114 protein-coding genes, 2 tRNA genes and 2 pseudogenes (2 of these 118 cut by a window edge) are annotated in these 112,745 nt (G+C 61.0%); 36 read left to right on the top strand and 82 right to left on the bottom strand.

What is annotated here, in order from left to right:
- Positions 1-916, bottom strand: the 5' portion of a protein-coding gene (locus HX830_RS10395; RefSeq protein ID WP_177100033.1) for a DEAD/DEAH box helicase. The gene continues 431 nt to the left of window position 1, outside the view; the window shows 916 of its 1,347 coding nt (coding positions 1-916); it begins with the start codon at positions 914-916; the stop codon falls past the left edge of the window.
- Positions 917-1,109: 193 nt separating this feature from the next.
- On the opposite strand from HX830_RS10395, the gene HX830_RS10390 reads away from it, so the two are divergent.
- Complete coding sequence (locus tag HX830_RS10390) at positions 1,110-2,408, top strand: mechanosensitive ion channel family protein (RefSeq protein WP_177100031.1); 1,299 nt, start codon at positions 1,110-1,112, stop codon at positions 2,406-2,408.
- Here HX830_RS10390 and HX830_RS10385 read toward each other — a convergent pair.
- The 3 genes from HX830_RS10385 to HX830_RS10375 form a co-directional block, all read right to left on the bottom strand.
- Positions 2,405-3,265, bottom strand: coding sequence for a carboxylate/amino acid/amine transporter (locus tag HX830_RS10385; RefSeq protein WP_177100029.1), 861 nt, complete (start codon positions 3,263-3,265; stop codon positions 2,405-2,407). The two genes, HX830_RS10390 and HX830_RS10385, sit on opposite strands and share 4 nt — an antisense overlap.
- Before the next feature lie 252 nt (positions 3,266-3,517).
- On the bottom strand, positions 3,518-4,117 hold the full coding sequence (locus HX830_RS10380) for an FMN-dependent NADH-azoreductase (RefSeq protein WP_103499816.1): 600 nt from the start codon (positions 4,115-4,117) through the stop codon (positions 3,518-3,520).
- A gap of 149 nt (positions 4,118-4,266) precedes the next feature.
- Positions 4,267-4,581 carry a 3-phosphoglycerate kinase gene (locus HX830_RS10375; RefSeq protein WP_103499815.1) on the bottom strand — a complete coding sequence of 105 codons (315 nt, stop codon included), beginning with the start codon at positions 4,579-4,581 and terminating at the stop codon, positions 4,267-4,269.
- 49 nt (positions 4,582-4,630) lie between these two features.
- Here HX830_RS10375 and HX830_RS10370 point away from each other — a divergent pair, with 49 nt between their 5' ends.
- The 4 genes from HX830_RS10370 (at position 4,631) to HX830_RS10355 (ending at position 8,860) form a co-directional block, all read left to right on the top strand.
- The gene (locus HX830_RS10370; protein WP_100938915.1) at positions 4,631-5,554 is read left to right on the top strand and encodes a LysR family transcriptional regulator; all 924 of its coding nucleotides are present in this window, start codon (positions 4,631-4,633) and stop codon (positions 5,552-5,554) included.
- A gap of 14 nt (positions 5,555-5,568) precedes the next feature.
- Positions 5,569-6,372 (top strand): alpha/beta fold hydrolase, encoded by an 804-nt coding sequence (locus HX830_RS10365; RefSeq protein ID WP_177100027.1) that lies wholly within the window; start codon positions 5,569-5,571, stop codon positions 6,370-6,372.
- Between the two features lie 3 nt (positions 6,373-6,375).
- Complete coding sequence (locus tag HX830_RS10360) at positions 6,376-6,942, top strand: peptidylprolyl isomerase (protein ID WP_103499813.1); 567 nt, start codon at positions 6,376-6,378, stop codon at positions 6,940-6,942.
- A gap of 85 nt (positions 6,943-7,027) precedes the next feature.
- Positions 7,028-8,860: an ABC transporter ATP-binding protein gene (locus HX830_RS10355; RefSeq protein WP_103499812.1), complete on the top strand. Its 1,833-nt coding sequence runs from the start codon at positions 7,028-7,030 to the stop codon at positions 8,858-8,860.
- Positions 8,861-8,897: 37 nt separating this feature from the next.
- On the opposite strand, the gene HX830_RS10350 is transcribed toward HX830_RS10355, so the two are convergent.
- The 7 genes from HX830_RS10350 to aceK form a co-directional block, all read right to left on the bottom strand.
- Positions 8,898-10,022, bottom strand: coding sequence for a GNAT family N-acetyltransferase (locus HX830_RS10350; protein WP_177100025.1), 1,125 nt, complete (start codon positions 10,020-10,022; stop codon positions 8,898-8,900).
- Positions 10,023-10,335: 313 nt separating this feature from the next.
- Positions 10,336-11,715 (bottom strand): OprD family porin, encoded by a 1,380-nt coding sequence (locus HX830_RS10345; RefSeq protein ID WP_177100023.1) that lies wholly within the window; start codon positions 11,713-11,715, stop codon positions 10,336-10,338.
- Between the two features lie 245 nt (positions 11,716-11,960).
- The gene (locus HX830_RS10340; RefSeq protein ID WP_121137776.1) at positions 11,961-12,200 is read right to left on the bottom strand and encodes an anti-sigma factor family protein; all 240 of its coding nucleotides are present in this window, start codon (positions 12,198-12,200) and stop codon (positions 11,961-11,963) included.
- Positions 12,194-12,805 carry an RNA polymerase sigma factor gene (locus HX830_RS10335; RefSeq protein WP_103498704.1) on the bottom strand — a complete coding sequence of 204 codons (612 nt, stop codon included), beginning with the start codon at positions 12,803-12,805 and terminating at the stop codon, positions 12,194-12,196. Before HX830_RS10335 ends, HX830_RS10340 begins: the two co-directional genes overlap by 7 nt.
- Before the next feature lie 170 nt (positions 12,806-12,975).
- Complete coding sequence (locus tag HX830_RS10330) at positions 12,976-14,097, bottom strand: beta-ketoacyl-ACP synthase III (RefSeq protein WP_103498703.1); 1,122 nt, start codon at positions 14,095-14,097, stop codon at positions 12,976-12,978.
- 250 nt (positions 14,098-14,347) lie between these two features.
- The gene (hrpA, locus tag HX830_RS10325) at positions 14,348-18,259 is read right to left on the bottom strand and encodes an ATP-dependent RNA helicase HrpA (RefSeq protein WP_177100021.1); all 3,912 of its coding nucleotides are present in this window, start codon (positions 18,257-18,259) and stop codon (positions 14,348-14,350) included.
- A 97-nt stretch (positions 18,260-18,356) separates the two neighbouring features.
- On the bottom strand, positions 18,357-20,078 hold the full coding sequence (gene aceK / locus HX830_RS10320) for a bifunctional isocitrate dehydrogenase kinase/phosphatase (RefSeq protein ID WP_177100019.1): 1,722 nt from the start codon (positions 20,076-20,078) through the stop codon (positions 18,357-18,359).
- A 144-nt stretch (positions 20,079-20,222) separates the two neighbouring features.
- Between aceK and HX830_RS10315 the strand changes: the two genes are divergently transcribed.
- Positions 20,223-21,134 (top strand): EamA family transporter, encoded by a 912-nt coding sequence (locus HX830_RS10315; RefSeq protein WP_177100017.1) that lies wholly within the window; start codon positions 20,223-20,225, stop codon positions 21,132-21,134.
- Positions 21,135-21,466: 332 nt separating this feature from the next.
- Here the strand turns inward: HX830_RS10315 and HX830_RS10310 are convergent, their stop codons facing one another.
- The 3 genes from HX830_RS10310 to cysK form a co-directional block, all read right to left on the bottom strand.
- Entirely contained in the window at positions 21,467-22,330 is an 864-nt protein-coding gene (locus tag HX830_RS10310; protein ID WP_152738310.1) for a DMT family transporter, read from the bottom strand.
- Between the two features lie 348 nt (positions 22,331-22,678).
- Positions 22,679-23,617 (bottom strand): aspartyl/asparaginyl beta-hydroxylase domain-containing protein, encoded by a 939-nt coding sequence (locus tag HX830_RS10305; RefSeq protein WP_103498698.1) that lies wholly within the window; start codon positions 23,615-23,617, stop codon positions 22,679-22,681.
- A 235-nt stretch (positions 23,618-23,852) separates the two neighbouring features.
- Entirely contained in the window at positions 23,853-24,827 is a 975-nt protein-coding gene (gene cysK / locus HX830_RS10300; RefSeq protein WP_177100016.1) for a cysteine synthase A, read from the bottom strand.
- Positions 24,828-24,956: 129 nt separating this feature from the next.
- Here cysK and HX830_RS10295 point away from each other — a divergent pair, with 129 nt between their 5' ends.
- The 3 genes from HX830_RS10295 to HX830_RS10285 all read left to right on the top strand — a co-directional run bounded on the left by HX830_RS10295 (position 24,957) and on the right by HX830_RS10285 (position 28,245).
- The gene (locus HX830_RS10295) at positions 24,957-26,045 is read left to right on the top strand and encodes a DUF748 domain-containing protein (RefSeq protein WP_177100014.1); all 1,089 of its coding nucleotides are present in this window, start codon (positions 24,957-24,959) and stop codon (positions 26,043-26,045) included.
- Positions 26,046-26,185: 140 nt separating this feature from the next.
- Positions 26,186-27,031, top strand: coding sequence for an AAA family ATPase (locus HX830_RS10290; RefSeq protein WP_100938900.1), 846 nt, complete (start codon positions 26,186-26,188; stop codon positions 27,029-27,031).
- Positions 27,032-27,066: 35 nt separating this feature from the next.
- Entirely contained in the window at positions 27,067-28,245 is a 1,179-nt protein-coding gene (locus tag HX830_RS10285) for a vWA domain-containing protein (RefSeq protein ID WP_103498695.1), read from the top strand.
- A 142-nt stretch (positions 28,246-28,387) separates the two neighbouring features.
- On the opposite strand, the gene HX830_RS10280 is transcribed toward HX830_RS10285, so the two are convergent.
- The 4 genes from HX830_RS10280 to HX830_RS10265 form a co-directional block, all read right to left on the bottom strand.
- The gene (locus HX830_RS10280) at positions 28,388-29,305 is read right to left on the bottom strand and encodes a biotin-dependent carboxyltransferase family protein (protein ID WP_103498694.1); all 918 of its coding nucleotides are present in this window, start codon (positions 29,303-29,305) and stop codon (positions 28,388-28,390) included.
- A complete protein-coding gene (gene pxpB / locus HX830_RS10275; protein ID WP_177100012.1) occupies positions 29,302-30,006 on the bottom strand; it encodes a 5-oxoprolinase subunit PxpB in 705 nt (234 codons plus the stop codon). The genes HX830_RS10280 and pxpB overlap by 4 nt, the downstream gene beginning before the upstream one ends.
- Positions 30,003-30,755, bottom strand: a complete 753-nt coding sequence (locus HX830_RS10270; protein WP_103498692.1) for a 5-oxoprolinase subunit PxpA — start codon at positions 30,753-30,755, stop codon at positions 30,003-30,005. The genes pxpB and HX830_RS10270 overlap by 4 nt, the downstream gene beginning before the upstream one ends.
- A 63-nt stretch (positions 30,756-30,818) precedes the next feature.
- Positions 30,819-32,105, bottom strand: coding sequence for an MFS transporter (locus HX830_RS10265; RefSeq protein WP_103498691.1), 1,287 nt, complete (start codon positions 32,103-32,105; stop codon positions 30,819-30,821).
- Between the two features lie 158 nt (positions 32,106-32,263).
- On the opposite strand from HX830_RS10265, the gene HX830_RS10260 reads away from it, so the two are divergent.
- A complete protein-coding gene (locus tag HX830_RS10260) occupies positions 32,264-33,196 on the top strand; it encodes a LysR family transcriptional regulator (protein ID WP_103498690.1) in 933 nt (310 codons plus the stop codon).
- Here HX830_RS10260 and HX830_RS10255 read toward each other — a convergent pair.
- The 3 genes from HX830_RS10255 to HX830_RS10245 are packed head-to-tail and all read right to left on the bottom strand — an operon-like array spanning position 33,190 to position 35,113.
- Entirely contained in the window at positions 33,190-33,723 is a 534-nt protein-coding gene (locus HX830_RS10255) for a DUF2937 family protein (RefSeq protein ID WP_103498689.1), read from the bottom strand. The genes HX830_RS10260 and HX830_RS10255 overlap by 7 nt on opposite strands.
- 11 nt (positions 33,724-33,734) lie before the next feature.
- Entirely contained in the window at positions 33,735-34,511 is a 777-nt protein-coding gene (locus HX830_RS10250) for a class II glutamine amidotransferase (protein ID WP_103498688.1), read from the bottom strand.
- A gap of 32 nt (positions 34,512-34,543) precedes the next feature.
- The gene (locus HX830_RS10245; RefSeq protein WP_177100234.1) at positions 34,544-35,113 is read right to left on the bottom strand and encodes an MFS transporter; all 570 of its coding nucleotides are present in this window, start codon (positions 35,111-35,113) and stop codon (positions 34,544-34,546) included.
- A 20-nt stretch (positions 35,114-35,133) separates the two neighbouring features.
- Between HX830_RS10245 and HX830_RS10240 the strand changes: the two genes are divergently transcribed.
- Positions 35,134-37,185: a S9 family peptidase gene (locus tag HX830_RS10240; protein ID WP_177100010.1), complete on the top strand. Its 2,052-nt coding sequence runs from the start codon at positions 35,134-35,136 to the stop codon at positions 37,183-37,185.
- A 91-nt stretch (positions 37,186-37,276) separates the two neighbouring features.
- On the top strand, positions 37,277-37,750 hold the full coding sequence (locus tag HX830_RS10235) for a cyclic nucleotide-binding domain-containing protein (protein WP_152738293.1): 474 nt from the start codon (positions 37,277-37,279) through the stop codon (positions 37,748-37,750).
- Here the strand turns inward: HX830_RS10235 and HX830_RS10230 are convergent.
- Positions 37,747-38,046, bottom strand: coding sequence for a hypothetical protein (locus HX830_RS10230; protein WP_152738290.1), 300 nt, complete (start codon positions 38,044-38,046; stop codon positions 37,747-37,749). The genes HX830_RS10235 and HX830_RS10230 overlap by 4 nt on opposite strands.
- Before the next feature lie 82 nt (positions 38,047-38,128).
- On the opposite strand from HX830_RS10230, the gene HX830_RS10225 reads away from it, so the two are divergent.
- Together HX830_RS10225 and HX830_RS10220 are read left to right on the top strand one after the other, a co-directional pair.
- The gene (locus HX830_RS10225) at positions 38,129-38,815 is read left to right on the top strand and encodes a spermidine synthase (RefSeq protein ID WP_152738287.1); all 687 of its coding nucleotides are present in this window, start codon (positions 38,129-38,131) and stop codon (positions 38,813-38,815) included.
- Between the two features lie 50 nt (positions 38,816-38,865).
- A complete protein-coding gene (locus HX830_RS10220) occupies positions 38,866-39,240 on the top strand; it encodes a YajD family HNH nuclease (protein WP_103498682.1) in 375 nt (124 codons plus the stop codon).
- 3 nt (positions 39,241-39,243) lie between these two features.
- Here HX830_RS10220 and HX830_RS32470 read toward each other — a convergent pair whose 3' ends face one another.
- Positions 39,244-39,957, bottom strand: a complete 714-nt coding sequence (locus HX830_RS32470) for a methyl-accepting chemotaxis protein (protein ID WP_371317489.1) — start codon at positions 39,955-39,957, stop codon at positions 39,244-39,246.
- Positions 39,958-40,098: 141 nt separating this feature from the next.
- Positions 40,099-41,151, bottom strand: a pseudogene (locus HX830_RS32465) (methyl-accepting chemotaxis protein); the annotation flags it as partial.
- Between the two features lie 231 nt (positions 41,152-41,382).
- On the opposite strand from HX830_RS32465, the gene HX830_RS10210 reads away from it, so the two are divergent.
- Positions 41,383-42,312, top strand: a complete 930-nt coding sequence (locus HX830_RS10210; protein ID WP_177100005.1) for an HD-GYP domain-containing protein — start codon at positions 41,383-41,385, stop codon at positions 42,310-42,312.
- A gap of 12 nt (positions 42,313-42,324) precedes the next feature.
- Here HX830_RS10210 and HX830_RS10205 read toward each other — a convergent pair whose 3' ends face one another.
- Together HX830_RS10205 and HX830_RS10200 are read right to left on the bottom strand one after the other, a co-directional pair.
- Positions 42,325-43,026: a glutathione binding-like protein gene (locus HX830_RS10205; protein WP_103498679.1), complete on the bottom strand. Its 702-nt coding sequence runs from the start codon at positions 43,024-43,026 to the stop codon at positions 42,325-42,327.
- Between the two features lie 21 nt (positions 43,027-43,047).
- On the bottom strand, positions 43,048-43,629 hold the full coding sequence (locus HX830_RS10200) for a TetR/AcrR family transcriptional regulator (RefSeq protein ID WP_152738275.1): 582 nt from the start codon (positions 43,627-43,629) through the stop codon (positions 43,048-43,050).
- 126 nt (positions 43,630-43,755) lie between these two features.
- On the opposite strand from HX830_RS10200, the gene HX830_RS10195 reads away from it, so the two are divergent.
- Both HX830_RS10195 and HX830_RS10190 read left to right on the top strand, forming a co-directional pair.
- Positions 43,756-44,463: a glutathione S-transferase family protein gene (locus tag HX830_RS10195; protein WP_177100003.1), complete on the top strand. Its 708-nt coding sequence runs from the start codon at positions 43,756-43,758 to the stop codon at positions 44,461-44,463.
- A gap of 48 nt (positions 44,464-44,511) precedes the next feature.
- Positions 44,512-44,979, top strand: coding sequence for an RNA methyltransferase (locus HX830_RS10190; protein ID WP_007926908.1), 468 nt, complete (start codon positions 44,512-44,514; stop codon positions 44,977-44,979).
- Between the two features lie 3 nt (positions 44,980-44,982).
- Here HX830_RS10190 and HX830_RS10185 read toward each other — a convergent pair whose 3' ends face one another.
- Both HX830_RS10185 and HX830_RS10180 read right to left on the bottom strand, forming a co-directional pair.
- Positions 44,983-46,221, bottom strand: coding sequence for a hypothetical protein (locus HX830_RS10185; RefSeq protein ID WP_177100001.1), 1,239 nt, complete (start codon positions 46,219-46,221; stop codon positions 44,983-44,985).
- 24 nt (positions 46,222-46,245) lie between these two features.
- A complete protein-coding gene (locus HX830_RS10180) occupies positions 46,246-46,695 on the bottom strand; it encodes a YcgN family cysteine cluster protein (RefSeq protein ID WP_177099999.1) in 450 nt (149 codons plus the stop codon).
- A gap of 155 nt (positions 46,696-46,850) precedes the next feature.
- Here HX830_RS10180 and HX830_RS10175 point away from each other — a divergent pair, with 155 nt between their 5' ends.
- Positions 46,851-47,444: a nitroreductase family protein gene (locus HX830_RS10175; RefSeq protein ID WP_103498674.1), complete on the top strand. Its 594-nt coding sequence runs from the start codon at positions 46,851-46,853 to the stop codon at positions 47,442-47,444.
- A 133-nt stretch (positions 47,445-47,577) separates the two neighbouring features.
- Here the strand turns inward: HX830_RS10175 and HX830_RS10170 are convergent, their stop codons facing one another.
- From HX830_RS10170 to cynR, 7 genes are all read right to left on the bottom strand, one after another.
- Positions 47,578-48,510, bottom strand: coding sequence for a D-2-hydroxyacid dehydrogenase (locus HX830_RS10170; RefSeq protein ID WP_177099997.1), 933 nt, complete (start codon positions 48,508-48,510; stop codon positions 47,578-47,580).
- Positions 48,511-48,636: 126 nt separating this feature from the next.
- The gene (locus HX830_RS10165; RefSeq protein WP_103498672.1) at positions 48,637-48,930 is read right to left on the bottom strand and encodes a YcgL domain-containing protein; all 294 of its coding nucleotides are present in this window, start codon (positions 48,928-48,930) and stop codon (positions 48,637-48,639) included.
- Entirely contained in the window at positions 48,927-50,060 is a 1,134-nt protein-coding gene (gene rnd / locus HX830_RS10160) for a ribonuclease D (RefSeq protein WP_177099995.1), read from the bottom strand. Before rnd ends, HX830_RS10165 begins: the two co-directional genes overlap by 4 nt.
- Before the next feature lie 141 nt (positions 50,061-50,201).
- On the bottom strand, positions 50,202-50,879 hold the full coding sequence (locus HX830_RS10155; RefSeq protein WP_177099993.1) for a class I SAM-dependent methyltransferase: 678 nt from the start codon (positions 50,877-50,879) through the stop codon (positions 50,202-50,204).
- A 180-nt stretch (positions 50,880-51,059) separates the two neighbouring features.
- Positions 51,060-52,442, bottom strand: a complete 1,383-nt coding sequence (locus HX830_RS10150) for a glutamine synthetase family protein (RefSeq protein ID WP_177099991.1) — start codon at positions 52,440-52,442, stop codon at positions 51,060-51,062.
- Between the two features lie 93 nt (positions 52,443-52,535).
- Positions 52,536-52,724, bottom strand: a complete 189-nt coding sequence (locus tag HX830_RS10145; protein ID WP_177099635.1) for a hypothetical protein — start codon at positions 52,722-52,724, stop codon at positions 52,536-52,538.
- Positions 52,725-52,814: 90 nt separating this feature from the next.
- Positions 52,815-53,693: a transcriptional regulator CynR gene (cynR, locus tag HX830_RS10140; protein WP_152738251.1), complete on the bottom strand. Its 879-nt coding sequence runs from the start codon at positions 53,691-53,693 to the stop codon at positions 52,815-52,817.
- A gap of 111 nt (positions 53,694-53,804) precedes the next feature.
- Between cynR and HX830_RS10135 the strand changes: the two genes are divergently transcribed.
- Positions 53,805-54,464, top strand: a complete 660-nt coding sequence (locus HX830_RS10135; protein WP_103498668.1) for a carbonic anhydrase — start codon at positions 53,805-53,807, stop codon at positions 54,462-54,464.
- A 34-nt stretch (positions 54,465-54,498) separates the two neighbouring features.
- Entirely contained in the window at positions 54,499-54,969 is a 471-nt protein-coding gene (cynS, locus tag HX830_RS10130; protein ID WP_177099989.1) for a cyanase, read from the top strand.
- 77 nt (positions 54,970-55,046) lie between these two features.
- Here cynS and HX830_RS10125 read toward each other — a convergent pair whose 3' ends face one another.
- On the bottom strand, positions 55,047-55,406 hold the full coding sequence (locus HX830_RS10125) for a 5-carboxymethyl-2-hydroxymuconate Delta-isomerase (RefSeq protein ID WP_152738245.1): 360 nt from the start codon (positions 55,404-55,406) through the stop codon (positions 55,047-55,049).
- A 153-nt stretch (positions 55,407-55,559) separates the two neighbouring features.
- Between HX830_RS10125 and HX830_RS10120 the strand changes: the two genes are divergently transcribed.
- Together HX830_RS10120 and HX830_RS10115 are read left to right on the top strand one after the other, a co-directional pair.
- Complete coding sequence (locus HX830_RS10120; protein WP_371317488.1) at positions 55,560-55,898, top strand: type II toxin-antitoxin system RelE/ParE family toxin; 339 nt, start codon at positions 55,560-55,562, stop codon at positions 55,896-55,898.
- The gene (locus tag HX830_RS10115; RefSeq protein ID WP_100938869.1) at positions 55,895-56,176 is read left to right on the top strand and encodes an addiction module antidote protein; all 282 of its coding nucleotides are present in this window, start codon (positions 55,895-55,897) and stop codon (positions 56,174-56,176) included. The genes HX830_RS10120 and HX830_RS10115 overlap by 4 nt, the downstream gene beginning before the upstream one ends.
- Before the next feature lie 27 nt (positions 56,177-56,203).
- Here the strand turns inward: HX830_RS10115 and HX830_RS10110 are convergent, their stop codons facing one another.
- The 6 genes from HX830_RS10110 to dapA all read right to left on the bottom strand — a co-directional run bounded on the left by HX830_RS10110 (position 56,204) and on the right by dapA (position 61,067).
- Positions 56,204-57,124 carry a LysR family transcriptional regulator gene (locus HX830_RS10110; RefSeq protein WP_152738242.1) on the bottom strand — a complete coding sequence of 307 codons (921 nt, stop codon included), beginning with the start codon at positions 57,122-57,124 and terminating at the stop codon, positions 56,204-56,206.
- 267 nt (positions 57,125-57,391) lie between these two features.
- A tRNA-Ser gene (locus HX830_RS10105) sits at positions 57,392-57,481 on the bottom strand.
- Between the two features lie 84 nt (positions 57,482-57,565).
- The gene (gene purC / locus HX830_RS10100) at positions 57,566-58,276 is read right to left on the bottom strand and encodes a phosphoribosylaminoimidazolesuccinocarboxamide synthase (RefSeq protein WP_103498664.1); all 711 of its coding nucleotides are present in this window, start codon (positions 58,274-58,276) and stop codon (positions 57,566-57,568) included.
- Positions 58,263-59,063, bottom strand: a complete 801-nt coding sequence (locus HX830_RS10095; RefSeq protein WP_177099987.1) for an MBL fold metallo-hydrolase — start codon at positions 59,061-59,063, stop codon at positions 58,263-58,265. Before HX830_RS10095 ends, purC begins: the two co-directional genes overlap by 14 nt.
- A gap of 4 nt (positions 59,064-59,067) precedes the next feature.
- Complete coding sequence (gene bamC, locus HX830_RS10090; RefSeq protein ID WP_177099985.1) at positions 59,068-60,171, bottom strand: outer membrane protein assembly factor BamC; 1,104 nt, start codon at positions 60,169-60,171, stop codon at positions 59,068-59,070.
- A 17-nt stretch (positions 60,172-60,188) separates the two neighbouring features.
- Positions 60,189-61,067 carry a 4-hydroxy-tetrahydrodipicolinate synthase gene (gene dapA / locus HX830_RS10085; RefSeq protein ID WP_103498661.1) on the bottom strand — a complete coding sequence of 293 codons (879 nt, stop codon included), beginning with the start codon at positions 61,065-61,067 and terminating at the stop codon, positions 60,189-60,191.
- A gap of 327 nt (positions 61,068-61,394) precedes the next feature.
- Between dapA and HX830_RS10080 the strand changes: the two genes are divergently transcribed.
- Positions 61,395-61,955, top strand: coding sequence for a glycine cleavage system protein R (locus HX830_RS10080; RefSeq protein WP_100938862.1), 561 nt, complete (start codon positions 61,395-61,397; stop codon positions 61,953-61,955).
- A 10-nt stretch (positions 61,956-61,965) separates the two neighbouring features.
- Positions 61,966-62,439 carry a peroxiredoxin gene (locus HX830_RS10075; protein WP_177099983.1) on the top strand — a complete coding sequence of 158 codons (474 nt, stop codon included), beginning with the start codon at positions 61,966-61,968 and terminating at the stop codon, positions 62,437-62,439.
- A 14-nt stretch (positions 62,440-62,453) separates the two neighbouring features.
- On the opposite strand, the gene HX830_RS10070 is transcribed toward HX830_RS10075, so the two are convergent.
- On the bottom strand, positions 62,454-62,693 hold the full coding sequence (locus tag HX830_RS10070; RefSeq protein ID WP_103498659.1) for a sulfurtransferase TusA family protein: 240 nt from the start codon (positions 62,691-62,693) through the stop codon (positions 62,454-62,456).
- 128 nt (positions 62,694-62,821) lie between these two features.
- Between HX830_RS10070 and HX830_RS10065 the strand changes: the two genes are divergently transcribed.
- Positions 62,822-64,255 carry a M48 family metalloprotease gene (locus HX830_RS10065; protein WP_152738234.1) on the top strand — a complete coding sequence of 478 codons (1,434 nt, stop codon included), beginning with the start codon at positions 62,822-62,824 and terminating at the stop codon, positions 64,253-64,255.
- A gap of 139 nt (positions 64,256-64,394) precedes the next feature.
- On the opposite strand, the gene nadA is transcribed toward HX830_RS10065, so the two are convergent.
- Entirely contained in the window at positions 64,395-65,453 is a 1,059-nt protein-coding gene (nadA, locus tag HX830_RS10060; protein WP_152738231.1) for a quinolinate synthase NadA, read from the bottom strand.
- 268 nt (positions 65,454-65,721) lie between these two features.
- Between nadA and coaA the strand changes: the two genes are divergently transcribed.
- Both coaA and HX830_RS10050 read left to right on the top strand, forming a co-directional pair.
- Entirely contained in the window at positions 65,722-66,624 is a 903-nt protein-coding gene (gene coaA, locus HX830_RS10055) for a type I pantothenate kinase (RefSeq protein WP_247263330.1), read from the top strand.
- A gap of 155 nt (positions 66,625-66,779) precedes the next feature.
- Positions 66,780-67,025 (top strand): co-regulatory protein PtrA N-terminal domain-containing protein, encoded by a 246-nt coding sequence (locus HX830_RS10050; protein ID WP_103498655.1) that lies wholly within the window; start codon positions 66,780-66,782, stop codon positions 67,023-67,025.
- Positions 67,026-67,069: 44 nt separating this feature from the next.
- Here the strand turns inward: HX830_RS10050 and HX830_RS10045 are convergent, their stop codons facing one another.
- Positions 67,070-69,043: a putative bifunctional diguanylate cyclase/phosphodiesterase gene (locus tag HX830_RS10045; protein ID WP_177099981.1), complete on the bottom strand. Its 1,974-nt coding sequence runs from the start codon at positions 69,041-69,043 to the stop codon at positions 67,070-67,072.
- Between the two features lie 122 nt (positions 69,044-69,165).
- Positions 69,166-70,218: an HD-GYP domain-containing protein gene (locus HX830_RS10040; RefSeq protein ID WP_152738196.1), complete on the bottom strand. Its 1,053-nt coding sequence runs from the start codon at positions 70,216-70,218 to the stop codon at positions 69,166-69,168.
- A gap of 357 nt (positions 70,219-70,575) precedes the next feature.
- Between HX830_RS10040 and HX830_RS10035 the strand changes: the two genes are divergently transcribed.
- Positions 70,576-73,320, top strand: coding sequence for a PAS domain-containing sensor histidine kinase (locus tag HX830_RS10035; RefSeq protein ID WP_177099979.1), 2,745 nt, complete (start codon positions 70,576-70,578; stop codon positions 73,318-73,320).
- Positions 73,317-73,946: a response regulator gene (locus HX830_RS10030; protein WP_103498651.1), complete on the top strand. Its 630-nt coding sequence runs from the start codon at positions 73,317-73,319 to the stop codon at positions 73,944-73,946. The genes HX830_RS10035 and HX830_RS10030 overlap by 4 nt, the downstream gene beginning before the upstream one ends.
- A 16-nt stretch (positions 73,947-73,962) precedes the next feature.
- Here the strand turns inward: HX830_RS10030 and HX830_RS10025 are convergent, their stop codons facing one another.
- The 34 genes and pseudogenes from HX830_RS10025 to HX830_RS09860 all read right to left on the bottom strand — a co-directional run bounded on the left by HX830_RS10025 (position 73,963) and on the right by HX830_RS09860 (position 103,252).
- A complete protein-coding gene (locus tag HX830_RS10025) occupies positions 73,963-75,027 on the bottom strand; it encodes a protein-glutamate methylesterase/protein-glutamine glutaminase (RefSeq protein ID WP_177099977.1) in 1,065 nt (354 codons plus the stop codon).
- A complete protein-coding gene (locus tag HX830_RS10020) occupies positions 75,024-75,599 on the bottom strand; it encodes a chemotaxis protein CheD (RefSeq protein WP_371317486.1) in 576 nt (191 codons plus the stop codon). Before HX830_RS10020 ends, HX830_RS10025 begins: the two co-directional genes overlap by 4 nt.
- The gene (locus HX830_RS10015; RefSeq protein WP_177099976.1) at positions 75,538-76,341 is read right to left on the bottom strand and encodes a CheR family methyltransferase; all 804 of its coding nucleotides are present in this window, start codon (positions 76,339-76,341) and stop codon (positions 75,538-75,540) included. Before HX830_RS10015 ends, HX830_RS10020 begins: the two co-directional genes overlap by 62 nt.
- Complete coding sequence (locus HX830_RS10010; protein ID WP_177099974.1) at positions 76,338-76,865, bottom strand: chemotaxis protein CheW; 528 nt, start codon at positions 76,863-76,865, stop codon at positions 76,338-76,340. Before HX830_RS10010 ends, HX830_RS10015 begins: the two co-directional genes overlap by 4 nt.
- Before the next feature lie 90 nt (positions 76,866-76,955).
- Positions 76,956-77,465 (bottom strand): chemotaxis protein CheW, encoded by a 510-nt coding sequence (locus HX830_RS10005; protein ID WP_177099972.1) that lies wholly within the window; start codon positions 77,463-77,465, stop codon positions 76,956-76,958.
- A gap of 3 nt (positions 77,466-77,468) precedes the next feature.
- A complete protein-coding gene (locus tag HX830_RS10000; protein ID WP_442757370.1) occupies positions 77,469-79,214 on the bottom strand; it encodes a methyl-accepting chemotaxis protein in 1,746 nt (581 codons plus the stop codon).
- A 677-nt stretch (positions 79,215-79,891) separates the two neighbouring features.
- Positions 79,892-82,033, bottom strand: coding sequence for a chemotaxis protein CheA (locus tag HX830_RS09995; protein ID WP_177100228.1), 2,142 nt, complete (start codon positions 82,031-82,033; stop codon positions 79,892-79,894).
- 16 nt (positions 82,034-82,049) lie between these two features.
- On the bottom strand, positions 82,050-82,367 hold the full coding sequence (locus HX830_RS09990) for an STAS domain-containing protein (RefSeq protein ID WP_177099968.1): 318 nt from the start codon (positions 82,365-82,367) through the stop codon (positions 82,050-82,052).
- 31 nt (positions 82,368-82,398) lie between these two features.
- A complete protein-coding gene (locus HX830_RS09985; RefSeq protein WP_103498642.1) occupies positions 82,399-82,767 on the bottom strand; it encodes a response regulator in 369 nt (122 codons plus the stop codon).
- A gap of 12 nt (positions 82,768-82,779) precedes the next feature.
- A pseudogene (locus HX830_RS32460) lies at positions 82,780-83,382 on the bottom strand (methyl-accepting chemotaxis protein); the annotation flags it as partial.
- Positions 83,383-84,097: 715 nt separating this feature from the next.
- Positions 84,098-85,366 carry an HD domain-containing phosphohydrolase gene (locus tag HX830_RS09975; RefSeq protein WP_177099966.1) on the bottom strand — a complete coding sequence of 423 codons (1,269 nt, stop codon included), beginning with the start codon at positions 85,364-85,366 and terminating at the stop codon, positions 84,098-84,100.
- A 159-nt stretch (positions 85,367-85,525) separates the two neighbouring features.
- Complete coding sequence (locus tag HX830_RS09970) at positions 85,526-86,782, bottom strand: serine hydrolase domain-containing protein (RefSeq protein ID WP_218171240.1); 1,257 nt, start codon at positions 86,780-86,782, stop codon at positions 85,526-85,528.
- 147 nt (positions 86,783-86,929) lie between these two features.
- Positions 86,930-87,349 (bottom strand): type II toxin-antitoxin system VapC family toxin, encoded by a 420-nt coding sequence (locus HX830_RS09965; protein ID WP_103498640.1) that lies wholly within the window; start codon positions 87,347-87,349, stop codon positions 86,930-86,932.
- A complete protein-coding gene (locus tag HX830_RS09960; protein ID WP_177099964.1) occupies positions 87,349-87,600 on the bottom strand; it encodes a type II toxin-antitoxin system prevent-host-death family antitoxin in 252 nt (83 codons plus the stop codon). The genes HX830_RS09965 and HX830_RS09960 overlap by 1 nt, the downstream gene beginning before the upstream one ends.
- Positions 87,601-87,709: 109 nt before the next feature.
- Positions 87,710-88,612 (bottom strand): LysR family transcriptional regulator, encoded by a 903-nt coding sequence (locus tag HX830_RS09955; RefSeq protein ID WP_177099962.1) that lies wholly within the window; start codon positions 88,610-88,612, stop codon positions 87,710-87,712.
- Between the two features lie 29 nt (positions 88,613-88,641).
- Positions 88,642-89,385, bottom strand: a complete 744-nt coding sequence (locus HX830_RS09950; RefSeq protein ID WP_177099960.1) for a cysteine hydrolase family protein — start codon at positions 89,383-89,385, stop codon at positions 88,642-88,644.
- A 218-nt stretch (positions 89,386-89,603) separates the two neighbouring features.
- Positions 89,604-89,679, bottom strand: a tRNA-Lys gene (locus tag HX830_RS09945).
- Between the two features lie 63 nt (positions 89,680-89,742).
- Complete coding sequence (gene queC / locus HX830_RS09940) at positions 89,743-90,432, bottom strand: 7-cyano-7-deazaguanine synthase QueC (RefSeq protein WP_100938838.1); 690 nt, start codon at positions 90,430-90,432, stop codon at positions 89,743-89,745.
- A gap of 1 nt (position 90,433) precedes the next feature.
- Positions 90,434-91,081 carry a 7-carboxy-7-deazaguanine synthase QueE gene (queE, locus tag HX830_RS09935; protein WP_100938837.1) on the bottom strand — a complete coding sequence of 216 codons (648 nt, stop codon included), beginning with the start codon at positions 91,079-91,081 and terminating at the stop codon, positions 90,434-90,436.
- 164 nt (positions 91,082-91,245) lie between these two features.
- Entirely contained in the window at positions 91,246-92,061 is an 816-nt protein-coding gene (gene ybgF / locus HX830_RS09930) for a tol-pal system protein YbgF (RefSeq protein ID WP_177099958.1), read from the bottom strand.
- A 6-nt stretch (positions 92,062-92,067) separates the two neighbouring features.
- Positions 92,068-92,565 (bottom strand): peptidoglycan-associated lipoprotein Pal, encoded by a 498-nt coding sequence (gene pal, locus HX830_RS09925; protein WP_100938835.1) that lies wholly within the window; start codon positions 92,563-92,565, stop codon positions 92,068-92,070.
- Between the two features lie 53 nt (positions 92,566-92,618).
- On the bottom strand, positions 92,619-93,869 hold the full coding sequence (gene tolB / locus HX830_RS09920; protein WP_370868272.1) for a Tol-Pal system beta propeller repeat protein TolB: 1,251 nt from the start codon (positions 93,867-93,869) through the stop codon (positions 92,619-92,621).
- A 47-nt stretch (positions 93,870-93,916) separates the two neighbouring features.
- Positions 93,917-94,984, bottom strand: coding sequence for a cell envelope integrity protein TolA (gene tolA, locus HX830_RS09915; RefSeq protein WP_177099957.1), 1,068 nt, complete (start codon positions 94,982-94,984; stop codon positions 93,917-93,919).
- Positions 94,984-95,436 (bottom strand): protein TolR, encoded by a 453-nt coding sequence (tolR, locus tag HX830_RS09910; protein WP_103499434.1) that lies wholly within the window; start codon positions 95,434-95,436, stop codon positions 94,984-94,986. The genes tolA and tolR overlap by 1 nt, the downstream gene beginning before the upstream one ends.
- A 14-nt stretch (positions 95,437-95,450) precedes the next feature.
- On the bottom strand, positions 95,451-96,146 hold the full coding sequence (gene tolQ / locus HX830_RS09905) for a protein TolQ (RefSeq protein ID WP_100938831.1): 696 nt from the start codon (positions 96,144-96,146) through the stop codon (positions 95,451-95,453).
- Positions 96,136-96,603: a tol-pal system-associated acyl-CoA thioesterase gene (gene ybgC, locus HX830_RS09900; RefSeq protein ID WP_103499435.1), complete on the bottom strand. Its 468-nt coding sequence runs from the start codon at positions 96,601-96,603 to the stop codon at positions 96,136-96,138. The genes tolQ and ybgC overlap by 11 nt, the downstream gene beginning before the upstream one ends.
- A gap of 138 nt (positions 96,604-96,741) precedes the next feature.
- A complete protein-coding gene (ruvB, locus tag HX830_RS09895; RefSeq protein ID WP_100938829.1) occupies positions 96,742-97,800 on the bottom strand; it encodes a Holliday junction branch migration DNA helicase RuvB in 1,059 nt (352 codons plus the stop codon).
- Complete coding sequence (ruvA, locus tag HX830_RS09890) at positions 97,801-98,415, bottom strand: Holliday junction branch migration protein RuvA (protein WP_100938828.1); 615 nt, start codon at positions 98,413-98,415, stop codon at positions 97,801-97,803. It lies immediately after the preceding gene.
- 114 nt (positions 98,416-98,529) lie between these two features.
- Positions 98,530-99,054 (bottom strand): crossover junction endodeoxyribonuclease RuvC, encoded by a 525-nt coding sequence (ruvC, locus tag HX830_RS09885; RefSeq protein ID WP_152738165.1) that lies wholly within the window; start codon positions 99,052-99,054, stop codon positions 98,530-98,532.
- Between the two features lie 16 nt (positions 99,055-99,070).
- Positions 99,071-99,817: a YebC/PmpR family DNA-binding transcriptional regulator gene (locus HX830_RS09880; RefSeq protein ID WP_100938826.1), complete on the bottom strand. Its 747-nt coding sequence runs from the start codon at positions 99,815-99,817 to the stop codon at positions 99,071-99,073.
- A 126-nt stretch (positions 99,818-99,943) separates the two neighbouring features.
- A complete protein-coding gene (gene aspS / locus HX830_RS09875) occupies positions 99,944-101,719 on the bottom strand; it encodes an aspartate--tRNA ligase (RefSeq protein WP_103499438.1) in 1,776 nt (591 codons plus the stop codon).
- An 83-nt stretch (positions 101,720-101,802) separates the two neighbouring features.
- Entirely contained in the window at positions 101,803-102,024 is a 222-nt protein-coding gene (locus HX830_RS09870; RefSeq protein WP_100938824.1) for an FmdB family zinc ribbon protein, read from the bottom strand.
- A gap of 166 nt (positions 102,025-102,190) precedes the next feature.
- Positions 102,191-102,529: a ribbon-helix-helix domain-containing protein gene (locus HX830_RS09865; protein ID WP_100939203.1), complete on the bottom strand. Its 339-nt coding sequence runs from the start codon at positions 102,527-102,529 to the stop codon at positions 102,191-102,193.
- A gap of 252 nt (positions 102,530-102,781) precedes the next feature.
- Complete coding sequence (locus HX830_RS09860) at positions 102,782-103,252, bottom strand: Dps family protein (RefSeq protein WP_100938823.1); 471 nt, start codon at positions 103,250-103,252, stop codon at positions 102,782-102,784.
- Between the two features lie 368 nt (positions 103,253-103,620).
- Between HX830_RS09860 and HX830_RS32325 the strand changes: the two genes are divergently transcribed.
- Complete coding sequence (locus tag HX830_RS32325) at positions 103,621-104,226, top strand: cold-shock protein (RefSeq protein ID WP_152738162.1); 606 nt, start codon at positions 103,621-103,623, stop codon at positions 104,224-104,226.
- A 64-nt stretch (positions 104,227-104,290) separates the two neighbouring features.
- Here the strand turns inward: HX830_RS32325 and HX830_RS09850 are convergent, their stop codons facing one another.
- Together HX830_RS09850 and HX830_RS09845 are read right to left on the bottom strand one after the other, a co-directional pair.
- Positions 104,291-104,497 (bottom strand): SlyX family protein, encoded by a 207-nt coding sequence (locus tag HX830_RS09850; RefSeq protein ID WP_177099955.1) that lies wholly within the window; start codon positions 104,495-104,497, stop codon positions 104,291-104,293.
- A complete protein-coding gene (locus HX830_RS09845) occupies positions 104,494-104,925 on the bottom strand; it encodes an HIT domain-containing protein (protein WP_177099953.1) in 432 nt (143 codons plus the stop codon). The genes HX830_RS09850 and HX830_RS09845 overlap by 4 nt, the downstream gene beginning before the upstream one ends.
- A 960-nt stretch (positions 104,926-105,885) precedes the next feature.
- On the opposite strand from HX830_RS09845, the gene HX830_RS09840 reads away from it, so the two are divergent.
- The 6 genes from HX830_RS09840 to HX830_RS09815 form a co-directional block, all read left to right on the top strand.
- Entirely contained in the window at positions 105,886-107,232 is a 1,347-nt protein-coding gene (locus tag HX830_RS09840; RefSeq protein ID WP_152738159.1) for an OprD family porin, read from the top strand.
- Between the two features lie 648 nt (positions 107,233-107,880).
- Complete coding sequence (locus tag HX830_RS09835) at positions 107,881-108,987, top strand: ABC transporter substrate-binding protein (RefSeq protein ID WP_103496679.1); 1,107 nt, start codon at positions 107,881-107,883, stop codon at positions 108,985-108,987.
- A 93-nt stretch (positions 108,988-109,080) separates the two neighbouring features.
- The gene (locus HX830_RS09830) at positions 109,081-109,977 is read left to right on the top strand and encodes an ABC transporter permease (protein WP_218171239.1); all 897 of its coding nucleotides are present in this window, start codon (positions 109,081-109,083) and stop codon (positions 109,975-109,977) included.
- Positions 109,974-110,759, top strand: coding sequence for an ABC transporter permease (locus tag HX830_RS09825; RefSeq protein ID WP_152738156.1), 786 nt, complete (start codon positions 109,974-109,976; stop codon positions 110,757-110,759). Before HX830_RS09830 ends, HX830_RS09825 begins: the two co-directional genes overlap by 4 nt.
- A 74-nt stretch (positions 110,760-110,833) precedes the next feature.
- Complete coding sequence (locus HX830_RS09820) at positions 110,834-111,901, top strand: ABC transporter ATP-binding protein (protein ID WP_103496677.1); 1,068 nt, start codon at positions 110,834-110,836, stop codon at positions 111,899-111,901.
- Between the two features lie 2 nt (positions 111,902-111,903).
- Positions 111,904-112,745 carry the 5' portion of a haloacid dehalogenase-like hydrolase gene (locus HX830_RS09815; protein ID WP_177099951.1) on the top strand. 355 nt of this gene lie beyond the right edge of the window, so only the first 842 of its 1,197 coding nucleotides appear in the window; the start codon lies at positions 111,904-111,906; its stop codon lies beyond the right edge, outside the window.

Raw genomic sequence — 112,745 nt, 5'->3', positions numbered from 1 at the left:
CGCGAGCGGCGACGTCGGTGGCCACGAGGATCTTCACCCCGCCCTGCTTCAGGCGGTCGATGGCCAGCTTGCGGTCCTTCTGGTCCTTCTCGCCGTGCAGGACGAAAGCCTTGTATTCCTGGGCCACCAGGCGACCGTAGATACGGTCGGCCATGGCCCGGGTATTGGTGAAGACAATGGCTTTCTGATAGGTCTCGTTGGCCAGCAACCAGTTGAGGATCTGCTCTTTATGCTGGTTGTGGTCGGCGGTGATGATCTGCTGGCGCGTGGTGTCGTTCAGTTGGCTGACCGCATTGAGCTGCAGGTGCTCAGGGTTGTTCAGGACCTTGGCGATCATGTCGCGCAGGCCGGAACCGCCGGTGGTGGCGGAGAACAGCATGGTCTGCTGGCGGTTGGTGCATTCGTCCACCAGGCGCTGCACGTCTTCGGCAAAACCCATGTCGAGCATGCGGTCGGCTTCGTCGAGCACCAGCACTTCGACTTCTTTCAAGTCCAGGTTGCCGGCGTTCAGTTGCTCGATCATCCGCCCCGGGGTGCCGATCAGGATATCCGGCACCTTGCGCAGCATGGCGGCCTGGACCTTGAAGTCTTCACCACCGGTGATCAGGCCGGACTTGATGAAAGTGAACTGGGAGAAACGCTCGACTTCCTTGATGGTCTGCTGGGCCAGCTCACGGGTCGGCAGCAGGATCAGGGTCTTGATGCTGACGCGAACCTTGGCCGGGCCGATCAGGCGATTGAGGATCGGCAGGACGAACGCGGCGGTCTTGCCACTACCCGTTTGCGCCGTCACCCGCAGGTCACGCCCCTGCAACGCCAGTGGAATGGCCGCGGCCTGCACGGGCGTAGGCTCGACAAATTTAAGCTCGGCCACGGCTTTGAGCAGGCGTTCGTGCAGGGCGAATTCGGAAAACACGGGTGCTACCTCGAAGAAATACAAAATATCAGCGGCATAGGGTAACGGTTTCGAGCGCCGAGGCCGAGTTTCTTTGTGAAAAGCGCGACAAACAGCTCTGTTTTTGTGAGCGGATTTGTCTGTAACAGTCATCTTTGAAGTGTTAAATGCTCTAATCCCCCAGTTATTTCCTTCAGAAGATTCGTCATCCCCCATGGATATCAAACAGCTCTGGCTGCGCGCCCAGGACTTTTTCAGCGCCCTCGATCAACATCCCCTGCTGCAAACCGGGCTGGGCCTGGCCTTGTTGCTGATCGTGGCGCTGGTGCTCGGCCGGGTGGCGCGTTATGTGATCCTGCATACCGCCCGTCTGCTCGGGCGCCAGCCGGCGCTGCACTGGGTCAATGACCTGCTGCAGAACAAGGTCTTCCATCGCCTGGCGCAGACCACGCCCTCGCTGGTGATCCAGTTCGGCCTGCACCTGGTACCGGAACTGAGCAAGAACGGCCTGATCTTCTTCGGCAATGTCGCGCTGGCCTTTACCTTCCTGTTCCAGGTACTGGCCATGAGCGCCCTGCTCAATGCCCTGCTGGATATCTACGCACGCACCGAACATGCGCGCACGCGCTCGATCAAGGGTTATGTGCAGTTGGCGAAGATGGTGCTGTTCGTATTCGGCGCCATTGTGATCATCGCCACGCTGATCGACCGTTCGCCGCTGTTGCTGCTCTCGGGCCTGGGCGCCATGTCGGCGGTGATCCTGTTGGTCTACAAGGACACCCTGCTGTCCTTCGTTGCCAGCGTGCAGTTGACCAGCAACGACATGCTGCGGGTCGGCGACTGGATCGAGATGCCCCAGGTCGGCGCCGACGGCGATGTGGTGGACATCACCCTGCACACGGTCAAGGTGCAGAATTTCGACAAGACCATCGTCTCGATCCCGACCTGGCGGCTGATGTCCGAGTCGTTCCGCAACTGGCGCGGTATGCAGCAATCCGGTGGCCGGCGGATCAAGCGCAGCCTGTTCATCGACGCCGGCGCCGTGCGTTTCCTCCACGATGACGAAGAACAGCGGCTGAGCCGGGTGCGCCTGCTCACCGACTATATCGCTCGCAAGCAGGCCGAGCTCAAGGCCTGGAACGAAGCCCAGGGCAATGTCGCGGCGATGGCGGCGAACCGTCGACGCATGACCAACCTGGGGACCTTTCGCGCCTACGCCCTGGCGTATCTGAAGAGTCATCCGGAAGTACAGCCGGACATGACCTGCATGGTCCGCCAGATGCAGGCCACGGCCCAGGGTGTGCCGCTGGAGATCTACTGCTTCACCTCCACCACCGCCTGGGCCGACTACGAACGTATCCAGGGGGATATTTTCGATTACCTGCTGGCGGTGCTGCCGGAGTTCGGCCTGAGCCTGTACCAGCAGCCGAGCGGCAACGACCTGCGGGCCGGGATGTTGCCGGCGCTATTGGGCGCCAGCCATATTCCCGAGCCGCAGGAGCACGCGCTCTAGGCTTTGAGCGGACGCGCGCCCAGGCGGCTGATCCAGACTGCCGCAAGAATCACCAGGCCGCCGAAGAACAATCGCCCCAAGGGTTCATGCTGGTTCCAGATCAACAGGTTGATCAGCAGCCCCACCGGCACATGCAGGTTGTTCATCACCGCCAGCGTGGCGCCATTGACCAGGCACGCGCCCTTGTTCCACCAATACATCCCCAGCGCCGTGCTGACCAGTCCGAGGAACACCAGCACGCCCCATTGCAGCGGCCCCTCGGGCAGGTAGTGGGCCTTGCCGAACAACAGGAACGCCGGCAATGCCACCGCCAGCGCGCCCAGGTAGAAATAGCCGAAACGCCGGTAATGCGGCAGGTCGCTGGGATGACGCGCCACCAGGTGCTTGTAGAGCACCTGTCCGGCGGCATAGGTGAAGTTGGCCAATTGCAGCAGCAGGAAGCCCATGAAGAAATCCGGATTGATCCGGTCGTAGCGGATCACCGCCGCACCGGCCACCGCCACCAGTGCCGCGAGCAAGGCCCAGGGATTGAAGCGTCGGTTCAAGGCATCTTCGATCAGGGTCACGTGCAACGGTGTAAGGATGGTGAACAGCAGCACCTCCGGCACCGTCAGCACCCGGAAGCTCAGGTACAGGCAGACGTAGGTGACGCCGAACTGCAAGGCGCCGATCAGCAGCATGCCGCGCATGAACGCCGGCTCCACCTGGCGCCAGCGGGTCAAGGGAATGAACACCAGCCCGGCCAGCAGCACCCGCACCAGCACGGCAAAGTAGCTGTCGACATGACCGGCCAGGTATTCACCGATCAGGCTGAAGGAAAACGCCTGGAGCAGCGTGACGAAAAGTAGATAACCCATAAGCCCTCACATATTGCCGCCCATCCCACAAAATGAACGGGCCTGCCATCGAATGGCCGCGACCTTAGCGACTTTCTGCCGCGCAAGGAATCCGAGGCGAAAAAAAACCCGATCGGGCTGGGCGGCCGGATCGGGTTGCATGCACTCAGGGAGCAACCAGTGCAAAGGGAGGTTCTGCGCGTACAACTTGAAGGGGTTACTTGAAGAACTGTCGCTACTAAAACAATCGGCGATTAGCTGAACATTAAGCCCTCAAGCAACTTGGGCAATCCGCGCCTTGGCCTGGTTCAGGCCTTTTTCCTGGAAGTCGCCGCCCATGTTCAGGCCTTCGGCATGAATGAAGGTGACGTCGTGGATACCGATAAACGCCAGCACCTGGCGCAAGTAGGGTTCCTGATGATCGTTGGTGCCACCGGCATACAACCCGCCGCGCGCGGTCAGGACATAGGCTCGCTTGCCGACCAGCAGCCCTTGCGGGCCGGTGTCGGTGTACTTGAAGGTCAGGCCGGCCCGCAGCACATGGTCGAGCCAGGCCTTGAGGGTGCTCGGGATCGCAAAGTTGTACATCGGCGCGGCCAGCACCAGCACGTCCGCCGCCAGCAGCTCGTCGGTCAGCTGGTTGGAGCGCTCCAGCGCCGCCTTCTCGATGGCCGTACGTTGCTCGACGGGTTTCATCCAGCCGCCCAGCAGGTGGCTGTCCAGATGCGGCACCGGATCGGTTGCCAGATCACGGACAGTGATCGGATCGGCCGGGTGAGCGGCTTGCCATTGACCGATGAATTGCTGGGTCAACTGGCGGGAAACCGAGTCTTGCTGGCGGGCGCTGCTTTCGATAATCAGTACGCGGGACATGGGATGTAGGCTCCATCGCTAGGGGCTGTAAGTCGATGGAGTGAAGATTAAACAGCACTTAGCCGATAAAAAAGCCGAAAAAATGACTACAACCTATCTATAAATTTGTTGATAGGCGGAGCATGCTTGGCAGAATGCTCCTCGGGGGGTCATTTCGCTACGCAAGTCAGTCCCAGGCTCAACCGGATGATGCTGCGGGTGAATTTGGCGCTGGCATTCTTGCTCTTCCCGGCCGGCAGATCGAGCTTGCGGGTCCGTGGGGCCTCGGGGCCGTTACGGAACACCACGGTGCACAACGCGTCGGTTTTCCCGTAGTTGTTCACCTGGATGGAACCGATATCCGTATCGGTATCGAAGGTCGTGTAGTCGATGCTCAGGCCGTTGAGTTGTTTTTCGACCTCGATGGGATAGGCGAATGCCGTCAAGGGCAGCATGGCCAGCAACACACAACAGATTTTTCTCATTCGGCGGTCTCCATTAGGGACCGCCAGCTTAGGACAAGAGGAACCCAACTTGAAAGCGCCCCGCGTGACCCTTGATCAATGGCGAACGCTGCAGGCCGTGGTCGATCACGGCGGCTTCGCCCAGGCCGCCGAAGCCCTGCATCGTTCGCAGTCGTCCGTCAGCTATACCGTGGCCCGCATGCAGGATCAGCTCGGGGTGCCGCTATTGCGCATCGACGGGCGCAAAGCCGTGCTCACCGAGGCCGGCGGCGTGCTGCTGCGGCGCTCCCGGCAACTGGTGAAACAGGCCAGCCAGCTGGAAGACCTGGCCCACCATATGGAGCAGGGCTGGGAAGCCGAAGTGCGCCTGGTGGTGGACGCCGCCTACCCCAATGCCCGCCTGGTCCGGGCGCTGACCGCGTTCATGCCGCAGAGCCGCGGTTGCCGGGTGCGCCTGCGCGAAGAAGTGCTGTCGGGGGTGGAGGAAGTCCTCCTCGAAGGCGTCGCGGACCTGGCCATCAGCGGCTTCAATATCCCCGGTTACCTGGGCACCGAGATGAGTGCGGTGGAGTTCGTCGCCGTCGCCCACCCGGAACACGCCCTGCACCGCCTGCAACGCACCTTGACCTTCCAGGACCTGGAAAGCCAGCTGCAGGTGGTGATCCGTGACTCCGGCCGCCAGCAACCGCGCGATGTCGGCTGGCTCGGTGCCGAGCAGCGCTGGACCGTCGGCAGCCTGGCCACCGCCGCCACCTTTATCGGCAACGGCCTGGGCTTTGCCTGGCTGCCGCGACACATGATCGAACGGGAAATCCGGGAAGGCCTGCTCAAGGTGCTACCGTTGGATCAGGGCGGCAGCCGCCACCCGACCTTCTACCTGTACTCGAACAAGGACAAACCCCTGGGGCCGGCCACGCAGATTCTCATCGAACTGCTGCGCACCTTCGACACCGCGCCGCTGGACGCCCCCTTCGCCGCTCCCCAGCAAGCCTGACAGGACGTTGACCGATGGCCTATTTCGAACACGAAGGTTGTACGCTGCACTATGAGGAATACGGCCAGGGCACACCGGTGTTGCTGATACATGGCCTGGGGTCCAGCACCCTCGACTGGGAAATGCAGATACCGGCATTGTCAGCGCAGCACCGGGTAATCGTCATGGACATGCGCGGCCACGGTCGCTCCGACAAGCCTCGCCAGCGCTACAGCATCGCTGGGTTCAGCGCCGATGTAACGGCCCTGATCGAACACCTGAAACTGGACCCTCCGCACCTGGTGGGCCTGTCCATGGGCGGGATGATCAGTTTCCAACTGGCAGTGGATCAGCCGCAAATGTTCAAGAGCTTGTGCGTGGTTAACAGCGCGCCCGAAGTCAAGGTCCGCAAGCCCGGCGACTACCTGCAATGGGCCAAGCGCTGGAGCCTGGCCCGGCTGCTGGGTCCGAAGCGCATCGGCAAGGCCTTGAGCGTGATGCTGTTCCCAAAACCCGAGCAGGCAGAATTGCGGCGCAAGATGACCGAGCGCTGGGCAAGAAACGACAAACGTGCTTATCTCGCCAGCTTCGACGCCATCGTCGGCTGGGGTGTCCAGGAACAACTTTCACGGATTGCCTGTCCAACCCTGATCGTCAGCGCCGACCATGACTACACACCGGTCGCGTTGAAGGAAAGCTATGTCAAACTGATTCCCGATGCGCGTCTGGTGGTGATCGCCGACTCACGCCACGCCACGCCGCTGGATCAACCCCAGGTCTTCAACCAAACCCTGCTTGAGTTTCTAACCGCAGTCGAAACCACCACCCAGGATCACTGAACCATGCTGAAAAAAATCGCCCTGTTCACCGGCTCCGTCCTGTTCGCCGCCAACCTGATGGCCGCCACCGATGCCGCCAAGGCGCCCCATGTAGAACTGGTGACCACCAACGGCACCATTGAAATCGAGCTGGACCCGGTGCATGCGCCGATCAGCACCAAGAACTTCCTCGCCTACGTGGACAGTGGTTTCTATAACAACACCATCTTCCACCGGGTGATTCCGGGCTTCATGGTCCAGGGCGGCGGTTTCACCGCGCAAATGTCGCAAAAGCCGACCCAGGCGCCGATCAAGAATGAAGCCAGCAACGGCCTGCACAACGTGCGCGGCAGCTTGTCGATGGCCCGCACCTCGGACCCGAACTCGGCCACCAGCCAATTCTTCATCAACGTGAAGGACAATGACTTCCTCGACCCGGGCCGCGATGCCGGTTATGCGGTCTTCGCCAAGGTGGTCAAGGGCATGGAGGTGGTCGATATCATCGTCAACTCGCCGACCACCACCAAGCAGGGCATGTCGGACGTGCCGTCGGACCCGGTGTATATCAAGTCGGCCAAGCGGATCGACTAATGGCAGGCGCAAGCCACAGGCCGGGTGCCTCTGGCTTGCGCCGCTTCATCTTCAAGGAGAGCCCGCCTGACGGGCGTCAGAACCCATGCTCTATCGTCGTTTTGAACAACTGATCGATATTTTCCGCGACGCCCCCACTGCCGCTCCGCCAAACACTGTCCTGCCCTTCTACCTGTATTACCTGCGCCAGGTCTGGCCAAGCTTCGCCGCACTGTTGATCGTGGGCTTGTTCGCCGCGCTGATCGAAGTGGCGCTGTTCAGCTACCTGAGCCGGATCATCGACCTGGCCCAGGGCACGCCCAATACCGAATTCTTCCAGGTCCATGGCCGCGAACTGCTGTGGATGGCCGTGGTCGCCCTGATCCTGCGGCCGATCTTCTTCGGCCTGCACGACCTGCTGGTGCACCAGACCATCAGCCCCGGCATGACCAGCCTGATTCGCTGGCAAAACCACAGCTATGTACTCAGGCAGAGCCTCAACTTCTTCCAGAACGATTTCGCCGGACGCATCGCCCAGCGCATCATGCAGACCGGCAACTCGCTGCGTGACTCCGCCGTCCAGGCCGTCGATGCCATCTGGCATGTGCTGATCTACGTCATCAGCTCCCTGGTGCTGTTCGTCGAGGCCGACTGGCGCCTGATGATCCCGCTGCTGATCTGGATCGCCTGCTACATCGGCGCGCTGTACTACTTCGTGCCACGGGTGAAGGCGCGCTCGGTGATTTCCTCCGAAGCCCGTTCCAAACTCATGGGCCGGATCGTCGACGGCTACACCAATATCACCACCCTGAAGCTGTTTGCCCACACCCGTTTCGAGCAGCAATACGCCCGTGATGCCCTGGTGGAGCAGACCGAAAAAACCCAACTGGCGGCCCGCGTGGTGACCAGCATGGACGTCGTCATCACCAGCCTCAACGGCCTGCTGATCGTCACCACCACGGGCCTCGCGCTGTGGCTGTGGACCCAGTCGCTGATCTCGGTCGGCGCCATTGCCCTGGCCACCGGTTTGGTGATCCGTATCGTCAACATGTCCGGTTGGATCATGTGGGTGGTCAACGGCATTTTCGAAAATATCGGCATGGTCCAGGACGGCCTGCAGACCATCGCCCAACCGGTCAGCGTCACCGACCGCGAGCAGGCGCCGCGCCTGCGGGTCACCCAGGGCGAGGTGCGCTTCGAGCATGTGGACTTCCACTACGGCAAACGCAGCGGGGTGATCAGCGACCTCAACCTGACGATTCGTCCGGGGGAGAAAATCGGCCTGATCGGTCCGTCGGGGGCCGGCAAGTCGACCCTGGTCAACCTGCTGCTGCGGCTCTATGACCTGCAAGGCGGGCGGATCCTGGTGGATGGCCAGGACATTGCCGAAGTCGCCCAGGAAAGCCTGCGCGAACGCATCGGCATGATTACCCAGGACACTTCGCTGCTGCACCGTTCGATCCGCGACAACCTGCTCTACGGCAAACCCGATGCCAGCGACGCCGAACTCTGGGAGGCGGTGCGCAAGGCCCGGGCCGATGAGTTCATCCCGCTGCTGTCGGATGCCGAGGGCCGCACCGGCTTCGACGCCCATGTCGGCGAGCGCGGGGTGAAACTCTCCGGTGGCCAGCGCCAGCGCGTCGCGATTGCCCGGGTCCTGCTCAAGGACGCGCCGATCCTGATCATGGACGAAGCGACCTCGGCCCTGGATTCGGAAGTGGAAGCGGCGATCCAGGAAAGCCTGGAAACCCTGATGGAAGGCAAGACCGTGATCGCCATTGCCCACCGTCTGTCGACCATTGCCCGCATGGACCGCCTGGTGGTCCTGGAAAATGGCCGGATTGCCGAAACCGGCAGTCATGCCGAGCTGTTGGCCCATGGCGGCCTATATGCACGCCTGTGGCAGCACCAGACCGGCGGGTTTGTCGGTATCGATTGAACGTCACCATCGCCCTCGGAAGGGGGCGGTTGACCCATCAGGCCTGCCGGTAAGGCAGTGCCGCCTTCGCCTCTTCGGCATAGGCCAGGATGCCCACCCGTTCCTGTGCAAGGAAATCCTTCACCGCCGTGCGCAACCCCGGATGACGCAGGTAATGCCAGGAGTGGGTGATCACCGGCTCGAAACCGCGAATCAACTTGTGCTCGCCCTGGGCACCGGCATCGAAGCGTTGCAAACCCTGGGCGATGGCGTAGTCCATGCCCTGGTAGAAGCAGGTCTCGAAATGCAGCCGGTCGAACTCCGCCAGGCAGCCCCAGTAACGTCCGTAGAAACTGTCGCCGCCGATCAGGCTGAAAGCCATGGCCACGGGCCGCCCGCCCTGCTTGGCCAGGACCACGCGGATCGACTCGGGCATGCGCTCGGCCAGCAGGCTGAAGAATTCCCGGGTCAGGTAGGGCGTCTGGCGTCGCACCGCATAGGTATTGGCATAACAGGCGTAGACGAAGTCCCACTGGGCCTCGCTCAACTCGCGGCCTTCCAGCCATTGGAAATCGAAGCCCTGTCCGCCGACCTGCTCGCGCTCCTTGCGCATCTGCTTGCGCTTGCGCGAACTCAGGGTATCGAGGAAGTCCTGGAAATCCCGGTAGCCGCGGTTCTGCCAATGAAACTGGCAACCGTAACGCAGCAACCAGCCGGGTTGTTCGCCCAGGGCGGCATCGGCCAGGGCATCGGTGAAGTTGATATGGGCGCTGGAAAGCTCTTCGATCTCCAGATAACCCGGCAAGGCGGCCAGCAACTCGAAACCGTCTTCGGCCTTGGCCGCCAGCAGCCGCGCGCCGCCCACCGGACTGAATGGCACGGCGGTCAACAGCTTGGGGTAGTAGGCGATGCCCGCGCGCTCGCAGGCCTCGGCCCAGCCATGATCGAACACGTACTCGCCATAGGAATGCCATTTGCGATAACTCGGCAAGGCCGCCAGCAGCCGACCGTCCTCCACATGCAACAGATGCTCCGGCTGCCAGCCCGAGTGCGGACCGAGGCTGCCGCTGTCTTCCAAGGCACTCAGGAACCCATGGCTGAGGAATGGCTGGCCGTCGGGCACCAGCGCATCCCATTGCTCGGCAGCGACCTCAGAGAGGCTTTGCAGACGTTGTAACGGCATCGATATCCCCAGGCAGGTGCAACATGCAGAGCGAGTATCGCGCATGTGTGGCAGGAAGGGCGACAGGTAGAGCGGAAAACCGATAGCGGTCTGAAAGTCCGCCGGGAAGGGAATCTTAAAAACTATTTCATTGGACTTGAAAGTCGCCTGGGAACACCATTCCAGAAGGTTACAGAACAGCGGCCGGGCTGTTTGACCGAGGGCTTTGAGGGCAGGTATCGCGCACGGACAGAACCCCTGGGCGCGTCCAAAAGCCAGACAAAAAAACGCCCCGCGCGACAGAGCGTCGAGCGGGGCGCCAAAAGAGCGGAGCTTACAACAGTGGAATCGAGTAGCTGACGATCAGACGGTTTTCGTCCTGGTCGCCGCTGGAAGCAACGATGGTGTTGGTACGCCACATGGCGTTTTTCCAGGCGAAGCCGAGGTTCTTGAGGGGGCCTTCAGGAATCACGTAGGACAGGCTGATATCGCGTTCCCACTCGCTCTGGTTGCCTGCGGTGTTCTGAATATTGTCGCCATGCAGGTAGATGATACCGGCGGTCAGGCCAGGTACGCCGACCTTGGCGAAGTCATAGGCGTAACGAGCTTGCCAGGTACGCTCGCCGGCACGGGCGAACTTCTGGATCTGCATGTCGGTGATGGTGCTGTTGGACGAGCCGTCACCCTGGTTCAACCATGGGAAGTCGCTGTCGCCTTTGGTGTACTGATAACCAGCGCCGAAGGTGTGACCGGAAACCGAGTACAGGGCTAGATAGCTGTACAGGTCATTATCGACCTTGCCCTTGGTCACAGGTGCGTTATCAGGGAAGTAACCAGTGGTGTAGTAAGCAGAGGTGTTACCGTTGGCACCGTTGTCGCGGCTACGATAGTAACGCAGGTCGCTTTTCAGCACGCCCGGACCGATGGCCCAGTTGTGTACCAGACCCAGGAAGTTCTGCGAGTAGAAATCTTTCAGCTCGCCGAAGTAGTACGAAGCGACCAGGTCCTTGGTGATCTTGTAGTCGGCACCGGCGTACTGGAACTTGTTGCTGAACCGGCCCGCAGTACCCTGGGAGTAGTTCGAGCTGGCGTTGGCACCGGCAATCGACAGATCTTCGTCGTTGCTCGAGTTACGGCCCTTGGCTTTCTCGACCTGACCGAGGGTCAGGGTCAGATCCTTGATCTCGTTCGAAGTGATCTGGCCACCGGTGAAGGTTTGTGGCAGCAGACGACCATCGTTGTACTTGATCACCGGGTTGTTCGGCAGCAGGGTACCGATCTTCAGTTCGGTCTGCGAAACGCGGACTTTACCGGTCAGGCCCAGGCTACCGAAATCATTGACTGCCTTGGCATTGTTGCCGTTGGTGGCTTCGGTCGGGAATACAGTGCCGCCAGCGGAGGTTTTGCTCGCGCCGTTGGTACCACCACCGGTGTCCAGACGGATAGCTTCCAGAGCCATGACATCCAGACCGAAACCTACGGTGCCTTGGGTGTAACCGGAGTTGAAGCGCAGATCGAAGCCTTGGCCCCATTCCGAGTTCAGGTTCTGAGCGGGCTTGCCGCTACGGTTATCGGTGTTGATGTAGAAGTTACGCAGACCCAGGGTCGACGTAGCGCCATCGATAAAACCTTTCGCATCAGCTTGCCCATCGGCGTACGCCTGCTGGGACAAAACCCCTACGGCCACTGCCAGGGCCAAGGTGCACTTGTTCATTGTTTCGCTCCTCTGGATTCAAACTTTTTCGGGTCTATTTGTGGCGTCCGTTGCCATCACGCGGGTGCGCAGCCATTGCCGGGGCCTGACCTGCTTTGTTGGGAGGGAATCTTGGCGTGGGGTTATTTCAGAGCGGTTTCTGGTCGATTAAGGTTTTGTGACAGCGGAACTTTTTCCGACAGGCACAAATAATCGCAAAGCCCCGGTTTACGGGGCTTTGGCAGAAAAATAATGGCTTTTTAGAACTATGGTTTTCCAGCATCCTGGCGCTGAGCCGCCAACTGGGCGGACAAGGCCTCGAGATTTTCGACCGGCGGTTCGGGCATATGCTTCAGGGTGGCCTGCATCAAGCGCATCTGACGGATAAAACGCCGGCAGTTGGGGCAGAACATCAAGTGATGGCGCACCATCAGGCGCTCCCGAAAGCTCAGCTGGCCATCGAGATAGTCGCTGGAACGTGCCACTTGTTCCTTGCAGGTCAGCATTCGCCGGTCTCCTCAAAATGCTCCACGGTCGCGAAAACTTTCAAGCGTGCCCTGTGCAGCAGCACCCTGACATTGGAGAGCGAGATCCCCAGAAGATTACAGATCTCCTCCAACTCCAACCCCTGGCGTTCGCGCAACAACAAGACACTGCTCTGCAACTCGGACAAACTCAACAGCGTGTGCTCCAGGCACTGACGCAGTTCATCCTCGCTGAGCAGGGCTTCGGGAGTGTCCTCATGCCAGGCGTGGGGAGCCAGTGCCCAGTGGCCGTCAGCGGCAAAGCGTTCGTCGCCGATGGTGCCGTGGGGCGACGGCAGGTCATCGAGCAGCACTTCGCGGCGGTTCTGCTTGTAGCGATTCTTCGCCGCGTTGGCGGTGATGGTCAACAGCCAGGTCTTGAGACTGGAACGTCCCTGGAAGCCCGCCAGGTTGCGCACCACGGCCAGCCAGGCATCCTGGACCGCTTCATCGGCCTGGCGACTGCCGACAATGGCATAGGCCACCGCGCGCATCGCGCTCTGGTAGGTGCTGACCAACTCCTTGTAAGCCCGTTGTTCGCCTGCCAGCAAGCGTTCGAGCAGTTGACTATCGTCCATTGCCGCCATTCACAACCTCGCGTTCGGATTTCCGGGACGTCATAGAGCATCAGTTTTTTTGCCGCTGCTCCATCCCCATGTTCAACACGAGAATAGCGATCGCTCCCTGAAACGCATCGGAACAAGGAAGCCCCCCTTCCCGCCTGGCGCGCACACGATGCCAGACGGGAGGGCGCCGATCAACGCTTGCGCAGGATCACGCTACCGATCGAATAACCGGCGCCGAACGAACTGAGCACGGCCAGCGAACCCGTCGCCAGATCGTCCTGGTTCTTGTGGAACGCAATCACCGAACCTGCAGAGCTGGTGTTGGCGTAAGTGTCGAGAATCACCGGCGCCTCTGCTTCCGTGGCCTCACGGCCCAGCAGCTTCTTGACGATCAGATGGTTCATGCTGAGGTTGGCCTGGTGCAGCCAGAAGCGCTTCACATCGCCGATGTTCAGCTGGTTTTCCTGCAGATGCGCGGCAATGAGTTCGGCCACCATCGGGCAGACGTCACGGAACACCTTGCGACCTTCCTGGACAAACAGCTTGTCCGGGGCACCGATGCCCTCTTCCGCCGCGCGGTTGAGGAAACCGAAGTTGTTGCGGATGTTATTGGAGAACTGGGTCAGCAGCTTGGTGCCGACAATCTCGAACTGATAAGGCGAGGTCGCCAGGTCTGCCCGCTCCACCACCACCGCCGTCGCCGCATCACCGAAAATGAAATGGCTGTCACGGTCGCGGAAGTTCAGGTGGCCGGTGCAGATTTCCGGGTTGACCATCAGGATCGCCCGGGCCTGGCCCAATTGAATGCTGTTGCTGGCGGTCTGGATACCGAAGGTCGCCGAGGAACAGGCGACGTTCATGTCGAAGCCGAAGCCCTGGATACCGAGGGCTTCCTGGACCTCGATGGCCACCGCCGGGTAAGCCCGTTGCAGGTTCGAGCAGGCGACGATGACGCCGTCGATGTCCGCGGCGGTCTTGCCCGCGCGTTGCAGGGCCTGTTCGGCGGCACCGATGGCCATCTGGCAGAGGATCGACCACTCGTCGTTGGAACGCTCGGGCAGGCGTGGGCGCATGCGCTGGGGATCGAGAATGCCATCCTTGTCCATGACAAAACGGCTCTTGATACCGGACGCTTTCTCGATGAACGCGGCACTCGACTCGATCAGCGCCTGAACTTCGCCGCGCTCGATGGCAGCGGCGTTTTCGAGGTTGAACTGCTGCACATAGCTGTTGAAAGACTGCACCAGCTCCTCGTTGGAAATGCTGTTGGCCGGGGTGTACAGGCCGGTGCCGCTGATGACGACGTTATGCACGCTCGTTCCTCTATTCTGTTCAGGCAGAAGGCATTGGCACATTCGTACCAATACGTAAAAGGGCCAATCCCGTCAAAACGGCAAAGGGCCTGGAGTCGTTTTCTTCCGTCCTGGTCGGGCAAGCAGCGCTCAAACCATGGAATCGGCATTTATAGCCGCCAAGTGTGCCATAAACATTGGGATTTGGCCCTAGGGCCGAGATCAAAGGAGCACAACCGGGCCCCTGGGAGCCCGGCCATAAAAACCTGCATCAGGCTTCCACCTGGCTCCATTGCTTGCTCAGGCGCTTGTCCGAAATCGGTGCCTTGGTCCCCAACTGCTGGGCAAACAGCGACACCCGATACTCTTCCAGCCACCAGCGATACAGCTCCAGTTGCGGATCGCGCTTGCCTTCCTGGGCATGCTTGGCCGCGCGCGCCTGGTATTGGGCCCAAAGTCCAGCCAGCTCAGTGCTCCAGACCCGGTCCTTCTGCACCTGGGACGGCAATTTTTCCAGGCGCAGCTCAATGGCCTTGAGGTAACGCGGCAGCTCCTTGAGCCAGACACCCGGCGTCTGCCGGACGAAACCGGGATAAACCAGCTGGCTCAGTTGCTGCTTGATGTCATTGAGTGCCACTGCCTGGGCCAGGTCGATCTTGCCCTTGAAGCGTTTTTGCAGACCGTGCCAGAGCTTGAGGGTCTCCAACGTCAGGCGCGCCAGGCGTTCGGCATGCTCGGTCCAGGCACCGCGCTTGCGTTCGGCCAGGGACGCCAGCCCGACGCCATCGCGCGGCAGGTTGTCCTCACCTTCCAGCACGCAGCTGTCGAGGCTCGCCAGCAGGATATCTTCGACCAGCGCCTCGACCCGACCCAGTTCGCGATAGAGCAAACCCAGTTCGGTCAGGCCCGGCAACTTGCCACGAAGAAATTTCGCCGGCTCGGCCAACTGCTGCAGCAGCAGGCGCTGCAAGGCCCGGCGATGCTGGAACTCGGCTTCGGCCGGGGTGGAGAAACGCCCTTCCTTGACCGTACCGCCCTCTTCAACCAGCGCCGGGTATACCGTCATCGACAGCCCGGCGATCTTCTGCTGGGTGCTCTGGGCCACCGTGGCGAATTCCTTCGCCTGCACCGGCTGTTGGCTTTTCGCCGTCTGCGGCACGGCCAGGGCCGCCTGGCTGGCTTCGGCAAAGCGCGCCGTCAACTCGGCCAGATCACGACCTTCGCCGAGGAACTTGCCCTGGGCGTCGACGATTTCCAGGTTCATCCGCAGGTGGCTTTCCACCTGCTGCGCCGCTTCGGCCCAGGCTTCATCGCTGACCCGCGCGCCGGTCATGCGCAGCAGCTCGCGGCCCAGGGTCTGGGGCAAGGAGCCCTCGGCAAACTCGATCCGTTGCAACGCCGCCTTGACGAAATCCGGCACCGGCACGAAGTTCTTGCGCAAGGCCTTGGGCAGGTTGCGCACCAGGGCGATGCACTTGGCTTCGATCACCCCCGGCACCAGCCACTCCAGACGCTCGCCGGGCAAGGCCGGCAGCAGCGGCGCCGGCACCCGCAGGGTGACGCCATCACGCGGATGGTTGGGCTCGAAGTGATAACTCAAGGCCAGGGCCAGGTCGCCCAGGTGCAGGGTATCCGGATAGTGCGCGGCGGTGACTTCACTGGCTTCGCGGGCGAGGACATCCTCTTCGCGCATGATCAACAGTTGCGGGTCTTTCTGGCTGTTGACCCGGTACCAGCTGTCGAAGGTCGCGGTCTGGTGAATCTCCGCCGGCAGGCGCGCGTCGTAGAAGGCGAACAGGGTTTCTTCATCGGCCAGGATATCGCGACGGCGGGCCTTGGCCTCCAGCTCGTCGAGTTGTTCGAGCAATTGCTGGTTGGCGCTCAGGCACCGGGCTTTCGATTGAATCTCGCCGCGCACCAAGCCTTCGCGGATAAACAGCTCGCGGGAAGCGACCGGCTCGATGGGACCGAAGTGCACCGGACGGCGGCCGACCACGATCAGGCCGAACAGGGTGATCTGCTCGAAGGCCACGACCTGGCCGCGCTTCTTCTCCCAATGGGGCTCGAAGTGGTTCTTCTTGATCAGGTGCCCGGCCAGGGGCTCGATCCAGTCCGGCTCGATCTTGGCGACCATCCGCGCATAGAGCTTGGTGGTTTCCACCAGTTCGGCGGCCATCAGCCATTGCGGACGCTTGCGGCCCAGGCCCGAGGACGGGTGGACCCAGAAACGCCGCTGGCGGGCGCCCAGATAGTCGCCGTCTTCGGTCTTCTGGCCGATCTGGCTGAGCAACCCGGACAACACCGCCTTGTGCAGCTTGGGATAGTCCGCCGGCTCCTTGTTGACGCTCAACTGCAGGTCGCGGCAGATCAGGCCCAATTGCCGATGGGAATCACGCCATTCGCGCATCCGCAGGTAATTGAGGAAATTCTTCCGGCACCAATTGCGCAACGCACTGGCGCCGAGGGCCTGGCGCTGTTCCTCGAAACCGCGCCAGACATTGATCAACCCGGCGAAATCCGAATCCACGTCCTTCCACTGCGCGTGGGCCTGGTCGGCGGCCTGCTGGCGCTCGGGCGGACGCTCACGCGGGTCCTGCACCGACATGGCGCTGGCGACGATCAACACTTCCTGCAGACTGCCGAGGGTGGCCGCCTCCAGCAACATGCGGCCCATGCGCGGGTCCACCGGCAGGCGCGCCAGTTGACGGCCCAACGGGGTCAGCTGGTTCTCGCGGGTGACCGCCGAGAGCTCCTGCAGCAGGTTGAAACCGTCGCTGATGGCCTTGCCGTCCGGCGGTTCGATAAACGGAAACGCCGTGATTTCACCGAGCCGCAGGTGCAGCATCTGCAGGATCACCGCCGCAAGGTTGGTGCGCAGGATCTCCGGGTCGGTAAATTCCGGACGGCCGTTGAAGTCGTCCTCGCTGTACAGGCGAATGCAGATACCCGGCTCGACCCGGCCGCAACGGCCCTTGCGCTGGTTGGCGCTGGCCTGGGACACCGCTTCGATCGGCAGGCGCTGGACCTTGGCGCGGTAGCTGTAGCGGCTGATGCGTGCCGTACCGCTGTCGATCACATAACGGATACCCGGCACGGTCAGCGAGGTTTCCGCGACGTTGGTCGCCAGCACGACCCTGCGCCCCGGATGGGACTGGAAAATCCGTTGCTGCTCGGCCGGCGACAGGCGCGCATATAAAGGAAGGATTTCAGTGTGCTTGAGCTGGGCCTTGCGCAGCATGTCCGCGGCGTCGCGAATCTCCCGCTCGCCGGGCAGGAACACCAGCACATCGCCCGGGCTCTTGCGCTCGCTGCGCTCGAAGGCGGCGATCTCGTCGAGGGTGGCGATAATCGCCTGGTCGACGCTCAAGTCTTCCTCGACGCTGTTGCCCTCTTCATCCTGTTGCGAGGTCAACGGGCGATACCAGGTGTCCACCGGGAAAGTCCGTCCGGACACTTCGACAATGGGTGCATCGTTGAAGTGTTTGGAAAATCGCTCCAGGTCGATGGTCGCCGAGGTGATGATGACCTTCAGGTCCGGGCGCCGGGGCAGCAGGGTTTTCAGGTAGCCCAGCAGGAAATCGATATTCAGGCTGCGCTCGTGGGCCTCGTCGACGATGATCGTGTCGTAGCGTTCCAGGTAGCGGTCGTTCTGGGTTTCCGCCAGGAGGATACCGTCGGTCATCAGCTTGACCAGGGTATTGGCCTCGCTCTGGTCCTCGAAGCGCACCTGATAACCGACCAGTGCGCCCAGGGGCGTGGCCAACTCGTCGGCGACCCGGCTCGCGACACTGCGCGCGGCGATCCGGCGTGGCTGGGTGTGGCCGATCAGGCCATGCTGGCCACGGCCGATTTCCAGGCAGATCTTCGGCAACTGGGTGGTTTTACCCGAGCCGGTTTCGCCGGCGATGATCAGCACCTGGTGCTTGAGCAACGCTTCCTTGATCTCGTCACGCTTGGCGGCGATGGGCAGGCTGTCGTCATAACGAATCAACGGCACGCTCTTGGCCCGGGCCGTGACCTGGGCGCAGGACGCCTGCATCCGCTCGACCCACTGGGCCAACTTGCTTTCGTCGGGCTTTTTGCGCAACTCGAGCAACTGCCGCCGCAACCGGTGGCGGTCGGCAATCATGGCCTGGTCGAGGTTTTTCAGCAGCTGGTCGATAGCGGGCGATTCGTCAGTCATCAGGTACGCAAAGGTCGTCTATTTTAGGCAGGCGCGGATTGTCGCAGATTTGCGCCGAAAAATGATGCCAACTGCGTTGCCGAACCACCCCAACGGGTTATTCGTTGCTCCAATCCTTGCGCCGATAGGGAAACACGTCGATCACTTTGCCCGCCCGAATCGCCTCTTGCAGGCCTTTCCAGTAGTCGGCGTTGTACAACTCGCCATGCAACTGGTCGAACAGTCGGCGCTGCGCCATGTCGGCAAACAGGAAGGGCGGGAACTCCTCGGGGAACACGTCCAGTGGCCCGATGGAATACCAGGGCTCCGAGGCCATTTCATCCTCGGGCGTGCGCGGCGCGGGAATGTGCCGGAAGTTGGCCTCGGTGAGGAAGCAGATTTCGTCGTAGTCGTAGAACACCACACGGCCATGGCGGGTGACACCGAAGTTCTTCAGCAGCATGTCGCCGGGGAAGATATTCGCCGCGGCCAGTTGCTTGATCGCCTGGCCATAATCCTCCAGCGCCTCGCGAACCTGGGCGTCATTGGCATTTTCCAGGTACAGGTTCAGCGGGGTCATGCGCCGTTCGGTCCAGCAGTGGCGAATCAGCACCGTGTCTCCTTCGACCTGCACCGTGGACGCGGCCACCTCCAGCAACTCTTCCAGGCACGCCGGCTCGAACTTGCTCAAGGGAAAGCGGAAGTCGGCGAACTCCTGGGTGTCGGCCATGCGCCCGACCCGGTCGACGCTTTTCACCAGACGGTACTTTTCGATCACCGTGGCGCGGTCGACGTTCTTCGACGGTGAAAAGCGGTCCTTGATGATCTTGAACACAGTGTTGAAGCCCGGCAGGGTAAACACGCTCATGACCATGCCACGCACGCCCGGGGCCATGATGAAACGGTCGTCGGTGTTGGCCAGGTGATTGATCAGTGCCCGGTAGAACTCGGACTTGCCGTGCTTGTAGAAACCGATGGAGGTGTACAGCTCGGCAATATGCTTGCCCGGCAGAATGCGCTTGAGAAAGCCGACGAACTCCGCCGGCACCGGCACATCCACCATGAAATAGGAGCGGGTGAAGGAAAAGATGATCGACACCTCGGCTTCGTCGGTGATCAGCGCGTCGATCTGGATGCCATGTCCTTCGCGGTGCAACAACGGGATCACCAACGGCCATTGTTCATCATGGGTGTAGATGCGCCCCACCAGGTAGGCGCCCTTGTTGCGGTAGAGCACCGAGGAGAACAGTTCGACGCTCAACTCCGGGTCCTTGCACACCCAGTCCGGCAGATTCTCCCGCAACCGGGCTTCCAGGCGCCGCAGGTCTCCCGGCAAATCGGCGTAGGCCTCGCTGAAGCTGTAGTCGGCGAAGATCTGTTCGAGCATGCCGGACAATTCGCCCTGGGGCCGATAGATCCGGGTCTGCGCCGCCCGCGCCCGGCGTAGGGAGGGCCGGGTGGTGTGGATAAACATGCAGCCGTCGCTGATCAGGTCGTGGCTGAACAGGCCGCAAAAGGTCGAGTTGTACCAGGTCTCCGCCAGTTCATCGTCGAAACGCAGGTCGATCAGGCTGATATAGGCGCTTTTCACCAGGGGCCAGAGCGTGACATCGAGCAAGGTACTTTCATCGAAACCGGCGCGCAGCCGGGCATTGACCTCGCCGACCTTCTCTTCATACAGGTTGATCCGCGCCGCCGAAGCCACCTGCCCTTCCTGCCAGCGCGCGCCTTCGAAACGGCTGCGGGCACCATCGGTGATCTGGCGAAAGTGCTCACGGTAATCATCGAAGCCATCGAGGATCATGCGAGCGATATCAGCGGCCGGCCATGGCTGCGGCATAGTGGAACCCCTGCGCTGTTTGTTCGAAGTTGTTCTGTTCGCGACTCGCTTGAGCTTAGAGGCCAACCCTCGGGCAACGCAACCATTGCCTTGCCAGTTACATGCGGTGACACTTGCCCGCCCTACCCTGCCAAGGAAGCCACCGTGAGACCCGTCGATATTCTGCGCATGTTCATGCTGGCCGCCGTCTGGGGCGCCAGTTTCCTGTTCATGCGGATCATTGCTCCGGTGCTCGGGGCCTTTCCCACCGCCTTTTTCCGTGTTTCGATTGCCGCTGTCGGCTTGCTGGTGATCCTCACGCTGATGCGCGTCAACTGGGACTTCAAAGGCAAGTTCAAGGTCTGCCTGATGCTCGGCGTGATCAACTCCGGGTTGCCGGCGACATTGTATTCGGTGGCGGCGCAAGTGCTGCCGGCCGGCTATTCGTCGATCTTCAACGCCACCACCCCGCTGATGGGCGTGCTGATTGGCGGCTTGTTCTTCCATGAAAAACTGAGCCTGAACAAGCTGGTGGGGATCTTCCTCGGGTTGTTCGGGGTGGCGGTACTGACCCGTGCCGGGCCGGTGACCTTTAACCTGGAATTGCTGATGGGGGCTGCGGCCTGCCTGCTGGCCACCACCAGTTACGGTTTCGCCGGTTTCCTGACCCGTCGCTGGCTCGACCATCAAGGCGGCCTCGATCCACGGCTTTCGGCCATGGGCAGCATGTTCGGCGCGACCCTGGTGATCCTGCCGTTCTTCGGTTACAGCGCTATCACCCATCCGCCGGCCAACTGGGGCGGGATAAGTGTCTGGCTGTCGCTGCTGGGGTTGGGCCTGGTGTGTACGGCGTTCGCCTACATCATGTATTTCAAGCTGATCAGCGATATCGGCCCGGTCAAGTCGATGACCGTGACCTTCATGATCCCGGCGTTCGGGGTGTTGTGGGGGGCGTTGTTTCTCGACGAACCGCTGTCGATGGCCCATGTGTATGGCGGGGTGTTGATTGCGCTGGCCCTTTGGCTGGTGTTGAAACCAGGGGCAGCGTTGAAAGCGGTCAGTGTGGCTGACCGCTAAATGTTGCGTTATGCCGACTGACGTCATTGCTGCAGGAGCAGAACGTGCTCGCGAGGGGGCCCTCAAGACCGCCAAAAGCTTCGCGGGCAAGCCCTGCTCCTACAGTTCGGCGTCGGATACAGATTTTGTGCACGCCATGGACCTGTAGGAGCCTGGCTTGCCAGCGAAGGGGCCCTCAAGATCGCTAAAAGCTTCGCGGGCAAGCCCTGCTCCTACAGGTTTATGCCGTATGCGAAATGTGTGTTCGACACCAAACTGTAGGAGCAGGGCTTGCCCGCGAAGGGGCCATAACCGGCGCAGCAGCACTCGGCTACTGCACCGACTCTCAGCGTTTAGCCAGCCTTGCGAAACACAAACACCAACCCGACGATAATCAGCCCCATCCCCAGCATGCTCAGCGCCGCCAAGCGATTACCGAAGATCAGGTAATCCATCACCGCCGTCACCGCCGGCACCAGGTAGAACAGACTGGTGACATTGACCAGATTCCCCCGGGCAATCAGCCGATACAGCAACAAGGTCGCCAGCACCGAGACCACCAGCCCCATCCACAGCACCGGCAGGATAAAACCGCTGCCGGTTTCAAAGTGGAACGGCTGGAACGGTACGAAAGCCCCGCACAGCAGTAACCCGGCCAGATACTGCACCGGCAGCGTGCCCAGAGGGTTATCGGTGATACGTTTCTGCATGATCGAGCCCAAGGTCATGCTGGCCAGGGCCAACAATCCGAACAGCATCCCGGCCAGGGACATCCCGGCCAAACCGATCCCCTGGTAAACCACCAGGATCAGCCCCGCCAACCCCAGCCCCAAGCCGAACATCCGGCTCCAGGAACGCTGCCGCTCCATCAGCACCGCGGTCAGGATCGGCTGTACCCCCATGATCGTCGCCATGACCCCGGGCGTGACCTTCAGGTCCAGGGCCAGCAGATAGAAAATCTGATAGGCCCCCAGCAGCACCAGCCCGGTCGCCGCCGCGTAGAACAACGGCTTGCCCATCCGCGGCAGCTTGAACTTGAGCAATGGCACCAACACCACCAACCCCAACAGGGCGATGGAAAAACGGATCAACAGAAAAGCGAACGGCGAAGCATGCGCCAAGCCCCACTTGGAGAAAATCGCCCCACTACTCCAGAGCAGGACAAACAGACTCGTCGAGGCCGCCGCGGTTGCGGATTGTTTGGAAAAAGCCAACATGGATACCACCCGTGATTCAGGCAAAAGCCGATTCAGCCCAAGGCTGAACATTCAGTAGTTTTTTTCAGGCGGGCACAGGGGAACAGCAAACGCTGCTGATCAGCCCGAAACGCCAACATCCGGCGGTGATACGACTGCGTACACCGGCGTGCTACTGACAGGTGGGGGGTAATGACTGATCTGCGCAGGCTGTTGGTTCCCGCACGGCACGACCACAGCGTTGAGCGCTGAATCGACTACCGCATTGAGAAAGGAAACCGGCATGGGCTGATCTTTTGCTGAGGGAGGTGAATCGGTTGAAACACCGAGCGCCGACTATAACCAGCGCCCGGTCGCAATTGCAACAGGTCAGCCGAACAGCCAATAGCCGAGGGCGGCGAACACCACTACCGCCAGCACTGGGCGCATGGCGCGATAAGCCTTCGGATTGGCACGCTTGAAACGCTTGACCACACCGCTGATGCTGTCGCTGAAGCGCTTGCTCCAGGCATAAGCCTGGTTGATCCCGCCGACCCGCTCATCATCGAGGTTCTGCGGCGCGGTGGCGCGGCCGAGGAAGGCGCTGACCCGGCGGTTGACCGCAGTCATGAAGCGGCTGCTCAGCGGACGCTCGATATCGCAGAACAGAATAACCCGGGTCTGCTCGGTTTCATTCTTGACCCAGTGCACGTAGGTCTCGTCGAACATCACGTCTTCACCGTCGCGCCAGGCGTAGACCTGACCATCGACGAAAATCCGGCAATCGTCAGAGTTCGGCGTGGACAACCCCAGGTGATAACGCAGGGAACCGGCAAACGGGTCACGGTGCGGGTTGAGGTGACTGCCACCCGGCAACAGGGCGAACATCGCGCCCTTGACGTTGGGGATCGAGTTCACCAGTGCCACGGTTTTCGGGCAGAGCAGTTCGGCCGACGGCAGGGCCTTGTCGTACCACTTGAGATAGAAGCGCTTCCAGCCCTTCTTGAAGAACGAGCCGAAACCGGCGTCGTTGTTCTTCTCGGCGGCGCGGATATAGCCCTCATCAAACAGATGCATGGCCTCTTCGCGGATCACTTCCCAGTTGTCCTTGAGCACATCCAGCTCGGGAAACTTGCTGCGGTCCAGGTAAGGCTTGGACGGTACACTGGAAAACAGGTACATCAAGGCGTTGTACGGCGCGAACGCGGCGGAATGGTTGACGAATTGGCGCAACAGGGGCAACCGCGCCTTGCCGCGCAGATGCACGTAAAGCGTACTGCCCAGGAACAGCAGCAGGACTGCGGCCTTGGCGGCAAAGGAAAAGGTCATTCAACACTCCTCGAAAATGGGCAACGCACGCGTGGCCTGTACAACTTGACTCACCCGACGTGGCAGCCGGCCATGATAAACATTACCGGCGCCGGGAAAAACCCATGCCTTCACAGATTCAACGTTGCCGATCCGGCAATAAAGCATCTGTTTAACAGGAAACCGCTGAACGGTAGCTGATCCAGATCAGCGGATTCTGCCCCTGCCCTCCAAACCGAGCGCGGCGCTACCCGGCTTACTGCTGAATTTCCTGCTCGCTGAACAGATCGCTGAACAACATGCTCGACAGATAACGTTCACCCGAGTCCGGCAATACCACCACGATGGTCTTGCCCTGCATTTCCGGCGTCTGCGCCAACCGCACGGCAACGGCCATGGCCGCGCCGCAGGAAATCCCGCAGAGAATCCCCTCTTCCTGCATCAGCCGCAGGGCCATGGCCTTGGACTCTTCATCGGTGACCAGTTCCACCCGGTCGACCATCGCCAGATCGAGGTTTTTCGGCACGAAACCGGCGCCGATGCCCTGGATCTTGTGCGGGCTGGGCTTGATCTCGGCCCCGGCCAGGGTCTGGCTGATCACCGGCGAGGTGGCCGGCTCCACCGCCACCGAGAGGATCGGCTTGTGTTTGGTCAGCTTGATATAACGGGAAACCCCGGTGATGGTCCCGCCAGTTCCGACACCGGCCACCAGCACATCCACCGCGCCGTCGGTATCGTTCCAGATTTCCGGGCCGGTGGTCTTTTCATGAATGGCCGGGTTGGCCGGGTTGTCGAACTGCGCCGGCATGAAGTACAGGGCCGGATTGCTGGCAACAATCTCCGTAGCCTTTTCGATCGCGCCTTTCATGCCTTTGGCCGGCTCGGTCAACACCAGCTCGGCGCCCAGCGCCTTGAGCACCTTGCGCCGTTCCAGGCTCATGGAGGACGGCATGGTCAGCAGCAGCTTGTAGCCCCGGGCGGCGGCGACGAAGGCCAGGCCGATGCCGGTATTGCCGGAAGTCGGTTCGACAATGGTCATGCCTGGCTTCAATTTTCCGCTGCTTTCCGCGTCCCAGATCATATTGGCGCCGATCCGGCATTTCACCGAATAGCCTGGGTTACGCCCTTCGATCTTGGCCAGGATCGTCACACCACGAGGCGCGATACGGTTGATCTGAACCAGGGGCGTATTACCGATGGAATGGGCGTTGTCGGCGAAAATACGGCTCATGACGGGGTCCTTTGGGCAACGGTGAGTTGGCTTTCAAGGGTATGCCCCGAGCTGGCGGGCGTCCAGTCATGGCGAACGTATAGCGTTGCCGGGGGTCCATCGCCTATAGACAACCTTCGGGACACCACCATGAAACGTCGTTACAGCTGGCCATTGTGGGGACTGGCGAGCCTGGCCCTGCTGCTGGTGGTCCTGGACCTGGCCCTGCCTTCCCTGGTGCGTCACTATTTGAATGAAAAACTCGCCGATATGGGCGATTACCGCGGCCAGGTGACGGATGTCGACCTGGCCCTGTGGCGCGGCGCCTACAAGATCAACGGCCTGGAGATCGTCAAGGTCACCGGCAAGGTGCCCGTGCCGTTCGTCAAGGCGCCATTGATCGACCTGTCGGTGAGCTGGAAATCCCTGTGGGAGAACCATGCGGTGGTGGCACAGGTGCTGTTCGTCAAACCGGAACTGAACTTCGTCGACGGCGGCGCCAACAACAAACAGGCATCCCAGACCGGTCAAGGCACCGACTGGCAGGCTCAGTTGGGCAAACTGCTGCCCATCACCCTCAATGAGGTGCGCATCACTGACGGGCATATCACCTTCCGTAACTTCAATTCCAAACCGGTGGTCAACCTGCAGGCCACCCAGGTCAATGCCAACCTCTACAACCTGACCAACGTCGTCGACCTCAAGGACCACCGCGACGCCCGTTTCGAGGGCAAGGCCTTGTTGCTCGGGCAAGCGCCCCTGGAAACCAACGCCACCTTCGATCCGCTGAGCAATTTCGAGGATTTCGAATTCCGCCTGCGGGCCACTGGCATTGAATTGCGGCGCGTCAACGACTTCGCTTCGGCCTACGGCAAATTCGATTTCAACGCCGGCAGCGGCGACCTGGTGATCGAGGCCCAGGCCCATAAAGGCCAGCTCACCGGCTATATCAAGCCATTGCTGCATGATGTCGAGGTATTCAACTGGCAACAGGACGTCGAGAACCCGGACAAGAGCATCTTGCGCTCGGTGTGGGAGGCTCTCGTCGGTACCGGCGAAACCCTGTTGAAGAACCAGCAGAAAAACCAGTTCGCCACCCGCGTGGAACTCAGTGGTAGCGTTCACCAGCAGGATATCAGCGCGTTCCAGGCCTTTTTGCAGATTTTGCACAATGGATTTATCCAGGCCTTCAATGCTCGTTACGAACAACCGCAGCCGACGACTGGCCAGAAGCCCTGACCGGGTCAGGATCTGACGCCCCATTCAGAGACTGAATAAGCCGTCTGCGTTCACACTCGACCGGGCGCCGCGTTATAGTCAGGGATGATTTTTTTCCGCCCGCCCCAAACCGGCCGGCGTTATCGTCCGAGGAATTGCAGATGAAGTTCGAAGGCACCCAGGCCTACGTTGCCACCGATGACCTGAAGCTGGCCGTGAATGCCGCCATCACCCTGGAGCGTCCGCTGCTGGTCAAGGGCGAACCCGGCACCGGCAAGACCATGCTGGCCGAGCAACTGGCCGAATCCTTTGGCGCCAAGCTGATCACCTGGCACATCAAGTCCACCACCAAGGCGCACCAGGGTCTCTACGAGTACGACGCGGTCAGCCGCCTGCGCGACTCGCAGCTGGGCAACGAAAAGGTCCACGACGTTCGCAATTACCTGAAAAAGGGCAAGCTGTGGGAGGCCTTCGAATCCGAAGAGCGGGTGATCCTGCTGATCGACGAAATCGACAAGGCCGACATCGAGTTCCCCAACGACCTGCTGCAAGAACTCGACAAGATGGAGTTCTACGTCTACGAGATCGATGAAACCATCAAGGCGAAAAAACGCCCGATCATCATCATCACCTCCAACAACGAGAAAGAGCTGCCGGACGCCTTCCTGCGCCGCTGCTTCTTCCACTACATCGCCTTCCCGGACCGCGTCACCCTGCAGAAGATCGTCGACGTGCATTATCCGAACATCAAGAAGGACCTGGTCAGCGAAGCCCTCGACGTGTTCTTCGACGTGCGCAAGGTCCCGGGCCTGAAGAAAAAGCCCTCGACCTCGGAACTGGTGGACTGGCTGAAACTGCTGATGGCCGACAATATCGGCGAAGCGGTGCTGCGCGAGCGTGATCCGACCAAGGCCATTCCGCCCCTGGCCGGTGCCCTGGTGAAGAACGAACAGGACGTGCAGCTGCTTGAACGCCTGGCGTTCATGAGCCGTCGCGGCAGCCGCTGAGTTCGCTTTTTTCAACAAAAGCGGGGGCGATTGCCATGCTGCTCAACCTGTTCAATGAAATGCGCGCCGCCAAGGTTCCGGTGTCGGTGCGCGAACTGCTCGATCTGATCAACGCACTGAAACAGCGCGTGACCTTCGCCGATATGGACGAGTTCTACTACCTCGCCCGGGCGATCCTGGTGAAGGACGAGCGGCATTTCGACAAATTCGACCGGGCTTTCGGCGCCTACTTCAATGGCCTGGAAAAACTCGACGACCATCTTCAGGCCTTGATTCCCGAAGAATGGTTGCGCAAGGAATTCGAACGCTCACTGAGCGCCGAGGAACGCGCGCAGATCCAGTCCCTCGGCGGCCTGGACAAGCTGATCGAGGAGTTCAAGAAGCGCCTGGAAGAACAGAAGGAACGCCACGCCGGCGGCAACAAATGGATCGGCACCGGCGGTACCAGCCCGTTCGGCTCGGGCGGTTTCAACCCCGAAGGCATTCGCGTCGGCGACGCCGGCCAGCGCCAGGGCAAGGCGGTCAAGGTCTGGGACCAGCGCGAGTACAAGAACCTCGACGACCAGGTCGAACTGGGCACGCGCAATATCAAGATCGCCTTGCGTCGCCTGCGCAAGTTCGCGCGCCAGGGCGCGGCGGAAGAACTGGATATCGATGGCACCATCGACCACACCGCTCGCGATGCCGGATTGCTGAATATCCAGATGCGCCCGGAGCGACGCAACACCATCAAGTTGCTGCTGTTGTTCGATATCGGCGGCTCGATGGACGCCCATGTGAAGATCTGCGAGGAGTTGTTCTCGGCCTGCAAGACCGAGTTCAAGCACCTGGAGTACTTCTACTTCCACAACTTCATCTATGAGTCAGTGTGGAAGAACAACCTGCGGCGGGGTTCGGAAAGCACGTCGACCCAGGACCTGCTGCACAAGTACGGGGCCGACTACAAAGTGATTTTCGTCGGCGATGCGGCCATGGCCCCCTATGAAATCACCCAGGCCGGCGGCAGCGTCGAGCACTGGAACGAAGAAGCCGGTTATGTGTGGATGCAACGCTTCATGGCCAAGTACAAGAAGCTTGTCTGGATCAACCCTTATCCCAAGGACACCTGGAATTACACCGCGTCGACCGGGATCGTTCGGGATCTCGTGGAGGACCAGATGTATCCGCTGACCTTGCGCGGGTTGGAGGAAGGAATGCGGTTTCTGTCCAAGTAGAACCGCATCGACCGGTCCGACGCACGATCCCTGTAGGAGCGAGCTTGCTCGCGATGGTCGTTAACGATGACGCGGGGCACCTGATCCCCCACGGTGCCTGGGCTACCATCGCGAGCAAGCTCGCTCCTACAGGGGGGCGGTGTCAGGCGAACCGGCGCATGAATTCGACCTGCTGCCGATGCGCCGTCTCCTGCACCACCGGCGCCAGCCTGATCTGGGTCCCTGGCAGACATTGCGCCAATCGCGCCAGCGACAATGGCGTCAACGCCCCCAAACGTGGATAACCACCAATGGTCTGCCGGTCGTTGAGCAATACAATCGGCTGCCCATCCGGCGGCACCTGGATCGCTCCCAGGGGAATGCCCTCGGAAATCATCGGCTCGCCCTGGTACTTCAACTCCGGCCCCAACAGCCTAATCCCCATGCGATCGGCGCGACTGTCCAGGGTCCAGACACTGTTGAATGCATCGAACAGACTTTGCCCGCTGAACTCACCGATCTGCGCCCCGAGCACCACCTGCAACGGCGCACTGGAACTGAAATCCGGCACCTGCGCCCCTGACAATCCTCTCGGCGTCGACGCCTCCCCGCGATACTCCAAACGCCCACCCTTGGCCAAGGGCCGCCCCATACCATCCAGCCCACCGAGTTCCTCACGAACCACACAAGCGGCACTGCCAAGGACCTGCGGCGCGATAAAACCACCCGGCGCCGCCAGATACGCCCGCGCCCCCGACAACGGCTGCGTCAATTGCAGACGCTGGCCTTTCCTCAAGACAAAACTGCACCAGGGTGCCAACGCCTGACCATCCACCCGCGCGCCGAGATCGGCACCGGCCAGGGCCAGGCAGCAATCCTCCTCAGCCACCAGCGTCAGCCCGCCCAAGGTCACTTCCACCACCGCGGCGTCCGGCGCATTGCCCAGCAGATGGTTGGCCCAGAACATCGATACCCAATCCAGCGCACCGCCCTGGGTCACGCCCAGATGACGCACGCCAAACCGCCCCGCATCCTGCAACAGGCACAGAGGTGTACTCGCCTCGATCGACAGATGGCTCATGCCAAGCCCTCCAGCGGCGTGTCATCGCCGCCCAACGTAATGAATTCAGCGTGATCGATCGCGGCAAAACGCACCGTATCGCCCGGCTGCATCAGGCTATAACCGTCACGTTCACGGTCGAACAGTTTGCTCGGTGTCCGCCCGATCAGGTTCCAGCCCCCCGGGGAAACCACCGGGTAAGCCGCGGTCTGGCGCTCGGCAATGCCCACGCTCCCCGCCGCCACCCGCTTGCGCGGCGTGCTGATCCGCGGCGCGGCCAGTCGTTCGTCGACCAATCCCATAAAGGCGAACCCCGGGGCAAAACCCAAGGCGAACACTTGATACTCGCGCTCGCTGTGACGGCGAATCACCTCGCTGACCGACCAGCCGCTGCGTTCGGCCAACAAGCCCAGCTCCGGACCGACACTCGGGTCGTACCACACCGGCAACACATGGCATTGACCGTCAGCCCCGCTGCTCGGGGTCAGATCGGTCAAGGCCTCGGCAATCAGCTCCCGGGCCTGGGACGGGCTCAACGCCAGCAGGTCGTAATGCACCATCAAGGTGGTATAGGACGGCACCAGGTCGATCAGGTGCCCGGCAAATCCTGCCCGCAAACGCTCGCCGGCGGCGAGCATCCACGGCATGTTTTCCTCGGCGATCACCTCGAACAGCCGCACCATCAGACAGTCGATCCCGACCACTTCGATCCGTGGCTTCATACGGCGGGCTGCCGATCCAGGGCCTCGCGGATACGCTGCACCGCAGCCACCGAACTGGCGTTGTCGCCGTGCACGCACAGGGTATTGGCCTGCAGGCGCAGCGCACTGCCATCGCTGGCGATAAGGTTGTCACCACGGGCAATGGTCAGGGCCTGCTCGACGATCCGTTCAGGCTCGTGATGCACGGCACCGGGCAACTGCCGGGAGACCAGGCGCCCGGCGCTGTCGTAGGCACGATCGGCAAAAGCCTCGAACCACAACTCGACGCCGTATTCATCGCCCAGGGCCTGGGCCGCGCTGTTGTCGCGCATCGCCAGCAGCATCAACGGCAGGTCCCCGCCGTAGGCGGCAATCGCCTGGATCACCGCCCGCAGTTGCTCGGGATTGGCCATCATGTCGTTGTACATCGCGCCGTGGGGCTTGACGTAACTGACCCGGGCGCCCTGCGCCCGGCAGATGCCGTCCAGCGCGCCGATCTGGTAATGCAGCAGATCCTGGATTTCCTGGGGCGTGCAGGCCATGGAGCGGCGGCCGAACCCCACCAGATCGGGATAGGCCGGATGGGCCCCGATACGCACATCGTTGGCCAGGGCCAGCGTCACCGTCTTGCGCATGATGCTCGGATCGCCCGCGTGATAACCGCAGGCCACATTGGCGCAATCGATAAACGGCATGACCTGCGCATCCAGACCCATGGTCCAGTTGCCATAGCTTTCGCCGATATCGCAATTCAATAACAAGCGGCTCACGGTGGTTGCTCCTGTGGGCTTTTAACTTTTCTTAATGTGGGACTTTTCGCAAATACCCACAGATTACTGCGCTTCGAGTTCCTTGCCACGGGTTTCCGGCAGGCTCAGGGCCGCGAGAATCACCACGCCGTAGGACACGGCGGCAAAAGCGCCGATCCCCAGGCTCAAGGACACTTTCTGGCTGAGCAGGCCGATCAGCAGCGGAAAAAACGCCGCCAATGCCCGCCCGATGTTGTAGCAAAAACCTTGGCCCGAACCGCGAATCCGCGTAGGGAACAGTTCGGTGAGAAACGCGCCCATGCCGCTGAAAATCCCCGAGGCGAAAAAGCCCAGGGGCAAGCCCAGCCAGAGCATGACTTCGTTGCTGACCTGCAGCTGGGTGTACAACAGCACGATAATGAAGGAGCCGACGGCGAACAGGATGAAGTTCTTCTTGCGCCCCAGCAGATCGGTCAGGTACGCGCTGATCACATAACCGATGTAGGAACCGGCGATCACCATGGCCAGGTAACCGCCCGTGCCGAGTACGCTCAGGCCGCGCTCGGTCTTCAGATAGGTCGGCAACCAGGCGGTGATGGCGTAATAACCACCCAGCGCGCCGGTGGTCAACAGGGAAGCCCGCAGGGTCGTACTGAGCATGCCCGGGGCAAAGATCTCGTAGAAGTGCGTCGGGTTGCTCGGGGCTTCCTGGTTCTTGGCCTGGCGATAGACCTCCGGGTCCTTGACCAGGCGCCGAACGAAAATCACAAAAATCGCCGGCACGATGCCCAACACGAACAGGGCACGCCAGGCGTCCTCGGGCGGCAGCAGGGAAAACAACAATGCATAGAGGATCGCGGTCAAACCCCAGCCCAGGGCCCAGCCCGATTGCACCATGCCGACCGCCTTGCCGCGATCCTTGGCGCGGATCACCTCGCCCATCAGCACCGCACCGGCGGTCCATTCCCCGCCGAAACCGAAGCCCATCAAGGTCCGGGCCACCAGCAACTGGTGGTAGTTCTGGGCAAAGCCGCAGAGAAAGGTGAACACGGCGAACCAGAGCACCGTCAGTTGCAAGGTGCGTACCCGGCCGATGCGGTCGGAGAGAATCCCGGCGATCCAGCCACCAAGGGCCGAGGCAATCAGGGTACTGGTGGAAATCAGCCCGGCCTGGCCGGTGGTGAGGCCCCAGAGGGCGATCAACGTCGGGATGACGAAACTGAGCATCTGGGTGTCCATGCCATCCAGGCCGTAACCGATCTTGCAACTCCAGAACGTACGACGCTCCTGCTGATCGAGGTTGCGATACCAAGTGAACGGACCGGGTGGGCCCTCGGCTTGGGTGACATCCAGCGAGCCTGGCGTAGTCATGGGGGAAGTTCTCCGCATAAAACTTATTGGTATTGTTCTGGCGACCAGCGGGGCATAGGCTTATCGTGCCTGACCGGTCGAAGGCCATTTTTCGTTGGCCGTGCCCTCTGCGTCCAACTAATTAAAGTCCTGCCCTGGCATAAGAAAAAGTTGATTGCATGAACCTCAAATTTCTCGAGACCTTCGTCTGGGTAGCACGACTGAAGAGTTTTCGCCTGACGGCGGACAAGCTCTTCACCACCCAGGCGTCCATTTCCAGCCGTATCGCGGTGCTCGAAGGTGAGCTCGGGGTGAAGCTGTTCCTGCGCGATTCACGCGGCGTCAGCCTGACTCCCGAAGGGCTCAAGGTGCTCGACTATGCCGAGCAGATGATGGACACCATGCAGGCCCTCAAGCATGCCATCGAGATCAGTTCGACCAAGGTCGGGCGCCTGCGCATCGGGGTGATGGACACGGTCATCCATACCTGGCTCAGCCCGTTGGTGGCGCAGATGTCGGATCGTTTTCCGCTGGTGGAAATCGAACTGGTGGCCGATACCGCGCTGAACCTCTGCGATCAGCTGCAAAAAGGTTTTCTCGACCTGGTGCTGCAAACCGACCTGTTGCGCCAGGAATCGATTCGCAGCCTGAAGCTGATCAGCCACCCGATGGGCTGGGTGGTGGCCAGCAACTCGATCTATAACCGCGAATACGCAAGCCTGGCCGAGATCGCCCGGGAGCGCATCGTGACCTTCTCGAAAAACTCGCGGCCGCATCAGGAAATCCTGGGCCTGATGCAGGTCCATGGCGTGCCGACGCCGCGGCTGAACTGCGTCAACTCGGTGTCGGCGATTACCCGGCTATTGCGTGATGGTTTCGGTATCGGCGCCCTGCCGTCGGTGCTGGTGCGCGAAGAGCTGATGCGCGGCGAGTTGACCTTGCTGGCCTTGGACGTCCGCCCGCCGAACCTGGAAGTGGTGGTGTCCTGGCGGGTCGGCGTGGAGTTGGTGGAGGAAATTGTCGCGCTGTGCCAGGAGGTCTTGCACAGCTATGCGGACAAGATGGGCGAGCAGTATGTGGTCCTGAGCAAGCCCGCCCTCCCCGGTCAATAACCTCGTTCGCGCCGCGCCAGGCGTTCACGCTGGCGCTTGCCGCCCAGCACCACCCAATCCACCAGGCGGAAGAAGCCTTCGATCACGAACGAGAACAACAGCGCCGCGCCCATCGCCCAGCCGATCGCCTCGGGCGACAACAGGACCTGGTAGGTGTAGCCCTGCAAGGTTTCCTGGCGGATATCCGGATCGGCCGCATACGCCACCTGTAACGCGCGTTTGTACCAGGGGCCCTGCATCGCCTGGAACTGGTCGTCCAGCAGGCGCTGACGGGTGAGCAAGTTGCCAAGGCTATCGGCATCGCTGCGGAACACCGGGTCGTCACTGGCGCGATAATGCGCCACCAAGGCCTGCAGATCACCGTTGAAGAACTGCTCGGCGGTCTTCTGGAAACCCTGGAGGTTGGTCTGCGCTTCTATCAGATGCGCTTCGACCCGCTTGGCATAGTCATTGATAAAACCCGGTACCTGGACACCGATCAACAGCCCCAGGGTAAACAGAATCAGCCGCAGGTAACTCAACCACATAACGGACTTCCTTATTCGGTTTGGCCCTGGCTGACGCATTCACCGCGTCGCCACAGACTCCATTGGCCCGGTTCGTAGCGGGTCCAGGTTTCGTTTTCGGTCAAAGGTTCGGTGGCGATCACCGTCACCACGTCATTGGGCGTGGTTTCGGCCTGGAAGTCGACGATCACATCGACATCCTTCAACCGCGCCGGCCCGAACGGCGCGCGCCGGGTGATTTGCGCCAACTTGGTCGAGCAATAGCAGAACAGCCAGTCGCCGTCGCTGAGCAGGCAGTTGAACACGCCCTTAGCGCGATATTCGGCACAAGCCTGGACCAGGGACGGCAGCAGTACTTCGATGTCCACCGGCTCCGGAAAGGCCTGGCGCACACGGTTGAGCAGGTCGCAGAAGGCCGCTTCGCTGTCGGTATCGCCTACCGGACGATAAAAGCTGGTCGGCGGCTGGAAGTCCGCCAACTGGCCATTATGGGCGAAACACCAGTTGCGGCCCCACAGTTCACGGACAAAGGGATGGGTATTGGACAGGCAGACCTTGCCGACATTGGCCTGGCGGATATGCCCGATCACCACTTCGCTCTTGATCGGGTAACGCTGCACCAGGTTCGCGACCTCGGACTCGCAGCTCGCCGCCGGGTCCTGGAACAGCCGCAAGCCACGGCCTTCGTAGAAGGCGATGCCCCAGCCGTCACGATGGGGGCCGGTACGCCCCCCGCGCTGCATCAGGCCGGTAAAGCTGAAAACGATATCGGTCGGTACATTGGCGCTCATGCCCAACAATTCACACATGCTCGGACTCTCGCTTCAATGCAGTGACGCGCTTACAGACGCGGTTCGACCCGCGGGCGACCATTGCCACCGGTCGGCGGCTGACGGCCAAAACGCTCGTTGCGCTCGGCTGCGCTGAACGGTTGATCGTCTTCCTCGGGCTCGGTCGCCGGGACAGTGCCGGCCGCGACGGGCTGCGGGCGACGGGCCTTGATGGAGCGCTCGATGGGCCAGCGGATCAGCGCGAAGAGCAGATAGACGCCCACGGCGATCATCAGGTACATGAACAGATCGGAAACCGCGCGCCAGGCGTTGTTGCCGACCTTGAACATCAGGTCCAGGGCTGTAATGGCCACCGCCGGGGCGAATTTTTCCTTCACCGGGTCGATAATGGTCGGGCTGAACAGCAGCACCGCCATCACCACCCGCAGCGGCTCCCGCAGCCAGCGCCAGATCCAGCGGGTCAGGCGAAACCACACCAACAAGCAGCCCAAGGCGGCGAAGGCGTAGCAGCCCCAGGCGATCAAATAGTCGTTCTCGGTCATGGTGTCCATGGCAAGGCTGGCAAGTAGACGCTTATGATAACGGCTTTTCGCCGGTCCGGCTGCCCCGCCGTCAGCGATCAGCCAACAGAGAGTTGCCCATGTCCTTCGATAGCAACGTCAACAGCGCCCCGATTGCCCGCCGCGACGCGGGCGCGGACCCTTACGCCTGGTTGCAGGAACGCGACAGCGATGCCGTGCTCGACTACCTCAAGGCCGAAAACAGCTACCAGGAAGCGCAACTGGCCGATCAAGGCAAACTGCGCGAAAGCCTGTTCGAGGAGATCAAGGCGCGGATTCTCGAAACCGACCTGTCCCTGCCCTCGCCCTGGGGACCGTTCCTGTACTACACCCGCACCACCGCCGGCGACGAATACCCGCGGCATTACCGCTGCCCGCGTCCGGCCGATGGCAGTCTGACGGTGGATGAAAGCGCCGAAACCCTGCTGCTCGACCCCAACATACTGGCCAAGGGCGGCTTCTTCTCCCTCGGTGCCTTCAGCGTCAGCCCGGATCACCAACGCCTGGCCTACAGCCTCGACACCAGCGGCGAAGAAGTCTATCGCCTGTACGTCAAGGAGCTCGACAGCGGCGCGGTCAGCGAACTGCCGTTCGAGGACTGCGATGGCAGCATGACCTGGGCCAACGACAGCCAGACGCTGTTTTTTGCCGAACTGGACGACACCCATCGGCCCCACAAGCTGTACCGCCACCGCCTCGGCGACAGCACGGCCGAGGAAGTCCTGCACGAAGCCGACGGGCGCTTCTTCCTGCACTGCTACCGCAGCAGTTCCGAACGCCAACTGGTGGTGCTGCTCAACAGCAAGACCACCAGCGAAGCCTGGGCCCTGGACGCCGATACCCCGACCCAGGCCTTTACCTGCCTGGCGCCACGGGTCGAAGGCCACGAGTACTTCGTCGACCACGGCCAGCACCAGGAACAGTGGAGCTGGTTTATCCGCAGCAACCAGGACGGCATCAACTTCGCCCTGTTCCACGCCCCGGACCATGGCGTACCGGGCCGCGACGACTGGCAATTACTGGTGCCCCACGACGACCAGGTGATGCTCGAAGGCCTGACCCTGAACGCCTCGGCCCTGTGCCTGAGCCTGCGTGAAGGTGGCTTGCCGATCATCGAAGTGCGCCCCCAGGGCCTGCCGAGCTATCGCGTGCACCTGCCGGATGCCGCCTACAGCCTCTACGTGCAGGACAGCCTGGAATTCACCAGCCAGACCATCCGCCTGCGTTACGAGGCCCTCAATCGGCCGGCCCAGATCCGCCAACTGACCCTGGCCAGCGGCGAACAGAGCGTCCTCAAGCAGACCCCGGTGCTGGGCGATTTCGACCCCGACGCCTACGTCAGCCAGCGTCTCTGGGCCACCGCCGCGGACGGTACCCAGGTACCCATCAGCCTGGTGGTCAAGCGCGAACTGCAAGGCCAGGCCACCCCGCTCTATCTCTACGGCTACGGCGCCTACGGCGAAAGCCTCGATCCGTGGTTTTCCCACGCCCGCCTGAGCCTGCTGGAACGCGGCATGGCCTTCGCCATCGCCCATGTGCGTGGCGGCGGCGAACTGGGTGAAGCCTGGTATCGCGCCGGCAAGCAGGCGCACAAGCAGAACACCTTCGACGACTTTATCGCCTGCGCCGAGCACCTGATCGCCGAAGGCCTGACCACCTCGAAACAACTGGCCATCAGCGGCGGCAGTGCCGGCGGCCTGTTGATCGGTGCCGTGCTCAACCAGCGCCCGGAGCTGTTCCAGGCCGCCATCGCCGAAGTGCCGTTCGTCGATGTGCTGAACACCATGCTCGACCCGGACCTGCCGCTGACCGTCACCGAATACGACGAATGGGGCAACCCCGAGGAGCCCGAGGTGTACGCGCGGATCAAGGCCTACGCACCGTATGAAAACGTCCGCGCCCAGGCCTACCCGGCCGCCCTGGTGATCGCCGGCTACAACGACAGTCGCGTGCAATACTGGGAAGCGGCCAAGTGGGTAGCGAAACTGCGCGCCACGAAAACCGACGAGCATCTACTCTTGCTCAAGACCGAACTGGACGCTGGCCATGGTGGCATGAGCGGTCGTTATCAGGGATTACGTGACGTAGCCCTCGAATACGCCTTCGTGTTCAAGGTTCTCGGCCTGGTCTGAGGAACTCTGCCCGGCCCCCTTGTCTTAACCCTGGGCCGCCGGGCTTTAATGCCCGCACAGAACAACAGGCAACAAGAAAAGACCGTGAGCCATGTCAGAACCGACCTTACTGAATAACGAAATCCGCGACATGCTGATGGACAGCGGTTTGTTCGCCAGCCTGCTGCCGGCGGATTGCCTCGCCGCTGCCGGCTATTTCAGCATCAGCAGCGTCGCCAAGGGCGAAGCCATCTTCAATGAGGGGGATGCCGGGACCTTCATGTGCATCATTCACTACGGCAGCGTGAATGTGCAGAAGAGCAACGCCGAGGGTCAACCGGTGGTGATCGCCACCCTGCGCGCCGGTAGAGCCTTTGGCGAGATGGCGGTGCTCGATGGCGAGCGGCGCTCGGCCAGTTGCGTGGCCGCCAGTGATTGCCAGTTGCTCAACCTGGGCAAGGATTCCCTGGAAAAGATGCTCAACGATGCGCCGAAGATCGCCGCCAAGATCATCCGTGCCATCGCCATTGCGCTGTCCAGGCGACTGCGCATGGCGGACGGCCAACTGCTCTCGCAACAGATCTAGCTGGAGGTCTCCTTCGCCTTATCCGTCTTGTCGCTTTTATCGTTCTTGTCCGTCTTGTCGTTCTGTTCCGGACCCGGTTGGGTCTGGTCCTTGGGCGGCTGCGGCAACTCGATGCTGGGCAGCGGCTCGCCGGGTTTTGGCGGTGTGCGCGGGGTGATCTGCGGGGACGGCGTCGGGGTGGCCGTGCTCGGCGCTCCCGGTTTCGGCGTGACCGGTATCGGCGAGAGATCCTCGGCCCGTACCGTGGTAATGGTAAGCGCGGTCAATGCAATGACCGCTACAATAGCGCGTTTCATCAATGGCTCCGTTGCCAGACTTCTCTGTCTGCCATCAGGCTACTCGCAACGCGGCTATTTTGCCCCTCCCAATGAGATTTCCATGAAACGTTTCGTTCTGCTGGACACCGCTCCGATTCCTGAAAACGGCGGTGCCCTGTGCCTGTTCGAGTATGGCGAAGACTTCGTGATCAAGATCCAGGGCGGTGACGGCGGGCAATTGATGAACACCCGCATGCACGGCTCCGAAGATGCCCTGGCGGAAATTCCCTGCCGCAAGGTCGCCGGCCGGCCGCAATCGCGGGTGCTGATCGGCGGCCTCGGCATGGGCTTCACCCTGGCCGCGGCCCTCAAGCACCTGGGCAAGACCGCCGAAGTCGTGGTCGCGGAACTGGTGCCCGGCGTCGTCGAATGGAACCGCGGTCCGCTGGGGGAAAAAGCCGGCCGGCCGCTGGATGACCCGCGCACGGTGATCCGCCTGGAAGACGTGGCCAAGGTCCTGCAGGCCGAGCCCAACGGCTTTGATGCGATCATGCTCGATGTCGACAACGGCCCCGAAGGCCTGACCCAGAGAGCCAACAGCTGGCTCTACTCGGCGGGCGGCCTGAGCGCCTGTGCCAAGGCCCTGCGGCCCAAGGGCGTGCTGGCGGTGTGGTCGGCCAGCGCCGACAGCCACTTCAGCGACAAGCTGCGCAAGGCCGGCTTCAAGGCCGAGGAAGTCCAGGTCTATGCCCACGGCAACAAGGGCACGCGCCACACCATCTGGATCGCCGAGAAGCTCAAGAACTGAGCTAAACTTTGCCGCATAACCGTCATTAACCTATTCGACAAGGTGACCCCATGAGTTCGGCCAACCCTCCCTCCCATACCGCCAAGCTGGACCGCATCCTGGCCGATGCGAAACGCGATAAAGAGATGGGCTATCGCGACAAGGCGCTGAAGATGTATCCGCACGTGTGTGGTCGCTGCGCCCGTGAATTTTCCGGCAAGCGCCTGAGCGAGCTTACCGTGCACCACCGCGACCACAACCATGACAACAACCCGCAGGACGGTTCCAACTGGGAACTGCTGTGCCTGTTCTGCCATGACAACGAGCACTCGCGCTACACCGACCAGCAATACTTCGGCGACGGCTCCCTGAGCAGCCCGAAGATCGCCAAGGCCACCCACAACCCGTTCGCGGCGCTGGCCGGGTTGATGAAGAAAGACGAGTAAAAGCTACACCGTGAATCGCTGAACCAGCACGTTCAGGTCGCCACCCAGGCGCGACAGTTCAAGGCTCGCCGTCGCCGTGCGGGCACTTGACTGCGCCGATTCGTCGGCGATATCGCGCACGCGGGCCAGATTGCCGCTGATCTGTTCGCAGGCGCGGGTTTGCTGATCGGCAGCCGTGGCAATCTGTGAGTTCATCGACTGGATCAACGACGCCGACTGGCGAATTTCACTGAGCACGCCACCGGCCTCACGGGCCAGGATCACACTGGACAGGCTCATGTCCTGGCTCTGGCGCATGATCGCCGTGGCCTGTTCGGTACCGCCATGCAGGGCCGCGATCAACCCCTCGATTTCCTCGGTGGAACGCTGGGTACGCTGGGCCAGCGCCCGCACCTCATCGGCCACCACTGCAAAGCCCCGCCCGGCGTCACCTGCGCGAGCCGCTTCGATGGCGGCGTTGAGGGCCAGTAGATTGGTCTGCTCCGCCACCTCGCGGATCACCCCGAACACCCCGCCGATACGTTCACCGTCTTCACGCAGACGCTCCATCGCCAGGGCGGAACGATCGACGTTGAGTACCAAGGCTTCAAAGTGCTCGATCGCCTGGGTCACCACGCGGTTGCCCTCGACGCTGCGCCGCTCGGCCGCCTGCGCCGCCTCCGAGGCCTGCTGCGCGTTACGGGCGATATGCTGGGCACTGTCGACCATTTCACCCATGGCGCCGGCAACCTCTTCGGTCTGCTGGCGCTGCTGCGAGACTCCCGCGCTGCTATGGGCGGTGATCGTCGACAAGCCTTCGGCGGCCTGGGTCAGTTGACGCGTGCCTGCGCCGATGCTGCCGATCAGTTGGCGTAGGTGCCCGGCCATTTCCCGCATGGCCGTCATCATCTGCCCCAGTTCGTCACGCCGATGGCTTTCCAGGTTACCGGTCAGGTCGCCCGAGGCGATCTGCCGGGCCAGGGTCAGGGTCCGCTTGAGCGGCGGAACGATCTGCCGGGTCATGGCCCAGGCGGACAGCAAGCCCAGCAACAGCGCCAACCCGCCCGCCAGCAGCAGCTCGCCACGGGCCATCCGTACATCGTGAGCGCGTCCCTGTAGTTGCAGTTGATAGACCGCTGCACTCAGTTGCTGCAAGTCACCCGCCTGCGCCAGCATCGCCTGCTTGGCCTGCTGGCTCTTGAGCACGCTGGCGCTGAAGTCCACGACCCGATCCTGGTAGATCACCGCCGCCTGCAACGCGCCCAGCAAGGGTGTCTGCAAAGCATCACCCGGCAGTTGCCCGTACAAGTCGTTGCCCTGCACGCGAATGCGGTCGGCCATCTGCGAAACGCGCAACTGCGCCTCGGGTTGTGGATCGGCGATATACAAACGCACCTGATCGCGCAATTGCGCCATCAGCCATTGCAGCTCGGCCACCGCCTGCGCCTGATCGATGGTGACCGCCGGATCGCTGCGCATCTGCTGGAAGAGTTGGGTACGCAAACGCGTCAACTGCTCGGCGATAGTCTCCATCACCGGCACCATGGCCTTTTCCGCTTCCCGGGCCTGGCGTCGGGCCGCGACGAACTCGGCAAAACTCTGTTGATAGGCCCGGGCCACCTCGCGGATACGTGTGAGAGTCGTCTGTGCGTCGGTTTCCAGGCTCATCTGCAGCTTGTCGACACCGGCATACAACGCCTGCATCTGCCCGGCATAGGCATCCACCGCCGCGCTTTGCCCGGTGCGGTCGAATTCGTTTTCCTGCAGGCGCACGGCGGCGATCTGGGTGTCCAGCGAGACACTGTCCACCAACGCCTCGCTGCGCATCGTCAGTTGCCCGATGCTGTACCAGGCAATCGCACTCAGCAGCGCCGTGAGCAGCAACACGATGCCAAACCCCAGGGTCAACTTGCGACGTACCGAAGCGCCCATCAACCAGTCAGCGACCATAACGAACTCTCCTGTGAAGCCGTCAACCGGCGAGGCAATGCGCCAAATGCCTTGAGGCACGTCGAGATGCCAGGCATTCTAAATCGAACGATCTAAAACACAAGGCCAAGATTTTTTCAAACGTTTGTAATTTAAAGCCCTATACCTTCTCAACAGGGCAAAGTACCAGTGTATGCGACTTCCTCCTTTATTCCTGTACCGAGAGCGTCTTCGATGAAACTGAACCAACTGATTCAAAATCTGCTGGGCGCCCGCCAACCGGCGCAGGTTTCGCGTCCGGAACAGGAGTTGTTGTCGAGCCTGTTGGTGATGGCCTGGGTGGTGGAGGCGCGTGATCCCTATACCGGCGGACATCTGTGGCGAGTGGCGCAGTTTTGCGAGTTGCTGGCGAAAAAAGCCGGCTTCGCGGTGGAGGAAGTGGCGCGGATCGCCCTGGGCGGTTTTGTCCATGACCTGGGCAAGGTTGGTATTCCCGACGCTGTGCTGCGCAAGCCCGGCCCCTTGAGCGACGAGGAGTACGCCGTGATCAAGACCCACCCCGATATCGGCTTCAGGCTGCTGCATGCCCACCCCCTGGCCACGCTGGTGGAAGATGCCGTGCGCCTGCACCACGAAATGCCGGATGGCCGGGGTTATCCCCTGGGGCTCAAGGCCGGCGAGATTCCGCACCTGGCGAGCATCGTCGGTATCTGCGACGCCTTTGATGCCATGACCAGCACCCGCCCCTATCGTGCGGGCATGCCGCAGGCACAGGCATTGCAGATCATCGGCAAGAACCTGGGGAGCCAGTTCGATGCGCACTTCGGCGCCTTGTTTATCGAGTTGGGGGAGCCGGGTGTCTTGAGCCCGATCATCGGCCATACCGACCAGGGCATTCCCCTGCGGCACTGCGGCATGTGCGGACCGACGGTGGTACTCAAGCGCGCGCACCGCGCAGGCGACCATGTGTTCTGCGGCAATTGCGGCGCCGACTATCTGCTGCTGCAGAAGACACCAGACAGCGTGCTGGAGCTGGAGGCCACCGGCACCTCTGGCAGCGCGAAAGACCTCAGCCCCGAGGCCGATGTCGAATTGATCGAGCGCCTGGTGCAACACCAATTCGTCCCGGTGCTGCGCGAGCAAGCGAGCTCTCGCCCGCACTAACCGGGTTGAGCCTCAGGCGGCCGGGCCCTTGGCGGTCTGGCCGAAGAGGATTTTCTTGCCGTCTTCCGTCTCCGTGGCACGCCGCGAATACGGCTCCCCCCGGGCATAGGCGCGCAATGTCGCCGGACGTTGTTCGATAGCGTGGAGCCAGCGACTCAGATCCGGGAAATCCTCGATATTCTGTTGCTGACGCTGCCACGGCGCTACCCAGGGATAGCAGGCCATGTCGGCGATCGAATAATGCTCGCCAGCAATGAACTCACGCCCTTGCAACCGACGGTCGAGCACACCGTAGAGACGGTTGGTCTCATTGACATAACGGTTGATGGCGTAGGGTATTTTTTCCGGCGCATACAGCCCGAAATGGTGATTCTGCCCGGCCATCGGCCCCAGGCCGCCCATCTGCCAGAACAGCCACTCGGTCACGGTCTTGCGCCCACGCACATCGGCGGGCAGGAACTGCCCGGTCTTTTCCGCCAGGTACAGCAGGATCGCCCCCGACTCGAACACCGTGATCGGCTCGCCGTCATCGGCGGGCGCGGTGTCGATGATCGCCGGCATGCGGTTGTTCGGCGAAAACGCCAGGAACTCCGGCTTGAACTGGTCGCCGGCGCCGATATCCACGGGATGGATACGGTACTCAAGACCCGCCTCCTCCAGGAACATTGTGATCTTGTGGCCGTTTGGCGTAGCCCAGTAGTAGAGCTCAATCATGCGATTCCCCTCGTAGACGCACTATTTCAATAACCCAAAGACCGGTCGCACCAGCCCTTCCAGCAATTCCCGTTCCGGCCTTGAGCGGGCCAGCACCCGCAGTCCCATCAGCACCGCCAGGCACATACGCGCCAGATCCTCCGCCGGCTGTGACGCATTGATGCTGCCCTGGGCCTGGCCGGCACTGATACAGCGCCGGAAAAAGCTCTCCATCCCCTCCTGGACCTTGGCCAGTACCGCCTTGAACTCCGGATCGTGGGGCGCCACCTCAAGGGCCGCGTTGACGATGAAACAGCCCTTGTGCTCAGGATCGCTCAGGGACAGTTCGATGATCTCGTTGAAGAACGTCTGGATGGCTTCGCGGGGCGGCAGTTGCTGCTCCAGGCGCACGGAACGCTCGCAGAAGCCGCGCTTGATGTAGTGATCGAGGGCCAGGCCGAAGAGCGCGCGCTTGTCACCGAAGGCGTTGTACAGGCTGGCCCCGGTAATCCCCATGGCCAGCGCCAGATCCCGTACGGAGGTGGCCTCGTAGCCACGGGCCCAGAAGCAGCGGATCGCCGCCTCCATTGCCCTGGCCTCGTCAAATTCTCTTGGTCGCGCCATAACTCACACATGGATTCAAATTGAAGTAGCGCAGATATTCGTTGAAACAAACGACGATTGCCACGCGCCAGCGTTTCGTCCTATTTTATAACACTCGATCCAAAACATCTGCCAGGACCTTTCGACATGATCCGTTTCTTTTTCCACCCGACGCCCAATCCGGCCAAAGTCGCCCTGTTTCTTGAAGAAACGGCGCTGCCCTACGAGCTGGTTCCGGTCGATACCAGCAAGGGCGAGCAGCACAGCCCGGAGTTCCTGGCAATCAATCCCAACGGCAAGGTTCCGGCAATCCTCGATACCGAAGGCCCGAACGGCCGCGAAGTCCGGGTGTTCGACTCGAACGCGATCCTGCTGTACCTGAGTGAAAAGACCGGACTGCTCGGCGGTGAACCCGGCGATCGGGGCGAACTGCTGTCGTGGATGATGTTTATCGGCACGGGCCTGGGACCATTTTCCGGCCAGGCGGTGCACTTCCAGCACTCGGCCCCGGAAAGCATCCCTTACGCCATCAATCGTTATCGCCGTGAAGCCGAGCGGCACTACCGGGTACTTGACCGGCACCTGGCCGGGCGCAGCTATATCGTCGGTGACAGCTATACGATTGCCGACATCTCGGCCTGGGGCTGGATCGATCGGGCTGCCCGCGTGCTCAAAGGCGAAGAATCGCCATTGGCGGCCTACCCCCATCTGTCGGCCTGGTTCCAGCGCATCGACGCGCGGCCAGCCGTGGCCCGCGCCCGCCAAGTGGGCAAGAGCCACGCCTTCAAGCAAGTCAACGACGAGCAAACCCGACGGGCGCTGTTCCCTTCGAACTATCCCGACACCACGAGCTGACGGAGATGCCGGTATAATCGCGTCTTTTTCCTGGAAGGCACCCGGCTCGTGGCAAACAAAAGGTACAGCTGCATTGGTTTGTATAACCCCAAGTCACCGGAGAACGTCGGCTCGGTGATGCGTGCGGCTGGCTGCTACGGCGTGGCTTCGGTGTTCTACACCGGCAAACGCTACGAGCGGGCGCGGGACTTTGTCACCGACACCAAGAAAGTCCACCAGGACATTCCGCTGATCGGCATCGACGACCTGAAGAAAATCCTGCCCCTGGGCTGCGTGCCAGTGGCCGTCGAACTGGTAGAAGGTGCGCGCTCGTTGCCCGAATACACCCATCCGGATCGGGCGCTGTATATCTTCGGCCCGGAAGACGGCTCGCTGGACAAGGACATCCGCGACTGGTGCGAAGACGTGGTGTATATCCCGACCACCGGTTGCATGAACCTGGCGGCGACGGTCAATGTGGTGCTGTACGACCGCCTGGCCAAGGGTAACAACACCCGTTCCGGTCCGAAGTTCTAGGCTTTACTTCAGCAGCCCGCTCGCCAGCACCTTCGACGGCTCACCCATCACGCTTTCGCACAGCTGGATAAATTCCTCGGTGCTGACGGTATCCAGGCGCATCGCCGCCCGGCTGACATCATCGAGGGAACGCTTGCCATCGGTCTGCTGGCGAATCTCGCGATCCAGCTCCTGCAACAGCAACACCGCCCGTGCCACCGTCGCCCTGTCCACCTGTTCCCCCCGCAATGTGCCGACCTTGCGACTGAGCCGGGTCAAGCGCACCTGCAACGCCTGGTAACGTTCCTCGCTCATCCCACCGGCACGGCGCAACAACTCGATCGCGTAATACTGAGCCAGGCCTTCGCCGACCCAGTCACTGTGCTGGCTGTCATTGATCCGCCCGAACACATGAACCAGCTCGCGCACCAAGGCACTGTCCCCGGACTCGCTGATCAGCGGGGCGGTGCTGTGCAGGTAGATCGAATCGCGACCCGCCTGGCTGCCATGGGCCATCGACTCCCCGGCCCCGACCACCAGCAACTTTCCGGGATTGCGCGGAAACACTTCCTGCAGCTTGGGCCAGACGAAGGTCAGCAGCGTCAGCACATCCATGCGCCGCATGCCTTCGCCCCGAGGCGCCGCGACCGTGACATCGGTTTCACCCAGGCGGGTCCGCCGGCTGCCCAGGTCGCCGGCCAGTATCCAGCCGACCGGCCGGTCGAACAGGCGTGAAACGTTGTCGATACGAAAGCGCTGCTTGCCGATACGCGGCCAGGCGGTCTCGACGCTTTTCCAACCGCCGGGCAATTCGAATTCCAGGCGCGAGACCAGTTCGGTGCCGTCGTGCTGATCCAGATGGGCCGGCGGTACCAGGTCCTCGCCTCGCAACAGTGCCCAGGTCGGCGTCATCCGCGTCTCGAACGTGCCGTTGCTACGTGGATGGTTGAGACTGACCCGATAGCTCAGGCTGGCCTTGCCCGATGCCGGATGCCAGACACCACGGCGGCTGTCCGGCGTAGACCCGGAGCTCAGTTGCCACTGCCCGTCGGCCATGAAGTCACTGTAGTAATCCTGGTTGCCGAGATCGAAATCCAGGCTACGCACCGCCGAACCCTGCGCCAGGGTCAGGCGCACCTCAGCCTGGTCGCTCTGGGGCAACAGACGCACCCGATAGTCCAGGTCGACTTTTTTCCCGGCCCAACCCAGCCCGCTGAACACCATCAGCAGCAGGAACGCCGGCAGCCTGCAAGGTAACGACATGGAGTTCCTCGGGGTTGGCGGACATCAGCCGGCGCGGAAAATCAGATGATCTTCCCAGTCCTCTTCCGGCACGCTGCCTTCGGCAAGCATGCGCCCGGACTGGGAAATCCGCTCGTGGTGCACCACGTCGCGGTCACCGCAGACCAGATGGTGCCAGAGCGGCAGGTCCTTGCCTTCGCTGACCAGGCGATAACCACAGGTCGGCGGCAACCACTTGAACTGGTCGGCCTGGCCCGGGGTGAGCTGGATACAGTCCGGCACCGAGTCGCGACGCTTGGCGTAGTCGGTGCACTGGCAGGTTTTCAGGTCCAGGAGCTTGCAGGCAATGCGCGTGTAATAGACGCTGTTGTCGTCTTCGTCCTCGAGCTTTTGCAGACAGCACAGGCCGCAACCGTCGCACAGCGACTCCCATTCCTCCTGATCGAGGTGCTCGAGGGTCTTGCGTTTCCAGAAGGGTTCGACTTTCGCGGCCATGGTTCAGACATCTGCATCGGGGAGTGAAAAGGCCGCCAGTCTAGTGCGCCAAGCCTTTGCGGCCAAGCGTCGGCGACTATCGGTTGAACAAGGCTTGTCAGGCCGCCTGCGGCGCAGTAGCTTTCTCGCTAATTTTCCCCAGTCAGGACTGTGCCATGAGCATCAACCCACGCATCGCCGATCACCCGATCGATCCCCAGTTCACCCAGCGCTGGTCGCCGCGCGCCTTTACCGGCGAGAGCATCCCGGAACAAACCCTGCTGAGCTTTTTCGAAGCGGCCCGCTGGGCGCCTTCGGCCTATAACTCGCAACCCTGGCGCTTTCTCTACGCCCGCCGCGACACGCCGAACTGGGAACGTTTCCTTGGCCTGCTGAACGAATTCAACCGTGGTTGGGCGCAACACGCCTCGGCCCTGGTGATCGTGATTTCGAAAACCACCTTCACCGCTCCCGGCGCCAGCGAAGAAACCCCGGCGCTGTGGCACACCTTCGACACCGGCTCGGCCTGGGGCCATCTGGCGTTGCAAGCCAGCAACAGCGGCTGGCACAGCCACGGCATGGCCGGCTTCGATCAGGAACTGACCCGCCGCGAGCTGAAGATTCCAGAAGGTTATGCACTGCATGCGGCAGTGGCCATCGGCAAGCTGGGCGACAAGGCGAGCCTGCCGGATTACCTGCAGGCCCGCGAAACCCCAAGCCCACGCCAGCCGCTGAGCACGCTGGTGGCTGAAGGCGATTTCAGCCTGTAACCCTCGCAGTTCCGCTCCACCGCGGACTGTAGGAGCAGGGCTTGCCCGCGAAGCTTTTAGCGATCTTGAAGGCCCCTTCGCTGGCTGGCCATGCTCCTACAAGGTGCCTGGCCAGCCCTGCAAACCGGGACCATCAATACCCGCGCTCGAAATCCACTTCCCCGCGCAACGCTTCCCCGGCCTGATAGGCCCGCAGGTTTTCGACAAACAACTGCACCATCATCCCCGGCGAAGTCGGTGCCGAACTGTGCCCGGTCAACAACAACCCCCAGGCCGTCCAGAACGGATGACGCTGCGGTAACGGCTCCTGCCGGCAGACATCGATCACTGCCCCCGCCAGATGCCCTTCCTTCAAAGCCTCCACCAGGTCCGCATCGACCACCGCCACGCCGCGCCCGACGTTGATAAACAGGCCGGTAGGCTTGAAGCGCTTGAACAACGCCGCATCGTACAGATCATGGGTATTGGGCGTGTTCGGCAACAGGTTGATCACATAGTCCACCTTGCCAACCCACTCACCCAGGGCTTCGAGCGCCGCCACCTCGATAAACGGTGCCTGCTCCCGCGCGGTACTGGCAATACCATACAACTCGACCCCAAAGGGTTGCAGGAACTGCGCAACGCTCTGGCCGATATCTCCGGCGCCGACAATCAGCACCTTGCGCCCCGCCAGGCTCTGGCCCATGCGGTTGTCCCACTTGCGCTCGACCTGGCTGACCAGGCGGGCCAGGACCTCACGCTCATGCCCCAGCATATAGGTCAGCACATACTCGGCCATCACCTGGCCAAAAATCCCCACCGCACGAGTCAGTCGGTAGTTCCGTGGCAGGCCCTCGGCCAGCAGCGGGGTGACACCGGCCCAGGTCGATTGCAACCACCGGGGGCCGTGCCCCTGACGCAACAGGGTTGCCAACAGGTCCGGCTGCCCCAGCCAGACCGGGCAATCGGCCGCCATGCTCGACAGCGTGGCCGAATCGCTGCTGGTCATGACTTCAAGTTCCGGGGCCATCTGCTGCAGCAAGCTGGCATAGAGGGCGTGGTCGTGTTCGGCAATCAGAACGCGCATGGTTCAAACCTTTCAAAAACAGTGCAGGCAGCCGCCGACGGAGTTCGCTCCATCGTCATCGGCCACTGCCAGAAAATACAGTCCATTTGAGTCGAGCACTCCGGACAGAGCACTCAGAGATGTCCGTCAGATCGGATCATTGCGCCGCAACAGCTCTTCGGGCAAATGTTCGATGTATTCGTCTTCGGCCGGCGGCATCTGCAGGTGATAGCCCTGCTTCTCGAGGTTCTCCAGCACCTGGTGGATATCTTCGCGCGACAGCGTGCGCTCGGGTGTCAGGACCAGGTCGAAGGCATGATGCGGTTTACCGAAGGCCAGCAGCAGATTTTCCGGAACGCGCTCCAGAGCATCGCTCTTGAGCACGTAGAGGTACATCTCGTTCCGACGCGGGCTTCTGTAGATGGAGCAAATACGTTTCAAGGCTGTTCTCCGGCAGTGGCCAGGCTGTCGAGCAGCGCCTGGCCCATCAACTCGCGGCGCCAGCCACGCAGCGAATCGGGCAATTGGTAAGGTCCATGGGGAAAGCCGCTCTTGATCAGCGCTTCCAGGGTTTTCTTGCGCAGCATCAATTCCGGCGCAACGCCCAGGCGTTCGGCTTCGGCCTGACCGAGGGCACGCAGGCGCTTGACCAGCGCCGAGGCTTCGATCGGCAAGGGCTCGGGCACCGCCGGTGGCCATTGGTCGATTGGCGCGCTACCGGCCTGCTTGATCAGCTCCAGCAGGAACTCGCCATCCTGGCGCACGGTACGCGGGTGCATGTCCTCGATGCGGGCCAGGGCCACCAGGTTGTCCGGCTGGCTCTTGGCCAACGGCCACAAGGAGTGCTCGCGGATGATCCGGTTACGCGGCAGATCGCGGGCGCGGGCTTCGCGTTCGCGCCAGGCGCACAGCTCGCGCAGCACGACCAATTGCGCACGGGACAGCTTCCAGGCCAGCTTCGCCTCGCGATAGACCTCGTAGGGGTCGACCTCGCGACGCAGGTTGGCCACCAGTTCCGCGCCGTCTTCCAGGACCCAGGCGTACTTGTCGTCCGACAGCTTCGGGCGCAGGCGGGTGTAGACCTCGGCCAGGTGCACGGCGTCTTCGGCGGCGTAGCTGACCTGGGTTTCCGACAGCGGACGCTGCAACCAGTCCGAACGGGTCTCACCCTTGGGCAGCTCGATACCCAGGACTTCCTGCACCAGGCGCGAATAGCCCATGGAAAAACCGAGGTTCAGGTAGGCGGCGGCAAGCTGGGTGTCGAACAGCGGCACCGGCAGGCTGCCGGTCAGGCGCAACAGCACTTCGAGGTCTTCACTGCAGGCGTGCACGACCTTGACCACGGCCGGGTCTTCGAGCAACGCCGCCAGGGGCCGCCACTGATCGATGGTCAGGGGGTCGATCAGGTAGGCACGCTCGCCGTCACCGATCTGGATCAGTCCGGCAATCGGATAAAAGGTGTCGACCCGCATGAATTCGGTGTCGAGGGCAACAAAGGGTAACTGTTGCCATTGGGCGCAATGCCGACCGAGGCTATCGTTGTCGCGAATCCAGTGAATATCGATGGCCACACGGCTCTCCCTTGAAGAATGGCACGCAGTATATCTCGCCACCGGGGTTTGCGAGCACTCACTCTGCAAGTGCCGAGACGAAAGAGCTGACTGAACGAAAAGAATAGTCTTACTTAGCGATTTGAAGTGTTCACGCCAGGATCAACTGTTCTTGCGCAGCACATAGAGGCGACGCATGGCGTAACCCGGAAAGAAGTCGCGGTGACCAATGATGTCAAAGCCGGCTTCGCGGAATTCCCCTTCGACCAGCGCCTTGCCGAACAGCACGCGTTGCGAGTCCTGGCCATACGCCTGAGCCTGACGCCGCCGATGCCAGGCCATGACCTTGCCGTCCATCCATAACGAGAGGATCACGGTGTCGCGGCTGACCCGGTGGAACTCACGCAGGATCACCAGCCGGTGCTCTCTGTCGCCCAGATGCTGGAACAACGGCATACAGAAAATGCAGTCCACCGCATTCTCAGGCAAGCCGATGGCAAACACCGAGCTTTGAAAGGTCCTGACCCGTTGGAGCAGATCGACGGGATGATGGACCGCGCATTGATCCAGTATTTCCTGCGAAGGGTCGGCCGCGAGGATCACCCGGTTGCCGCGCTCGGCCAGCACCGGCCAGAAACGTCCGGTACCGCTGGGCAGATCGAGGACCAAGCCGGGCTCGCCGGCCAGCTTCAGCGCCTGGCGCACCCACTGTTTTTCCCGCGCCAACCCCAGGCGCCGGATCAGGCCGTGGGGAGACTTCTCCAGGCGAGCCCGGGCATGCTCGCGTGCATGCTGGCGGGCAAGTTCAAGCTCATCGGTTGAGGGTGGCTGCGCAGGCATGACTTGCAAACTCTCGGGGGTGGACCTGTGCCGGGCGGGTCGAACACACGGGATCGGTTTGAGGGGGTGCCGGGAGCCCAAAACACTCGCTCGACAACGCTTCGAACCTTAGTCAGGCACGCATCAATATTTCGTGAAAAATTCCCGCCCTTATTGTTCAACAGATTACCGGACCGTCATTCACGCCTGCTGCAAATACCAGCGCCAGTCCTGCTCACCGACCTCGCCCATGAACTGCCGGTATTCGGCGCGCTTGACCGCCAGGTAGACCCCGAGGAACTCACGGCCAAACGCTTCCCGTGCCCAGGCGGATTCTTCCAGGGCGCGCAGGGTGGTCAACCAGTCGGTGGGCAGGCGCTTGCCGGCCTGGGCGTAGCCGTTGCCTTCGACCGGCGCACCGGGGTCAAGGCGCTCGCGAATCCCGCGATGAATCCCCGCGAGAATCGCCGCCGCTGCCAGATAGGGGTTGGCATCGGCGCCGCAGATGCGGTGCTCGATATGCCGCGAAAAGGCCGGTCCGCCCGGTACTCGCAGGCTCACGGTGCGGTTGTCGACACCCCAGGTCGCCGCCAGCGGTGCATAGCTGTTGCTCTGGAAACGCCGGTAGGAGTTGGCATTCGGGCAAAACATCAGCAACGCATCGAGCAGGGTCGCAAGCATGCCGCCCACCGCCTGTTTGAGCAGCGGCGTGCCGTCGCCGGCTTCGCTGGCGAACAGATTGTTACCCGCCGCGTCCGCCAGGCTGACGTGCATGTGCATACCGGTACCGGCCAGATCGTCGAACGGCTTGGCCATAAAGCAGGCAATCATTCCGTGTTTGTGCGCCACGCCCTTGACCAGGCGCTTGTAACGCACCGCCTCGTCCATCGCCTGCAAGGCATCGGTGCGGTGTTCCAGGGTAATCTCGACTTGGCCCGGAGCGTACTCGGAGATCGCCGTACGCGCCGGAATACCCTGGAGTTTGCAGGCACTGTAGAGGTCGGCGAGGAACGGCTCGATCTGCTCCAGCTCCCGCAGACCGTAGACCTGGGTAGTGTTCGGACGTCCACCGTCAGCGTCGCGGGCCGGCTGCGGCCGACCCTGGCTGTCACGCTTCTGGTCGAGCAGATAGAACTCCAGCTCCGCCGCCATCACCGGGTGGTAGCCGTCGGCCTTGAGCCCATCGATTACCCTGGCCAGCAGATGCCGCGGATCGGCTACCGTCGCCGGCAGCCCCTCGCTGGGGTGCATGCTGACCTGCACCGCCGCGGTCGGGATCAACCGCCAGGGCATGCGCTGCAAGCTGCCACTCAAGGGATAGGCACGGCAATCGATATCCCCCACCTCCCAGACCAGGCCGGAGTTCTCCACATCATCGCCGTTGATGGTCAGACCGAGAATGGTGCTGGGCAGCGGGCGGCCACTGACATAGACCGCCAGCAGTTCGTCGCGGTGCAACAACTTGCCGCGGGGGACGCCGTTGTTGTCGAGGATGAACAGCTCGAACATCTCGATATCGGGGTTGAGCTCCAGAAAACTCAGGGCTTCTTCGGTACAGGCAAAGGCTGGGCAGGCAACACTCATGGGATTCTCGTCTTCCGCGTCGGGCAGGCGCGCACGCGCCCACCGGGTCGATCGCAACGGCCAGGGCAGGCCAATGGCGATCAATGAAAAAACTCAACGGGGAAAACCGACATCCGGCGGGCGCGCGTGACGGCAATGCCATAGCGCCCAGAAGGCCAACTCGGAAGGCAAGGCCACCAGGCTCGGAGAGGCACGCAACAGCGGACGCCGCCGCGAGCGGACACCAGGCGTCGAGGCGCCCGTCCCTGCTGCGTAGCCGATCCCGCCGAGCCAATCGTCCATATACCTGCCGCGATAAACCTGAGACCGCCAGCCTCACACGAGCACCCGGGTGATTAAATTCAGTTTTGAAGAAGCTTGCATGTGCAATGACTAAACATTGCGCCACTGCCCCGCCAGCCTCGCGAACGCCTGGCAGGCCGCACTGCGCCAGGCCCCCCGGCGACTGAGCAGGGCCACCGTGCGTTGTGGCAACCCCGGCGTCAGCTCCAGCGCCACCAGCCCCGGCTGTTCGAGGGCAATGGCCGCCGGCAGGATCGTCGCCAACTGACCGCGACGGACCAGTTCGACAATCGCACTGATAGAGTTGGCCTCGATGGCGATGCGCGGCACGATACCGTGCTGACGGCAATACAGGTCGATGTGCTGGCGCGTGGCGAAATCCTGGCTGAGCAGGACCAGCGACTGCCGCTCCAGCTCATCGGCAGTGAGGGTCTTGCCCGTCGCCTGCGGATGAGCCGCACCCACCATCAGGCTCAAGGTTTCGCTGAACAGCGCTTCACCCTGGATATCCGCCAGGTGCATCCCGGTAAAGGCAATGCCGATATCCAGCCGGTCCTCGGCCAACGCGGCCTCCAGGCGATCCTGGGTCATTTCCTCGACACTCAGGGTGATACCCGGGTAAAGACTGTGGAAGCGATGCAACAGCGGCGCAATGAGGTACGCCGTGAAGGTCGGCGTCATGGCCAGGCGCAGACTGCCGCGACTCAGATCCTGCACATCGTGCATCGCCCGCTTGCCCGCCTCCAGGTCCTGCAGGGCCAACCGGGCAAAACGCACATAGGCCTCGCCGGCATCGGTCAGACGGATGCTGCGTCCCGAGCGGTCGAACAGCGCCGCCCCGAGGCTGTCCTCGAGTTGCCGGATCTGCTGGGACAAGGTCGGCTGGGAGACATGCAGGGCCTCGGCGGCCCGGGTGAAATTGCGATGTTCGGCGACGGCCAGCAGGTAACGGATATGACGCAGCAGCATCGGGCACTCAACTATAGGTAGGACTTATAGCTTTCATAATAAGCCGGTCTTGGACGCTATGCCTGAAAACTTCCATCCTTGCCCCATCAGCCACACGCAAGGAGACACATCATGCAAGCCATCATCGACGGATTCCTGAAGTTCCAGCGCGAAGCCTTTCCAACCCGCAGCGCCCTGTTCAAGCAACTGGCAACCACCCAGAGTCCCGCTACCCTGTTCGTCACCTGCTCGGACAGCCGGGTGGTACCGGAACTGCTGACCCAGCAGGAACCCGGCGATCTGTTCGTGATCCGCAATGCCGGCAATATCGTGCCGTCCTACGGCCCGGAGCCGGGCGGCGTCTCGGCCACGGTGGAGTACGCGGTGGCGGTACTGGGAGTGCGCGATATCGTGATCTGTGGCCACTCCGATTGCGGTGCGATGACGGCGATCTCCACCTGCAAATGCCTCGATCACCTGCCGGCGGTGGCCAACTGGCTACGTCATGCCGAGTCGGCCAAGGTCATCAACGCCGCCCGCAACCATGTCTCGGCCGAGGCGCGACTGGATGCCCTGGTGCGGGAAAACGTGATAGCCCAGCTGGCCAATCTGAAGACTCACCCGTCGGTCGCCCTGGCGCTGGAACAAGGTCGGCTGAACCTGCATGGCTGGGTGTACGACATCGAGAGCGGCTCCATCGCGGCTCTCGACGGCAGTACCGGTCGTTTTGTCTCACTTGCCGAACAGCCGCAAGCCTGCGCGCTATCGACACAACCGCCACAAGTTGCCTGACCTGAATCCTACTGACGAAAGCGAGGAAATCACCATGTTGCAGTCCCAATTCGCACAAGCTCCACGCCTGGCCCTGGCCGACACCATCATCGACGCCAAGCAGCGCCTGAACCTGTCCTGGCAGGACCTGACCGACGGCACCGGCCTGAGCCTGGCCTTCGTCACCGCCGCCCTGCTCGGCCAGCACCCGCTGCCGGCCAGCGCCGCCAACGTGGTCTGTGAAAAACTCGGCCTGGACCAGGACGCCAGTCGCCTGCTGCAAAGCGTGCCGTTGCGCGGCAGCATTGGCAATGGCGTCCCGACCGACCCGACGATCTATCGTTTCTACGAAATGATCCAGGTCTACGGCAGCACCTTGAAGGCCCTGGTCCACGAACAGTTCGGCGACGGCATCATCAGTGCCATCAACTTCAAGCTGGATATCAAGAAGGTCGAGGACCCGGACGGCGGCTCGCGCGCGGTCATCACTCTGGATGGCAAGTACCTGCCAACCAAACCGTTCTGATAAAACGACAAGGCCAGGGCTGAATGCAGCCCTGGCCTTTTCACAGGCTCACACCCGCAATGGGTTTTATCGCCTGATCAGATCGCAACCTTGGCGTAGGACTCGCGATCCAGATCCACCACTTCCACCGAAAGCTGTACTTCAATACCTTCCGGCCAATCACCAAGATCCTTCAATCCCGCCAGCAGGCTCTCGGAAAGTTGTTTCTTGATCTGTGCCGAGCGCCCGCTCAACAGCGCCAGCTTCACATGCACGAAGCCGCGCTCGCCCAGCCCTGTCCCCACGCGAAACGCCCCCAGTTCCATGGCCCGGCTCTTGATATCGAACTCGGCGCCGAACTGCCCGGAGGCCACCAGCGCATGGTTGATACGCAGCAACGCCTTGTCGGCGTCGAATTCAGTCAGGTTGGGGGTGTATTCCAGGAAAACGTGAGGCATTTACAGGCTCCAAAACAGCGGAATAGGAAGGCACACAGATATAGCACGCGGCCTTCGGGAAAGATCGTGAAACGATAGCGCATTGGCGCGCCGGCTGCTCCTGGACCAAATACAGAAGGGTCAAGGTAAAAAAACGGCGTAAAGACTTTGAAAATCGTATCCGAACTACTACACTCGAAACCAACACACACCCTGGTCACTACCGAGGTGTTTGACGATTGGCTGCGGCGATTGAAAGACCCCATCGCCAAGGCACGCATCCTCTCCCGCCTGATCTCGGCGCAATTCGGCGCGCTGGGCGATACCAAGAGGGTCACCGACGGGGTCGGTGAAATGCGTATTCATACAGGTCCTGGCTATCGCGTTTATTTCGCTCGCCGGGGTGAAATTCTGATTCTGCTGTTGTGTGCGGGCGACAAGTCATCGCAAAAACGCGACATCAAACACGCCAGGCTGATCCTGAGCGAGATCGAACGAGGTGATCGAACATGACCACGCTGAAACCCTTTGAGGCCAGTGATTACCTGAGCGACGAGGCAACCATTGCCGAACTGCTCAACGTGGCCCTGAAAGACAAGAATCCCGACGTATTTCTCGCGGCACTGGCGGCTGTTGCCAAGGCTCGTGGCATGACACGGGTTGCCCGCGACTCCGGCATGGGTCGCGAGAGTCTCTACAAGGCCCTCGCTCCCGGAGCCAAACCCCGCTACGACACCCTGCTCAAGCTGGTTGACGCCCTGGGCGTGGAACTGGTGGTGCAACCCACCTGAGCCAACCCGCCAGGGCGACCGGCCCCCTCAAGGCGCCAGGGGCTGGCGATCACTCATGAAATGCTCAAGCCGCGAACGCAGCCAACGCTCGGCCGGATCGGTATCGACAATCCCGAGCCAGACCATCGACAGGTCCAGGTTCGGCACCTTGAACGGTAGCGGTTCGTCAAACAGCAACCCTGACGCTGCCATGGCCTTGGCCGTGTAATCCGGAAGGCTGGCGACCAGATCGGTGCCCGCGAGCAGGGCCGGCAAAGCGCTGTATTGAGGCACCGAGAGCACCACATGACGCTTGCGGCCGATTTCCGCCAGCCACTCGTCCGCCAGACTGCTGATATTGGCGGTATGGGACACCAGGACATGCGGCCGCGCGCAGTACTCATCGAGGCTCAAGGGCGCCGTCGAGGCGTCGGCGCGCAGGATCATCGGCTGGATATGGCGCAACAGCTTGCGCTTGGCATTGGCCGGCAAACCGCGGGTCTGGCTGATGCCCACGGTAATGTCGCCGGAGGCCAACAGGTCGGGAATACGCCAGTAGTCGACGTGCTGGACCACGATCACCACATTCGGCGCTTCCTGGCGCAAGGCTCGCAGCAGCGTCGGCAACAAGCCGAACTCGACATCGTCCGACAGGCCGATGCGAAAGGTCATGGTGCTGCTGGCCGGGTCGAAGTCGTGGGTCAGGCTCAAGGCATTCGACAGCGAATCCAGCGCCGGTGACAGGTGCTGGATGATCTCCTCGGCCCGCGCGGTGGGCTCCATGCGATGGCCGACACGGATAAACAGCGGATCGTTGAACATCACCCGCAGGCGATTGAGCGCCGAACTGATGGTCGGCTGGCCGAGAAACAGCTTCTCCGCGACCCGCGTCACATTGCGTTCAAGCATCAGTGTTTCGAAGACCACCATCAGGTTGATGTCAGCCTTGCGCAATTCGTTGCGGTTCATCTGTGACCCCTGGTCCTCGATTGCGCCTCAGTGTAGGAACGCAACAAGGGACGTGTCTAGACGACGAAGGGACGGTTGCGCGGACAAATATTGAATCAACAGCACTATGACGCACACCCTATCGTTTCAAAAGTGCTTGGGTTTAGAGCAGACTAAAACGGTATAGGGCACGCAGCTTCTGCCCTAAAATTGCCCTAAATTAATCGTCGGAAACGAAAAAGCCCCTGAAAACTTCAAATTTTTCAGGGGCTTAGTCGTATTTAATAATGGCGGAGAGATAGGGATTCGAACCCTAGGTACCGGTGAAGGTACAACGGATTTCGAATCCGTCCCATTCGGCCACTCTGGCATCTCTCCAACGGCGCGCATCATAACAACACTTTTGCCGGAAGCGAAGCCCCAACTGCAAAAAAATTACGTGCTATCAGATGCTTGCGTCGATTACAGCGGTACGCCCAGACGCTTGGCGACTTCTTCGTAGGCTTCGATGACATCACCGAGGCCCTGGCGGAAGCGGTCCTTGTCCATCTTCTTGCGTGTTTCCTTGTCCCACAGGCGGCAGCCGTCCGGACTGAACTCGTCGCCCAGGACGATCTGGCCGTGGAATACGCCGAATTCCAGCTTGAAGTCCACCAGCAGCAGGCCGGCGTCGTCGAACAGCTGGCTCAGTACTTCGTTGACCTTGAGCGACAGCTCTTTCATCTTCGCCAATTGCTCGGCGGTGCCCCAACCGAACGCCACGACGTGGGATTCGTTGATGAACGGGTCGCCCTTGGCGTCGTCCTTGAGGAACAGTTCGAAGGTGTAAGGGTTGAGCTTCAAACCCTCTTCCACGCCCAGACGCTTGACCAGGCTGCCGGCCGCGTAGTTACGCACCACGCATTCCACCGGGATCATGTCGAGTTTCTTCACCAGGCATTCGTTGTCGCCCAGCAGTTTGTCGAACTGGGTCGGGATACCGGCCGCTTCGAGCTTCTGCATGATGAAGGCGTTGAACTTGTTGTTCACCATGCCCTTGCGGTCCAGCTGTTCGATACGCTTGCCGTCGAACGCCGAGGTGTCGTTGCGAAACAGCAGGATCAAACGGTCGGCGTCGTCGGTCTTGTAAACCGACTTGGCTTTGCCGCGGTAGAGTTCTTCACGTTTTTCCATGATGGGCTCCGCTTGTTAAGTTGTTGGGCCAGGCGATATGTCGCCAGTCGAGCCCTGAATCTTGATCGGCCAATTGCAGCCAGTCCGGGTCGCACCCAAGGGTGTCGACAAAACATTGCCGGGCCAGCCGCGGCAGGTTGTTCTTGCTGCTCAGATGGGCCAGTACCAGGTGTTGCAGGTCTTGCCAGCCCAACTCGGCCACCAGGCTCGCGGCCTGGTGGTTGTTCAAATGTCCCAGTTCACCACCGACCCGCTGCTTGAGAAAGGCCGGGTAATGCCCACGACCCAGCAGGTCGCGGCAATGGTTGGACTCGATCATCAAGGCATCGAGACCGCTGTAGCTGTCCATGACCCTGCCGCAATAGGAACCCAGGTCGGTCAGCAGGCCGAAACGCCGCCGACCGTCGCTGAACACATATTGCGTCGGCTCAAGGGCATCGTGGGCCACCGACACCACTTCGATGCTCAAGCCGCCAATCCGCAAGGTCTCGCCACCCGCCACGAAACCCGCGGGTTCGATGGGCTTGCGCAGGCCGCGCAAGGTGCCACGACTCAGGTACACCGGTAGATTGTAGCGCCGAGACAGCAAACCCACGCCATGCACGTGGTCGGCATGTTCGTGGGTCACCAGAATCGCGCTCAGTTGCGTCGGGCTCACCCCAAGGCGCGCCAGGCGTCGCTCGGTTTCCCGCAGCGAGAAACCACAATCGACCAGGATCAGCGTGTCTTCACTGGCGATCAGCGTGCCGTTCCCTTGGCTACCACTGCCGAGAACGGCAAACCGCACCGGATCAGCCCAGGTTGTCTTGAATCACGCCCAACACCCGACGGGCCACATCGGCCGGTGCCACGGTGTTGATGTCTTTCTCGACGGTGACCTGGACGTTGTCGCCGACCTTGCTCAGGCGAACCTGATAACGCACGGCACGGGTTTCGATCTCTTCCTTGCTCGGCTTGCTGCCGAACAGACGGGCGAAGAAACCAGGCTCGTCGTTCTTCTTCTCGGCTTTTTCCGCCAGGTTGATGTAATAGAGACCCAGGCTGCGGTTGATGTCTTCGACACGCCACTCGCCCTGCTCCAGAGCACGGCCGACACTCGACCAGGCACGGTCAAGGTCTTCACCAACGTTGAGCACCGGGTTGCCGCTACCGTCCTGGCTCAGGGCGACACGGCTCGGGGTATCGAAATCACGCGCGGCCAGCAAGGACACCGAACCGCCCTTCTCGGCGCTGCGGCTCATGCTCGAGAGCATTTCGTCGACCAGGGCCGAATCCAGGCCGAGGTTGACCGAATGCGGGGTGAAATCGACGTTGGCGGTGCTGCCAGCCGGGCGCTGGGCGCTGACCACGTAGACTTCACTGGTGTTGCGCTGCACGCCCGGCTCGATACGGACCCGCACACGGGTTTCGTTGTCACCCGCCGCGAGGCGCTTGCCCATGGCCGCCGAGAGCTCGCTGGAACGCTGCCAGGCCGTGGTGAATTCACCGGTCTGTGGGCGTTGCGCGTCGATCCGGAAACCGTTGTCCTGGAAGAACTGCAACGCCACTGGCCAGACTTCGGCCGGGGTGTGCTGGGCCATTACCCAACGCGTGTCGCCGCTTTTCTGCAGGCTGTAGTCGCTGGCGCTGGCCGCAACCTGCAAAGGCAGCGGACGCGGCACTTCGAACGGCCCCTTGGCGGTGTCGTCGGCGACGTTGCGTGGAATCGGCAGCAGCGGGTCAAGACGCTTGCTGGTGCTGACATCCGCTGGCAATTGCATCGTCGGCGTCTGTTTCGAGTCCAGGTAGTCGCTGCCGCGGTCGCGGAAATATCCTTCCGGGCCCCACAGCCAGGCGCAGCCACTGGTGCTGGAGATAATCAAGGCAAGTGCAGAAAGTCCGGCCAATCGCTTCATGCGGGGTATTTCCTCAATTAAACCAGGACGCCGGACTGGCGCATGGCCTGCCGCAGCGGTTCGTGACAGGCAGCACTGAGCCAGGTGAGCGGCAGACGGATACCGTCCGGCATCAAGCCCATCTCATGCAGCGCCCATTTCACGGGGATAGGGTTGGATTCGATGAACAGGGTCTTGTTCAGCGGCATCAGTTTTTCGTGAATCGCCCGGGCCTCATCGGCCTTGCCAGCCATGGCGGCGGCGCACATCGCGCTCATTTCACGGGGTGCAACGTTGGCGGTCACCGAGATGTTGCCCTTGCCGCCGAGCAGGATCAGCTCGACCGCGGTGGCGTCATCACCGGAATACACCAGGAAATCACTGCTCACGCCAGCCAGGATCGCCTTGGCTCGCGCCAGGTCACCGGTGGCTTCCTTGATGCCGATGATGTTCGGCACGCTCGACAGGCGAATCACGGTCTCGGCCTGCATGTCACACGCAGTACGGCCTGGAACGTTGTAGAGGATCTGCGGGATGTCGACAGCTTCGGCGATGGTGCGGAAATGCTGGTACAGGCCTTCCTGGGTCGGCTTGTTGTAATAAGGGGTCACCAGCAGGCACGCGTCGGCGCCGGCGGTTTTCGCATTGGTGGTCAGTTCGATCGCCTCACGCGTCGAGTTGGCGCCCGTACCGGCAATCACCGGGATACGACCTGCCACCTGGTCGACCACGCGACGAATCACTTCGATATGCTCGTTCACATCGAGAGTGGCCGACTCACCTGTGGTGCCGACCGCGACAATGGCGTTGGTGCCGTTTTGCAGGTGGAAGTCCACCAGTTTGCTCAGGCTGTCCCAGTCAAGACGACCCTGTGCATCCATGGGTGTGACCAGTGCCACCATACTGCCCGCAATCATGCAACCGCTCCTGCCGGAAAAAGAGAGCGGTAATGGTACTGGCGCCATCAGGCTTGTACAAGCGAAGTACTGTCTATGAGCATTCCCCTGAGCGCAGGTTTTCGCTACCCTTCAGACTTTGATCGGTACTGAGTCGCTCAAGTGCCGGGTTCCAGTCTCCATTTTCGCTGCCCGAAGCCCGCTCCGGCCTGGCCGCCGCCCGTCCCCTGCGAGACGGCAACCGGCACCAGCGCTCGATTCCAGGCCTCGCCATCCGCATCCGGATCCCCGAACCCAGCCCCTGACCGCCCCCAAGGTACTGACCGCTCATCGCTTTAGGAATGCTGCATGTCCACCCCCACAGTCCGCGAACAATTCCTTGTTATCAGTGCCCTCGGCGCCAACCCCATGGAGCTGACCAACGTCCTGTGCCGCGCCAGCCATGAAAATCGCTGCGCCGTCGTAACTTCACGCCTGACCCGCCATGGCGAGTACAGCGCGCTGGTCCTGCAGATTTCCGGCAGCTGGGACGCCCTGGCGCGCCTGGAAGCCGGCCTGCCGAACCTGGCGAAGAAGCACGCCTTCATTGTCAGCGTGGTGCGCAGCGGCGCCCTGGAAAGCCGTCCCCAGGCACTGCCGTACGTCGCTTATGTCAGCTCGGCCTACCGCTCGGACATCATCAACGAGCTGTGCCAGTTCTTCATGGACCACAACGTCGAGCTGGAAAACCTGACCTGCGACACCTACCTGGCGCCCCAGACCGGCGGCACCATGCTCAACGCCACCTTTACCGTGACCCTGCCTGCCGGCGTGCAGATCAGTTGGTTGCGCGATCAGTTCCTGGACTTCGCCGACGCGATGAACCTCGACGCCCTGATCGAACCGTGGCGCCCACAGAACCCAATGTAAGGAAACCCCCATGGCCGTCCTTCTCGATCAACCCGTCGCCGATTTCCAGGCCCAGGCCACCAGCGGGCAGACCGTCAGCCTCGCCGACCTCAAGGGCAAGCAGGTGGTGATCTATTTCTACCCCAAGGACAGCACCCCGGGTTGCACCACCGAGGGCCAGGGCTTTCGTGACCAGTACGGCGCCTTCCAGGCCGCCAACACCGAAGTCTTCGGCGTATCCCGCGACAGCCTGAAGTCCCACGAGAACTTCAAGGGCAAGCAGGAGTTCCCCTTCGAACTGATCAGCGACAAGGACGAAGCCGTCTGCCAGCTGTTCGACGTGATCAAGTTGAAGAAGCTCTACGGCAAGGAATACCTGGGCGTGGACCGCAGCACTTTCCTGATCGATGCAAACGGTGTGTTGCGTCAGGAATGGCGCGGCGTGAAGGTTCCGGGCCACGTCGACGCGGTACTGGCGGCAGCCCAGGCGCTGAACGAGGCCTGAGCCGACGCGCTGCGTCAGGCCTTGCGCAACCAGTAGCGATAAACGCCGGACGCTTCCTCTTCATGAATCAGGATATGTCCGGCAAGCCTGGCGAAAGTCCGAAAATCGCGCTGCGATCCGGCGTCGGTGGCAATGACCTTGAGCACCGCGCCACTGGCCAGGCGATTGAGTTCCAGCTTGGCCTTGAGCAACGGCAGCGGGCAGTTCAAGCCACTGGCGTCCAGCTCGGCATCGTGCTCTACAACTTCGGTCATTGCTTCACTCCTGGCGCGCTGCCGGATGGTCGGTTCGAAGCGCCTAGGATACCCCAAGTGGAAGCAGCTCTGGTCGCAGGCGCAGTGTCCGGCTACAGTAAGGACTTTGCCGACTCAGAGCCCTGTGCATGACCTTTCTGCGCCCCACCCTGTTGACGCTCGCTTGCCTGCTCGCCTCTCCAGGCTTCGCCGACGACCTGCCGTCACTCGGCGACGCCAGTTCCGCCATTGTCTCCCCGCAACAGGAATTCCAGCTGGGCCGTGCCTGGCTGAGCCTGCTGCGCAGCGAGGTCAAGCAACTCAATGACCCGCAGCTCAAGGATTACGTCGAGACCACCGTCTACAAACTGGCGGAAAGCAGCCAGGTCCAGGACCGTCGCCTGGTGTTCATCCTGATCGACAGCAACCAGCTCAACGCCTTCGCCGCGCCCGGCGGGATTGTCGGGATCAACGGTGGCCTGTTCCTCAACGCCCAGACCGAGGGCGAATACGCCGCGGTACTGGCCCACGAACTGGCGCACTTGTCACAACGCCACTTCGCCCGGGGCGTGGAAGCCCAGCAACGCATGCAACTGCCGATGATGGCGGCACTCCTGACCGGGATCGTGATCGCGGCGGCGGGCGGCGGTGATGCCGGTATTGCCACTATTGCCGGCACCCAGGCCGCGGCGTTCCAGGAAAAACAGCGCTTCTCCCGTCAGAATGAGCAGGAAGCCGACCGTATCGGCATCCTCACCCTGGAAAAAGCCGGTTACGACCCACGCTCGATGCCGACCATGTTCGAGCGCCTGATGCGCATCTACCGCTTCGACGCCAAGCCACCGGAATTCCTGCTGACCCACCCGGTCACCGAATCACGGATCGCCGACACCCGCAACCGCGCCGAGCAATCCAAGCCCGGCGGTATCGAGGACAGCCTGCGTTATCAGTTGATTCGGGCCAGGGTGATACTGTCCTATGAAGACTCGCCAGGGTTGGCGGCCAAGCGCTTCCGTGCGCAACTGGACGAGAATCCCAAGTCCGACGTGGCGCGTTATGGCCTGGCTATCGCACAGATCAAAGGTACGCAGTTGAACGAGGCCCGGGCGACCCTCAAGCCGCTGCTGGACAAATCACCCAACGACATCACCTACAACCTGGCCCAGATCGACCTGGACACGGCGGCCAGCCGGTTCCCCGAAGCCCTGCAACGGACCGACAAGATGCTGCTGCAATATCCTGCCAGCTACCCGCTGAAGCAGGAACGCATCGACCTGCTGATCAAGCAGAATCGTCCGGCCGAGGCGGAAAAGGGCCTGGACGACCTGTTGAAGACTCGCCAGGACGATCCGGATGTCTGGTATCAGCTCGCCGAAACCCGTGGCCAGTCCGGCAATATCATCGGCCTGCACCAGGCGCGAGCCGAGTATTTTGCCTTGGTCGGCGACTTCAAGCAGGCGATCCAGCAACTGGACTTCGCCAAGCGCCGCGCGCCGAACTTCCAACTGGCTTCACGCATCGATGCGCGCCAGAAGGAGTTGATTGATCAGGAGCGCATGGTCAAGGACTTGATGGGCGGCTGACAACATCCGCCCCCTGTAGGAGCGAGCTTGCTCGCGATGGTAACCCTGGCACTGCGGGGTATCAGGTGCCCTGCGTTATCGTTGACGTCCATCGCGAGCAAGCTCGCTCCTACAGGGGTGAGCCGTCGCCAAATGCCTCTCAGGCATTCCCCGCCAGTTTCATCCGCGCCGCCTGGGTGAAATCCAGCATGCGCTTGAGCGGGCGAACCGCGCGGGGAATCACCGCCGGGTCGACGAAGATCTCGTTGCTGCCCTCGCGCAGGCACTGCAAGGTGCGCTCCAGGGTATTCATCGCCATCCACGGGCAATGCGCGCAACTGCGGCACGCCGCGCCATTACCGGCGGTCGGCGCCTCGATAAAGACCTTGTCCGGGCACAACTGCTGCATTTTGTAGAAAATGCCGCGGTCGGTGGCCACGATAAAGGTCTTGTTCGGCAGACGCTGCGCCGCCGCGATCAACTGGCTGGTGGAACCCACCGCATCGGCCAGTTCGATCACCGACTCCGGCGATTCGGGGTGCACCAGGATCGCCGCCTCGGGATACAGCGCCTTCATGTCCTCCAACTGCTTGGACTTGAACTCCTCGTGAACGATGCAGGCGCCGTCCCAGAGCAACATATCGGCGCCGGTTTCCTTCTGGATATAACGCCCCAGGTGCTTGTCCGGCGCCCAGATGATGGTTTCGCCGTTGTCCATCAGGCTTTCGACGATCTCCAGCGCGCAACTGGAGGTCACCACCCAGTCGGCCCGTGCCTTCACCGCCGCCGAGGTGTTGGCATACACCACCACCGTGCGCTCGGGATGCTGGTCGCAGAACGCGGAAAACTCGTCCACCGGGCATCCCAGGTCCAGCGAGCAGGTCGCTTCCAGGGTCGGCATCAGGATGCGTTTTTCCGGGGTGAGGATCTTGGCGGTTTCGCCCATGAAGCGCACACCGGCCACCAGCACGGTCTTGGCCGGATGGGCGGCGCCGAAACGGGCCATTTCCAGGGAGTCGGAGACACAGCCGCCGGTCTCCTCGGCCAGCGCCTGGATCACCGGATCGCAATAGAAGTGGGCCACCAGCACCGCATCCCGGGCCTTGAGCTCGGCGGCGATATCGGCCCGCAACTGCGCCTCTTCGGCGGCACTCAGGGGTTTGGGTTGCTTGGCATCAAGGTGGGCTTGAACCAGAAGGCGTTCGGAAATCTGCGTCATGTTCGCAAGACCTGCAAGCGCGAGAGCGCGAAAGTCGAGTATACCCCGGCCCCCGCCCCTTTCCGAGACGGGATATTAGGTGCAACGTATGGACCGGGAGAGTGAATCCATCAGGCATGGACTGCTTTGCAGCGCCGCAAGGCTACAGAATATCCAATGAATTCAAAAGATTATTCTGATCTTCGGACAAGTGGGGGCAAAGCGTTGGATAATCCGCCCATTGAAGAGGCCTGGATGGCAACCGATGAGATCCGATGAGTACCTCGTAATGACCCGCAACGAGTGGGCGGAACTGCGTGCCAGCACGCCGTTGACCCTCTCGGAAGAAGACCTGTCGGCATTACGCGGCGTGAACGAAGACGTCTCCCTGGAAGATGTCGCCGATGTCTATCTGCCCCTGTCGCGGCTGATCAACCTGCACATTGGCGCCGCCCGCCAACTGACAGGCATCCGCGATACCTTTCTCAGCCGCCCGACCCACCGTGGTCCTTACATCATTGCCATCGCCGGCAGCGTCGCCGTCGGCAAGAGCACCTTTGCCCGCGTGCTGCAGGCGGTGATGGCGCGCTGGCCGGATCACCCCAACGTCGCCCTGGTCACCACCGACGGCTTCCTCTACCCCAACAGCAAGCTGGTGGCCGATGGCATCATGCACCGCAAGGGTTTTCCAGAAAGCTACGATCGCAAGCACATGGTCAAGTTCCTGGCAGCGGTGAAAGCCGGCGAGCACAATATCGAGGCGCCGATCTACTCCCATGTCAGCTACGACATCGTGCCCGACCAGTTCCAGGTGATCGACCAGCCGGACATCCTGATCTTCGAAGGCCTCAACGTGCTGCAAACCGATGGCGTCGATGGGCTGAAACCCTCGACCATCGTCTCCGACTTCTTCGATTTCTCGGTGTACCTGGATGCCGATGAACAAGATATCGAGCACTGGTACGTGGCGCGGTTCCTGATGCTGCAGAAGACCTCGTTCCGCGCCCGTGGTGCCTATTTCCGCAAACTGGCCGACCTGACGCCCGAGGAAGCCCCCGAAGCCGCGCGCCAGATCTGGCGGGACATCAACCGCGTCAACCTGCTGGAAAATATCCTGCCGACCCGCGAACGCGCCGACCTGGTGTTGCGCAAGGCGTCTGACCACTCAGTCAGTGAGATCTGGTTACGCTGAGGGTGCTACGCTGACGCATTGACCCTTCGAAAACTGGCAGTAACCTGTCATATAATTCGGGTCGCAGGGAGCAGGCCGATCCATCAGCGCTCAGACCACGAGCGCTGCGCGGCCACTACCCTGTTCATACTCCCCATCACTCATGCAGAGTTCCCATGAAGCTCCTCAGCGCATTGTTGAGCGTCACCTTGTTGAGCGTCCCGGTCTCGGCATTCGCCGAAGGCGGTAGTTCGCGGGTGACTGCACGCATGCAAGCCCAGCGCGACGAGTCGATGGCGCGCTTCCTCGAACGTGAAGATGCCAAGGCGATTGTCACCGCCCAACAAGCCGCCAAAGCTCGCCTGGCGGCTCGGATAGCAGGCTCAGCACCTGCCGAAGAAAGGTCTGTGGACCAGCCCTGAACAGACGCCCGTGGGCACGTGACAATACGCCGTCGAAGATCCGCTCATGCTGAATCCAGCACCTGTCCGGCCGCCCATTGCCGCCGCCGCGCCTCAGCCTGCGCCAACCAGTCCAGGGTGTCGGCGAAAGCCACCGGACGGCTGAAAAGAAACCCCTGCACCTGCATGCACCCCAGACTGCACAGAGCCTGGAGCTCCTCCTGGGTCTCGATCCCCTCGACCACGCATTCCAATTCCATGTCGAGGCTCAAGGCCAGCAGCGACTTGACGATCTTGTAGCTCGCGGGCTTGATGTGAATATCGGCAACGAAGCTGCGATCGATCTTGAGTTTCGTCAGCGCCAGGGCATGCAGCTGGCTCAGGCTTGAATACCCCGTGCCGAAATCATCCAGCGAGATACCGCAGCCCAATTGACGAAACCGTCCGATCGCCGATTGCACCTGAGGGATATCCTGCATGACGACGGTTTCGGTGATTTCCAGATCCAGATACGCCGGATTGAAGCCACTGACCGTGATCACGTCGATGATCGACTGCACATTGTCGTGGGAACCGCAGTCGTGGACCGACAGATTGAATGAAAGCCGTATGCCTTCAGGCCAGAACCGCGCCATACCCAGCGCCTGCCGCAACAACGGCAGCGTGAGGCGATTGATCAGGCCGATACGCTCGGCAATGGGGATGAACTGCGCCGGGGATACCAGGCCCAACTCAGGGCTGTTCCAGCGGGCCAAAGCCTCGAAGGCAACCGTCTCACGGCTGCGGCAATCGAGAATCGGCTGGAACAGCACGAAAAACTCCTTGTCCAGCACCGCCCTGCGCAGCGCCTGCTCGGTGATGGCGTCACGGTGCAACTGCTCGCGATGGCTGGCCGAGAACAGGCACATCGAACCCGGGTTATGGCGCTTGCCCTGGTAGAGTGCATAGTCGGCATATTCGAAAAGCTGTATGGCACTCGCCGCGCCCTCGGGAAACGTGGCAATGCCCAGGGTTGCGCCAATCTGGATCGGCACATCGACCAGCAGAAACTCGACGTGCAACCGCTCGCACACCGCCTTGCCGAACACCTGCAAATCCTCGTCACTGAGATCGCCTTCGAGCACCAGGGCAAACTCATCCCCACCCAACCGTGCCACATGCACCGTTGCATCGGCCAATTGCCGCAAGCGCAGACCGACCATGACCAGAATCTTGTCACCGACGCTGTGGCCGTAGAGATCGTTCACCGGCTTGAATCCATCGAGATCGAGGATCCCTACCGCGAGGCGTCTTTTCTGGGTGATTGCCAGGTGCATGGCGCTCTCCAGGGTGCTGAAGAACTGCCGCCGATTGGGCAGCCCGGTCAGGCTGTCCTGATTGGCCAGTCGCAGGTTCTCGTTGCTCAGCTCTTCGGTCTGCGCCTGCACATTCACCAACCGGGTGAAGTCATGGTAGTGATGCTGCAGGATGATCAGCATCGCCAGGGACACCAGCAGGACATTCACCGCCGTGGCAATAAAGGCCGGGTTGTGGGTAGAGGAGAAAAAGACCACGAAAGCGACGTTGACCACCAATGTGGCGGTCAGCGCCGCGGGTCGCAGGTGCATCATGCAGAAAATGCAGACGATCACCGTAATGCCCATGAAAAAGGCGATTTGTGACTGTGAATAGGCGTCGCCGTAGGGATACAGGGCCAGGGACCAGGACGTGAAGGCGCCCGCGATAAAGGGCACCAACTGGTTGGTTCGCCGCAGTGAGGCGAGGATCTGCGCATCGGCCGGCAAGCGCCCGGCGCTACGCAACCACATGCAGGCGCGCGCCACACAGACCACCGTCATGGCCAGCGGAATGGCGAATGTCAGCCACAACGGGGCGGTGGTCAGGTGAGTGATGGCCAGCGCCCACATATTGAGCAGCAAGACCAGATACATCAGCGGCAGCTGGCGCGACAAGGCCACGTACTGAGCCCGCAGCAGCTTGGGGTTGTCATGGGGCACGGACATGAGGGTCCGCAGGGTAGCCAGGAGCTTTATTATCATAGGAATGCCTCTCTGTCTGCGCAGTGAAGGCGTGCAGCGCTCGTCCCTTTCAGGTAGCCGACCCAAAGCCAATAAGGGTCAATATTATTGTCGGCGTCGCTATTACTTTCTTTATACTTTCTTTAGAGCGAGCGTAGTCGCTCAGCCTCGATCTCATCCAGCAGACCGCAGAAAATATCCACCAGTTGCGGATCAAAGTGCCGGCCGGCCTGTTCACAAAGATATTCCTGCGAGCGCTCGGCGCTCCACGCCTCCCTGTAGGGACGTGGCATTCTGAGCGCTTCATAGACATCACAGATCGCCGTGATCCGGGCTGACAAAGGAATCGCCTCGCTTTGCAACCGGTTGGGATAACCGGTGCCATCCCACCGCTCGTGATGCGCCAGGGCAATCTCCGCCGCCAGGTCGGTGACCGGGGAACCGTTGTTGTCGCGCAGGACTTCATAACCGATGCGCGGATGGTCCTGCATGATTTCCCGTTCCCGCGCCGTCAGCACCCCGGGCTTGCGCAATATCGCGTCTTCTATGCCGATATTCCCGACATCATGCATCGGTGCCGCCAGACGGATCAGCTCGCACCATTGCCTGGACATACCGACCGCCTTGGCCAACAGGGCTGCGCAATCGCCGATGCGACGGACATGGTTGAGCGTATCGTTGCCCCGATAACTGGCAGCACGACCCAGACTGTTGGCGATCGCCTGGTAGCTGGCCTCCAATTGGGCCGTACGTCGTTCGACCTTGCGCTCCAGTTCGACATTGGCCTCGCGCAACAACCGGGTGGCCTGGGCCAGCTCCAGGCAACTGCGCACTCGCAACAGCACCTCGGGCAGATCGATGGGTTTGCAGACGAAGTCGTTGGCGCCCATCTCCAAGCCTTTGCGCCGGTTTTGCGGATCGTTCAGGGCCGTCACGATAATGATCGGCGATTCGGTCCGGCTGCGCTGTTTGAGGCGATCAAGAATCTCGAAACCATCGGGCGCCGGCATATACAGGTCCAGCAACAACAAGTCCCAGGGGTTGGACTGGAGCCAGGTCAGCCCTTCGGCGGAGTCGGAAAACGTTCTGATGTTGCGAAGCCCATAGGCCCGCAAACACGATTCCAACAACCGGTGGTTGAGCGAAACATCATCGATAATGACGATTTCGCTTTCAGTATTGACTTTGGAAAACATAAATCCGTCACTCCCATGGCCAGTGTCCCGTCGAAACGGGCGCTACCGATACCGGCAAAAGCACATCAGGTCCACCTGCGCGGACTGATCCTCCAACGCGGGGCGGCTTCCATCGAGATATTCGATGGCGTGGAGTCAACAACATAGCATCACATTGATATCACCTTGCTCATACCTTAGACGTTTGTCTAAGCGGCCAACCGTCCTTCCGTCGGCAAGGGGGGTCATGACGCAATCGGCCTGCTTGCCGGCCAGGATCCGACACTGATCAACGGTCCCACGCCCCAGACCGAACAGGTGTGCATACCGCTGGGCGCTTGCGCTATGCTCCAGGCAAAATAACCGGGAGAAAGGCGAATGGACTCAGCCGTTACTGCAGAGCTCGCTCCCACGCAAGGCCCTGACAAAACCGAAGGATTACCGCTGGGCCCCGCCGAGCAAGACTATCGCCTCGCCTTCGATTCCGCCGGCACCGGCCTGGCCTTGCTACGCCTGAGCGGCGAATGGATTGCCGCGAACCCGATGCTCTGCCGGATGCTCGGCTACACCGAAGAAGAGCTGCGCGGTACCTCGTTCCAGCAACTGACCCACCCGGACGACCTTCAGGCTGGCCGGGACGAAATACCCAGGCTGATCCAGGGCCAGTGTTCAAGCGTCACCTTTGAAAAACGTTACCTGCGCAAGGACGGCAGCGCGCTGTGGGCGCGCTTGACCATCGGCGTAGCCCGTAACCAGAAAGGCGAAGCCCTTTACTTCGTGTCCCAACTCGAGGACATCAGCGAACACCTGGCCTTGCGCCAGGCCCTGTTGAGCAACGAACAGAAGTACCGCTCCCTGGCGCAAAACTCGCCCAATATCATCCTGCGCTACAACCGGCTTGGACAACGCATCTACGTCAACCCCGAGTTCGAACGCACCCGGGGCTTTCCCGATGTTCCCGGCATCGAACGCACAGCGTCACAAGGCTCCCACACGCAACCGATCGACGAGGAATTCCGCGCACATCTGCAACACACCCTGTCCACCGGCATCCCGGCCACCCGGTTGCTGGAAAGCAAGGATCCCTACTCCGGGCACTCCGTGGCATTCCTGTGCAACCTGACGACGGAGCATGATGAAAACGCAGAGATCTCCGGGATCCTGGTCATGGCCCAGAATGTGAGCTCCTTGCGGCAACAGGAACGTGCGGAGAATGCCCGATCGGCGATTTTCCAGGTGATGATCACCGACGGTGCGTTGCGTACCGTGCTGCCACTGTTGAGTACCTACCTGGAAGTACTGGCGCCGGACTTTCGCAATGCAATCGCCTTCAAGACAGAGCCAGACGGCGACAACCTGGCCCCGCCAGCCGTGGTTCCGCAGTCGCTCCAGGCCTGCCTGGTCGCCGACCTGAACCGTTTCCCGGGATTCTTTGAGCAACGCCGGCTGATCGATGACCTGAGGGCCGACGCCACGCACCTGAGTTTCAGCGCGCCGGCCCTGCTGGCCGGATATCGGGGCTGCTGGCTGGAACCGGTAGTCAACAGCGCTGGCCAGACACTTGGGGTCATCCTGCTGTTTACCAACGGCGAACATCCCCTCCCTGAACAAGAGCGCAAGTACGCGCAGATGGCCAGCCACATAGGTTCCATTGCCTGGGAGCGTTGTTCGGCCCTGGACAACCTTGCGCAAAGCGAACGCCGTTATCGCGAAGTCTTCGATCACACCCAGGACATGCTCTGCCTGCTGTCCATCGATGCCAACCAGCGGCTCAGTTGCCTGGAGGCCAATCCGATACTCTGCCAGATGCTCGCCAGAAGCCATGGGGAGCTCATAGGGCAACCTCCGGAGTCTTGGCTGCCGAGCGAGGCCGCGCAGGTGGTCGACGCTATTTGCCAACACTGCATCGCCGTCGGTGCCCCCATCGAGCTCGATGCCCACCTGCCCTGTGGCAAGCGCTCGTTGATCATCCATTTCAACCTGGTGCCGATCGCCGATGCCAGCGGCCGTGCGCACCGCATGGTATGCATTGCCCGGAATATCACCGACCTGAAGGAAATCCAGCGCAATGAACGAGCCCGCCAACAGGAAATCGGCACCCTGGTGGAAAACTCCCCCGACGGTATCGCTCGCCTGAGTCCGTCGGGGAAAGTGCTGTTCATCAACCCGGCGCTGGAAAGATGGCTTGACCGACCAAAGGCCGGATTACTGCACAAACGCCTGCTGCAAATACTGCCACGCAACCTGCAAAGCCAACTGCTCCAGGACGCGCTGATCGAAGCGGTGGAAAGCGGCCAGCCTCTGGAGTACGAGTATCTGCTCAACGGTCGCCAACGCCTGCAACAGGTCTACCACATCAGTCTGGTTCCGGAACAGGACGTCCAGGGGCGCATCAGCACCGTACTGGCCGTGGTCCGTGATATCTCCAAACTACGAGTGGCCGAGCGACGCCTGGCCGCGCTGAACAATCAACTTCGGCAACTGATGTCCAGCCGCGAAAGTGCCCGGGAAGAGGAACGCAAGCTGATTGCCCAGGAAATTCATGATGAATTGGGGCAGCACCTGACGGCAATCCGCATGGGCACTTCGCTGTTGCGCTTTCAGTATGGCGAACAAGTGCCGATGCTCAGTGAGCAAGTCACGCGCCTGCTGCAACTGATCGATCAGACGGTCCAGGTGGTGAGGAATATCTCCACCAGCCTGCGTCCGTCGATCCTCAACATGGGGCTGGTGGCCGCCCTGGAGTGGCTGACCGACACGTTCAGGCAACAATGGGACATTGCCTGCGACCTGCAACTCCCCCGGCAACCGATGCAACTGGAGGATGCCGCTGCCACCGCGGCCTTTCGGATCGCCCAGGAATCGCTGACCAACATCGCCCGCCACGCCCAGGCGACCCGAGTCACGGTGAGCCTCGAAAAAACCACCAGTGGCTGGTCGCTGGAGATCACCGACAACGGCAAGGGTTTCGAGCAACGTGGGCTCTCCGGCAAAACCCTCGGACTGCTGGGCATGCGCGAACGCGGCCTGACCCTGGGTGGCACCACCCAGATTTCCAGCAAAATCGGCGGCGGCACCACCGTACAGCTGAAGGTACCCGACTCAAGGACCCACGAATCATGATCCGATTGATGGTAGCCGACGACCATAGAATAATGCGCGAAGGCCTCAAGCAGCTGTTCGCCCTGGTCAAGGATTTTTGCGTGGTGGCCGAAGCGGAAAACGGTGCCCAGGTCCTCGACCTGCTGCGCCACACCGAGATCGACCTGTTGCTGCTCGACATGACCATGCCCGGAAGCAGCGGCGAGGATCTGATCGGACGTATCCACGCCCACTATCCCAAGCTGCCGATACTGATCCTGAGTATGCACAACGAAGCCCACATCGCCCAGCGTGCACTGCGTGCCGGGGCCTCGGGCTACATGACCAAGGACCACGATCCGGAGACCCTGCTGGCCGCCATCCGCAAGGTCAGCGGCGGTGGCCGCTACCTTGACCCGGAACTGGCGGAACAGATCGCCCTGCAAAGCAGCGGCCTGTCGCCTGAAAGCCCGTCACAAACGCTTTCGACACGGGAATTCCAGATCCTGCGCATGCTGGCACAGGGCCTGAGCGTCAATCAGATTGCCGAACAGTTGGTGATCAGCAACAAGACCGTAAGCACCCACAAGACCCGGTTGATGGAGAAGATGTGTTTCACCACCAGCACCGACCTGGTGCGTTATGCCCTGAGCCAGGGGCTGGTCTGAACCGACCCCGCGGCCCTCAGCGAACGTGCCCGCAGATGCCGAGAATCGCCCCGGCGATCTGCTCCAGCGGCAACTCCCGCTCGACCGCCCCCAGCTTGAGCGCCTCCCGCGGCATCCCATAAACCACGCACGACGGTTCATCCTGCCCGAGGGTCCTGGCGCCGGCATCGCGCATTTCCTTCAAACCCCGGGCACCGTCATCGCCCATACCGGTCATGATGATTCCCAGGGCATTGCTGCCCGCGCCCCGAGCGACCGAACGGAACAGCACATCGACCGAGGGCCGGTGCCGACTGACGGGAGGACCGTCGACGATATCCACCTGATACTGCGCGCCGTTGCGCTTGACCAACATATGGCTGCCCCCTGGGGCGATCAATGCACGCCCCGGCATCACCCGGTCGCCGTGGCGGGCCTCGCGGACTTCGATCTCGCAGACCTGGTTGAGACGGTCGGCAAAGGCCGCGGTAAATTTTTCCGGCATGTGCTGGACAATGACAATGCCCGGGCAGACCCGGGGCAACACTCGGAGCACCTGCTCCAGGGCCTGGGTACCGCCAGTGGAAGTGCCCAGGGCGACAATGTTCTCGGTCGTGCGTGCCATGGCTGTGCTACCCGCCGGCAGGATCGCGTCGGCAGTGAGCCTGGGCAGAACCTCAGGAGCCAGGACCCGCTTCAGATTGGCCTTGGCCGCGGCCTTGACCGCATGTATCAGCTCATCGGTGCTGTCGTTCAGGAACTGACGCAGGTTGGACTGGGGCTTGGTGACAATACTCACCGCTCCCGCCGCCAGGGCCTGCAAGGTGGTCTTGGCGCCCTTCTCGGTCAGGGTCGAACAGATCACCACCGGTGTCGGATGTTCAGCCATCAGCTTTTTCAGGAACGTGATGCCGTCCATGCGCGGCATTTCCACATCCAGCACGATCACATCCGGCCACTGCCTGCTCATCTTCTCCATGGCGAACAGCGGATCAGCGGCAACACCGATGACTTCGATCCCGCTGGCCTGGCCCAGGGTCGCGCTCAATACCTGACGCACCACCGCCGAGTCGTCGACAATCAATACCTTGATATCCGTCATCTTGCACGACTCCTCGGGGGCCCGACCTGGCCTGGGGCCGAGTCCGTATGGTTGAGTTGCAGGCGACCGTTGGCCACATCGAACACCAGGCTGCGATAGCCCTGGCCACCCACGTGATACACCTCGCAGCGCAGGCCATGAGCCTTGATCAACCGCCGGGCGGCATTCACATTCAGCTCGCCGATGCCGACACCGTCGTGGCGTCGGACACTGGGAAACATGTCGCCACCACCAAAGACGCTGATGACGAACTCTTCGGGCCGCGCCTTGGCTTGACGAATGAAGGTCAACAGCAGCGCCAGCGCATCGGCCGCGTAACGCCCGTTCAAGTCACCGGCATCCCGCCCGCGTCGCAAAGGCAACATGTAATGACACATCCCCCCCAGCAAGCGTTGCGGATGCCACAGCACCAGGGCCACGCAGGAGCCCAACAAGGTACGCAGCCGCAACTGCCGGCCGCCGAACACCACTTCACCGGGCTGCAGGAAGTGCTCCACCACCTCGGGTGCATCAGGCCGCGGGCTTGCGGTAGATCGATGGTTTGACCAACTGCACATCATCGGTAATTCCATTCAGGCTCTCCGAATGGCTAATGACGAAGTAACCACCAGGCTTGAGGTGCTTGAGCAGACGCTGCACCACCTGGGACTTGGTCTGGTTGTCGAAATAGATCATCACGTTGCGCAGGAAAATCACGTCGAATTGCCCCACCGCGGGCAGCGAGGTGTTCAGGTTGAGCGCGGTGAAATCGATACGCGACGCCAACGCCGGATCCACCATGAAAATGCCGGAATTACTGCCGACGCCCTTGAGGCAATACTTGTTCAGCAGCGCTTCGGGGATGCCCTTGGTGGCATCCAGCGGATAACGCCCGGTGCGGGCCTTGTCGAGCACACGCGTGCTGATATCCGAGGCGAGAATCGCCCACGGCCGCGAACCCAGGCTGTCGGCCAGGACCATGGCCAGGGTGTAAGGCTCCTCGCCAGTGGAGCAGGCACCACTCCAGATCCGCACCGGGGCATGGCCCCGCAATTCGGGGAGAATGACGTCCTTGAGGAATTCGAAGTGCCTGGGCTCACGGAAAAAATAGGTTTCGTTGGTGGTCAACAGATCCACGGCCATCTGCAGTTCGACCTTGTCTTTGGTCAGCAGGCGATAATAACTGCCATAGTTGGTCAGCTTGAAATACTGCAGGCGCTTGGCCAGGCGACCGCTGATCAACTGCTTCTTCGCGTCGGACATGCTGATACCGGCAATCTCGCGGATCATCGTGCGAAATTGTTGGAACTCATTGTCTGAAAGAATCACATTCATGAGGCCAGTCCTTGTGTCAGGGCACTCTGGGACTGCAAAGCCGACCAGTCGTCCGCGCCAAGAATCTGCTCGATGTCCAGCAACAGGACGAAGCCGCCATTGAGCTTGCCAATACCCAGTATGAAGGCCGGGCTCAGGCGCCCATTAAGGGCTGGCGCGGGCTCGATCTGATCCCGGGCGATCTCCAGCACCTCGCTGACCGCGTCGACAATGATGCCCACCAGACCGGAACCGTCCGCCCCGCGGGTTTCCAACATGACGATGCAGGTGCGGGCACTCTGCTGCGTCAGGCCGCCGCCGAAACGCAGCCCCAGGTCCAGCACCGGAATCGCCGCGCCACGCAGGTTGGTGACTCCGCGAATGCTCGGCGGTGCCAGTGGCAGCGCAGTAATCGGGCCGTATTCGACGATCTCCCGGACACTCAAGGTGCCAACGGCAAACATCTCCTGACCCAGGCTGAACGTCAGGTACTGGGTTGGCACGGCGTCCTGTGGTTGCCGCAAAGGCGAAATGGATTCAGACATGGCTCACTCCCGGGGACCGCCCTTGAACGGCCGGTCCCTTATCAAGATTGGACAGCGGCACCCGCTTGCCCGGCGCCGGATCGACAGCGTTCAGTGCAGTTGACCGGCGATCTCACTGACGCAGAGCACCTGGTCGACCTGCAGCAAGGTCAGGAACTCCCCCCGGACCCGGACCATGCCGCGGATGAAATCCCCACGGATCCGATTGCCGATCACCGGGGCCGGCTTGATGTCGGTCAGGTCGATCTCGATCACCTCGCTGACCGAGTCGACGACAATACCCAGCACCTGCGAGTCGCCGTCCTGCAACACCTCAAGGATCACGATGCAGGTACGGCTGCCCGGTCGCGTGATGCCTCTGCTGAAACGCGCCTGCAGATCAATCACCGGTACCACCGCACCCCGCAGGTTGATCACCCCGCGGATAAAGTCCGGCATCATCGGTACCTGGGTGACCTGGCCGTACTCGATGATCTCGCGCACGCACAAGGTATCGATGGCGTAGGCCTCCCTGGCCGAGGTGAACGTCAGGAACTGTGAGGGCTCGCTCTCTCCCGGGTTCTGCGCCTCAGGTTCGAGGACGCTGGCGGCTGTGTTCATGACTTAACTCCCGAAGCGAATGAAGCCGCCCTCATGGGCATGCTCGCGGTCCTGCATGCCCCGCTGGCTGGAAGGGGCCACACGCAGCGCGGGGGCGACCGCCGCCCCGCCCTGCAGGGTGAAAAAGCCCATCAGTTCCTGCAACTGCTCGGCCTGGCTACTCATTTCCTCCGCCGTGGCGGCCAGTTCCTCGGAGGCCGAGGCATTCTGCTGGGTAATCTGGCTCATCTGCGACATCGCCCCGTTGATCTGTTCGGAGCCGATGGATTGCTCTTCGGACGCGGCGGCAATTTCCTGGACCAGGTCGGAGGTCTTGGTGATCGAAGGCACGATCTCATCCAACAGGCTGCCTGCACGCTCCGCCAGGGCGACGCTGTTTTTTGCCACCTGGCCGATCTCCTGGGCCGCGATCTGGCTTCGTTCCGCCAGCTTGCGGACTTCCGCTGCCACCACCGCAAAGCCCTTGCCATGCTCACCGGCACGGGCCGCTTCGATCGCCGCGTTGAGCGCCAGCAAGTTGGTCTGATAGGCAATCGAGTCGACGATACCGATCTTCTCGGCAATGGTTTTCATCGCCGAAACCGTGTCTTTCACCGCCTGCCCCCCTTCGCTGGCCTCCTTGGTGGCCTTGCCCGCCATGCCGTCGGTGACCTTGGCGTTCTCGGTGTTCTGGGCAATCGATGCCGACATCTGCTCCAGCGACGCCGAGGTTTCCTCGACCGACGCGGCCTGCATCGACGCCGACTGGCTGATGCTTTGCGCGGTGGCGGAAATCTCTTCCGAAGCACTGGACAGCGAGTCGGCGGAACTGCGCACTTCACCGATGATCTGCGAGAGCTTGCCCACCGTTTCGTTGACCGAGTTTTTCAAATCTTGCAGGCTGCCCTGGTAGTGTCCCTTGACGCTGCGGGTCAGGTCGCCGCTGGACAACGCCGCCATGACTTCCATCGCCTCGCTGAGGGGGGCGACAATCGAGTCCAGTGTGCTGTTGATCCCCTCGACGATGCGGCGGAAATCACCTTGATGACGCGTGCTGTCGGCGCGGGTGTCGAGCTTGCCGACCACGGCATCCTCGCTCAGCCGGCGGGTGTCTTCGACCAGCGCCTGGATATTGCTGCGCAGCTGTTCGATGTTGTCATTGATGAAGGATTTCTTGCCGGGGAAACGGGCCAGTGGAGCCGACAGGTCGCCTTCACCGAAAGCACGGATACAGGCCATGGCTTGTTTCTTCACGCTGATATGGCCGTTGACCATGTCGTTGATGCCCTGGGCGATCTGACGGTATGAACCCTGGAATTTCTGCGCATCGATCTGTACATCGATGTCACCTTTCTCGTGCTGGTCCGACATCCGGTTCATCTCTTCGATCAAGGTCATGATCGTGCTGCGCAGATGTTCGATGGTGACGTTGATAAAGGCTTTCTTCCCAGGGAAGGCCTGCAACGGCGCCCCCAGGTCGCCCTCGCTGATCGACTTGATGCAGGCCATGGCCTGTTTCTTCACGCTGATATGGCCATTGACCATCGCATTGATCCCTTGGGCCATCTGCCCGTAGCTTCCGGCGAAGCGGCCAGCCTCGATATGCACCTCGATATCGCCTTTATCGTGCTCGGCGGACATGTGGTTCATTTCTGTGATCAGTTGGTTCAGGGTACCGCCCAGTTGCTGCATGGAACCCAGCAGGCCCGACTTCACGGCACCACCGCTGGCCAAGGCTTCCAACTGACCGGCGACCAGGCGTTCACTCAGAGCCCGGACTTCATCCGGCTCACCGCCCAGGGAGCGCAACAGGTTACGCGCCAGGAAAAAGCCCAACAGGATAGTGATCAACAAGGTCACGCCACCCACCAGGCAAACGATGTAGAACGCGGTCTGCTCGGTCCCGGTCGCGGCCAACGCCGCTTTGCTGCCCAGCTCCAGGTTGTACTGGCGCATATCGCTCAAGGCCGCGGTAACTTTGTCTTGTGCCGCCTGGCTGTCGAGCAGCAGACCGCGCACGGCGGCTTGATCGCCATTTTTGAGCAAGCTATCAAAACGCTCCAGGCCACGGTTGTACTCATCAAGGCGGGCTCGAAGGCTATTGAGCAACGCTGCGTCGTGATCATCGGAGATCAACTCCTTCTGATAACGATCCAGCGCCTGGGTCACCGACGCCTGGGTCTTGTCGACCCACGACAAGCGGCTGTCGAGCGGCGTGGAAAGGTTCTGCCACTGATGAACATGGCTATCGGCCAGGGTCTCGGCCACCTGGTCCAACAGGACAATGCTCGGCACCGTATTGACCTGGGCATAGCTGGCCATGGTTCTGACCCCGCCCATCAGATAGAGACTGACCCCGCCCAGGATCAGGATACCCAGCAGGGCGGAGGCGACCAACAGCGAGATATTCTTTTTGACGGTCATGAGGCTGTACTCCAAGGGAAAGACTATTGAGTCAGTTCAGGGCAGAGGGTCGCGCCGTGTTTCTGCTGGCTGGCGACCTGCCCGAGCAGGTTGGGAATATCCAGGATCAGCGCCACCGCGCCGCTCCCCAGGATCGTGAAACCTCCCAATCCATGGGCCGTGCCGAACAATTTGCCCAGCGGCTTGATCACGGTCTGGAACTCTCCCAGCAACTGATCAACCACCAGCCCTACCCGAACGCCGGCGTAATGCACCACCACGATGTTTTCACGGCCCGGGTTCGGCTCGTCGATGGCAAACATGTCCCGCAGACGCAAGACCGGCAACACCGAGCCCCGGAGGTCCAGATAGTCTTGATTGTTGCAATCATCGGCGTTGAGCTCGATGCACTCCTCGACCATGTCCAGGGGCACCACATAAGAGGCCTTGCCAACCCCGATGAGAAAACCATCGATGATTGCCAGGGTCAGCGGCAGGCGAATACGCACCGTGGTGCCGACACCCTCCTCGCTTTCCAGGTTGACGCTGCCCCGCAGCGCCGTGATGTTGCGCTTCACCACGTCCATGCCCACGCCCCGCCCGGACAGGCTGCTGACCTGTTCGGCGGTGGAGAAGCCGGGCTCGAAAATCAGATTGAGAATGTCCTTGTCCGCCAGCACCTGCCCTTCGGCCAGCAGCCCCCGCTCCCGGGCCTTGTTCAGGATCCGTTGCTTGTTCAGGCCGCCGCCGTCGTCGCAGACTTCGATGACGATGCTGCTGGCCTCGTGATAGGCGTTGAGTCGAACGCTGCCCTGGGCGGGCTTGCCCCGGTCACGGCGCAGTTGCACGGCTTCGATGCCGTGATCCATGGCGTTGCGCACCAGGTGGGTCAAGGGGTCGCCAATGCGCTCGACCACGGTCTTGTCCAGTTCGGTTTCCGCCCCATTGACCTCAAGGACGATGTCTTTGCCCAGCTCCTTGGAGACATCACGAACCACCCGCTGGAAGCGGTTGAAGGTGGCGCCGATCTGCACCATACGCAGGGTCAGGGCGCTGTCGCGCACTTCCTCGACAAGACGCGAGAGTGAACTGGCGGCCTCGATCATCTCGCCGATGCCCGTGCGCGCCGCCACCAGATTGGCACCGGCACCGGCGATGATCAGTTCGCCCACCAGGTTGATCAACTGGTCCAGCTTACCGGCATCGACGCGAATCAGGTTGCCCTCGACCGAGCGTGCCTCCCTGGCCGGCTTGCTTCTGGACAGACCGTCGCCTTGAGGCAGAGGCTGGTCCGGCACGACCTCGGGGGCTGCCATGAACGTCGCGGACGGCACCTGAGTCGCCGCCTGCCAGTCTTCGCGGGTCAGCGAACCACAAGCGATGAACACCTCCAGCAAAGCTTGCGGATCGCTGCCCAGACGCTCGATCAGCGCCTGGAAATCCGCCGGTTGGCGCTCCGGCGGCAACACGCAGATCTGGCTGTCTTCGCGAACGAACTCGAAAGCGCTTTCGATGGTCGCCTGATCGGCTTCACTGACAAACCCCAGTTCGAAACCCAGGTAGCAACTCTCAGGGTCCATCGCCGCCACCTCCGGCAGGCCCTCGGTCATGCAGACAACCTGGGTGATCTGCCCGAAGCTCTTGAGGTAGCGCAGAAAGAACAAGGGATCCATGCCATTGCGCAGCACATCGCTACCGAAACGCAGTGACAAGTGCCAATGACGCAAGCCTCCCGTCGAATCGCTCGCGGGTATGACCATGACCGCCCCTTGTTCCGGCTCAAGAGACGGCTCCAGATAACCATTGAGCAGCGCCACCAGGGCACTGCCCTGCCGTTCGTGATCGGCGGTCATACCTTGCAGATCGCCATGGCGGGCCAGCAGCTCGATCAGTTCGCCCAGATGATCACGAACCTGCAGGAACAACGCACTGAGTGCCTCGTCCACCCGCAGTTCATTACCGCGCACCCGGTCCAGCACGCTTTCCGCCACATGGGTGAAGGCGACGATAGGGGTCAGGCCGAACAGACCGGCGGACCCCTTGATGGTGTGGGCCACGCGAAACAGCGCGTTAATCGTGTCGACGTCATCGGGGACCTGCTCGATCCGCAGCAGTGCGTCCTCCATCAGCAACAGCAGCTCCTGGCTTTCGGCAATAAAGGTCTGCAGCACATCGTCCAGGTTCATCGGCGCGCTCATGACGTCAGCCCCTCTGGGCGGCAGTTGTACCCGCCTCATCGAAATAGCGATGCAATCCGCTCAAATCGAAGGCCTGGAGTACCGCTGCACTGTGATTGCTCAGGATCAGGGTGCGGCCCTGGCGGATCGACTCCTGCTTGGCCAGCACCAGCAATTGCAGCCCGGCGGTGTCCAGTTCGTCGACACTGCCCAGGTCCATTTCCACCTCTTCGGCAAGGGGAAACAGCTCCAGCAGCAGGTCCCGGCGCTCGGTCGCGGTGTAGATGGTCAGCGGTCCCTCAAGGACCAGGATCCGACGCAGGCAAGGCACGGTGTGTGGCATGACAATCTCCTTTCCAGGGGGCCCTGGACGGCTACGACATGATCAATTTGGACACGGCACTGAGCATCTGGGCCGGCTGGAAGGGCTTGACCATCCAGGCCTTCGCGCCGATGGCCTGGCCCTGCTGTTTCATCGACTCGGCCGCTTCGGTGGTAAGCATGATCACCGGTGTGAACTTGTAGGCCGGCAGTTGCTTGGCGGCCTTGATGAAGCTGAGGCCGTCCATGTTCGGCATATTCAGGTCGCTGACGATCAGATGAATCTTGCGACCGTCGAGCTTGCTCAGGGCATCTCTGCCATCGCAGCCCTCGATCACTTCGTAACCAGCGCCTTTCAGGGTGATGCTGACCACCTGGCGAATGGAGGCAGAGTCATCGACGATCAAAATGGTTTTGCTCATGGGGGGTACTCCCTAGAAAAAGGTGATGTCGGATGAAGCACTGCCGGCCAAGGGTTTGCCGTGATGAATCGCGTGTTGCTCGGGCATGGTGTAGGTGCTGGCCAGTTGTTCGAGCCAGGCATGGGCGGCAATAGGTGGCGGCGTGGCACCGGCCTCGCTGAGTTGTTGACGTTCGCTGACCTGGTCACGCAGCTTGCCGAGGTCGTTGTTGACCAGGCTCAGCATCTGGCTGACCCGATCCTGAAACTGCAGGGCGACCAGCACCCCGGCGATCTCGCTCGCGACATTTTCACTCTGCTGCTGCAGGCCGCTGCTGGTGTCGACGATGGCCTGGGCGTTGTGCCGAAAATGCTCGATCACCTGGGACACCAGTTGTTCCGAATGGGCCAGGGTCTGCGAATCCTGCTGCGCCTGATGCCGGGACAGTTCGACCGTACGAGCGATCGCCGCATTGACCGTGCTCACTGTCTCGCTGATTTTCAGACCGGTATCACCGGACAGGCTCGACAGCTTGCGCACTTCGTCCGCCACCACCGCAAAACCGCGGCCAGCGTCACCGGCACGGGCCGCTTCGATCGCCGCGTTAAGCGCCAGCAGATTGGTCTGCCGGGCGATATCACCGACAAACTTGGCCATTTCCTGCAACTGTGAGGTGAACTCGGACAGCAGCAGGACCTCCTTGAGTTCCGACTCCTTGCGCAGGAGAGCGCCGCGCAACTCGACCATGATCGCGTCCAGGTCACGCTGACCGACCTCAAGGATCTCCACCAACCTGGTCCCGGAACTCTGCCCGGCGCCCTTGGAAACCGAAGCACTGATATCACCGGACAGCGTGGCGAAACGATTGCTGAGTTTGAGAATCGACTCTTCGCTGAGGCTGCGGGCCGCGTCGATCTGGCGGCACCAGATCGGCAGAACCTGGGTACAGACCTCGGCCAAGCCCTCATCCGGCGACGCTGGCAAAGGCCTGTTCAAGGATTCAAACGCCTGTTCCTCGCGCCGTTGCACGGAGCTCAAGGTGCGCAGCGCCAGAGTGCCGATCAGCAAGGACCCCACCAGTACTGCGGCACTGCTGCCCAGGGCCAGACCGTTCAGACCGATGCTGAGCAGGATCGCCAGGCAACCCAGGGCGCCACTCAAGACCGCCGGCAGCAGTGTCATATTCACGGGGGAAACCAGTGTCTGTCCTTTCACCTTCGTCTCTCCAGATCAGGATCGCTCAGAAAAACCGGAAGGCCGCTCGGACATCTGCTGAAAGTGGTGTACCGAGGGTTCTGGCTGCCTGGAGAAATAATGGCCCGGTAACATCACCGCACCTATCGGAGCATCCCTATTTACAGCTAGGATTTGCAGGACGGCAGCTAGGACAATCCCTACAAGCACCCTCTGTCCAAAGCGCCTCGAGATTTTTGAAGTTCCAGTTTTTCTCCAGCTCCAGGCCGATGATCGCGTCCTGCCCGCTCGCCAGATCCACAACCTCGAGGGTCACGGGCATACCGCGCGATACCGAATAGAAAACCTTCACCTTGGGAATGAGCAACGAATCGGCGTTCTGTTCCATGACCACCGCCAGACGCTCGCTACGCAGGCGCACCAACGCCCCCACCGGATAGATCCCGACACATTTGACAAAAGCATGGAACACCATCTGGTCGAAGTGCCCATCCCATCCAGCCATTCTGTGGATCGACTCGGCGGGGCCCCAATGGCGACGATAGGGACGGTCCGAGGTAATGGCGTCGTAGACATCGCAGACCGCGGCCATGCGTGCGAACAGGCTGATCTGGGTACCCCGCAGCTTGTGGGGATAACCGCTACCGTCGACCTTCTCGTGGTGGTGCAGGCAGACATCCTGCACCCGCAAGCTGAAATGATTGCTGTCCAGCAACTGCACCCCGGCCTCCGGGTGCGAACGGATCGTCTCGAACTCGCCGTCAGTCAACTCCGACGGTTTGTTGAGGATCGCCTCTGGTATGGTCATCTTGCCGATGTCGTGCAGCAGGCCGGCGAGCCCGGCATCCTGTACCAGCAGCGGCGGCAGACCCAGCTGGCGGGCCAGGCCGATCATCAATCCACAGACCGCCACAGAATGCATATAGGTGTATTCATCGGCGTTCTTGAGTCGGGCCAGATTGATCAGGGCATCCGGATGGCGCATCAATGAGTCGGAGATATCCCGCACCATGTCGGCCACATGATCCATCTGGATGACCCGGCCCATGCGCAGATCGCCAAACATCTCGATGACCGCGGCCTTGGACCTGGAACAGACGTTGGCGGCCCGCACCAGTTCGTCGCTCATCGCCACCCGCGCGCGCTCAGGCTTGGGCGTGCACGGGAGGGCCGGCGCGATAGGCACAACAGTAGCGACGGCCACATCCGGGGAAAAAGGCTCATGCGGCCCCACCACTGGCGTATCGGCTCCCTTGGAAAGGTCAATCCAGACGCAGGCAATGGACGAATCCCGGACCTTCTCCAGGGTCTGCTCATCCTCAAGCAGAAAGCTTTTTTTCCAGAACGGGTGATCGAGCCAGGGACCGCATAGCTCCTGGATATACATGCCGACGCCCAAATCGGCCACGACGATTTTTTTCAGCACGCTCAAGCCCCTTTTCAGGTAGCGACAAGCCCTCGTCGAGTGCTCCGGTGCGCCCCTCGCCTAACAAGCCGGCACGCTGTGGAACATGACGGAGAACCTGACTGGCATGAAAAAATATCGTCGATATGCGGGAGGCCCCGCCATCGGAGCATCCCTATTTCAGGGTAGGGATAACGGGGACGGGGTAGGAAAATCCCTAGCTGGCGACGCCAAAGAGACGGCTTTGCCGACCGCATCAAAGAACGCCTGGCGTTCCGCGAAACGCTCCTTGTCCGAGGCGCTGGGCCATGCGCCGAGGACCACTACCAGCAATTCATGTCGCGGGTCGAAGTACAGGGCCTGACCAAAGATACCGAGGGCCTGATAAGTCTGGTCCACGCCGATCCACCACTGGAAGCCGTAGCCAAGATTCGCCGTATCGCCGCGAACCTCCCAGTGGGTCGCCTCACTCACCCAGTTCGCCGGCAAAACCTGCTGCCCGCCTGCACGGCCGCCGTTCATGAAGAACAGGCCAAAGCGCCCAAAGTCCTCCAGTGTCATGCTCAGACAGCAGCCGGACAGCTCGCTGCCCCTGGCATCCAGAGCCCACACCGCATCACGGGCCATCCCGGTGCGGGACCAGATTTTCTCCGACAGGTAGTCGGCAAGCCCCTTGTGGGTGACACGGCTGACCAGTAGCCCGATCAGATCAGTCTCTCCGGTCTTGTAGACGAATCGCGTCCCCGGAGGCGCCTCGCGTTGCAGCCCGGCCATGTAATCCAGGATCGAATGGCCTGGATGTTCCGACAAATGCGCGAACTGGTTCACATCAGAACATGGGTCACGATAATCCTCGCTCCAGCGCACACCCGAGGTCATGGTCAACAGTTGCCGGATCGTCACGGTGTCGTAGGCACTCCCGGACAGTTCAGGCAAATAACGCGTGACCGGATCTTCGATACTGTGGATAAAACCATCCTGAATCGCGGCACCCAGCAGGGTGGAGGTAATCGACTTGGCCACGGACCAGGAGGTCCAGCGCTCATTCGCCGTCAGATCCGGACCATAACGCTCGAGCAGCACGCGTCCGTGGTCAATCACCAAAAGTCCTTCGACGTTGGTGTCGCGCATAAAGGTGGCGGTATCCAGGGGGCGGCCATGGTGGACGAAGTTCACAGCCAACTCGCCCTTGGCACGCGGTAGCTCGAAGACTGCAGCGGTGCCACGGGATACAACGCGGGTCGGAAAAATACGCTCCATATTGCGGTAGCCGAACCTTTGCTCTGCGGGCGTCCAGAAGAGAAAGCGGCCAGGGGACGGCTGGACTTCAACAGCGGCGGCGCCAGCCTGCGTAGCGGCGAGTGCGGCATGGCAGAGAAGTGAAACCCCGAGCACCAGGCTGGCCAGCCCTGCAATCCGTTGAAGTCGGCGGCTCATAAGCAGACTCTTGATACGTGGAGGTTTAAAACTAGCTCAGTCCCGAATCGAAAAACACTCTGCGGGTGATTTTTCATGGCCAGCAAGACGATGGTGACGGCTCCAAGAAAGGCTGTAAACGCGACCTATCAGTACGCCCGGACCAGATCATGACTTCCATGGATTGATAAGGGCGACACCCGTCGACGCAAAATCCGCCACGTTGCGGGTAACGACCGTCATCCCGTGGACGAGGGCCGTGGCTGCAATCAACGCGTCCCGCTCGGCCCGTGGGTCTGGTACATGCAGTTGAGCGCAGCGCAGCGCCACGACAGTATCGACAGCCAGAATACGCCCGGAGAAACCGGGTATCACATGCTGATCAAGCCACGTCCGCAGAAGAACTCCCTGGGGGGCATCCCGTCGCTCTATCTGAAGCACCCCACTTTCCAGTTCCAGAAGGGTGACAGCCGACAGGAACAGCGCATTGGCTTGGACGCCTCGCGCCCACTCGATCACGCCAGCATCGGCCTTACCCGATTTTGCTTTGCGCAGCTCGGAAACCACGTTGGTGTCGAGAACAAACATCAGGAAAGATCAGCAGGTCGCTGATGGATGACGGCACGCGGCGGATCGAATGCAATATCTTCAACACCGGGCATCGCCAGAACGTCGATGATGCAGGTGTTACCGCCAGCCAAGCGCCGGTATTCCTCAATGGAAAGCAGTACATGCGCAGGCCTGCCACGGTCAGTGATGAAGACCGGCCCACGGAGCGCGGCTTTCTTGGCCCCGCTTGTGTCGTGGTTGAACTCACGGCTGGATAACGTGGTATGCAAGGTAGCAACCTCCTGCCAACAATAATGTAGGCATGTTACTACATCGGTAGGTTTGGTCAACGGCAGCATGAACGTGAGCACCTATGCTTTGCGGATATCCCACACTACATCAAGTGGAAGCATTGTTTCCCATCTGGTAATAATCGGTTATGAAATCCACAAACGCCCTCACCTTGGGCGCCAAGTAGCGGGCTTGTGGATAAATCGCGTAGTAATGCCGCTCACCCAACGAATAGTTGGGGAGGATGGAGACCAACCGCCCCTGGGCAAGATCGCTACGCACGGTGGCCTGGGTGAAACAGGCAATGCCGGCACCGGCCAGCGTCGCGGCATGCAAGGCACTGATGGTGTTGCTGCGGAACTGACCGTTTGGCGCGATCCTGACCGAAGCACCGCGCGCGGAGCTCAGCTCCCAATCCGAAGAGGCCCCGATAAACGTCAACAGGCGATGCTTGTCGAGTTCCTGGGCTGTACGCGGTAACCCATGGGTACGGATGTAGGCGGGGGAAGCCACCAGCACCCGCTTGGAGACCGTCAGGGTTCGGGCGATCAAGGTGGTGTCCGCCAGCGCACCGGCGATCCGTATTGCGACATCAAAACCTTCGGCAATCAGGTCAACGAACTGATCATCGCAGCACAGCTCCAGTTCGATATCGGGATAACGCTTCTGGAAACCCGGCAGCCAGTGCGGCAGATCCAGGGTGCCAACCACCAGGGGCACACTGACCCGCAACAGTCCTTCCGGACGTTGATGCCCCTGGGCCATGGCTTGGGAAGCCGCGTCGACACGATCGAGAATATCGACGCACGCCGCGTAGTACTGCTCCCCTGCCCCGGTCAGGCTGAAGCGCCGGGTGTTGCGGTTGATCAACTGAACGCCCAGTTCAATCTCCAGTTGCTGCAACTGCCGTGAAATCGTCGAGTGGGTGGTGTCCAGGCGTTCCGCCGCGGCAGAGAAGCCCTTGGCCTCGACAATGCTGCGAAAGGCGCGCATGGCGGATAGCTGGTTCATGAAGCGGGCATCCCGAAGTCAGGGGTTGATCACTTGACCGGCAAGGCAACGATTTGCGAGGTGGTCAGCACCGAACCAAAGGTGTCTTCGATCTCGGCCAGCGCCGAGTTGTGCAGCTCGTCCTTGCTCACCGAGTGGCCATTGGCACGGGTGATGGCACGAGTGGCGGTGGCGTCGGATGCTACCACAACGCTGTAACCCAACGGCACGGCGTCACGGGCCGCACCGGCGACACAGGCGTGAGTCATCAGGCCGCTGATGATCAGGGTCTTGACCCCGGCTTTCTTCAGCTGGGCATCCAGGTCGGTGCTGGCGAACACGCTCACAGTGGTTTTCTGGATGATCTTGTCCTGTGGACGCGGCTTCATCTGCGGGTGGAAGTCGACAGTCTTGCCGTCAATGCCGAACACCGCCGCACCAGCAGGTGCAATGTGCTGCACATGGATCACCGGGATATGTTCCTTGTCGGCGAAGGTGATCAGGCGCTTGGTGTTTTCCAGGGCCTTCATGCCATCCGGGATCGGCATACGGCCGCTGAAGTATTCGTTCTGGAAGTCGATCACCACCAGGGCGGTGGTTTTCGGGTCCAGGCGGTCGCTCGGCTCGGCACCGAACATGGCGCGGATGGTCGGGTGTTGATTGGTCGGCGCTTCAGCAGCGCTGGCGAACTGGACGGTCCCTAACATCAAGCCCAAACCGACGATTGCAGACTTGAGCACGTTGGAAAACGAACGTTCGGTCTCAGAGGCTTGAAACAAAGAAGCATTGCTCATGATGAAGTTCCTTTTTGGAGATTGGCTAACTGGGACTCAGCTTAAGGAGTAGCCCCTGTAGCAACAACGCACCAATCAGAACAATATCTGTTTGCCATCCACACAAATAAAATCAAGTAACCCGCACGCTCGACACTGCGCCTGTTTTTCTCGCATGCAAAAAAAATCCGGAACCCCTCACTTTCGTGGGCATTCCGGATTTTCTTCTACAACAAATATGGTGGGTCGTGTGGGATTCGAACCTACGACCAATTGGTTAAAAGCCAACTGCTCTACCAACTGAGCTAACGACCCGCTGTGTGGTGGCGCGTATAATACTGATTTCTAACGGTAATTCAACACCTTAAATGAAAAAAATCAAAAATAACGTGTCGGATCACTGATTCCGGCCGCTGCGAAGCCTTCAGCACGTAGCCGGCAGCTGTCACATTTCCCACATGCAAAGCCGTTAGCATCCGCTTGGTAGCAGGATACGGTCAGCGAATAGTCGACCCCGAGCTTGATTCCGGCCTGGACGATATCGCCCTTGCTGAGGTTCTGCAGCGGTGCCTGGATGCGGAAACCATTGCCCTCGACACCGGCTTTGGTCGCCAGGTTGGCCAGGGTTTCGAAAGCCTCGACGAACTCGGGACGGCAATCCGGGTAACCGGAATAGTCCACCGCGTTGACGCCGATAAAGATGTCACGGGCTCCGAGCACCTCGGCCCAGCCCAGGGCGAGCGACAGGAACACCGTGTTGCGCGCCGGCACGTAGGTCACCGGAATGCCTTCGCTCGGCGCCTCGGGCACGTCGATGCTGCTGTCGGTCAGGGCCGAACCGCCGATGCCGTTGAGGTTCAGGCCGATAACCTTGTGTTCGATCACGCCAAGGTCACGTGCCACCCGCTCGGCCGCCTGCAGCTCGGCACGGTGCCGCTGGCCGTAGTCGAAGCTCATGGTGTAGCAGCTATAGCCCTCGGCACGCGCCATGGCCACCACGGTGGCCGAGTCCAGACCGCCGGAGAGAAGGATTACCGCTTTCTTGTCAGTGCTTGCTTGGGTGGTCATATCAGCGCCCCGGCTCGTCATTCCATAGGTATTTGTGCAACTGCATCTGCAGGCGCACCGGCAGGTTGTCCGCGACGATCCAGTCGGCCAGCTCACGGGCCGGCAGATCGTGGTGGCTCGGCGAGAACAGCACTTCGCCGGCACGTTTTTCCAGACCGTACTGAATCAGCTTGGACACCGCCCAGTCATAGTCCTCCCGCGAGCAGATCACAAACTTGACCTGGTCGTTGGGGGTCAGCAGCTCGATGTTCTCGTAGCGATTGCGGTGCGATTCCTTCGAGCCCGGCGTCTTCAGATCGAGCACACGACTGACCCGGGTGTCCACCGCAGAGATATCCAACGCACCACTGGTTTCCAGGGACACGCTGTAACCAGCGTCACAGAGCTGCTTGAGCAAGGGAATGGCATTGGGCTGGGCCAGCGGTTCGCCACCGGTCACGCAGACATAACGCGGACGGTAATCGGCCACCTGGGTCAGCAGGCTGTCCAGGGTCATGAGTGTGCCGCCGCTGAAGGCGTAGGCACTGTCGCAGTACTGGCAGCGCAACGGGCAACCAGTCAGGCGCACAAAAACGGTGGGCAGCCCAGCCGTCCGCGTTTCACCCTGCAACGAGTAAAAAACTTCGGTGATTCTCAATGTGTCTTGCATAGTCGCCACGGGCGTAACAGCTAAACAGGCCGTCCGCCTCAGTCAGGCACCGCCATGAACCTGCAATCGCACAGTCCAGGACAGCGTGTTTCATAAAAAAGGGCGTGAATTCTAACGAAAAAACCCGCGACAAGCGCGGGTTTCTTCAAGCAGGCCGTCGGCCGTCACATGCGCTGCAGATCGCGCTGTGCCAACTGCGCGGCGGAAGTCCCGGGATATTGGGAAACCACCTGCTGCAGAATGCCTTTGACCTTGTCGGTATGACCCAGGCGACGCTCGACATCCGCCAGCTTGTACAGCGAATCCGGCACCTTGGCGTGCTTGGGATACAGCTGGCTGACCTTGGCAAACGCCTGGCCGGCACCTTGCAGGTCGCCCTTGGCCAGATTGACTTCGCCCAACCAGTACTGCGCGTTACCGGCGTACTGGCTATTGGGGTACTTGCGCAGGAAGGCGCTGAACGCCTGGCTGGCCTTGTCGAAGTCCTTGGCCTTGATCAGGTCGAAGGCGGCATCGTAGTAGAGTTTTTCCTTGGCCGGATCACCCGGCTCGCTGCTGGCCGCGGGGGCCTGGGCAGCGGGTGCAGCACCGGCGGCGGCATTGACATTGCCACCGGCTGGAGAATTATCAGGAGCCGCAGCCGCCGGAGCGCCGCCACTGCCTATGCGCCGATCAAGATCCTGGTATCGCTCCAGGTTTTCCTGCTTCATGCGCGCAATATCGTTTTGCAGAACCTCGATCACGCCTTGTTGCTGCGCGAGTTGCTCCTGCATGCGTTGCAATTGGTTGAACAGCTCGCCCTGTGCCGAGACAGGGGCCGAAACCCCTCCCCCGGCATAGGCGCCGTTCGTACCGTAACCCGCAGGCGGATAACTCCCACCGTTACCGGAGTTGTCATCGACCACAGGAACCGCAGCCCACGCCGCAAGCGGCATCAGGCTGAGAGCCAGAACAGTTACAGCACGACGGCACGTTCGCATGACGAATTACTTACGCAGTTCGACGCGACGGTTTTGAGCCCAGGACTGCTCGTCATGGCCAGTAGCTACTGGACGCTCTTTACCGTAGGAAACCAGTTCCAGCTGACCTGGAGCAACACCTTGCAGTACCAGGTAGCGTTGAACGGCTTTCGCACGACGCTCGCCCAGTGCCATGTTGTACTCGCGAGTACCACGTTCGTCGGTGTTACCTTCCAGAACGACTTTAGCGCCGCTAGCTTTCAGGTCCTTGGCGTGAACGTCCAGGGAGCGCATGGCTTCTGGCTTCAGGTCCGAGCTGTCGTATTCGAAGTAGAAAGTGGTGATAGCGCGCAGAGCAGCTTCTTCGCTCAGGGAGCCGTCGACTGCACCAGTGTTAGCGCCGTAACCAGCGTTTGGGTCTACAGCGCCTTGACCGGCATTGTCGCCGCCTTTGGACGAGCAACCTACAGCTACAGCCATGGCCAGAGCCAGCGCAGCAAATTTACCAAACTTCAGCATTTCCATCGTAAAACTCCTAATGAACCCCAGTGTGTTAAGCAAAATCGTAAAGCGCCGCGTCAGTTCAGGTAAGGGGACCAGGAAGGTTCTCTGACTTCGCCTTGAGCGGTAGGAAGCGGGAGCCTTACGCGTCCATTAATGGACACGAGCATCAAGACTCCCCGGCCCTGCTGGGCGGTGGCGTAGATTACCATGGTGCCGTTGGGCGCGACAGTGGCTGACTCATCAAGGTTGGTGTCTGTCAGTATTTTTACTGTCCCACGTTGCAAATCCTGAGCCGCGACTCGGAAATTGGTGAAGCCGTCCTGGCGGTGAATCATCACCAGGGTCTTTTCATCCGCCGACAATTTCGGGTTGGCGTTGTAGTTGCCGATGAAGGTCACGCGCTCCGCACCACCGCCATTGACGTTGGTTTTGTAGATCTGTGGCTTGCCGCCACGATCAGAGGTGAAGTAGATGGTCGAGCCATCCTTGCCCCAGAACGGTTCGGTGTTGATGCCCGGGCCGCTGGTGACGCGACTCATCTGGCGCGTGGCCATGTTCATCACGTAGATGTCCGGGTTGCCGTCCTTGGACAGCACGAACGCCAGGCGGTTACCGTCCGGCGACCAGGCCGGCGCACCGTTGAGGCCTTCGAAGTTGGTGATCTGCTCACGGCGACCGGTATCGATGTGCTGGACGAAGATGCGCGGACGCTTCTGTTCGAACGACACATAGGCGATACGCTTGCCATCCGGTGCGAAACGCGGCGACAGGATCGGCTCGCGCGATTGCAGCAGGGTCACCGCGCGGGCACCGTCATAGTCCGAGCGTTGCAGGGTGTAACGGGTGTTGTTCACCGAGAAACGCTCAGCCGTGACATAAAGCATGCGCGTGGAGAACGCACCCTTGATACCGGTGAGCTTTTCGAACGACTGGTCGGAGATGTAGTGCGACATGTCGCGCAACTGATCGACCGTGCCCGACACGCTGCCGGTCAGCACTTGCTGCTCGGTGGCGACGTTGAACAGCGCGTATTGCACCTGCAGGCGACCGCCGGCCGGAACAATGCTGCCGACCATGATGTACTGGGCGCCCAGGGCCTTCCAGTCACGGTAGATGACTTCGCTGGCCTGGGTCGGCAGGCTGATCATGTTCTGTTTCGGAATCGGCGAGTAGTAACCGGAGTTACGCAGGTCGTCGCCGATGATCTGGGCCATGTCGTCCGGCAGGACGCTACCGCCCTGCCAGCCGAAGGGGACGACCGCGATGGGCGTGGCCCGATCGCTGCCGCTGGTGACCAGAATGTTCTTTTCATCCGCCATCGCCATCCCTGCCAGGCAGCAGATCACGACAAGCATTGTTCGAAGAAGGTTTCTCACAAGGCTAGATCCTCAGGTGTGAATGTCATCTTGAAGGAACGATAGGGCGCAAAGTCGCTCGGTTTCATTCCCTGCATTTCCGTCAAACGACCAATATTCTTGACCGCAGCTACCGCCGAGGCGTCAAACGGGCCGTCGCCACTGGTCTTGGCCACCGTGACCGAGGTCACCGTACCATCCGGCAACATGCCGATTTGCAGCACCACCGTCATACCTTTGCGTGCCGAAGGAGGACGTGCCCAACCTTCCGCTGCCCGCGAACGAATCAGATCGTCAAAGCTGCCCGCCGTTTCATCACCCTGCTCATCAGCCAGGGCCTGTTGGCGTTGCGGCGTGTCGGAAAGCAGATCTGCCAGGGCCTGGGCCTTTTTATCTTCGGCGGATTTACGCGCCGCATCCTGCGACTTCTTCTTCGCAGCATCGGCAGCAGCTTTCTTCTTCGCGTCTTCGGCGATTTTCTTCTTCGCCTCGTCAGCTTCGGATTTCTTCTTCGCGTCTTCGGCGGCTTTCTTCTTGGCGTCTTCGACGATTTTCTTCTTCGCGTCTTCAGCAGCCTGCTTGGCCTCTTCTTCAGCGGCCTTCTTGGCTTCGTCGTCGGCTTTCTTCTTGGCTATATCAGCCAGTTCCTTTTTCGCTTCGGCAGCCTTTTTCGCGTCGTCGGCTTTCTTGGCCTCATCGGCCTTTTTCGCCTCATCCGCGGCTTTCTTGGCTTCGTCGGCCTTTTTCGCGTCGTCGGCCTTTTGAGCCGCTTCCTCTTTCTTTTGTTCCGCAGCCTTTATCGCTTCCTGCTCGACCTTCTTCTGTTCCATCTGTTCGACTTCGGTCTGACGCGCAGCGGATTTCTTCGCCTCACCCGCAATCTTCTGATTGGTCTGGGTGGTCGCCTGACTTTTCGATTTCAGCTGATACAGGGTCGCCTGGACAATCGGCTTGGCTTCCGGCAGATCCGGCGTCATGGCAAAGCTGACGAACAGCATGCCAAAGATCAGGATATGCAGGCCGATCGCCCAGACCCAGGGCCAGAAGTAGCTTTCCGAAGCCGACGGCTCTCGCTGTTGGTGCATCAGGGGGCCTCGGTAATCAAGCCAACATTACCGACGCCGGCCTTCTGCAGACCGCCCATGGCACCCATGACGGAGCCATAGTCGACGGTCTTGTCACCGCGAATGAACACCTGGGTACGCTTGCCGCCTTCGGTGCCGGCACGGATGATCTTGGTCACCGCGTCGGTCATCTGCGGCAGGGTCATGGCCCTGTCCTGCTGTTTTTCGGTATCGACTTCGCTGCCAAGGTTCCAGTAGTAGGTCTTGTCAGCCTTGATCGAAATGGTCAGGACCTGGGTGTTGTTGTCCTGCGGCAAGGCTTCGCTGGAAACCTTGGGCAGATCAACCTTCACGCCCTGATTGAGCATCGGCGCGGTCACCATGAAGATAACCAGCAGCACCAACATCACGTCGATGTAGGGCACCACGTTCATCTCGGCGACCGGCTTGCGTTTGTGGCGAACTCGGGCCATGGGGATTTACCTGCTCACTCTTCGCTGGTGTGCACTTTACGGTGCAGGATCGCCTGGAACTCATCGGCGAAGGTGTAGTAACGGCTGATCAGGGTCTCGCCACGGGCCGCGAAGCGGTTGTAGGCGATAACCGCCGGAATCGCCGCGAACAGGCCGATGGCGGTGGCCACCAGTGCTTCGGAAATGCCCGGGGCCACGGTGGCCAGGGTTGCCTGCTGGGCGGTAGCCAGGCCACGGAAGGAGTTCATGATCCCCCAGACGGTACCGAACAGGCCGATGTACGGGCTGACGGAACCGACGGTGGCGAGGAACGGCAGGCTCTGCTCGAGTTTTTCTTCTTCACGGGAGATGGCCACGCGCATGGCACGGGATACCCCTTCCATGACCGCTTCCGGATCAACGCCCGGTTGCTGGCGCAGACGGGAGAACTCCTTGAAACCGGCACGGAAGATCTGCTCCACGCCCGAGTCCGGATCCGGGTTGCTGCCGGCCTGACGGTAGAGCTTGGACAGGTCGATACCCGACCAGAAGCGCTCCTCGAAGCTCTCCAGGGCGCGGCGGCCGGCGCGCAGCAGGTTGCTGCGCTGAAAAATCATGACCCATGAGGTGACCGAGGCGGCCAACAGGATCAGCATGACCAATTGCACCACGATGCTGGCATTGCTGACCAAGCTCCACATGGAGGAATGGTCGACGACGTTAGCTTCCACGCTTTATCTCCTGCTCTAAGTGAGTACCCGCGCCGCTTGTGTCGGCAAAGGCCGAACGCAAGGCTTCTGGAATGGCCCGGGGTTTTAAACTATCGGCGCGCACACAGGCCACCAGGAACCGCCCTTCACAGAGCAGCGTTTCATCATCAGCCCGCCTGACCTGCTGCTTGAAGCGCAGGCTCGCACGGTTCAGCTCAATCACCTCGGCGCTGATCAGCAGTTCGTCGTCCAACCGCGCCGGCGCGTGGTAACGCGCTTCGCTGGAATGCACGACGAACAACAGGTTCTCCCCTGCCAGCGACGATTGGGCAAAGCCCAATGCCCGTAGCCGCTCGGTTCGAGCCCGCTCCATGAACTTAAGGTAATTGACGTAATACACGATGCCGCCGGCATCGGTGTCCTCGTAATAAACGCGACAGCGATGTGCGAACGACTGAACCCCGTTTTGCGCGCGCATACTCTAGTGCTTACTCCTCAGGTTGCCAATCCGGCCAGGCAACTGTTTTTCATCCTTCGACGACTTTTTGCATGAAGATTCGTGACACGTGCCCTTCGGACAACGCAAACCGCGAATAAATCAGCCCCGATTCCGCTTTTACTCGTCCAACGCATCCAGAAACTCGTCTACCACGGGCATTTCACCCAAGCGCGACGGAATATTCAATCCGAAGTGCAGATAGGCATGTCGGGTCACCACCCGTCCACGGGGGGTGCGCATGATGTAGCCCTGCTGGATCAGGTAGGGTTCGAGCACATCTTCGATGGTGTGCCGCTCCTCGCTGATCGCCGCCGCCAGGCTGTCCACGCCGACCGGACCGCCGTCGAACTTCTCGATCATGGTCAGCAGCAGGCGCCGGTCCTGGTGATCGAAACCGTGTTCATCGACATCCAGCAAGTTCAACGCCAGGTCCGCCACGGCCTTGGTGATATGGCCCTTGGCCCGCACCTCGGCGAAATCCCGTACCCGGCGCAACAGGCGGTTGGCAATCCGCGGCGTGCCCCGGGCCCGTCGAGCGATCTCGAACGCGCCTTCCGGGTCCAGCGGCAAACCGAGAATCCCCGCCGAACGAGTGACGATGGTCGCCAGGTCCGCGGTGCTATAGAACTCAAGACGCTGGACGATACCGAAGCGGTCACGTAACGGGTTGGTCAACATGCCCGCGCGGGTGGTGGCGCCGACCAGGGTGAAGGGTGGCAGATCAAGCTTGATCGAACGCGCCGCCGGCCCTTCGCCGATCATGATATCGAGCTGGAAGTCTTCCATCGCCGGGTACAGGACTTCTTCGACAACGGGCGACAGGCGGTGAATTTCATCGATAAAGAGCACATCGTGGGGCTCGAGATTGGTCAGCAGCGCCGCCAGGTCGCCGGCGCGCTCCAGCACCGGCCCCGAGGTGCTCTTGATCGACACGCCCATTTCCTGGGCGATGATATTGGCCAGGGTGGTCTTGCCCAGGCCCGGCGGGCCGAAGATCAGGGTGTGGTCAAGGGACTCGCCACGCCCGCGTGCCGCCTGGATAAACAGCTCCATCTGCTCCTTGACCGTCGGCTGGCCGATGTACTCGGCCAGGCTCAACGGCCGAATGGCGCGATCCTGGACTTCCTCGCGGTCACGCCCGCCGGAGGCGGTAATCAAACGGTCGGCTTCAATCACTTAGATCATTCCCTTCAGGGCGCGACGAATCATGTCTTCGCTGCTCAGGCCTTTGTCTTTGATGGCCGACACCGCTTTGCTCGCTTCCTGGGGCTTGTAGCCCAGGGAAATCAGCGCACTGACCGCATCGCTTTCAGCACTGGCCACCGGCTGCGCAGGGGCACCGTCCGGCTGGTTGGGCACCAGGGCAAACATGCTCGGCACGGTTTCCCAGGCCTTGAAGCGGTCCTTGAGTTCCACCAGCAGGCGCTCGGCGGTCTTCTTGCCAACGCCGGGCACCCGCACCAGCGCCGAGGTGTCCTGGGCCTGCACGCAGCGCACCAGTTCATCGACCTCCAGGCTCGACATCAACGCCAGGGCCAGCTTCGGCCCGACACCGTTGAGGCGGATCAACTCGCGAAAAAAATCGCGCTCGCGCCTGCCGATGAAGCCATAGAGTAACTGGGCATCCTCGCGCACGACCAAATGGGTGTGCAGGGTCAGCGGCTCGCCGACCGACGGCAGGCGGTAAAGCGTGGTCATCGGCACCTCCAGCTCGTAGCCGAGGCCATTCACATCAAGGATGAGATGCGGCGGCTGTTTTTCAGCCAGGGTGCCGCGCAAACGTCCAATCACGTATCAGATCCTTATTTCTGGCCAGACCAGTGGCTGACGACTCGGAACGATAGCGCACTACCTTATCCGGCGTGGCGCTATCGGCAAGCAAAATTGTTTGAGGCGATGATGCTATCAGAGACGCAGGCGACCGCCACGGGAACGTGCCGCACCCAGGCCATGGGGCAAGAGACTGGAGCGGGTATGTGCATGGCACAGGGCAATCGCCAGGGCATCGGAGGCGTCGACTTGCGGTTTGGTGGTGAGCTTGAGCAGGTGCATGACCATCATCATCACCTGTTCCTTGTTGGCGCCGCCGGTACCGGCCACGGCCTGCTTGACCTGGGTCGCGGTGTACTCGGCGATCTCGAGGTTTTCCTCGGCGCCGGCGACGATGGCCGCGCCCCGCGCCTGACCGAGCTTGAGCGCCGAGTCGGCGTTTTTTGCCATGAACACCTTTTCGATGCCCATGGTCACCGGCCCGTAGGTCTGGATCACTTCGCGCACGCTGCGATAGACGATCTGCAAGCGCTCATGCAGTTCGCCACTGCCGGTGCGGATGCAGCCCGAGGCGACGTAAACGCAGCCACGGCCGGTATCGCGCACCACACCATAACCGGTGATGCGCGAACCGGGGTCGATACCAAGAATTAAAGTCATAACGCCTGCGTTTGGGTCAGCCGAGCTGCTCGGCTACCGATTCGGGAATATCGGCATTGGAGTAGACGTTCTGCACGTCGTCCAGGTCCTCGAGCATATCGATCAGCTTGAGGACCTTTTCCGCGCCCTCCAGATCGAGTTCGGCGCTGGTGGTCGGCAACATGACGATTTCCGCATCCGCCGCCTTGAATCCTGCCGCATCCAGGGCGTTACGCACCGTATAGAAGCCGGCAAACGAGGTGAACACGTCCATCGAACCGTCTTCGTGGGTAACCACGTCATCGGCGTCGGCTTCCATCGCCGCTTCCATCAGCGCGTCTTCATCGATGCCCGGGGCGAAGGACAGTTGCCCCTTGCGCTCGAACAGATAGGCCACGGAGCCGTCGGTCCCCAGGTTGCCGCCACACTTGCTGAACGCGTGGCGCACGGCTGCCGCGGTACGGTTGCGGTTGTCGGTCATGCATTCAACCATCACCGCCACGCCACCGGGGCCGTAGCCTTCGTAGCTGAGCTCGACCATATCGTCGGTGTCGGCCGCACCGGCACCGCGGGCCACCGCGCGATCAATGATATCGCGGCTCATGTTTGCGCCGAGGGCCTTGTCCAGCGCCAGACGCAGGCGTGGGTTGGAGCCTGGATCACCACCGCCCTGACGAGCGGCAACGGTCAGCTCACGAATCCACTTGGTGAAGATCTTGCCCTTCTTGGCATCCTGACGTTCTTTGCGGTGCTTGATGTTCGCCCACTTGGAATGACCTGCCATAACTCGCTCCGAATTCTCTTTGTGCTCTTTGAAACGTTGCCCGCCCTGCCCGGTGGCAGCGGCCGGCAATAAAAAGTCTCGACCTTGAAAAAAGGCGCATCCAGTGGATGCGCCCTCGGGTCAGTCTTACTCTGCCTTGGGGGCTTCGCGCAGGCGGATATGCAGCTCGCGCAGTGCCTTGGCGTCCACCAGCCCTGGCGCCTGGGTCATGACACAGGCCGCGCTCTGGGTTTTCGGGAACGCGATCACTTCGCGAATCGACTGGGCGCCGGTCATCAGCATCACCAGGCGGTCAAGGCCGAAGGCCAGGCCACCGTGGGGCGGAGCACCGTATTTCAGCGCGTCGAGCAGGAAGCCGAACTTCTCTTCCTGTTCCGCTTCGCTGATACCCAACAGACGGAACACCGCCTGTTGCATTTCCTTGCGGTGGATACGGATCGAACCGCCACCCAGCTCGGTGCCGTTCAGAACCATGTCGTAGGCGCGGGACAAAGCGGTGGCCGGGTTGGCCGCCAGTTCTTCCGGCGAGCACTTCGGCGCGGTGAACGGGTGGTGCAAGGCGGTGAAGCTGCCGTCTTCGTTTTCTTCGAACATCGGGAAGTCGACGACCCACATCGGTGCCCACTCGCAGGTGAGCAGTTCGAGGTCATGACCGACCTTGATCCGCAGCGCGCCCAGGGCTTCGCTGACGATCTTGGACTTGTCGGCACCGAAGAAGACGATGTCGCCGTCGACCGCACCGACGCGATCGAGGATCACGTTGAGGTTGGCCTCGGGAATGTTCTTGACGATCGGCGACTGCAGGCCTTCAACACCCTTGGCGCGTTCGTTGACCTTGATGTACGCCAGGCCCTTGGCACCGTAGATGCCGACGAACTTGGTGTACTCGTCGATCTTGCTGCGCGGCATGCTCGCCGCGCCCGGGACGCGCAAGGCGGCCACACGGCATTTCGGGTCGTTGGCCGGGCCGCTGAACACCTTGAACTCAACGTCCTTGAGCTGGTCGGCAACGTCCACCAGTTCCAGCGGGATACGCAGGTCCGGCTTGTCGGAGCCGTAACGGCGCATGGCCTCGTCCCAGGTCATGTGCGGGAACTCACCGAATTCCAGACCCAGCACTTCCTTGAACAGGTTGCGGATCATGCCTTCGGTCAGGCCCATGATGTCTTTTTCATCGAGGAAGCTGGTCTCGATGTCGATCTGGGTGAATTCCGGCTGGCGGTCAGCCCGCAGGTCTTCGTCGCGGAAGCACTTGGCGATCTGGTAGTAACGGTCGAAGCCGGCCACCATCAGCAGTTGCTTGAACAGCTGCGGCGATTGCGGCAGGGCGAAGAAGCTGCCGGCGTGGGTGCGGCTCGGCACGAGGTAGTCACGGGCGCCTTCGGGAGTCGCACGGGTCAGGATCGGCGTCTCGACGTCGAGGAAGCCGTTTTCGTCCAGGTAACGACGAATGCTGGTGGTCATGCGCGAACGCAGACGCAGCTTGTCGAGCATTTCCGGACGACGCAGGTCGATAAAACGATAACGCAGGCGGGTTTCTTCGCCGACGTCGGAGTATTCGTTGAGCGGGAACGGCGGGGTTTCCGCTTCGTTCAGCACTTCCAGCTCGTAACCCAGCACTTCGATGGCACCGGACGCCATGTTGGCGTTGCCGGCGCCGGCCGGACGCAGGCGGACCTTGCCGGTGATCTTGACCACGTACTCGCTGCGCACGCGATCGGCGGCGGCGAAAGTGTCGGCGCGATCAGGGTCGAAGACCACCTGGGCCAGACCTTCGCGGTCACGGATATCGAGGAAAATCACCCCGCCATGGTCGCGACGACGGTGGACCCATCCGCAAAGGGTGACTTCCTGGCCTTCCAGGCTCTCGTTCAGTTGGCCGCAATAATGGCTGCGCATCATGGTCGTGGTTCGCTTCTAGTCATTCGATTTCGGTGGAGGTCTTGTCTTGGCAACGCGACAAGCGCCCGCTCGTGTCGCTTATTTCAGTCGGCTTTATCGCCACCTGCCAGGTTTTTCTTGCTGCCGGTCTTGAAATCCGTCTCGTACCAGCCGCTACCGCTGAGGCGGAAACCCGGCATGGAGAGCATTTTCTTCAATTGCGGTGCCTGGCAGGCCGGGCAGTCGACCAGCGGTGCATCACTGATCTTTTGAATGGCTTCCAGCTGATGACCGCAGGAAGCGCATTGATAGTCGTACATGGGCATGGGGCGTCTCGGCAATCAGATAACGGCAACACTGCTGCCCGAGCCCGGGACGGGCCATGCAGCAAAGAGCGGGATTATATCCGTTAAATCGAGCCTTTGCAGCCGTGGACCGGTCAGCGCCCCAGCCCATGCCGTCTCGCCAATCCACCGAGACGTCAGAACAAGCCTAGAGGGCCCGGGACAAACCGCCCAACGTCAGCAGATGGACGACACAGACCACGCGAATCAAACCACTGAAATTCTTCACCCCGCCGTAGCGCAGATGAACCTCCATGTCCACATTGGACAGCAAGGCATTGACTGTACATTCATGGGTATTGGCAATATCGGCCAGTACCTTCCAATAAACCTCCTCCAGACGCAAGCAGGTGGCAAAACCATTCAAACGCACCGAACGCGAAACGGGCTTCGCCAATCCAATATCGAAATCCAGCAACAGGGGATCCACCCGGGTCTTGCGCAAACAACCGGAACTCCCCACCTCATGCCCTACCCACTGAACCATTTTCATCGCACTCCGTCGCTGCACACCTTTGAATAAAGGCGCTCCTGGCAAACCTCCTGACATAAAACATTAAGTAAAAAACCCTATCCAGCAGACTGCACCACAGCCTCCGTAGGAAGAGTCCATTAATAAGGAAGAACAACGAAAAGCCTGGGGCCGCGACCAGGCGAAGGCCTGCGCCTTCGCGAAGATGCCGAGCTCGCCGACAGGCAGCGCGAATGAAGCGACGGCTTCATTCGCGCCGGCGCGGGCTCAGCCTTCCAGCAGGGCGCGCAGCATCCAGGCGGTCTTCTCATGCACCTGCATGCGCTGGGTCAACAGGTCGGCGGTCGGTTCGTCACTGACCTTGTCCAGCAACGGAAAGAGGCCCCGCGCCGTGCGGGTGACCGCTTCCTGGCCTTGCACCAGTTGCTTGATCATCTCCTCGGCACTCGGCACCCCTTCTTCTTCCTTGATGGAGGACAGACGGGCGTAGGTGGAATAGGTCCCCGGCGCGGGAAAACCCAGGGCGCGGATACGTTCGGCGATCAGGTCCACGGCCAGGGCCAGTTCGTTGTATTGCTCTTCGAACATCAAATGCAGCGTGCGGAACATCGGCCCGCTGACATTCCAGTGAAAGTTGTGGGTTTTCAGGTACAGCACGTAGGTGTCCGACAACAGACGGGAAAGACCTTCAACAATGGATTTACGGTCTGCTTCGCTGATACCGATATCAATAGCCATATGTATCCCCTTGGTCAGAATGGATCATCGTCTTCGCAGGTGCAGGACCACTCTAGCAAGCGCCCACGACTCGCGCAGCCGCGACGACTGCGACAAATCCGCCACGGCGACCACCGGCAGGCGTCTGGCCCGCGGGCCGCGTCGGCACCGGCCCTGCCCCGCCGCAAGTTCTCCGACAGCGGCCCGGCGCCGAAGTTTGAGAAGGCATGGGCTTTGCTGTTAAATAGAGACTGTGTCGTGGCTGTCGATTCTCTGGCAGCGGCGCATAGGCGGATGCCCACACGTGCCCAACGCCTCACCTTTTTTCCAGAAGCGAACCGTGTGCCACCCGCTCTTCCTTGTGATCCGTCTTGAGTGAGTCAATCAAAATGTTGAAAATCGTCCACCTGCTAACGGGCGCCGTTGCCCTGCTGCTGTCCTTTATCCCCAGCCTGCGATCCGAAGCCCTGCCTTACCTGCAACAACCCGATGCGCTGTACCTGGCATTCTTCGGCTTGCTCAACCTGACCCTCGCGCCAGTCATTCCTTACTGGAACAAGGGCCCACGGCATCAACTGCAAATCCTGGTCAGCATCCTGCTGATCATCGCCGTGGCACTGCAAATCCTCACCCTGCTCGCCCCCCTGACCCTGATCGGCGGCCAACCCGCCGTGCTTCCGAGTCTGCTGGCCGCCGTGCTTGCCGTATTGCTGCACCTGGCGGTGAGTTTCTACAAGAAATCTTCCCCGGCGGCGGCTTCCCACAACTACGACATGAGCAATCGCGATACCGGTACCGTGAAGTGGTTCAACACTTCCAAGGGTTTCGGCTTTATCTCGCGGGATTCCGGCGATGATATTTTCGTGCACTTCCGCGCCATCCGTGGCGAAGGTCACCGCGTCCTGGTCGAAGGCCAGCGCGTGGAGTTCTCGGTGATGAACCGGGACAAGGGCCTGCAAGCCGAAGACGTGATCGCGGCACTGCCGCGTCGCTGATCGGCCACAAAAAAACGCGAGGCAGCCTGGCTGCCTCGCGTTTTTTTATGTCTACGAATTACTGTTAATAGTGCGGAGGCGGCGCTTCTTCCTCGAAGGAGTCGAACTGCCCCATCATTTCTTCATGACGCTTGAGCAAAGCGGCCATCTGCAGTTGCAGGCGCTCGACCACCCGCCGCTGCTCCACCAGCACATCATTGAGCGCCTGGATGGTGTCATCCTGAAACGCCTGGCGACTTTCCAGTTCGGTCACGCGATCTTCAAGGTTCATACGTCCGCCTGCACAAAACGCGGGTCATGCTGGAACGCCACGCGCAACTGCTCGCGAATCACCATGACCTCCTCCTCGGTATAAGGCCTGGCCGGCTGCTTGCCCCAGACCGGTGCCGGCCAGGCCACATCGTCACGACGACGAACGATCACATGCATATGTAACTGACTGACCACATTGCCCAGGGCCGCGACATTCATCTTGTCCGCCTTGAAGGTGACCTCGAGCAGCTGCGCCAGCTCCGTGGTCTCGCGCCACAACTGCTGCTGATCGGTAGCCTCCAACTGGAACACTTCACTGATATCCGCGCGCCGTGGCACCAGGATGAACCAGGGATAGTTCGCATCATTGGACAGCAGCACACGACACAACGGCAAGTCGCCCATCGGCAAGGTGTCTTGTTGAAGGCGCGAATCGAGAACGAACACCGTGAATACTCCTGCGTGACGGATAGGTTTGCGCCCGGCAAAAGCCAGGCGACAGGCCGTCAGGATACCCGTGATCGGCCACCGATTCACGGCCCTCGGCCGCGATGGCGGCAAATGGGCGAATACGGGGCACCGCCTGCTCCAGAATGGAACAGGGCGCACTTTTTCAGGACAACAAACACCACAAAATTACACAGCAGCCAGAAAAAACCCCAGCCAGCCATAAAAATGTCACTTTTTTCTGAAATCCTCTGCCTACGTCATGGAGGGCGAGAGCTGACTCCAGGGACAAAAAAGCCGCCTTGCCTGCAGCCAATGTCCGCATCGAAACTGTAAATCGGCTTTTTGCACCAAAACCGCACACTACGACTACTATCAGTGCACGCTTCAGTCACCGACTACCCAGTCGGAGTGTGGACCGGTAACGTTTTTGGCTTTCCATGGATTTTCAAAGGATTAGCAGCACAAGGAAAAGCACTACGTCAAGCGCTGGCGTAAACGCCAACCGCCCTAGGTTCCATAAGGGTTTCAGCGTGATGACGGTGCCAGGTAAATTTTTTCTCACGATTTTTTCACTTTGTGCATGCTTGTTGCATTGGTAAGTGAATAGTCGCGACAGAGGGTCAGCCCGGACGCTGAAGCCCCTGCGACACCGAGACAACGCAGTACAGTGCGCCCATGGAGAATTCAGGGCTTGAACATAGACCATTTGCTTCTATGCTCATGCCGCTGAAAACAGCGCTGAAGTTGTGCAGCCGTTGTACAAAGGCTGTGAATTTGCGACATGGAGCTAGCTTTTTGCGACAGGCTCGTAAAGAAGCCGCAAGGATAGGTGTGCAAGTATCGCCAAGTTTGTCAGCGTGATATAAGTTTGCGCCGACACAAAAAAGAAAGAGCCGCCCAGACAAAAATACAGGTGGGACGGCAGTACTCTTCCTAAAACCAAAGGAGCAAATCACGATGCGCGTGATGAAGTGGAGCATGATCGCCCTGGCTGTTACCGCAGCAGGTTCCCAAGTGGCTATGGCCGACCCGTTCGTAACCCCTCAGTCTGACGCCAAGGGTTTCGTTGAAGGTGCTTCGGCTGGTGTGGTTCTTGAGAACTACTACTTCAACCGGACCAAGCAACCTCTCGGCAAAGCAGACCAGAAAGACTGGAGCCAAGGTGTACTGGGCAAATTCAGCTCTGGCTTTACCCAAGGCACTGTCGGCGTAGGCGTCGATGTCTTTGGTGATGCTGGTTTCAAGCTTGACGGTACCGATGACCATACCGGCACAGGCAACCTGAGCCATGGCAGCGATGGCGTCAATGACAGCTTCGGTAAAGCTGGCGCGGACGTCCGCGTTCGCATCTCCAAGACCCAGCTGACATTCGGCGATTTCACCCCTACCACGGCGCCAGTATTCGCTGTTGGCGGCAGCCGTCTGTTCCAGCAAACCGCTCGCGGTTTCCAACTGCAGAGCAGTGAAGTCAAAGACCTCGATCTGGAAGCCGGTCACTTTTACGGCGGCAGCAGCTCTGACTACACCTCGCTTCAGGGCTCCCTGGGGACTGCCTACACTAACGTTCGTGCGAGCAGCATCGACTACGTGGGTGGCAAGTACCTGATCAATGAAAACCTCACTGCTTCCCTGTACGGTGGCAAGCTCGAGGATGTCTGGAACCAGTACTACACCAACGTCAACTACACCCTGCCACTGACTACCGACCAGAGCCTGAACTTCGACTTCAACCTCTATCGCACTACCGATACTGGTAAAGCACTGGCTGGTGATATCAGCAACACGACTTACTCGCTGGCAGCTGCCTACTCGTTCCTCAAGGCACACACCGTTACCCTGGCCTTCCAGCAGGTACACGGCGACACACCATTCGACTACGTTGGTATCGAACGCGGCAAAAGCGGCGCGGGGATTGGTACCCAAGGTGCCGACTCGATCTTCCTGGCTAACTCGATCCAGTACTCCGACTTTAACGGCCCAGGCGAGAAATCCCTCCAGGCTCGTTACGACCTGAAAATGGCTGAGTACGGCGTTCCAGGCCTGAGCTTCATGGCTCGTTATGTCCACGGTACAGGCATCGACGGTACCCACGCAGATCCTAACGGTGCGTATGCTGGCGCTTACGGCAAAGATGGTCGTCACTTCGAAACCAACTTGGAAGCCAAGTACGTTGTACAGACCGGTCCTCTGAAAGATCTGTCCTTCCGTGCTCGCCAAGCCTGGCACCGTGGCAACGCCGACGATGGCGATATCAACATCAACGAGTTCCGCCTGATCACTTCGTACCCAATCACCATCCTGTAATCGTCTGATTACTTGTTTGATGATGTGACACTCGTTTGAAGAAAGGCCCATCCTGGTGATGGGCCTTTTTTTTGTGCGCTCAATATGGGCGCATATCTTGTAAGTCGTTAAGTTTCGACTGTCCATAACTACCGCGCCTCCTGCCAACTTAACCTTACCGAATCACAAAGGTGGCTTTGCGCTGTGTAGCTTTTATCAAATCACGTGGCCTATACCTGAGCCTGGAGCCAGGCAAGAACTAAAACATCCGTTCAAGTCCACCTGCAAAAAAAGGATTCTAAAAGGAATCCAACAACCTCTGTCTCTGCCTCGAGCAACAGTGAAGTTCTATCTGGAACACCTGTAATCTCGGAGCCTATGCTGGGCGCCGGGTTTCACACCTCTTTCGGCCCATACATTGCCAATTACGACCAATTTGTCGCGAAAAAGTCATAAATCACCACTACGATTGCGCAGGCACAGCGCCGACAGTAGTATGCAATTGAAGCTCTGAAAGTTACCTTTCTTCCCTGTACTGCCGCCCAGGCCAGGTGTCGGCTGATTGTTTACATAATAGATGTCATACCTTGCCATTGCGCCAAGTTGGTTCGCTGTGCCTGATCTTCCGCCGTCAAACTCCCCTCTACCGGATACCGAAAAGGAAGTGATATGCCACGTCAAACATTCAAAGTCCTTGCTCTAACAGCAGCCATCTCCACGGCTCTAGTCTGCGCACAAAATGCATCGGCCGCCTCGGCCGAACTTGTCGCAGCGGCCAAGGCAGAGGGCGAACTGACGGTGATCGCCCTGGCGAACTCCTGGTGCGGATATGGCGACCAGATCAAGAACTTCAAAGCCAAGTATGGCCTCAAGGTCAACGAACTGAACCCTGACGCCGGTTCGGGCGACGAACTCGAAGCCATCAAGGCCAACAAGGACAACAAGGGGCCGCAAGCGCCCGACACCATCGACGTCGGCTTGTCTTTCGGCCCCCAGGCCAAGGCTGCCGGTTTGCTGCAGCCCTACAAGGTCGCCAGCTGGGCGACCATCCCTGACTCGGTGAAAGATCCGGAAGGCTACTGGTATGGCGACTACTACGGCGTGCTGGCCTTTGAAGTCAACACCGACCTGATCAGCTCGATCCCGGCCGACTGGAGCGACCTGCTCAAGGCCGATTACAAGAACTCCGTGGCCTTGGCGGGCGACCCGCGCTCCGCCAACCAGGCCATCCAGGGCATCTATGCGGCCGGTATTGCCGCCGCGGGTGGCGATCCCACCAAGGCCGCCGCTGCCGGCCTGAAGTTCTTCGGCGATCTGAACAAGGCCGGCAATTTTGTGCCGGTGATCGGCAAGGCCGCCTCCCTGGCACAAGGCACCACCCCGATCATCATCCGCTGGGACTACAACGCCCTGGCCGACCGCGATGCACTCAAGGGCAACCCCAATGTGCAAGTGGTCGTGCCCAAGTCGGGCGTGGTCGCGGGCGTGTATGTGCAGGCCATCAGCGCTTATGCCCCGCACCCGAATGCCGCCAAGCTGTGGCTGGAATACCTGTATTCGGACGAAGGCCAGGTGGGCTGGCTGAATGGCTATTGCCACCCGATCCGTTTCAACGACCTGGTGACCAACAACAAGCTGCCCAAGGCCATGCTCGACAAGCTGCCACCCGCGGAAGGCTATGCCAAGGCCGTGTTCCCGACTCTGGACCAGCAGAACTCGAGCAAAGAAGCCATCACCAAGCAGTGGGACACCCTGGTCGGCGCCAGTGTGAAGTAACCGGCCTTCGATGGCTTTTTGTACTGGCATGGCCTTCACCGGCCATGCCAGTCATTTCATGGGCTGGATGGCGGCTTGAAAGGCGGGCTTCACTTGACTGATACCTTGAGTTCTGCAAAACCCGCGACACCGTCCATACCGGGCAGGTCGCTCAATTGGCACTGGCTGGGTGTGCTGCCCTTTCTGGTGTTCGCCATCCTGTTTTTGATTTTGCCCACCGGCTATCTGATGGTGGGGGCCTTCCAGGACGCCTCCGGCCATTTCACCCTGGCCAATATCGCCGGCCTGGCCGACCCGAACGTGGTCAGCGCCTACTGGATCAGCTTTCGCATCAGTGCCGCGTCGGCCCTGGGCGGCGGAATCATCGGCTTCCTGCTGGCCTGGGCGGCCGTCCAGGGCAAACTGCCCGAGTGGATTCGCCCGACCCTCATGACGTTTTCGGGCGTGGCCTCCAACTTCGCCGGCGTGCCGCTGGCCTTCGCGTTCCTGGCCACGCTGGGGCGGGTGGGTCTGGTGACCGCGCTGATGAACAAGTACCTGGGCTTCAACCTCTATTCCACCGGTTTCAACATCCTCAGCTTCACCGGGCTGACACTGACCTATCTGTATTTCCAGATCCCCTTGATGGTGCTGATCGTGTCCCCGGCACTGGAAGGCCTCAGACGCGAGTGGCGCGAAGCCTGCGATTGCCTGGGTGGCACCGCCTACCACTACTGGCGCTATATTGCGTTGCCGGTGCTGTGGCCGAGCATCATGGGCGCCATGCTGCTGCTGTTTGCGAACGCCTTTGGCGCGGTGGCCACCGCCTATGCGCTGACCGGCAGCTCCTTGAACATCGTGCCCATCCTGCTCTATGCGCAGATCCGCGGTGACGTGCTGCACAACCCGAACCTGGGCTACGCCCTGGCGCTGGGTATGGTGGTGATTACCGGGGTATCCAACGCGGGCTATATCTGGCTGCGCAGCAAATCGGAAAAGGGCCGCAAATGAAATCCACCTCTCGCTTGGGTGCCTGGATCGCCATCGGCCTGGGCACCAGTTATTTCCTGATTCCACTGCTGGCCACCTTTGAATTCAGCCTGCGCATGCTGCGCGGCGAATACAGCTTCGAAGCCTACCGGGTGGTGTTTAGCGACCCTCAGTTCCAGGCCACGTTTGGCTATTCGATCCTGATGGCGCTCATCACCATTGTGGTCGGCGTGCTGCTGGTCGTACCTACCGCCTACTGGGTGCAATTGCGTCTGCCCAAACTGCGCCCGCTGGTGGAGTTCATCACCTTGCTGCCCCTGGTAATCCCAGCCATCGTCATCGTATTCGGCTATCTGCGCATCTTCGGCAGCAACTCGTGGATACCGCTGACCGGCAACGAGCGGTCCACCGACTTCCTGCTGGTGTGCAGCTACGTCACCTTGTCGCTGCCCTATATGTACCGCTCGATCGATACCGGCTTGCGCACCATCGATGTGCGCACCCTGACAGAGGCCGCCGAGGCGCTGGGCGCGGGCACTTTCACCATTCTGTTCAAGGTGATCTTCCCGAATCTGCGTTCAGCGATTCTGTCCGGTGCGTTCCTGACTTTTGCCGTGGTGATCGGCGAGTTCACCATGGCCAGCCTGCTGAACCGTCCCGCGTTCGGGCCTTACCTGCAACTGGTGGGCGCCAACAAGGCGTACGAGCCGTCCGCGCTGGCGGTAATGGCCTTCATGATTACCTGGGCCTCCATGGGCTTGATCCAGGTGTTCGGGCGCAATGCCAAGAACGCAAAGCCTTAAGCACATCCCCGGGTGGCATGCGTTCTGGCTACTGAGCCGAGTAGTAACCCCTACATTGACGGAAAAAACATCCCATGGCTTTCCTTGAAATATCCCACCTGAAAAAAGCCTTCGGCGCTCAGACCGCGGTGCATGACTTCACGATGGACATCGCCCGTGGCGAGTTCATCACCTTTCTGGGCCCATCGGGTTGCGGCAAGACCACGATTTTGCGCATGCTGGCCGGGTTCGAGGGCCCCTCGGGTGGCACCATCAAATTCGATGGCAAGGATGTGACCCACACGCCGACCAACCAGCGCAATATCGGCATGGTGTTCCAGTCGTACGCGCTGTTCCCCAACATGACGGTGGCCGAGAACATCGGCTTCGGCCTGAAGGTGGCCAAGATGCCAGCGGAGCAGATCCATGAGCGCGTCACCGAAATGCTCAAGCTTATCGGCCTTGCGGCCCTGGGCGCGCGCTATCCCTCGCAGCTGTCGGGCGGCCAGCAACAGCGCGTGGCCCTGGCCCGCGCGCTCGCCGGCAAGCCCCAGGTGCTGTTGCTGGACGAGCCCTTGTCCGCGCTGGACGCCAAGATCCGCGTGTCGCTGCGCGAAGAGATCCGTGCCGTACAACGCGAACTGGGCATCACCTCGGTCTTCGTGACCCATGACCAGGAAGAAGCCTTGTCGATCTCGGACCGCATCGTTGTACTGAGTGAAGGCCGGGTTGAACAAATCGGCACGCCGAGCGAGGTCTACAACTTTCCGCGCACCCGTTTTGTAGCCTCCTTTGTCGGGACGCTGAATCTGCTGTCCGGCGTGGTGGTGGATGCCGCGACGGGCCAGATCTCCGTGGGCGGTCAGTCTTTGGTGACATCGAACCCTATCGTTGATGCCTTCGTAGGCCAAACCCGCGCGCTGGCGATCCGACCCGAGGCCATTGTGCTGGAGCCGCCGACCCCGGGGCGCAACTCGCTGGCGGCGACGGTGGAAGACGTTGATTTTCTGGGCGCAGTAGTGCGTATCCGGGTACGCATGGATACGGTGGTCATCTCACTCGACGTGTTCAACGATCCACACCGTGCGCTGCCCCAGCGCGGCGAGAACATCACCCTGGGTTTCTCATTCGATAATCTTTTGGTACTGGAAGAAACGGCCTGAGCATGACGACCGACAACTTTGTATTGCCCGCGCAACCCGCGGGCTGGTCTGCGGCCAACCGCCGGGCCATCAACCTACTGCTGCAAACCTGGGGTTGCCGCAGTGCCGACTACAACCCGGCCAAAAGACCCTATGCGGTATTCGACTGGGACAATACCTGCATCATGAACGACACCGAGGAATCGCTGTTGTTGTACCAGGCCGAAAACCTGCTGTTCAAACTGACGCCGAGCGAGTTTGCCGAAGTCCTGTGCCAGGATGTGCCAGGTGGCTGGTTCCATGCCGATTACACCAATCTGGACGGCCAGCGTATCTCGATGGAAGACCTGGCGGCCGACATCAACGACGCCTACCAATGGTTGTACACCCACTGCGCGGTACTGGCTGGCAGCCAGCCCCTGGAGGAAATCCGCGCCAGCGCGCAGTTCCAGAACTTCCGCGCCAAGTTCTACTTTTTATACGGTGCGTTGTGCGATACCTACCCGATGGAAGTGGGTTACAAGTGGATCATTTATTTCTACAAGAACTTCACCACGGCCGAACTGCAGGCGATGGTGTCCGACTCCATTGAACACAACCTGGGCGAGGCATTGCGCCAGGCGCCTATCCACAGCAGCACAGAGATGCCTGGCCGCGCGGGCCGGGTTGCGCCGGTGCACTTCCACGGCATGCGCGTGCATGCCGAAATTGTGGCCTTGATGGCAACTTTGCGGACCAACGGTTTCGATGTCTACATCTCCACGGCATCAATCGACGACGTGGTGCGGGTTTTTGCCTGCGATCCGAAATACGGCTACGGGCTGCCGCCGGAAAATGTCCTCGGCCTGAAGCTGGAAATGGTCGA

The sequence above is a fragment of the Pseudomonas gingeri genome (genome assembly GCF_013385425.1).
GTDB lineage: Bacteria > Pseudomonadota > Gammaproteobacteria > Pseudomonadales > Pseudomonadaceae > Aquipseudomonas > Aquipseudomonas gingeri_D.
The sequence above is the reverse complement of the archived record's forward strand: the minus strand, read 5'-3'. Positions and strand labels throughout refer to the sequence as shown.

Bases quoted from the DNA above. Each gene is read 5' to 3' on its own strand.
- HX830_RS10295 (WP_177100014.1), top strand. From the start codon at position 24,957: ATGAAACGTCGTTACAGCTGGCCATTGTGGGGACTGGCGAGCCTGGCC.
- HX830_RS10200 (WP_152738275.1), bottom strand. From the start codon at position 43,629: ATGGCGCGACCAAGAGAATTTGACGAGGCCAGGGCAATGGAGGCGGCG.
- HX830_RS10045 (WP_177099981.1), bottom strand. From the start codon at position 69,043: ATGATAATAAAGCTCCTGGCTACCCTGCGGACCCTCATGTCCGTGCCC.
- ybgC (WP_103499435.1), bottom strand. From the start codon at position 96,603: ATGCGCGCGCAAAACGGGGTTCAGTCGTTCGCACATCGCTGTCGCGTT.
- HX830_RS10180 (WP_177099999.1), bottom strand. From the start codon at position 46,695: ATGGCCGCGAAAGTCGAACCCTTCTGGAAACGCAAGACCCTCGAGCAC.
- HX830_RS10360 (WP_103499813.1), top strand. From the start codon at position 6,376: ATGCTGAAAAAAATCGCCCTGTTCACCGGCTCCGTCCTGTTCGCCGCC.
- HX830_RS10240 (WP_177100010.1), top strand. From the start codon at position 35,134: ATGTCCTTCGATAGCAACGTCAACAGCGCCCCGATTGCCCGCCGCGAC.
- HX830_RS10340 (WP_121137776.1), bottom strand. From the start codon at position 12,200: ATGCTGACCTGCAAGGAACAAGTGGCACGTTCCAGCGACTATCTCGAT.
- HX830_RS10210 (WP_177100005.1), top strand. From the start codon at position 41,383: ATGAAACTGAACCAACTGATTCAAAATCTGCTGGGCGCCCGCCAACCG.
- HX830_RS10010 (WP_177099974.1), bottom strand. From the start codon at position 76,865: ATGTCTGAATCCATTTCGCCTTTGCGGCAACCACAGGACGCCGTGCCA.
- queC (WP_100938838.1), bottom strand. From the start codon at position 90,432: ATGACCACCCAAGCAAGCACTGACAAGAAAGCGGTAATCCTTCTCTCC.
- HX830_RS10345 (WP_177100023.1), bottom strand. From the start codon at position 11,715: ATGAACAAGTGCACCTTGGCCCTGGCAGTGGCCGTAGGGGTTTTGTCC.
- tolB (WP_370868272.1), bottom strand. From the start codon at position 93,869: ATGGCGATGGCGGATGAAAAGAACATTCTGGTCACCAGCGGCAGCGAT.
- HX830_RS10025 (WP_177099977.1), bottom strand. From the start codon at position 75,027: ATGACGGATATCAAGGTATTGATTGTCGACGACTCGGCGGTGGTGCGT.
- HX830_RS10350 (WP_177100025.1), bottom strand. From the start codon at position 10,022: ATGCCGTTACAACGTCTGCAAAGCCTCTCTGAGGTCGCTGCCGAGCAA.
- coaA (WP_247263330.1), top strand. From the start codon at position 65,722: ATGACCCGCAACGAGTGGGCGGAACTGCGTGCCAGCACGCCGTTGACC.
- aceK (WP_177100019.1), bottom strand. From the start codon at position 20,078: ATGCCGCAGCCATGGCCGGCCGCTGATATCGCTCGCATGATCCTCGAT.
- HX830_RS10150 (WP_177099991.1), bottom strand. From the start codon at position 52,442: ATGAGTGTTGCCTGCCCAGCCTTTGCCTGTACCGAAGAAGCCCTGAGT.
- HX830_RS10030 (WP_103498651.1), top strand. From the start codon at position 73,317: ATGATCCGATTGATGGTAGCCGACGACCATAGAATAATGCGCGAAGGC.
- HX830_RS10110 (WP_152738242.1), bottom strand. From the start codon at position 57,124: ATGAACCGCAACGAATTGCGCAAGGCTGACATCAACCTGATGGTGGTC.
- HX830_RS09995 (WP_177100228.1), bottom strand. From the start codon at position 82,033: ATGAACCTGGACGATGTGCTGCAGACCTTTATTGCCGAAAGCCAGGAG.
- HX830_RS09970 (WP_218171240.1), bottom strand. From the start codon at position 86,782: ATGAGCCGCCGACTTCAACGGATTGCAGGGCTGGCCAGCCTGGTGCTC.
- HX830_RS32470 (WP_371317489.1), bottom strand. From the start codon at position 39,957: ATGGGTGAAATGGTCGACAGTGCCCAGCATATCGCCCGTAACGCGCAG.
- cynR (WP_152738251.1), bottom strand. From the start codon at position 53,693: ATGCTGCTGCGTCATATCCGTTACCTGCTGGCCGTCGCCGAACATCGC.
- hrpA (WP_177100021.1), bottom strand. From the start codon at position 18,259: ATGACTGACGAATCGCCCGCTATCGACCAGCTGCTGAAAAACCTCGAC.
- HX830_RS10050 (WP_103498655.1), top strand. From the start codon at position 66,780: ATGAAGCTCCTCAGCGCATTGTTGAGCGTCACCTTGTTGAGCGTCCCG.
- HX830_RS09950 (WP_177099960.1), bottom strand. From the start codon at position 89,385: ATGAGCAATGCTTCTTTGTTTCAAGCCTCTGAGACCGAACGTTCGTTT.
- HX830_RS09840 (WP_152738159.1), top strand. From the start codon at position 105,886: ATGCGCGTGATGAAGTGGAGCATGATCGCCCTGGCTGTTACCGCAGCA.
- purC (WP_103498664.1), bottom strand. From the start codon at position 58,276: ATGGAAAAACGTGAAGAACTCTACCGCGGCAAAGCCAAGTCGGTTTAC.
- HX830_RS09865 (WP_100939203.1), bottom strand. From the start codon at position 102,529: ATGGTTCAGTGGGTAGGGCATGAGGTGGGGAGTTCCGGTTGTTTGCGC.
- HX830_RS10375 (WP_103499815.1), bottom strand. From the start codon at position 4,581: ATGAGAAAAATCTGTTGTGTGTTGCTGGCCATGCTGCCCTTGACGGCA.
- HX830_RS09825 (WP_152738156.1), top strand. From the start codon at position 109,974: ATGAAATCCACCTCTCGCTTGGGTGCCTGGATCGCCATCGGCCTGGGC.
- HX830_RS10155 (WP_177099993.1), bottom strand. From the start codon at position 50,879: ATGCCTGCGCAGCCACCCTCAACCGATGAGCTTGAACTTGCCCGCCAG.
- HX830_RS09990 (WP_177099968.1), bottom strand. From the start codon at position 82,367: ATGCCACACACCGTGCCTTGCCTGCGTCGGATCCTGGTCCTTGAGGGA.
- HX830_RS09880 (WP_100938826.1), bottom strand. From the start codon at position 99,817: ATGGCAGGTCATTCCAAGTGGGCGAACATCAAGCACCGCAAAGAACGT.
- cynS (WP_177099989.1), top strand. From the start codon at position 54,499: ATGTTGCAGTCCCAATTCGCACAAGCTCCACGCCTGGCCCTGGCCGAC.
- tolA (WP_177099957.1), bottom strand. From the start codon at position 94,984: ATGCACCAACAGCGAGAGCCGTCGGCTTCGGAAAGCTACTTCTGGCCC.
- HX830_RS09835 (WP_103496679.1), top strand. From the start codon at position 107,881: ATGCCACGTCAAACATTCAAAGTCCTTGCTCTAACAGCAGCCATCTCC.
- dapA (WP_103498661.1), bottom strand. From the start codon at position 61,067: ATGATTGCGGGCAGTATGGTGGCACTGGTCACACCCATGGATGCACAG.
- HX830_RS10380 (WP_103499816.1), bottom strand. From the start codon at position 4,117: ATGTCCCGCGTACTGATTATCGAAAGCAGCGCCCGCCAGCAAGACTCG.
- HX830_RS10305 (WP_103498698.1), bottom strand. From the start codon at position 23,617: ATGACCTTTTCCTTTGCCGCCAAGGCCGCAGTCCTGCTGCTGTTCCTG.
- HX830_RS10365 (WP_177100027.1), top strand. From the start codon at position 5,569: ATGGCCTATTTCGAACACGAAGGTTGTACGCTGCACTATGAGGAATAC.
- HX830_RS10035 (WP_177099979.1), top strand. From the start codon at position 70,576: ATGGACTCAGCCGTTACTGCAGAGCTCGCTCCCACGCAAGGCCCTGAC.
- HX830_RS10225 (WP_152738287.1), top strand. From the start codon at position 38,129: ATGAAACGTTTCGTTCTGCTGGACACCGCTCCGATTCCTGAAAACGGC.
- HX830_RS10185 (WP_177100001.1), bottom strand. From the start codon at position 46,221: ATGTCGTTACCTTGCAGGCTGCCGGCGTTCCTGCTGCTGATGGTGTTC.
- pal (WP_100938835.1), bottom strand. From the start codon at position 92,565: ATGGAAATGCTGAAGTTTGGTAAATTTGCTGCGCTGGCTCTGGCCATG.
- HX830_RS09850 (WP_177099955.1), bottom strand. From the start codon at position 104,497: ATGAACCTTGAAGATCGCGTGACCGAACTGGAAAGTCGCCAGGCGTTT.
- HX830_RS10005 (WP_177099972.1), bottom strand. From the start codon at position 77,465: ATGAACACAGCCGCCAGCGTCCTCGAACCTGAGGCGCAGAACCCGGGA.
- HX830_RS10255 (WP_103498689.1), bottom strand. From the start codon at position 33,723: ATGTGGTTGAGTTACCTGCGGCTGATTCTGTTTACCCTGGGGCTGTTG.
- HX830_RS10125 (WP_152738245.1), bottom strand. From the start codon at position 55,406: ATGCCTCACGTTTTCCTGGAATACACCCCCAACCTGACTGAATTCGAC.
- cysK (WP_177100016.1), bottom strand. From the start codon at position 24,827: ATGAGCCGTATTTTCGCCGACAACGCCCATTCCATCGGTAATACGCCC.
- HX830_RS10290 (WP_100938900.1), top strand. From the start codon at position 26,186: ATGAAGTTCGAAGGCACCCAGGCCTACGTTGCCACCGATGACCTGAAG.
- HX830_RS10385 (WP_177100029.1), bottom strand. From the start codon at position 3,265: ATGGGTTATCTACTTTTCGTCACGCTGCTCCAGGCGTTTTCCTTCAGC.
- HX830_RS09870 (WP_100938824.1), bottom strand. From the start codon at position 102,024: ATGCCCATGTACGACTATCAATGCGCTTCCTGCGGTCATCAGCTGGAA.
- HX830_RS10285 (WP_103498695.1), top strand. From the start codon at position 27,067: ATGCTGCTCAACCTGTTCAATGAAATGCGCGCCGCCAAGGTTCCGGTG.
- HX830_RS09860 (WP_100938823.1), bottom strand. From the start codon at position 103,252: ATGGCTATTGATATCGGTATCAGCGAAGCAGACCGTAAATCCATTGTT.
- HX830_RS10135 (WP_103498668.1), top strand. From the start codon at position 53,805: ATGCAAGCCATCATCGACGGATTCCTGAAGTTCCAGCGCGAAGCCTTT.
- HX830_RS10020 (WP_371317486.1), bottom strand. From the start codon at position 75,599: ATGGAATTACCGATGATGTGCAGTTGGTCAAACCATCGATCTACCGCA.
- HX830_RS09955 (WP_177099962.1), bottom strand. From the start codon at position 88,612: ATGAACCAGCTATCCGCCATGCGCGCCTTTCGCAGCATTGTCGAGGCC.
- tolR (WP_103499434.1), bottom strand. From the start codon at position 95,436: ATGGCCCGAGTTCGCCACAAACGCAAGCCGGTCGCCGAGATGAACGTG.
- HX830_RS10230 (WP_152738290.1), bottom strand. From the start codon at position 38,046: ATGAAACGCGCTATTGTAGCGGTCATTGCATTGACCGCGCTTACCATT.
- HX830_RS10310 (WP_152738310.1), bottom strand. From the start codon at position 22,330: ATGTTGGCTTTTTCCAAACAATCCGCAACCGCGGCGGCCTCGACGAGT.
- aspS (WP_103499438.1), bottom strand. From the start codon at position 101,719: ATGATGCGCAGCCATTATTGCGGCCAACTGAACGAGAGCCTGGAAGGC.
- HX830_RS10080 (WP_100938862.1), top strand. From the start codon at position 61,395: ATGTCCACCCCCACAGTCCGCGAACAATTCCTTGTTATCAGTGCCCTC.
- HX830_RS10075 (WP_177099983.1), top strand. From the start codon at position 61,966: ATGGCCGTCCTTCTCGATCAACCCGTCGCCGATTTCCAGGCCCAGGCC.
- HX830_RS10280 (WP_103498694.1), bottom strand. From the start codon at position 29,305: ATGAGCCATCTGTCGATCGAGGCGAGTACACCTCTGTGCCTGTTGCAG.
- HX830_RS10390 (WP_177100031.1), top strand. From the start codon at position 1,110: ATGGATATCAAACAGCTCTGGCTGCGCGCCCAGGACTTTTTCAGCGCC.
- HX830_RS10175 (WP_103498674.1), top strand. From the start codon at position 46,851: ATGAGCATCAACCCACGCATCGCCGATCACCCGATCGATCCCCAGTTC.
- HX830_RS10170 (WP_177099997.1), bottom strand. From the start codon at position 48,510: ATGCGCGTTCTGATTGCCGAACACGACCACGCCCTCTATGCCAGCTTG.
- HX830_RS10065 (WP_152738234.1), top strand. From the start codon at position 62,822: ATGACCTTTCTGCGCCCCACCCTGTTGACGCTCGCTTGCCTGCTCGCC.
- HX830_RS10115 (WP_100938869.1), top strand. From the start codon at position 55,895: ATGACCACGCTGAAACCCTTTGAGGCCAGTGATTACCTGAGCGACGAG.
- HX830_RS32325 (WP_152738162.1), top strand. From the start codon at position 103,621: ATGTTGAAAATCGTCCACCTGCTAACGGGCGCCGTTGCCCTGCTGCTG.
- bamC (WP_177099985.1), bottom strand. From the start codon at position 60,171: ATGAAGCGATTGGCCGGACTTTCTGCACTTGCCTTGATTATCTCCAGC.
- HX830_RS09820 (WP_103496677.1), top strand. From the start codon at position 110,834: ATGGCTTTCCTTGAAATATCCCACCTGAAAAAAGCCTTCGGCGCTCAG.
- HX830_RS10265 (WP_103498691.1), bottom strand. From the start codon at position 32,105: ATGACTACGCCAGGCTCGCTGGATGTCACCCAAGCCGAGGGCCCACCC.
- HX830_RS10040 (WP_152738196.1), bottom strand. From the start codon at position 70,218: ATGTTTTCCAAAGTCAATACTGAAAGCGAAATCGTCATTATCGATGAT.
- HX830_RS10070 (WP_103498659.1), bottom strand. From the start codon at position 62,693: ATGACCGAAGTTGTAGAGCACGATGCCGAGCTGGACGCCAGTGGCTTG.
- HX830_RS10220 (WP_103498682.1), top strand. From the start codon at position 38,866: ATGAGTTCGGCCAACCCTCCCTCCCATACCGCCAAGCTGGACCGCATC.
- HX830_RS10205 (WP_103498679.1), bottom strand. From the start codon at position 43,026: ATGATTGAGCTCTACTACTGGGCTACGCCAAACGGCCACAAGATCACA.
- HX830_RS10145 (WP_177099635.1), bottom strand. From the start codon at position 52,724: ATGGACGATTGGCTCGGCGGGATCGGCTACGCAGCAGGGACGGGCGCC.
- ruvC (WP_152738165.1), bottom strand. From the start codon at position 99,054: ATGACTTTAATTCTTGGTATCGACCCCGGTTCGCGCATCACCGGTTAT.
- nadA (WP_152738231.1), bottom strand. From the start codon at position 65,453: ATGACGCAGATTTCCGAACGCCTTCTGGTTCAAGCCCACCTTGATGCC.
- HX830_RS09965 (WP_103498640.1), bottom strand. From the start codon at position 87,349: ATGTTTGTTCTCGACACCAACGTGGTTTCCGAGCTGCGCAAAGCAAAA.
- HX830_RS09985 (WP_103498642.1), bottom strand. From the start codon at position 82,767: ATGAGCAAAACCATTTTGATCGTCGATGACTCTGCCTCCATTCGCCAG.
- HX830_RS10235 (WP_152738293.1), top strand. From the start codon at position 37,277: ATGTCAGAACCGACCTTACTGAATAACGAAATCCGCGACATGCTGATG.
- HX830_RS10335 (WP_103498704.1), bottom strand. From the start codon at position 12,805: ATGGCGGCAATGGACGATAGTCAACTGCTCGAACGCTTGCTGGCAGGC.
- queE (WP_100938837.1), bottom strand. From the start codon at position 91,081: ATGCAAGACACATTGAGAATCACCGAAGTTTTTTACTCGTTGCAGGGT.
- HX830_RS10260 (WP_103498690.1), top strand. From the start codon at position 32,264: ATGAACCTCAAATTTCTCGAGACCTTCGTCTGGGTAGCACGACTGAAG.
- HX830_RS10250 (WP_103498688.1), bottom strand. From the start codon at position 34,511: ATGTGTGAATTGTTGGGCATGAGCGCCAATGTACCGACCGATATCGTT.
- HX830_RS10355 (WP_103499812.1), top strand. From the start codon at position 7,028: ATGCTCTATCGTCGTTTTGAACAACTGATCGATATTTTCCGCGACGCC.
- HX830_RS10015 (WP_177099976.1), bottom strand. From the start codon at position 76,341: ATGAATGTGATTCTTTCAGACAATGAGTTCCAACAATTTCGCACGATG.
- HX830_RS10195 (WP_177100003.1), top strand. From the start codon at position 43,756: ATGATCCGTTTCTTTTTCCACCCGACGCCCAATCCGGCCAAAGTCGCC.
- pxpB (WP_177100012.1), bottom strand. From the start codon at position 30,006: ATGAAGCCACGGATCGAAGTGGTCGGGATCGACTGTCTGATGGTGCGG.
- ybgF (WP_177099958.1), bottom strand. From the start codon at position 92,061: ATGCGAACGTGCCGTCGTGCTGTAACTGTTCTGGCTCTCAGCCTGATG.